At 41.2% G+C, this 101,253-nt stretch carries 98 protein-coding genes (1 of these 98 running past the window's edge); 14 read left to right on the forward strand and 84 right to left on the reverse strand.

The genetic code is table 11. From position 1 onward, the window contains the following. The 3 genes in view from CRO04_RS07895 to CRO04_RS07905 are tightly spaced (at most 14 nt apart) and all read right to left on the reverse strand, a layout consistent with a single transcriptional unit that may run on beyond the window. A protein-coding gene (locus tag CRO04_RS07895; RefSeq protein WP_097003689.1) for a DUF3837 family protein crosses the window boundary here: on the reverse strand, positions 1-161 show its 5' portion. Its footprint begins 148 nt before the window's first position; 161 of the gene's 309 nt are visible here — the first part of the coding sequence; the start codon lies at positions 159-161; its stop codon lies off the left edge, out of view. 14 nt (positions 162-175) lie between these two features. Beyond that, on the reverse strand, positions 176-3,379 hold the full coding sequence (gene carB, locus CRO04_RS07900; protein ID WP_097003690.1) for a carbamoyl-phosphate synthase large subunit: 3,204 nt from the start codon (positions 3,377-3,379) through the stop codon (positions 176-178). After that, positions 3,372-4,451, reverse strand: a complete 1,080-nt coding sequence (locus CRO04_RS07905; RefSeq protein ID WP_097003691.1) for a carbamoyl phosphate synthase small subunit — start codon at positions 4,449-4,451, stop codon at positions 3,372-3,374. Before CRO04_RS07905 ends, carB begins: the two co-directional genes overlap by 8 nt. A 400-nt stretch (positions 4,452-4,851) precedes the next feature. Between CRO04_RS07905 and CRO04_RS07910 the strand changes: the two genes are divergently transcribed. Both CRO04_RS07910 and CRO04_RS07915 read left to right on the forward strand, forming a co-directional pair. Beyond that, a complete protein-coding gene (locus CRO04_RS07910) occupies positions 4,852-5,049 on the forward strand; it encodes a hypothetical protein (protein WP_097003692.1) in 198 nt (65 codons plus the stop codon). A 116-nt stretch (positions 5,050-5,165) separates the two neighbouring features. Next, positions 5,166-6,416, forward strand: coding sequence for a peptidoglycan-binding protein (locus tag CRO04_RS07915; RefSeq protein ID WP_420323207.1), 1,251 nt, complete (start codon positions 5,166-5,168; stop codon positions 6,414-6,416). A gap of 77 nt (positions 6,417-6,493) precedes the next feature. Here CRO04_RS07915 and CRO04_RS07920 read toward each other — a convergent pair whose 3' ends face one another. From CRO04_RS07920 to CRO04_RS07970, 11 genes are all read right to left on the reverse strand, one after another. Continuing rightward, complete coding sequence (locus CRO04_RS07920; RefSeq protein WP_097003694.1) at positions 6,494-7,396, reverse strand: DUF368 domain-containing protein; 903 nt, start codon at positions 7,394-7,396, stop codon at positions 6,494-6,496. Positions 7,397-7,430: 34 nt separating this feature from the next. Next, entirely contained in the window at positions 7,431-8,075 is a 645-nt protein-coding gene (locus CRO04_RS07925) for an HAD family hydrolase (protein WP_097003695.1), read from the reverse strand. A 123-nt stretch (positions 8,076-8,198) separates the two neighbouring features. Beyond that, the gene (locus tag CRO04_RS07930) at positions 8,199-8,981 is read right to left on the reverse strand and encodes an N-acetylmuramoyl-L-alanine amidase (protein WP_097003696.1); all 783 of its coding nucleotides are present in this window, start codon (positions 8,979-8,981) and stop codon (positions 8,199-8,201) included. Positions 8,982-9,061: 80 nt separating this feature from the next. Then, positions 9,062-9,517 carry an Lrp/AsnC family transcriptional regulator gene (locus CRO04_RS07935; protein WP_097003697.1) on the reverse strand — a complete coding sequence of 152 codons (456 nt, stop codon included), beginning with the start codon at positions 9,515-9,517 and terminating at the stop codon, positions 9,062-9,064. Between the two features lie 134 nt (positions 9,518-9,651). Further along, on the reverse strand, positions 9,652-10,881 hold the full coding sequence (locus CRO04_RS07940) for an LL-diaminopimelate aminotransferase (RefSeq protein WP_097003698.1): 1,230 nt from the start codon (positions 10,879-10,881) through the stop codon (positions 9,652-9,654). Positions 10,882-10,896: 15 nt separating this feature from the next. Then, on the reverse strand, positions 10,897-11,709 hold the full coding sequence (gene dapF, locus CRO04_RS07945) for a diaminopimelate epimerase (protein WP_097003699.1): 813 nt from the start codon (positions 11,707-11,709) through the stop codon (positions 10,897-10,899). A gap of 15 nt (positions 11,710-11,724) precedes the next feature. After that, positions 11,725-12,273, reverse strand: coding sequence for an ANTAR domain-containing protein (locus CRO04_RS07950; protein WP_097003700.1), 549 nt, complete (start codon positions 12,271-12,273; stop codon positions 11,725-11,727). Between the two features lie 42 nt (positions 12,274-12,315). Then, on the reverse strand, positions 12,316-13,653 hold the full coding sequence (locus CRO04_RS07955) for a glutamine synthetase family protein (RefSeq protein WP_097003701.1): 1,338 nt from the start codon (positions 13,651-13,653) through the stop codon (positions 12,316-12,318). A gap of 233 nt (positions 13,654-13,886) precedes the next feature. Beyond that, the gene (locus tag CRO04_RS07960) at positions 13,887-15,752 is read right to left on the reverse strand and encodes a heavy metal translocating P-type ATPase (RefSeq protein ID WP_097003702.1); all 1,866 of its coding nucleotides are present in this window, start codon (positions 15,750-15,752) and stop codon (positions 13,887-13,889) included. 15 nt (positions 15,753-15,767) lie between these two features. Next, entirely contained in the window at positions 15,768-15,992 is a 225-nt protein-coding gene (locus CRO04_RS07965) for a cation transporter (RefSeq protein WP_097003703.1), read from the reverse strand. 36 nt (positions 15,993-16,028) lie between these two features. Further along, positions 16,029-16,412: an ArsR/SmtB family transcription factor gene (locus CRO04_RS07970; RefSeq protein ID WP_097003704.1), complete on the reverse strand. Its 384-nt coding sequence runs from the start codon at positions 16,410-16,412 to the stop codon at positions 16,029-16,031. 362 nt (positions 16,413-16,774) lie between these two features. Here CRO04_RS07970 and CRO04_RS07975 point away from each other — a divergent pair, with 362 nt between their 5' ends. Genes CRO04_RS07975 through CRO04_RS07985 form a run of 3 tightly spaced genes read left to right on the forward strand, consistent with a single transcriptional unit; the run spans position 16,775 to position 19,186 of the window. Beyond that, positions 16,775-17,575, forward strand: coding sequence for an ABC transporter ATP-binding protein (locus CRO04_RS07975; RefSeq protein ID WP_097003705.1), 801 nt, complete (start codon positions 16,775-16,777; stop codon positions 17,573-17,575). Between the two features lie 9 nt (positions 17,576-17,584). Continuing rightward, positions 17,585-18,388, forward strand: a complete 804-nt coding sequence (locus CRO04_RS07980) for an ABC transporter permease (RefSeq protein ID WP_097003706.1) — start codon at positions 17,585-17,587, stop codon at positions 18,386-18,388. A gap of 12 nt (positions 18,389-18,400) precedes the next feature. After that, positions 18,401-19,186, forward strand: a complete 786-nt coding sequence (locus tag CRO04_RS07985) for an ABC transporter permease (protein WP_097003707.1) — start codon at positions 18,401-18,403, stop codon at positions 19,184-19,186. 79 nt (positions 19,187-19,265) lie between these two features. Here the strand turns inward: CRO04_RS07985 and CRO04_RS07990 are convergent, their stop codons facing one another. From CRO04_RS07990 to CRO04_RS08030, 9 genes are all read right to left on the reverse strand, one after another. Then, complete coding sequence (locus tag CRO04_RS07990) at positions 19,266-19,655, reverse strand: NifB/NifX family molybdenum-iron cluster-binding protein (protein ID WP_097003708.1); 390 nt, start codon at positions 19,653-19,655, stop codon at positions 19,266-19,268. 58 nt (positions 19,656-19,713) lie between these two features. Then, the gene (locus CRO04_RS07995) at positions 19,714-21,081 is read right to left on the reverse strand and encodes an MATE family efflux transporter (RefSeq protein WP_097003709.1); all 1,368 of its coding nucleotides are present in this window, start codon (positions 21,079-21,081) and stop codon (positions 19,714-19,716) included. An 11-nt stretch (positions 21,082-21,092) separates the two neighbouring features. Continuing rightward, the gene (locus CRO04_RS08000) at positions 21,093-22,052 is read right to left on the reverse strand and encodes a glycoside hydrolase family 25 protein (protein WP_097003710.1); all 960 of its coding nucleotides are present in this window, start codon (positions 22,050-22,052) and stop codon (positions 21,093-21,095) included. A gap of 12 nt (positions 22,053-22,064) precedes the next feature. Next, positions 22,065-23,207: a sporulation integral membrane protein YtvI gene (gene ytvI / locus CRO04_RS08005; RefSeq protein ID WP_097003711.1), complete on the reverse strand. Its 1,143-nt coding sequence runs from the start codon at positions 23,205-23,207 to the stop codon at positions 22,065-22,067. Between the two features lie 42 nt (positions 23,208-23,249). Further along, positions 23,250-24,305 (reverse strand): histidinol-phosphate transaminase, encoded by a 1,056-nt coding sequence (gene hisC / locus CRO04_RS08010; protein WP_097003712.1) that lies wholly within the window; start codon positions 24,303-24,305, stop codon positions 23,250-23,252. Beyond that, a complete protein-coding gene (locus CRO04_RS08015; protein ID WP_097003713.1) occupies positions 24,302-25,510 on the reverse strand; it encodes a pyridoxal phosphate-dependent aminotransferase in 1,209 nt (402 codons plus the stop codon). The genes hisC and CRO04_RS08015 overlap by 4 nt, the downstream gene beginning before the upstream one ends. A 76-nt stretch (positions 25,511-25,586) precedes the next feature. Continuing rightward, positions 25,587-29,399 carry an EAL domain-containing protein gene (locus tag CRO04_RS08020; protein WP_097003714.1) on the reverse strand — a complete coding sequence of 1,271 codons (3,813 nt, stop codon included), beginning with the start codon at positions 29,397-29,399 and terminating at the stop codon, positions 25,587-25,589. A 345-nt stretch (positions 29,400-29,744) separates the two neighbouring features. Further along, on the reverse strand, positions 29,745-30,605 hold the full coding sequence (gene dapF, locus CRO04_RS08025; RefSeq protein ID WP_097003715.1) for a diaminopimelate epimerase: 861 nt from the start codon (positions 30,603-30,605) through the stop codon (positions 29,745-29,747). Positions 30,606-30,607: 2 nt separating this feature from the next. Beyond that, positions 30,608-31,624 carry a D-alanine--D-alanine ligase family protein gene (locus tag CRO04_RS08030; RefSeq protein WP_097003716.1) on the reverse strand — a complete coding sequence of 339 codons (1,017 nt, stop codon included), beginning with the start codon at positions 31,622-31,624 and terminating at the stop codon, positions 30,608-30,610. 138 nt (positions 31,625-31,762) lie between these two features. Here CRO04_RS08030 and CRO04_RS08035 point away from each other — a divergent pair, with 138 nt between their 5' ends. Beyond that, positions 31,763-32,632: an AraC family transcriptional regulator gene (locus CRO04_RS08035; RefSeq protein ID WP_097003717.1), complete on the forward strand. Its 870-nt coding sequence runs from the start codon at positions 31,763-31,765 to the stop codon at positions 32,630-32,632. 44 nt (positions 32,633-32,676) lie between these two features. On the opposite strand, the gene CRO04_RS08040 is transcribed toward CRO04_RS08035, so the two are convergent. From CRO04_RS08040 to CRO04_RS08165, 26 genes are all read right to left on the reverse strand, one after another. Then, a complete protein-coding gene (locus tag CRO04_RS08040; protein WP_097003718.1) occupies positions 32,677-33,969 on the reverse strand; it encodes an O-antigen polymerase in 1,293 nt (430 codons plus the stop codon). A gap of 101 nt (positions 33,970-34,070) precedes the next feature. Beyond that, on the reverse strand, positions 34,071-35,786 hold the full coding sequence (gene ptsP, locus CRO04_RS08045) for a phosphoenolpyruvate--protein phosphotransferase (RefSeq protein WP_097003719.1): 1,716 nt from the start codon (positions 35,784-35,786) through the stop codon (positions 34,071-34,073). Positions 35,787-35,818: 32 nt separating this feature from the next. After that, positions 35,819-36,082 (reverse strand): HPr family phosphocarrier protein, encoded by a 264-nt coding sequence (locus CRO04_RS08050; RefSeq protein WP_097003720.1) that lies wholly within the window; start codon positions 36,080-36,082, stop codon positions 35,819-35,821. Positions 36,083-36,134: 52 nt separating this feature from the next. Next, positions 36,135-37,439 carry a YbbR-like domain-containing protein gene (locus tag CRO04_RS08055; protein WP_097003721.1) on the reverse strand — a complete coding sequence of 435 codons (1,305 nt, stop codon included), beginning with the start codon at positions 37,437-37,439 and terminating at the stop codon, positions 36,135-36,137. Then, positions 37,417-38,289: a diadenylate cyclase CdaA gene (cdaA, locus tag CRO04_RS08060; RefSeq protein WP_330400801.1), complete on the reverse strand. Its 873-nt coding sequence runs from the start codon at positions 38,287-38,289 to the stop codon at positions 37,417-37,419. Before cdaA ends, CRO04_RS08055 begins: the two co-directional genes overlap by 23 nt. A gap of 26 nt (positions 38,290-38,315) precedes the next feature. Next, on the reverse strand, positions 38,316-39,263 hold the full coding sequence (locus CRO04_RS08065) for an ABC transporter permease (RefSeq protein ID WP_097003722.1): 948 nt from the start codon (positions 39,261-39,263) through the stop codon (positions 38,316-38,318). Beyond that, positions 39,260-39,688: a hypothetical protein gene (locus tag CRO04_RS08070; protein ID WP_097003723.1), complete on the reverse strand. Its 429-nt coding sequence runs from the start codon at positions 39,686-39,688 to the stop codon at positions 39,260-39,262. Before CRO04_RS08070 ends, CRO04_RS08065 begins: the two co-directional genes overlap by 4 nt. A 121-nt stretch (positions 39,689-39,809) precedes the next feature. Next, on the reverse strand, positions 39,810-41,021 hold the full coding sequence (locus tag CRO04_RS08075) for an ABC transporter permease (protein WP_097003724.1): 1,212 nt from the start codon (positions 41,019-41,021) through the stop codon (positions 39,810-39,812). A gap of 8 nt (positions 41,022-41,029) precedes the next feature. Then, positions 41,030-42,238 (reverse strand): ABC transporter permease, encoded by a 1,209-nt coding sequence (locus tag CRO04_RS08080; RefSeq protein WP_097003725.1) that lies wholly within the window; start codon positions 42,236-42,238, stop codon positions 41,030-41,032. Further along, entirely contained in the window at positions 42,232-43,023 is a 792-nt protein-coding gene (locus tag CRO04_RS08085; RefSeq protein WP_097003726.1) for an ABC transporter ATP-binding protein, read from the reverse strand. The genes CRO04_RS08080 and CRO04_RS08085 overlap by 7 nt, the downstream gene beginning before the upstream one ends. A 12-nt stretch (positions 43,024-43,035) precedes the next feature. Continuing rightward, a complete protein-coding gene (locus CRO04_RS08090; RefSeq protein WP_097003727.1) occupies positions 43,036-44,415 on the reverse strand; it encodes an efflux RND transporter periplasmic adaptor subunit in 1,380 nt (459 codons plus the stop codon). Between the two features lie 155 nt (positions 44,416-44,570). Continuing rightward, the gene (locus tag CRO04_RS08095; RefSeq protein ID WP_097003728.1) at positions 44,571-44,852 is read right to left on the reverse strand and encodes a hypothetical protein; all 282 of its coding nucleotides are present in this window, start codon (positions 44,850-44,852) and stop codon (positions 44,571-44,573) included. A gap of 10 nt (positions 44,853-44,862) precedes the next feature. Further along, a complete protein-coding gene (locus CRO04_RS08100; protein WP_097003729.1) occupies positions 44,863-45,729 on the reverse strand; it encodes a glycine betaine ABC transporter substrate-binding protein in 867 nt (288 codons plus the stop codon). Between the two features lie 36 nt (positions 45,730-45,765). After that, on the reverse strand, positions 45,766-46,605 hold the full coding sequence (locus CRO04_RS08105; protein ID WP_097003730.1) for an ABC transporter permease: 840 nt from the start codon (positions 46,603-46,605) through the stop codon (positions 45,766-45,768). Beyond that, positions 46,598-47,791, reverse strand: a complete 1,194-nt coding sequence (locus CRO04_RS08110; protein ID WP_097003731.1) for a quaternary amine ABC transporter ATP-binding protein — start codon at positions 47,789-47,791, stop codon at positions 46,598-46,600. Before CRO04_RS08110 ends, CRO04_RS08105 begins: the two co-directional genes overlap by 8 nt. Positions 47,792-48,166: 375 nt before the next feature. Further along, positions 48,167-48,817, reverse strand: coding sequence for a TrkA C-terminal domain-containing protein (locus CRO04_RS08115; RefSeq protein WP_097003732.1), 651 nt, complete (start codon positions 48,815-48,817; stop codon positions 48,167-48,169). A gap of 85 nt (positions 48,818-48,902) precedes the next feature. After that, positions 48,903-49,169: a hypothetical protein gene (locus CRO04_RS08120; protein WP_097003733.1), complete on the reverse strand. Its 267-nt coding sequence runs from the start codon at positions 49,167-49,169 to the stop codon at positions 48,903-48,905. Positions 49,170-49,293: 124 nt separating this feature from the next. Then, positions 49,294-50,337 (reverse strand): electron transfer flavoprotein subunit alpha/FixB family protein, encoded by a 1,044-nt coding sequence (locus tag CRO04_RS08125; RefSeq protein WP_097003795.1) that lies wholly within the window; start codon positions 50,335-50,337, stop codon positions 49,294-49,296. 25 nt (positions 50,338-50,362) lie between these two features. Continuing rightward, on the reverse strand, positions 50,363-51,145 hold the full coding sequence (locus tag CRO04_RS08130; protein ID WP_097003734.1) for an electron transfer flavoprotein subunit beta/FixA family protein: 783 nt from the start codon (positions 51,143-51,145) through the stop codon (positions 50,363-50,365). A gap of 12 nt (positions 51,146-51,157) precedes the next feature. Next, positions 51,158-52,309 carry an acyl-CoA dehydrogenase family protein gene (locus CRO04_RS08135; protein WP_097003735.1) on the reverse strand — a complete coding sequence of 384 codons (1,152 nt, stop codon included), beginning with the start codon at positions 52,307-52,309 and terminating at the stop codon, positions 51,158-51,160. Between the two features lie 45 nt (positions 52,310-52,354). Further along, entirely contained in the window at positions 52,355-53,788 is a 1,434-nt protein-coding gene (locus CRO04_RS08140; protein ID WP_097003736.1) for an AMP-binding protein, read from the reverse strand. Position 53,789: 1 nt separating this feature from the next. Next, positions 53,790-54,980, reverse strand: coding sequence for an acyl-CoA reductase (locus CRO04_RS08145; RefSeq protein ID WP_097003737.1), 1,191 nt, complete (start codon positions 54,978-54,980; stop codon positions 53,790-53,792). After that, positions 54,970-56,043, reverse strand: a complete 1,074-nt coding sequence (locus tag CRO04_RS08150; protein WP_097003796.1) for an acyl-protein synthetase — start codon at positions 56,041-56,043, stop codon at positions 54,970-54,972. Before CRO04_RS08150 ends, CRO04_RS08145 begins: the two co-directional genes overlap by 11 nt. A gap of 44 nt (positions 56,044-56,087) precedes the next feature. After that, positions 56,088-56,324, reverse strand: coding sequence for an acyl carrier protein (locus CRO04_RS08155; RefSeq protein WP_097003738.1), 237 nt, complete (start codon positions 56,322-56,324; stop codon positions 56,088-56,090). Further along, positions 56,302-57,042, reverse strand: coding sequence for a MaoC family dehydratase (locus CRO04_RS08160; protein ID WP_097003739.1), 741 nt, complete (start codon positions 57,040-57,042; stop codon positions 56,302-56,304). The genes CRO04_RS08155 and CRO04_RS08160 overlap by 23 nt, the downstream gene beginning before the upstream one ends. A gap of 19 nt (positions 57,043-57,061) precedes the next feature. Further along, entirely contained in the window at positions 57,062-57,952 is an 891-nt protein-coding gene (locus CRO04_RS08165; RefSeq protein ID WP_097003740.1) for a LysR family transcriptional regulator, read from the reverse strand. Between the two features lie 115 nt (positions 57,953-58,067). Between CRO04_RS08165 and CRO04_RS08170 the strand changes: the two genes are divergently transcribed. Then, positions 58,068-58,355 (forward strand): NifU family protein, encoded by a 288-nt coding sequence (locus CRO04_RS08170; protein WP_097003741.1) that lies wholly within the window; start codon positions 58,068-58,070, stop codon positions 58,353-58,355. Positions 58,356-58,390: 35 nt separating this feature from the next. Here CRO04_RS08170 and CRO04_RS08175 read toward each other — a convergent pair whose 3' ends face one another. From CRO04_RS08175 to CRO04_RS08200, 6 genes are read right to left on the reverse strand one after another with little or no spacing between them, the layout of a single operon-like run. Then, positions 58,391-58,723 (reverse strand): hypothetical protein, encoded by a 333-nt coding sequence (locus CRO04_RS08175; RefSeq protein ID WP_242974385.1) that lies wholly within the window; start codon positions 58,721-58,723, stop codon positions 58,391-58,393. Positions 58,724-58,744: 21 nt separating this feature from the next. Further along, entirely contained in the window at positions 58,745-60,052 is a 1,308-nt protein-coding gene (locus tag CRO04_RS08180) for an acetyl-CoA hydrolase/transferase family protein (protein ID WP_097003742.1), read from the reverse strand. Between the two features lie 3 nt (positions 60,053-60,055). Next, the gene (locus tag CRO04_RS08185) at positions 60,056-61,372 is read right to left on the reverse strand and encodes an acetyl-CoA hydrolase/transferase family protein (RefSeq protein ID WP_097003743.1); all 1,317 of its coding nucleotides are present in this window, start codon (positions 61,370-61,372) and stop codon (positions 60,056-60,058) included. A gap of 41 nt (positions 61,373-61,413) precedes the next feature. Further along, positions 61,414-62,862, reverse strand: a complete 1,449-nt coding sequence (locus CRO04_RS08190; RefSeq protein WP_097003744.1) for a 4-hydroxyphenylacetate 3-hydroxylase family protein — start codon at positions 62,860-62,862, stop codon at positions 61,414-61,416. A 16-nt stretch (positions 62,863-62,878) separates the two neighbouring features. After that, positions 62,879-63,994, reverse strand: a complete 1,116-nt coding sequence (locus tag CRO04_RS08195; RefSeq protein ID WP_097003745.1) for a 4-hydroxybutyrate dehydrogenase — start codon at positions 63,992-63,994, stop codon at positions 62,879-62,881. 11 nt (positions 63,995-64,005) lie between these two features. Then, positions 64,006-65,364, reverse strand: a complete 1,359-nt coding sequence (locus CRO04_RS08200) for an aldehyde dehydrogenase family protein (RefSeq protein ID WP_097003746.1) — start codon at positions 65,362-65,364, stop codon at positions 64,006-64,008. A 463-nt stretch (positions 65,365-65,827) separates the two neighbouring features. Here CRO04_RS08200 and CRO04_RS08205 point away from each other — a divergent pair, with 463 nt between their 5' ends. After that, positions 65,828-66,736 carry a LysR family transcriptional regulator gene (locus CRO04_RS08205; protein ID WP_097003747.1) on the forward strand — a complete coding sequence of 303 codons (909 nt, stop codon included), beginning with the start codon at positions 65,828-65,830 and terminating at the stop codon, positions 66,734-66,736. Between the two features lie 88 nt (positions 66,737-66,824). Here the strand turns inward: CRO04_RS08205 and CRO04_RS08210 are convergent, their stop codons facing one another. Then, positions 66,825-67,058, reverse strand: coding sequence for an oxaloacetate decarboxylase (locus CRO04_RS08210; protein ID WP_097003748.1), 234 nt, complete (start codon positions 67,056-67,058; stop codon positions 66,825-66,827). A gap of 205 nt (positions 67,059-67,263) precedes the next feature. On the opposite strand from CRO04_RS08210, the gene CRO04_RS08215 reads away from it, so the two are divergent. Beyond that, on the forward strand, positions 67,264-67,815 hold the full coding sequence (locus tag CRO04_RS08215) for an ECF transporter S component (RefSeq protein WP_166432500.1): 552 nt from the start codon (positions 67,264-67,266) through the stop codon (positions 67,813-67,815). Positions 67,816-67,853: 38 nt separating this feature from the next. Here CRO04_RS08215 and ablB read toward each other — a convergent pair whose 3' ends face one another. From ablB to CRO04_RS08245, 6 genes are all read right to left on the reverse strand, one after another. Further along, the gene (gene ablB, locus CRO04_RS08220) at positions 67,854-68,717 is read right to left on the reverse strand and encodes a putative beta-lysine N-acetyltransferase (protein WP_097003750.1); all 864 of its coding nucleotides are present in this window, start codon (positions 68,715-68,717) and stop codon (positions 67,854-67,856) included. Beyond that, on the reverse strand, positions 68,698-69,975 hold the full coding sequence (gene ablA / locus CRO04_RS08225; RefSeq protein ID WP_097003751.1) for a lysine 2,3-aminomutase: 1,278 nt from the start codon (positions 69,973-69,975) through the stop codon (positions 68,698-68,700). The genes ablB and ablA overlap by 20 nt, the downstream gene beginning before the upstream one ends. A gap of 100 nt (positions 69,976-70,075) precedes the next feature. Next, positions 70,076-70,798 (reverse strand): amino acid ABC transporter ATP-binding protein, encoded by a 723-nt coding sequence (locus CRO04_RS08230; RefSeq protein ID WP_097003752.1) that lies wholly within the window; start codon positions 70,796-70,798, stop codon positions 70,076-70,078. 7 nt (positions 70,799-70,805) lie between these two features. Then, positions 70,806-71,477 carry an amino acid ABC transporter permease gene (locus CRO04_RS08235; protein ID WP_097003753.1) on the reverse strand — a complete coding sequence of 224 codons (672 nt, stop codon included), beginning with the start codon at positions 71,475-71,477 and terminating at the stop codon, positions 70,806-70,808. 30 nt (positions 71,478-71,507) lie between these two features. Beyond that, positions 71,508-72,296 (reverse strand): ABC transporter substrate-binding protein, encoded by a 789-nt coding sequence (locus CRO04_RS08240; RefSeq protein WP_097003754.1) that lies wholly within the window; start codon positions 72,294-72,296, stop codon positions 71,508-71,510. A gap of 232 nt (positions 72,297-72,528) precedes the next feature. After that, positions 72,529-73,365: a YiiX/YebB-like N1pC/P60 family cysteine hydrolase gene (locus CRO04_RS08245; protein ID WP_141400954.1), complete on the reverse strand. Its 837-nt coding sequence runs from the start codon at positions 73,363-73,365 to the stop codon at positions 72,529-72,531. A gap of 302 nt (positions 73,366-73,667) precedes the next feature. On the opposite strand from CRO04_RS08245, the gene CRO04_RS08250 reads away from it, so the two are divergent. The 4 genes from CRO04_RS08250 to CRO04_RS08265 all read left to right on the forward strand — a co-directional run bounded on the left by CRO04_RS08250 (position 73,668) and on the right by CRO04_RS08265 (position 78,434). Next, positions 73,668-74,333, forward strand: a complete 666-nt coding sequence (locus CRO04_RS08250) for a response regulator transcription factor (RefSeq protein WP_097003755.1) — start codon at positions 73,668-73,670, stop codon at positions 74,331-74,333. Continuing rightward, positions 74,330-75,343: a sensor histidine kinase gene (locus tag CRO04_RS08255; protein WP_097003756.1), complete on the forward strand. Its 1,014-nt coding sequence runs from the start codon at positions 74,330-74,332 to the stop codon at positions 75,341-75,343. The genes CRO04_RS08250 and CRO04_RS08255 overlap by 4 nt, the downstream gene beginning before the upstream one ends. Before the next feature lie 99 nt (positions 75,344-75,442). After that, on the forward strand, positions 75,443-76,210 hold the full coding sequence (locus CRO04_RS08260) for an ABC transporter ATP-binding protein (RefSeq protein WP_097003757.1): 768 nt from the start codon (positions 75,443-75,445) through the stop codon (positions 76,208-76,210). Beyond that, positions 76,200-78,434 (forward strand): FtsX-like permease family protein, encoded by a 2,235-nt coding sequence (locus CRO04_RS08265; protein WP_097003758.1) that lies wholly within the window; start codon positions 76,200-76,202, stop codon positions 78,432-78,434. Before CRO04_RS08260 ends, CRO04_RS08265 begins: the two co-directional genes overlap by 11 nt. A gap of 71 nt (positions 78,435-78,505) precedes the next feature. Here the strand turns inward: CRO04_RS08265 and CRO04_RS08270 are convergent, their stop codons facing one another. The 15 genes from CRO04_RS08270 to CRO04_RS08340 form a co-directional block, all read right to left on the reverse strand. Continuing rightward, complete coding sequence (locus CRO04_RS08270) at positions 78,506-80,176, reverse strand: ABC transporter ATP-binding protein (protein WP_166432501.1); 1,671 nt, start codon at positions 80,174-80,176, stop codon at positions 78,506-78,508. Positions 80,177-80,491: 315 nt separating this feature from the next. Then, on the reverse strand, positions 80,492-80,614 hold the full coding sequence (locus CRO04_RS27020) for a hypothetical protein (RefSeq protein ID WP_278321360.1): 123 nt from the start codon (positions 80,612-80,614) through the stop codon (positions 80,492-80,494). A gap of 46 nt (positions 80,615-80,660) precedes the next feature. Beyond that, positions 80,661-82,085 (reverse strand): PapB family radical SAM/SPASM ranthipeptide maturase, encoded by a 1,425-nt coding sequence (gene papB, locus CRO04_RS08275; RefSeq protein WP_097003760.1) that lies wholly within the window; start codon positions 82,083-82,085, stop codon positions 80,661-80,663. Positions 82,086-82,537: 452 nt separating this feature from the next. Beyond that, complete coding sequence (locus CRO04_RS08285; protein WP_242974387.1) at positions 82,538-82,933, reverse strand: DUF2809 domain-containing protein; 396 nt, start codon at positions 82,931-82,933, stop codon at positions 82,538-82,540. After that, positions 82,905-83,255 carry an MmcQ/YjbR family DNA-binding protein gene (locus CRO04_RS08290; protein WP_097003763.1) on the reverse strand — a complete coding sequence of 117 codons (351 nt, stop codon included), beginning with the start codon at positions 83,253-83,255 and terminating at the stop codon, positions 82,905-82,907. Before CRO04_RS08290 ends, CRO04_RS08285 begins: the two co-directional genes overlap by 29 nt. Before the next feature lie 38 nt (positions 83,256-83,293). After that, positions 83,294-83,695, reverse strand: a complete 402-nt coding sequence (locus CRO04_RS08295; RefSeq protein WP_097003764.1) for a (deoxy)nucleoside triphosphate pyrophosphohydrolase — start codon at positions 83,693-83,695, stop codon at positions 83,294-83,296. Beyond that, the gene (locus CRO04_RS27270; RefSeq protein WP_097003765.1) at positions 83,692-83,889 is read right to left on the reverse strand and encodes a DUF3427 domain-containing protein; all 198 of its coding nucleotides are present in this window, start codon (positions 83,887-83,889) and stop codon (positions 83,692-83,694) included. Before CRO04_RS27270 ends, CRO04_RS08295 begins: the two co-directional genes overlap by 4 nt. Next, positions 83,856-84,260, reverse strand: coding sequence for a hypothetical protein (locus CRO04_RS08305; protein WP_330400802.1), 405 nt, complete (start codon positions 84,258-84,260; stop codon positions 83,856-83,858). The genes CRO04_RS27270 and CRO04_RS08305 overlap by 34 nt, the downstream gene beginning before the upstream one ends. A 15-nt stretch (positions 84,261-84,275) precedes the next feature. Continuing rightward, on the reverse strand, positions 84,276-85,421 hold the full coding sequence (locus CRO04_RS26565; RefSeq protein WP_242974389.1) for an HNH endonuclease domain-containing protein: 1,146 nt from the start codon (positions 85,419-85,421) through the stop codon (positions 84,276-84,278). A gap of 53 nt (positions 85,422-85,474) precedes the next feature. Beyond that, positions 85,475-85,816: a nucleotide pyrophosphohydrolase gene (locus CRO04_RS08315; protein ID WP_097003766.1), complete on the reverse strand. Its 342-nt coding sequence runs from the start codon at positions 85,814-85,816 to the stop codon at positions 85,475-85,477. Between the two features lie 563 nt (positions 85,817-86,379). Then, positions 86,380-87,351, reverse strand: coding sequence for a carbohydrate kinase family protein (locus tag CRO04_RS08320; protein ID WP_207654418.1), 972 nt, complete (start codon positions 87,349-87,351; stop codon positions 86,380-86,382). 61 nt (positions 87,352-87,412) lie between these two features. Continuing rightward, positions 87,413-88,909: a glycoside hydrolase family 32 protein gene (locus CRO04_RS08325; RefSeq protein WP_097003768.1), complete on the reverse strand. Its 1,497-nt coding sequence runs from the start codon at positions 88,907-88,909 to the stop codon at positions 87,413-87,415. A 10-nt stretch (positions 88,910-88,919) separates the two neighbouring features. After that, positions 88,920-90,557, reverse strand: a complete 1,638-nt coding sequence (locus CRO04_RS08330) for an extracellular solute-binding protein (RefSeq protein ID WP_097003769.1) — start codon at positions 90,555-90,557, stop codon at positions 88,920-88,922. A 34-nt stretch (positions 90,558-90,591) separates the two neighbouring features. Then, the gene (locus CRO04_RS08335; RefSeq protein WP_097003770.1) at positions 90,592-91,485 is read right to left on the reverse strand and encodes a carbohydrate ABC transporter permease; all 894 of its coding nucleotides are present in this window, start codon (positions 91,483-91,485) and stop codon (positions 90,592-90,594) included. 3 nt (positions 91,486-91,488) lie between these two features. Next, positions 91,489-92,391, reverse strand: a complete 903-nt coding sequence (locus CRO04_RS08340) for an ABC transporter permease (RefSeq protein WP_097003771.1) — start codon at positions 92,389-92,391, stop codon at positions 91,489-91,491. Between the two features lie 255 nt (positions 92,392-92,646). Here CRO04_RS08340 and CRO04_RS08345 point away from each other — a divergent pair, with 255 nt between their 5' ends. Next, a complete protein-coding gene (locus CRO04_RS08345) occupies positions 92,647-93,708 on the forward strand; it encodes a LacI family DNA-binding transcriptional regulator (RefSeq protein ID WP_097003772.1) in 1,062 nt (353 codons plus the stop codon). Between the two features lie 319 nt (positions 93,709-94,027). Here CRO04_RS08345 and CRO04_RS08350 read toward each other — a convergent pair whose 3' ends face one another. The 7 genes from CRO04_RS08350 to CRO04_RS26570 all read right to left on the reverse strand — a co-directional run. Then, entirely contained in the window at positions 94,028-95,113 is a 1,086-nt protein-coding gene (locus tag CRO04_RS08350) for an SIS domain-containing protein (protein WP_097003773.1), read from the reverse strand. A 15-nt stretch (positions 95,114-95,128) separates the two neighbouring features. Then, the gene (locus CRO04_RS08355; protein ID WP_097003774.1) at positions 95,129-95,989 is read right to left on the reverse strand and encodes a PfkB family carbohydrate kinase; all 861 of its coding nucleotides are present in this window, start codon (positions 95,987-95,989) and stop codon (positions 95,129-95,131) included. A gap of 17 nt (positions 95,990-96,006) precedes the next feature. Further along, the gene (locus CRO04_RS08360) at positions 96,007-96,978 is read right to left on the reverse strand and encodes an SIS domain-containing protein (RefSeq protein ID WP_097003775.1); all 972 of its coding nucleotides are present in this window, start codon (positions 96,976-96,978) and stop codon (positions 96,007-96,009) included. A 42-nt stretch (positions 96,979-97,020) separates the two neighbouring features. Next, the gene (locus CRO04_RS08365; RefSeq protein ID WP_097003776.1) at positions 97,021-98,442 is read right to left on the reverse strand and encodes a YfcC family protein; all 1,422 of its coding nucleotides are present in this window, start codon (positions 98,440-98,442) and stop codon (positions 97,021-97,023) included. Positions 98,443-98,459: 17 nt separating this feature from the next. Continuing rightward, entirely contained in the window at positions 98,460-100,010 is a 1,551-nt protein-coding gene (locus CRO04_RS08370; protein WP_097003777.1) for an amidohydrolase family protein, read from the reverse strand. Positions 100,011-100,228: 218 nt separating this feature from the next. After that, positions 100,229-100,954, reverse strand: coding sequence for a GntR family transcriptional regulator (locus CRO04_RS08375; RefSeq protein ID WP_097003778.1), 726 nt, complete (start codon positions 100,952-100,954; stop codon positions 100,229-100,231). A gap of 55 nt (positions 100,955-101,009) precedes the next feature. After that, on the reverse strand, positions 101,010-101,253 hold a 244-nt coding region (locus CRO04_RS26570), incomplete at its 5' end, for a hypothetical protein (RefSeq protein WP_207654419.1).

Raw genomic sequence — 101,253 nt, forward strand, 5'->3', positions numbered from 1 at the left:
TTCTTCATGTCACTGACCATCTCTTTTTTTTCGGGAACAGGCAGACCATAGATCTTATAAAGCATTCCCATAGCCGCACACGCCTCATTGGGGGATGTTAAGGGCGCGTTTTCGAATCTGGTTTTAATTTCAACAGCCTGTTTATTAATATAAAACACCATAATATTGTAATTCCTTATACATTTTTAACTAAAGCAATGTCAATCAGGGTGAGTTCCTTTGCTCTGTTTTCCATACTGGTAACCAGGGCAGCTGCCGTATCCAAAGACGTAAGCACGGTCACGCCGGTTTCGATCGCATTTCTGCGGATTACAAAACCATCCTTGCTTCTGTCAGCGCCCTGAGGCGGAGTATCGATTACCAGATCTATCTCATGACCCAGAATCAGATCCAGGAGGTTGGGGGACTCCTGCTCCAGCTTGCGTACCTGGAAAGCTTTGATTCCGTTATCATTTAATACCTTTGCCGTACCGGCCGTAGAGAAGATCTTGTAACCCTGATCTTTAAATCTGCGTGCGATATTGATAATTTCTTCCTTATCAGAATCCTTTACCGTAATGATCATGTTCTTATGCTTTGGAAGCTTGATTCCTGAGCCTGCAAAAGCTTTGTAAAGTGCCTCATTAAAGGTCTTTGCAATACCCAGACACTCTCCTGTTGACTTCATCTCCGGTCCCAGGCTGATATCTGCGCCGCGTATCTTTTCAAAAGAGAACACCGGCATCTTTACAGCAATGTAATCTGCTTCCGGCTGAAGTCCCGGCTTATAACCAAGTTCTTTAATGGTATGTCCGCAGATAACTCTGGTTGCCAGGGGAACAATGGGGATTCCTGTAACCTTGCTGATATATGGCACTGTACGGGAAGACCTGGGATTTACCTCGATGACATAGACATCTTCTCCGCTGACGATAAACTGAATATTTATCATTCCCTTTACATGAAGTGCTCTTGCAAGTCTTCTGGTATATTCCACAAGCTTGTCTTTGATGGCTTCGTTCAGGCTCTGGGCAGGATAAACGGAGATACTGTCACCGGAGTGAACGCCTGCCCGTTCAATATGTTCCATGATTCCCGGTATGAGAATGTCTTCTCCGTCACAGACGGCATCTACCTCAATTTCCTTACCCACAATATATTTATCTACCAATATGGGGTGTTCCTGCGCGATCTGATTAATTATCGCAATAAATTCATCAATATCCTGGTCAGAGATGGCAATCTGCATTCCCTGTCCTCCCAGAACGTAGGAAGGTCTTACAAGAACGGGATACCCCAGCTCCGCTGCCGCTGCCTTGGCCTCTTTTGCTGTGTATACCGTCTTTCCTGCAGGCCGGGGAATCTGACACTCTTCCAGAATCTTATCAAAAAGTTCCCGGTCTTCTGCCGCATCCACATCCTCTGCTGCAGTGCCCAGAATGGGTACGCCCATCTTCATCAGTGCCTCTGTCAGTTTGATGGCTGTCTGGCCGCCGAACTGCACCACTGCTCCGTCCGGTTTTTCAATATCCACAATGCTTTCCACATCTTCTGGTGTCAAAGGTTCAAAGTACAGTTTATCCGCTATATCAAAATCTGTACTGACTGTCTCCGGATTGTTATTGACAATAATGGTCTCATAGCCTTCCTTACTGAAACTCCAGGTACTGTGAACCGAACAGAAGTCAAATTCAATTCCCTGACCGATCCGGATTGGTCCGGAGCCTAATACAAGAACCTTTTTTCTTCCTGTCGTCTCCTCCGCTTCATTCTCACTTCCAAAGCAGGAGTAGTAGTACGGCGTCTCTGCAGCAAACTCAGCTGCGCAGGTGTCTACCATCTTAAATGCTGCGGTTATCCCATTTTCTTTTCTTGTCTGATGGATTTCTTCTATAGATATACCGGTCAGCCTTGAAATCACTGTATCCGGGAATTCCAGTCTCTTCGCTTCTTTTAGCAGCTCCGTTGTGAGAGGACCTTTCTTTAAAGCTTCTTCCATCTCCACCAGAATCGCCAGCTTATCAATAAACCAGACATCTATCTTTGTAATGTCATGAATGAGTTCATAGGCAAAGCCTCTTCTTAACGCCTCCGCAATCACCCAGATTCTTCTGTCATCTACCAGATGAAGGGTTTCTGTCAGCTGGTCATCGGTAAGTCCTGTGAAATCATAGGACATTAAGCTGTCCACATGCTGTTCCAGAGAACGAATGGCTTTCATTAACCCGCCTTCGAAATTGGTGCAGATACTCATTACTTCACCGGTTGCCTTCATCTGTGTGCCGAGCGTTCTCTTCGCACTTAAAAACTTATCGAACGGAAGGCGGGGCATCTTAACCACGCAGTAATCCAGCATAGGCTCGAAGCTCGCATATGTTTTCTTGGTTACCGCATTCTTAATCTCATCAAGAGTATATCCCAGCGCAATCTTTGCTGCAACCTTGGCAATGGGATAACCGGTTGCCTTGGAAGCCAGGGCTGAGGAACGGCTGACTCGTGGATTTACTTCGATTACACAGTATTCAAAGCTCTCCGGGTGAAGCGCATACTGAACGTTGCAGCCGCCTGTGATGCCTAACTCACTGATGATCTTTAATGCAGAGGTACGAAGCATCTGGTATTCCTTATCTCCCAGCGTCTGGGAGGGAGCCACTACGATGCTGTCGCCTGTATGAACGCCTACAGGGTCGATGTTTTCCATGTTGCAGACAGTAATTACATTGCCTGCGCCGTCCCGCATCACTTCATACTCAATCTCTTTCCAGCCTGCAATACAGCGCTCCACCAGAACCTGCCCCACTCGGGATAAGCGGAGTCCGTTTTCCAGGATCTCACGGCACTGGGCCTGATTTTCCGCTATTCCGCCGCCTGAACCACCCATTGTATAAGCAGGACGCAGGACGATGGGGTAACCGATTTCTTCCGCGATCCTTAAACCGTCTTCCACATTCTCCACGATATCAGACGGAGCCACCGGCTCGCCGATCTTTTCCATGGTTTCCTTAAACATCTCCCGGTCTTCTGCCTTTTTTATGGTCAGGGCTGTAGTTCCGATGAGGCGGACATTGTTCTTCTGGAAAAATCCCTTATCCTCAAGCTCCATCGCCAGGTTTAAGCCCGCCTGGCCTCCGAGGGTGGGAAGCACGCTGTCCGGTCTTTCTTTTAAAATCAACTGCTCCACGACTTCTACGGTCAGTGGCTCAATATAAACCTTATCTGCAATATCTTTATCTGTCATGATGGTTGCAGGATTGGAATTTAATAAAACAACTTCAATTCCTTCTTCTTTTAAAGAACGGCATGCCTGTGTTCCTGCATAATCAAATTCTGCTGCCTGACCGATGATAATCGGACCGGATCCAAGAACAAGTACTTTTTTGATATCCTGATTCTTAGGCATTCTTTGCCACCTCCATCATATTTATAAAACGGTCAAATAAGTAGCTGGAATCCTGTGGTCCAGGACAGGCTTCCGGGTGGTACTGTACAGTAAATATGTTCTTTCCTGTATATTTCATACCTTCGTTGGTTCCGTCGTTGACATTTACAAATGCAGGAACTGCCACTGCCGGATTCACAGTCTCCTCGTCCACCACATATCCGTGGTTCTGGGAAGAGATATAAACCCTTCCGGTTTCTAAATCCTTTACCGGGTGATTGCCTCCCCTGTGCCCATATTTCAGTTTATGGGTATCTGCGCCTGTGGCCAGTGCCATCAGCTGATGTCCCAGGCAGATGGCAAAGATAGGGATATCGGATTCATAAAGCTTACGGATCTCCTCAATGACCTCTGTACATTCCTTTGGATCTCCAGGGCCATTTGACAGCATAATTCCATCCGGGTTGGAAGCAAGTATCACTTCTGCCTTCGTATCTGCCGGATACACCGTAACCTCACAGCCTCTCTCGTTTAAGGACCGTGCAATATTCTTCTTGGCACCTAAATCTAACAGTGCAACCCGCTTGCCTTCACCAGGAAGCACATAAGATTCCTTACAGGTGGTTGCCTTCACAACGCCTGTGACAGAATAAGTTTTCATTCGCGAAATGACTTCGTCAAGATCAAATCCTTCCTGGGTTGTGATCATGCCGTTCATTGTACCTTTTTCTCTTAAGATTTTTGTTAGGGCTCTCGTATCGATACCACTGATACCTGGAATGTCGTTTATTTCTAAGAAATGCTGAATGGTATCCTCGCTTCTAAAGTTGCTGGGGATTCTAGATAATTCTCTGACAATGTAGCCGTCCGGCCAAGGTTTGCATGACTCCATATCTTCCTGACAAACGCCGTAATTACCAATAAGAGGATAGGTCATCACAACTGCCTGTCCCGCATAGGAGGGGTCGGTGAGGACTTCTAAATAACCCGTCATGGAAGTATTAAAAACAATCTCGCTTATCACTTCCCGTGTTGAACCAATGCTCGTGCCTGTAAAAACAGTGCCGTCTTCCAGTATTAAAAAAGCTTTCATACGCAAAGTCCCAATCCTTTCTTAATTATTGTCCATGCTTTTTGGACATAGAGGGATACCCGAAGGGTGTTTCTTAATTATTGTCCATGCTTTTTGGACATAGAGGGATACCTGAAGGGTGTTTCTTAATTATTGTCCATGCTTTTTGGACATAGAGGGATACCCGAAGGGTATTTTCTGAGCTGACTGGTATCAGCCCAAATTGAATAGATTATACATTATCCTGCGACATTTTTCAACTGTTTTTTTATATTTTATTCATCTACTTTTTATGCATCATTTTTCTTTTTTCAGATATTTCAATGGCTTTTTTTGTATATTTATGCAAAGCGTTTAATATTATGCATTTTCGTATACTTTACGCATACTTTGAACAAACTATGTTTGAGGTGATAAAATCATGATTGATAACAGAGAACTTCCCATCGGATTTACCATGGAACTTGCCCAGCATTCGGACATTATGATTCAGTTTTCCGGACTCTCCAAGGAAGAGCAAAACCGAATTATTGACGGTGCAAAAGAGATTGACAGCCGCAATGAAATGAGAAGCTACGTAGAGTCCATGTTCGGAGAATCAAAAACATCTTTCTTTTAAAAAGTCCCCGCAAAAACTGATTTTTCGGTTTTATGCGGGGCTTTTGTAATCATTGCCCCAGACAGCTAATATATTAATAATAATCATTCCCAAAGGGGCTATTTATGAATCCATATATGACCACTGCCCAGGAAACAGCTGAAACCGGCTCACTTCAGGTAGATGTGGTTTCCTCAGAAAATAACTATCCCATTCAGGACGCAGAAATTTCCATCACCTACACAGGAGATCCAAACAGCATCATCGAAAAGGTAACCACCGACAGTTCCGGTCAGTCCGCAAACGTCAAACTTGCCGCTCCTCCTGTAGGCTTAAGCTTATCCCCTGGACTGGTGCAGCCATATTCAGAATATACTCTGTATATCACTGCCCAGGGCTTTGAACCCGTCGCCATAGACGGAACGCAGATCCTTGCTGAGACGGAAGCCATTCAGCCGGTCAAAATGACTCCCATTCAGGACGCGATAACACCCGTTACCCCAATTACCATTGGGGAGCACACTCTATATGGCGATTATCCTCCTAAAATTGCGGAAGCTGAGGTAAAACCAATTGCAGAAACCGGCGAGATTGTATTAAGCCGGGTAGTCGTTCCCCAGACAATTATTGTCCATGACGGTGTCCCAACAGATCCGACAGCCACCAATTATTATGTCCCCTATGGCGATTATATTAAAAATGTTGCTTCCAGTGAAATTTATGCTACCTGGCCCAGAGAAACTATCATTGCCAATGTTCTGGCTATCATGAGTTTTACCTTAAACCGGGTTTATACCGAATGGTACCGGAATCAGGGTTATGACTTCACCATTACTTCCTCTACCGCCTTTGACCATAAATGGATCTACGGCAGAAATATTTACGAAAGCATTTCCCAGGTTGTAGACGAAATCTTTAACAGTTACTTATCCAGACCCGGCATCAAACAGCCAATTCTGACCCAATACTGCGACGGCAACCGGGTGACTTGTCCAAGATGGATGTCACAATGGGGAAGCAATACTTTAGGCGAACAGGGCTATACTGCCATTGATATTCTCCGCTATTATTACGGAAGCAACATGTACATCAACACTGCTGAGCAGGTCTCGGGGGTTCCCTCTTCCTACCCTGGATATGAATTGTCTGTGGGAGCTTCGGGTGACAAGGTCCGCCAGGTACAGGAACAGCTTGATACCATTGCCGGCGTTTATACCAGAATTCCCAGAATAACAGCGGATGGGGTTTATGGGGAAAATACAGCAGAGGCTGTCCGCCAGTTCCAGTCAATCTTCAACCTCCCAGTCACAGGAGTTATTGATTTTGCAACCTGGTATAAGATCTCAAATATTTATGTGGGCATCACCAGAATTGCTGAATATTCTTAACGTTTAAAAGGGATATGCGGTCCGATACATAATTTGTATCAGACCGCATATCCCTCTGTTTTATCTCAGGCTGACACTCAGCCCTCACCTCCCAGCAGATCTGCGGCAACATAGCCTAAGAGTGCCAGTGCAATTCCTCCCAGCAGTTCATAAATCTCCACGTCTTTCCAGGGCACATCCCATAAAATTACAAATGGAGAGGAAATCACCAGCCCTATAATGACCCGGTACATCTGGTGCTCATAACGGTTCAATAGCCCTTCCACAACCCGGGCAAATAATAGTATACCTGTCAGCATTCCAAGAAAATACGGAAGCAGAACCATCCCATTTTGAATCAGACCGTTAAAATCAAGAGCACCTGCCGCCCTGATGCATGCATTATTGGTCTGCAGCACCGGTTCATAAAAGCCAAGCATCATCATAATCATTGACCCGCTTACTCCCGGCACAATCATGGTAGCAGCTGCCAGAAGGCCCACTGCGAACAGAGTTACCACCCAGTATCTGCCAGATGAAAGATATTGTGCTCCTGAAGCCATTATAAAGCCCTCTCCGTTGCCGCCAGAAGCAATCACCGACTCTGCCGCCCAGGTAATTACAATCACGATCCCGCAGGTAACACCGGCAGTCACAAGTCCTTTCCATAAATCATTGTACTTACCGGTAAAAGCTTTACGGCCCAGAGCCGGTAGACCTCCTCCGATCAGCCCCAGAAATGAAAGCTTCGTCTGAAGGGGATATGTATGAAACAGATATTCAAATACCAGTGACAAAAAAATAATTCCTGCAAATGCACCGATTCCGTAAGGAAGAAGGAGCCGTATACTTTTTACCGGCTCCTTAAACAGCCGGTTTACCGCATGGATGATCTGGTCATAGACTCCCATTGTAATGGCCAGTACTCCTCCGCTGATGCCCGGCAGTATATTTGCCACACCTATAATAACACCTTTTAGAAGCTCACCGATATACTTCAAGCAATTCCTCCTGCATTAATCCGTATATCCAATCCTATGCCAATTTCACCGCTTCTAACACATCTTTTACCTGATTCAGCTTATAATCTGCAAGACTCTGATCTAATCCAAATCTTGTATCTATAACTGCAGCAGTCACAACTCCCGCTCTGTGTGCAGCCGTGATTCCGATGGTGGAGTCTTCCACAGCCAGACATTCCCCGGGGCTTAAGTTTAACTGCTTAGCTGTATATAAATAGATTTCCGGATCCGGTTTGCTCCTTTTAAACTGCTCACCGCTGACCACTGCCTCAAAATAATCCCGGATTCCATTTTCCTTAAGAACCCGCTCCACCAGCTCCAGATGGGTGGAAGAAGCCAGGGCAAGACGGTAACCGGCCTGTTTCAGCTGCATTAATGTATCTGTTACCTCCGGGCGGTAAATACTGCGGTAATCGATCTCATCATAGATGTTTTTCTGCCGGAATTCCATTCTCAGTTCCTCCCAGGTTTGTCCGTTGGAAACCGCTCTCTCCAATACCTCCCAGCAGTCCTGGCTGGTAGCACCAACCATGGGAAACAGATCCTTAAGAACTACATTGGGATTTTTCGTTCTTGCAAATTCCAGCTGATATTCCAGATAGACTACTTCACTGTCAATAATAACACCATCCATGTCAAATATTACTGCCTTAATCATAATTCTCTCCTCTGTACTCATTCTGATTAAGACCATACGATATAATAAGACCTTTTGTCAAGTCAAAATAAGAAACGGCCGGAAGCTGCCTGCTTACCTGCACCCTCCGGCCGCTTATCAGACTCAATACACAGCGGGGCGTTTTACCATAAATGTGTTATGCCCCAGCTGTCTGAGAGCCTGCTCCATCTTTACAGCATTGTCCATATTTCGGAATGCGCCTACACGAACCTTGTATAAACCGTCTTCATAAACTACAAAAGCCGGAAATCCCTGGGATTTCAATATATTGGTCTGATTCTCTGCTAAAGAACGCACCCGGAACGCACCCGTCTGTATCTGATAATACTCGGTCTGACTTTCCTCCTGCTGCTTTATGGTATTTAAAATACCATCGGCAATTGCCTGTGCGATCTCCTGAAAATGATCGTCAAAAATATAATTGTCTTCCTCGTTATCTATAAATCCAGCCTCCACCAATACGGAAGGAACCTTCGTTCTTCTAAGCACTACCAGCCCCGGGCGTTCCACCGTTCCTAAATTGGTAAATCCCACAGAACCAAGACCATCTCCGATATTTTTTGCCAGCATTCCCTCTACGCCCTTATTTTCAAAAACAAGGGTCTCAACACCGGATCCGGTGCCAGGAACCGGCATGGCATTCCGATGAATGGAGACGAATAGATCTGCTTCTGCATCATTGGCCATCATAGCTTTTTCCAGGGGTGTATTATAGGTATCGTCAGTTCTTGTATACCTGACATCAACTCCGTTTTCTGCAAGGATTTTCCCAACAGCAAGCGCAAGTTTTAAGTTATCATTTTTTTCCTGCCGCCCAGTATATTCTGCACCCGGGTCCGCACCGCCGTGACCGGCATCTATTACCACGATCTTTCTCTCAGCCAAAAGAAAAACTCCTTTCACATACCTCTATTCTATAACGTATGTAAAAGAAGTGTTCTCCGTACCATGTTTCAGACCATGATTTATGCATTTTCTCCTAATTCCGCCATCACATCCACACCTCTTGGTCCAACAGGAGTAGAAAAAACGATCTGGGTGCTGGTCTTTCCGTACTTCTGAAGCTGTCCGATGAAAATATCCAGTTCCATGGTGCTCTGAAACGCCACCTTAATCAGCATGGAAAAATCTCCTGTAACACAATTGCATTCCAAAACATTAGGTATGGAATCCATATAGGAATAAAACTGAATTTTATCTACCGGTAAAACATCCAGATTCACAAACGCAATGATGTGATATCCCAGCTTCATTGGATCCACAGATGCGTGATATCCGGTAATGATTTTTTCCCGCTCCAGCTTTTCAATTCTGGAGGAAACAGCAGGCGAAGACAAAAAGGTATTTTCTGCTATGTTCTTTAAAGATGCCCGGGCGTTCTTCTGCAGTGTCTGCACTATTTTCTTATCAATATCGTCCATATCTTCCTCCTTGAATTAAAAAAAGCGCCAGTACCTCTAAAGTACTGAACGCTTTTGTTCTAACAAATTAAGCTTAAATCTTATTAATCTTTTCTTATCAATATCATAACCAATTATTAAATACTTGTCAACGTTTATTTTATTAAGGATGGCATATTTTTAATCCGTTCAATGGCTTCCACTGTATTTTCATAGGTTCCGAATGCAGTAAGCCGGAAGTACCCTTCCCCGCTGGGACCAAAACCACTTCCAGGAGTTCCCACAACGCTGGCTTCCTCTAACAGACGGTCAAAGAAATCCCAGGAAGTCATGCCTTCCGGCACCTTTAACCAGATATAGGGAGCATTTACACCGCCGTAGACTTCACAGCCTGCTCCTTTTAAGCCGTCATAAATCACCCTTGCATTTCTCATGTAGTAAGCGACCTGCTCTTTTAACTGAGCCTTCCCCTCTTTGGAATAAACCGCTGTTGCCGCTTTCTGAATGATATAGGGTGCTCCGTTAAACTTTGTTCCATGACGTCTTGCCCATAAGGAGTGAAGTTTGACTCCGCCCCGTTCCAGAGATTTGGGAATTACGGTAAAGCCAAGACGCACACCGGTAAAGCCGGCATTCTTTGAGAAGGAACGGAACTCGATGGCACAGGTTCTGGCACCCTCGATCTCAAATATGGTGTGAGGTACATCATCCTGAGCAATATAAGCTTCATAGGCCGCATCGTAAAGAATAACCGCTCCTGTTTTATTGGCATAATCCACCCATACCTTTAACTGGTCTCTGGTAAGAGTGGTTCCTGTTGGATTATTGGGAACACATAAGTAAATAAGATCCGGAGTCTCCTCAGGCAGCTGGGGAACAAACTGATTCTCAGCTGTGCATGGCATGTAAATGACATTGCTCCACTTTCCTGTCTCTTCATCATATTCGCCGGTTCTTCCTGCCATGACATTGGAATCCACATAAACCGGATATACCGGATCACAAACAGCAATTTTACAGTTTTGATCAAAGATCTCCTGAATATTTCCGCAGTCACTCTTTGCTCCGTCGGATACAAAAATCTCATCCGCCGATATCTGGCATCCTCTTGCAATGTAATCCTCGCCGGCTATGAGTTCTCTTAAAAAACCATAACCAAGATCCGGTGCATATCCATGAAATGTTTCAGCCTTTCCCATCTCGTCAACCGCTCCGTGAAGCTCTTCAATAATAGCCGGCGCAATGGGTTGTGTTACGTCACCGATTCCAAGACGAATCACCTTTTTATCTGGATTTGCCTCTGTATAAGCATTTACCTTTTTTGCAATCGTGGAAAAAAGATAACTTCCAGGTAATTTTAAGTAGTTTTCATTGATCTTAAGCATAAGTTCCTCCTGATTTTAAAAATTATTTATGTCAAACTCTCCCTCAAACACTTCCACAGCAGGACCTGTCATAAATACATGACCGCTACCCTCTCTGTCCCAGTGAATGGTTAAGTTTCCGCCTTTTAAAGATACTAAAACCGTATTGCCGGTACGTCCGCAAAGTGCCGAAGCGACTGCGCTGGCGCATGCTCCGGTTCCGCACGCCCACGTCTCCCCACTGCCTCTCTCCCACACTCGCATACGAATGTGCTCCGGACTGATGACCTCTATAAATTCAGAATTGGTACGCTCCGGAAAACGCTCATGATTCTCAAAACCAGGCCCAATGGATTCTAAATCCAGACTGTCAATATCATCCATATAGTAAACCGCATGAGGATTGCCCATAGAAATACCGATAAATTCATAATCCGTTCCATCAACACAGATCGGCTCCGGGATCTGGCTGGTTACTTCCGGGATTCCCATATCAACCGTTAAGAGAATTGCTTTACCATTCTCCTCTGTCACTTTTAAATGTTTGATTCCAGCTCCTGTTTCCACATCAAATTCCGTCTTGTCTACCAGATGATGATCAAACACATATTTTCCCACGCAGCGGATCCCGTTCCCGCACATGGAACTTTCTGACCCGTCTGCATTAAACATACGCATACGGCAGTCCGCCACCCTGGATGGGCAGATCAGGATCAGCCCGTCTGATCCGATTCCAAAATGACGGTCACTGACTTTTATAGAAAGCTGTGCAGGATCTTCCACTGCTTCTTCAAAGCAGTTAATATAAACATAATCGTTTCCGATTCCTTGCATTTTAGTAAATTTCATCTTACTCCCCCACTATTAAATATCAATAAGACTCATAATCATCTGGGCGGTTTCCACCATGTTGGTGCCGCTGTCCATGCTGCATTTTTGAATATACCGGTGTGCTTCCGATTCTGTCATATGATTCCGCTCCATCAACAATTCTTTCGCCTGTTTGATCAGTTCCAGTTCTTCGCTGCTTCTCTCCTTTGGCTGGCTCTTTAATTTTTTCCGCCTTTTTGCCATGGACTCCATCATCATCTCCAGAGTGCTTAAAAGATCCTGAACCTTTAACGGCAGCCCAAGACAGACTATATCATCCGGTGCTCTGCCGCTCCACTGACTGGGAGATGCGACTAAAAGCATCCTCATTCCATTCGGAAGACAATCATAAATCTCCTGATACACCATATCTGCAAATCTGCCGCCGCAGACTACAATTCCGCCGCCCAGTTCATCCGCGCTGTTTACTGCCTGGGCACCCGAGGTGCAGACTGCCGAGACCGTAAAACCGTTCTTCATCAATATATTCTTTATATTTTTCGCATCCTCAGCCTTTGAAAATGCTACAATCACATTGGTCAAACACTCTCACCTCCAGATAACAGTATCAGGGTACAGGAACTATTAATACTTGTATAAGTATTCTTCCACTTCCCAGTCTGTTACCTGTGCACGGAACATCCTCCATTCGGCATCCTTGGCTTCTAAATATTTGGTATGAATGTGTTCGCCCAGTACTTCCTTCATAAACGCATCCTTACGGAATGCCTCAATCGCCTCACCCAGTGTTTCCGGAAGCTGTTCAATTCCTTTTAAAGCCATCTCCTCCACAGACATGGAACCTCCGTTGAAGTCCACATTCTCAGGCGGAGTCATCTTCTTTTCAATTCCGTCAAGACCTGCTGCCAGACAGGCGGCAAGAGCCAGATAAGGGTTGACTGCCGAGTCAGGACTGCGCAGTTCAATACGCGTACTTTCCCCTCTTGCGCAGGGGATTTTAATAAGAGAGCTGCGGTTTGACTTGGCAGACCATGCGATATAAACCGGGGCATCATAACCGGGCATCAGACGTTTATAGGAATTAACCAGAGGATTGGTTAATATTGCCATACCCTTCATATGGTAAAGGATCCCTGCCATAAACTGATATGCGGTCTGGCTTAACCCCAGCTCATCATCCTTGTCTTCAAACATATTTCTGCCTGCCAGATCCGAAAGGGACATATTAATGTGCATTCCGGAACCATTGACTCCCGCTTTTGGTTTGGGCATAAAAGTAGCGTGAAGTCCATGGCGCTTGGCAATGGCCTTCACTGCCATCTTAAATGTCATTATATTGTCGGCTGTCACCATACCTTCCGCATACTGAAAATCAATCTCATGCTGGCCCGGCGCAATCTCGTGATGAGATGCTTCAATCATAAATCCCATCTCTTCCAGAGTGAGAATCATATCTCTGCGGACATTCTCCGCCTGGTCAATGGGAGCCACATCGAAATAACCGGCCATTTCATGGGTTTCAGTCGTAGGAAGTCCCTCTTCATCCATATGGAAAAGAAAGAATTCGCATTCCGGACCTGCATGAAAAACATAACCCATATCACTTGCTTTTTTCAACACCTTTTTAAGTACAAACCTGGGATCTCCTTCAAAAGGAGTCTGGTCGGGACAATGGACATCACACATCAGCCTTGCAACCTTGCCCTGCTGGGGACGCCATGGAAATATCTCAAAGGTATCCAGATCCGGATACAGATACATATCAGATTCTTCGCTTCTTACAAAGCCTTCAATGGAAGAACCGTCAAACATACAGCGGTTTTCCAGCGCCTTTCCCAACATATTCTTTGTGATTGCCACATTTTTCAGCATGCCGAATATATCCGTAAACTGAAGACGGATAAATTCCACATCTTCTTCTTCCACAATGCGGAAAATATCTTCTTTGCTATACTTGCTCATAAAACACTCTCCTTTTCTCATGATTGAATAAAGAGCCCCGGCTATATCGGGACTCTCCGCCACTTATGCGATCCTTGCGGAGCGTCTCTGCTCTATGGGGAACGGTCGTTCCTTCAGAAAATAATACCAGAAAAAAGGGTGGGCAAACACAGCCTCACTACAATGGACCATCTTCGCACCACCCCGTCATATGTGTAAAATATAACAGCTGGAAAAAAATTTGTCAATGTTTTTTAACTTTTGTTCTGATAACGGAGTGCCCGGACCGCATTTAAAATAGCAAGTACGGATACACCTACATCACCGAAAACAGCCGCCCACATTGTGGCCAGGCCTGCTGCCGACAGAATTAAGATCAGCACCTTCACGCCTATGGCAAAAATAATATTCTGTTTTACAATGGCAACGGTTTTTCTGGCAATCCGTATGGTATCAACCAGCCGGGTAAGCTCGTCAGTCATGATTACCACATCAGCGGCTTCAACAGCTGCATCGGATCCGATCTGACCCATGGCAATACCCACATCTGCACGGGCAAGAACCGGTGCATCGTTGATTCCGTCTCCCACAAATGCCAGCGCTGCATCTTTATGCTTCTTAGCCAGCAGCTCTTCCACTTTTCCTACCTTATCGCCAGGAAGAAGACCACCATGTACCTCATCAAGCCCAAGCTTCTCACCTACAAGCTTTCCTACTTCCGGTTTATCTCCGGTAAGCATCACAAGCTTTTTCACTCCTGCTGCCCTTAAGCCCTTCAGTGCGTCAGGCACGTCTTCCCTGATTGTATCTGAAATAGTCACAGAACCAAGATACGTGTTCCCGTCTGCTATATAAAGCGTTGTTCCTTCTGCCGGATCGCTTCCGCTTACCGTGATTTTCTGCTGCTCCATGAGTCTTGCATTCCCGATATAAAGTTCTCGTTCCATATTCTGTACAGAAACGGTTGTTTTTACTCCAAGTCCTGCAAGCTCTTTCGCTTCACCTACTTTTGACTGATCCAGTGGTTTCTTATAAGCTTCTTTTACAGATTGGGCAATTGGGTGGTTGGAATGAAACTCCCCATATGCAGCCAGTTCAAGAAGCTCCTCCTTCGTTCCTGTCAGAGGATCCACACTGGTAACCTGGAATTTTCCTGTAGTCAGTGTTCCTGTTTTATCAAATACCACTGTATCAAGATCAGCCATTGCTTCCAGATAGTTGCTGCCCTTTAAAAGTATACCCTGGCCGGAAGCAGCTCCCAATCCTCCAAAGAAGCTAAGTGGTACGGATATTACCAGAGCGCAGGGACAGGATACAACTAAAAAGCTGCATGCACGGTAAATCCAGGTTCCCCAGTCTCCGGTAAAAAGCGGCGGAATCACGGCAAGCAAAAGAGCAAGCACTACGACAACAGGAGTATAGATCCGAGCAAATCTGGTGATGAAATTCTCAGCCCTGGCTTTCCTGGAACTGGCATTTTCCACCAGCTCCAGAATTTTGGCTACGGTAGAATCATCAAACAGTCTGGTTACCCGAACCTCCAGAACACCATTTAAATTGATGGAACCACTGATAACCGGTTCCTGTTCCTTAATCTCCACAGGCATGGATTCACCGGTCAGAGCCTTGGTATCAAGGCTGCTGCTGCCTTTTACCACAATTCCGTCAAGCGGCACCTTCTCACCCGGCTTTACTATAATGATGTCATCAACGGCCACTTCATAGGGATCAACCTTTTCCTCCGTTCCATCGCGAAGCAGATTCGCGTATTCCGGATTTATATCCATAAGATCTGTTATGGATTTTCTCGATCTGTTCACTGCATAATCATTAAATAATTCACCCACCTGATAAAACAGCATAACGCCGACAGCTTCTTCCAGTGCACCGATTCCAATGGCTCCGAAGGTGGCCACAGACATCAGAAAATTTTCATCAAAAAACTGGCCGTTTCTTATATTTCTCAGTGCTCTTAAGGGAATATCATAGCCTGCAGCAAGATAAGAGATAATAAATAAGATCCAATACCCGTATACGCTTCCCTCCAATGCCATGGCAAGAGCAAAAAACAGCGCACTGATGAACAGCCGGATTCCCATAATTTTCTGTTTTTTTGTCATAACTGCTCCTTTTGCTTACCGAAGAACTTTGAAATCAGCTTCCGGCTCAATTTTATTTGCTGTTTTTCTGGCTGCTTCTATAATCTCATCCACTCTTTCCTCTTCCACTTCCATGGTTAATCTCTGAGTCATAAAGCTTAATGACGCATGTTCGACGCCACTTAATTTTTTCACCTCATCTTCAATTTTAGCCGCACAGTTTGCACAGCAAAGACCCTCTAATTTAATTATCTTTTTCATTTTCATCTTCTCCTTTTATTTTAAATGGCTGATTTATTACTCGCTGATGTGTTCCATACCCTGAGCCAGGATGGTCTCTATATGACCGTCTGCCAGAGAATAGAAAACCGTCTTTCCTTCTCTTTTAAACTTTACCAGGCGCATCTGCTTTAATATCCTGAGCTGGTGGGAAATCGCCGATTGCCCCATCTGCAGCAGATTTGCAATATCACAGACACACATCTGTGACTGGCTGAGAACATAGAGAATTCTGACTCTTGTGGGATCTCCGAATATTTTAAAAAAATCAGCAAGATCCATCAGCTGCTGCTCTTTGGGCATGGCTTTCAGGACCTGATTCACAACATTCTCATGAACGCAGATAAAATCACACTGGTCAAACTCACCATCCTGAATGACCCGTTTCTCTTCTTCTGCCATCTGGAACCTCCTTATATATTATTATATGAATATCTGTTCATATGTTTATATTATCATCTTTATATCATTTGTCAAGTACCTTTTGACAGGCTATTGACAGTTTTTTCCTGCAATGATAGAATATAAGTCCTTTTCCACATCTAAACACACATCTCAAATTCAGGAAAAGAGAATATTGATACCACGGTAGAGTCCCCGGAACATTATTCCGGAGAGCTGTGCTGGCATTTTTGCCTGCACTGACCGCTTGGAAAGATATTAGGACGTTCTGACCAGTTATGACAGACCACCTACCTTTAAGGCAGGAGCTGCCCGCTGCAGGAATGACACGTTCACAAATATTACTGCCAGGAGGAATTTATATGATTCAAGTGGAACACATGAACAAGACTTTTAAAGTCGCAAGAAGAAGTGCCGGATTTTCCAATGCGGTAAAGGCGCTTTTTCACAAGGAGACCGACACGGTCCATGCTCTTTCAGACATCTCCTTTCACATAGGAGACGGAGAGATGGTAGGTTATATCGGTCCCAATGGAGCCGGGAAAAGCTCCACTATAAAAATTCTTAGCGGAATTCTGACACCGGACAGCGGAACCTGCCAGATCAATGGCCGGATTCCATGGAAAGACCGGAAGGAACACGTAAAGGACATCGGCGTCGTGTTCGGGCAGCGTACCCAGCTATGGTGGGACGTTCCTGTTATTGATTCCTTTGAACTGCTCCGCGACATCTACGACATCCCCAGACACCAATACTTAATTACCCTGGAAGAACTCACCCAGCTTCTTGCTTTAGAAGAGATCATAAAGACTCCTGCAAGACAGCTTTCACTGGGGCAGCGCATGCGCTGTGAAATTGCAGCATCTCTTCTCCATACCCCGAAGATCCTCTTTCTTGATGAGCCCACCATTGGACTTGATGCAGTTTCCAAGCTTGCAGTCCGGGATTTTATCAGAAAATTAAACCGGATCCATAAAACCACGGTTCTTCTTACCACTCACGATATGCAGGACATCGACGCCCTTGCAGACAGGGTTTTGCTGATCGGAAAAGGACGGCTGCTTTTGGACGGAACTCTTTCAGATTTAAAATCCCGCTGTGAACCACCATGTGCCACCTTAGATGAGATTGTTGCATCCCTTTACCGGGAATTTCACATATAGGAGGGCAGGATGAAAAAATACTGGTCTTTTTTCCGCATTCGTTTTATCAGGGGACTTCAGTACCGCACTGCCGCTCTGTCCGGCATGGTGACACAGTTTGTATGGGGAGCTATGGAAATCCTTTTATTTAAAGCCTTCTATGAAGCGTCTCCGGAAAGCTTCCCCATGACCTTTGAAGCACTTTCCACGTATGTGTGGCTTCAGCAGGCATTTCTGGCATTATATATGGTCTGGTTCTGGGAATCGGAGCTTTTTAATTCCATTACAACCGGAGATGTGGCCTATGAGTTATGCAGGCCGGTCCGCCTTTATCATATGTGGTTTGTAAGGGGACTGGCAGTCCGCCTTTCAAAAGCAGTGCTGCGCTGTATGCCCATCCTCATTGTCTCCTCGTTTCTCCCAGCTCCCTACGGGCTTACGCTGCCAGGGGATATGACAACCTGGGGAATCACTCTTTTGTCCATGACACTGGGACTGCTGCTCATCGTGGCTTTCAACATGATTGTATATATGTCCGCGTTTTACACCGTATCCTCACAGGGTATGAAACTGGTCATCACCTCTTTAGCGGAATTTTTAGGCGGCGCTGTCATACCCATTCCCTTTCTTCCCGGACAGGTACGGATAATAGTGGAACTTCTGCCCTTCGCTTCTGCACAGAATGTGCCTTTCAGGATCTTTGGCGGTGATTTAGCAGGACCTGATCTGTACAGCAGCTTAATAAAACAGGTATTCTGGCTGCTTGCATTTGTGCTCATCGGAAGTTTTATGGAAAAACGGGCACTGAAACGAATTGTCATACAGGGAGGCTGAAAGGAGGATTTCATGAATTTAATCAGGCTTTACGTTAATTTTTTTCTCATGCACTTAAAAAGCATGATGCAGCACAAGGTTTCATTTTTCATGACTTTAACGGGACAGTTTTTAATCTCCTTTAATATCTTTTTAGGCGTTTACTTTATGATGACCCGCTTCCACCAGGTAAAGGGCTTTTCTTACAGTGAAGTGCTGCTTTGCTTTTCCATAACTTTAATGGCCTTCACACTGGCAGAAACCATATTCCGGAGTCTGGATACCTTTGAGACCATTATTGGAAACGGAGAGTTTGACCGTATTCTCCTCCGGCCAATAAACAGCCTCTTTCTGGTTCTGTGCAGCAAGATCGAATTAACCCGCTTCGGCCGCCTTCTTCAGGCTGTTGTCATGCTGGTTTATGGGGTTTCTTCCAGCTCCATAGTCTGGACTCCACTCCGCTGCCTCCTTGTAGTGCTCATGATTCTTGGAGGAATCTGTGTCTTTGCTGCCATCTACTTAATTTTTGCATGCTTATGCTTTTTTACCCTGGAAGGGCTGGAATTTATGAATGTATTTACAGACGGAGCAAGGGAATACGGGAAATATCCCATTGGTATTTATGGTAAAAATGTGCTTTTTATCTGCACTTATCTGGTACCCTTTGCCTTGTTCCAGTATTATCCCCTGCTATATCTCACAGGTAAATCAGATAATTCCTGGTATCTATTGCTGCCGCTGTGCTGTGCTCTGTTTCTGATCCCAGCATTCCTATTATGGAATTTAGGGTTGAGACACTACCAGTCCACCGGTTCCTGACAATATAAAATGCATCCGTTCAGACCTGTTACGGCTGATACGGATGCATTACCATCTCTGTCTTTTTTCAATTATAGAACTAGTGTCCGCAGGACTCTCCATGATTGCCGCATTCATGCTCTTCGCTTCCCTCATGATGATGATCGCAAAGAGTATCCGGATCAAACTTAAGATTTCCTGACAGCAGAGAATTCACTGCCTCATCTGCATTCCCTTCTACTCCAGGATATAGTTTAATACCTGCATCAGATAAAGCATTTCTTGCTCCTGCGCCAATGCCTCCGCAGATCAGAGTTTTTACACCCAGATTAGTCAAAAAGCCTGCCAGAGCACCATGTCCATCTCCGTTGGTATCTGTGATTTCCTGTGATACCACTTTTTTATCTTCCACCTCATAGATTTTAAACTGTGTGGTTTGTCCAAAATGCTGAAAAACATCTCCTCTGTCATAAGTAACCGCAATCTTCATAGCGTAACCTCCTGTTTATTATTCAATCGCTCTTAAGGATATCATAGAATCATTTTGGTCATATGTCAATAAATTCTGTCCTGTTATTAATAATTCGCCCGAATGATTTTGTAAATACCAGCATGGACACAGTTACGCTGATAAAATCTGATATGGGTTCCGTATAAAAAACATAACTGACACCCAGCCATGCGGGCAGGGCTGCTGCCCCAAGAAGGAAAATCGTTTTTCGGAACATAGACAGGGAAATTGCTGCTTTTGCAGCTCCCATACCTGTAAATCCATCTACAATTACATACTGAAGTGCCAGCGGGATAATTCCCATGGTATAAATCTTTATTCCACGGACAGTTTCAGCCACATAGGATTGGTCTTGTGTGAAAATATGTACAAAAAACTGGGGAACCGTATGGGCAAACAGGAACATGACAGACGTAAATCCAATCGCAAGAAGCGCAATACAACGCTCTGCCTGCCTGATCTTCTCCGGTCTGCCCGCACCCAGGTTATAGCCAAGGATTGTCTGGGTTCCTGTTGTAATGCCGCCCAGGGGCATGGTTACCATCAGCATGAAACTCTGTACAATGGTCATACAGGTTAAAAGTCTCTCTGCGCTGCCCTCCCCGCCATAATGCATGATTACCTTATTCAGTGATATAATCAGCACATTGTCAAATGCAATAATAAGAAAGGGAGAAAGGCCAAGCGTAAGAATTCTCTTTATAACTTCCAGGTCATAGCCCTCAAAGGCAATCGTTACCGGCAACACTTTTCCAAAAAGGAACCGGAGTACATAAATACAGGAAATGAGCTGGGATATTACAGTTGCAATGGCAGCTCCTTTTACCCCCAGTCCGAGCCCGAAGATAAACAGAGGATCCAGGATAATATTGCTTATGGCTCCCCACAGCACCGCCTTCATCCCTGTTTTAGAATATCCCTGACATACAATAAATGGATTCAGACCTGTACAAAGCAGCGTAAATACGGTTCCTGCAAGATATATGGACAGGTATTGGTCTGCATAAGGGAATATGGTTTCACCTGCACCGAACCACAGGAGAATACGGTCCTTAAGCAAGAATGATCCCGTCATAATGAAGAGTGAAAAGACCAGTAAAAACATAAAACAATTGGCAAGAATCTGACTGGCTGCCCTCTTATTTTTTTCTCCCAGCCGGATACTCATAAGGGGAGCGCCTCCTGCACCCACTAAAAAAGCTACAGAAGAAATCAGGGTTACAACCGGACCGCAGATTCCAACTCCTGCCAGAGCAGATTCCCCAATCTCAGGGATGTTCCCTATATACATGCGGTCTACAATGCTATATAAAACACTGACAAATTGAGCCAGCATGGAGGGAACCGCAAGCCTCCATACCAGCCCTTTTATATGATCTGAATTTAAATCGTTTTCTGTTTTCACTGATAACTCCGTTATTTTGTCTGATTTGTAATTTCTCCTTTGGAATCGAACGTATAGGAGACTCCGTCGATCACCATCGTCTGATCATGAATCACTTTACCGTCCGGATCAAGATAATACCATTTTCCATCTGCCTGAATCCAGCCGGTTTGTTTTTCAAAGTTTTTCATGTAATACCGCTCACCGTCAATGGTTTTAAAGCCATCCCCGGGAATAAGAGAATCGTAGTCTGCAAAAGACAATTCAATAGTAACATCACCTTCAATGCCTTCCACCCTTCCCTTGTCCGTGCACTGCCAGATGGTTCTGTTCTGGCAATCATTAACAGTTCCGTATCTGGCATACCAGACATCATAGGGAATCTGGCTCATATCTATATGAAAAGACAGCCATTTATTGTTTGCGTAAACCATTGGGCGGTAACCGGCATCTGCAATTGTCTTGCAGAATGCATTAATGTTATCCGTAATCTGCTGTCTGGTCAGCTTATTATCAAGAAGATACTGTGATTCTACGTCATAAGCAATGGGGTAAGAGATCCGGTAATCCCTGATCTGGCGCAGCACATACTTAGCTTCTTCCACTGCAGTCTGGGTATCAAGAGCCTGGGAATAGAAAAACACACCGGTTCTGATCCCGTTTTCCGATGCATGCTTCATATTTTCCTTAAAATAAGGGTCCATATCATTGAGGTAACCAATCCGCACCATGGCAAACGAAACTCCATCCTCCGCTACCCGCTTCCAGTCGATTCCTCCATTGGCCTCATTCTGTCTGTTCTGGTATTTCGTTACGGTTATTCCTTTTTTTAAAGCACCTGTTATAACATTCCCGGATGCATCGATGTATTGTCCGTTTTCCAATTTCCAGGCTTGTGCTGAAAAGCCATCTAAAGGGGTTGCAAATGCCTCAGAAGCCATAAGACAGGCAACCAGATACGCGGCAATCCGAAATCTTATGTTTTTTTTCATTGTTTCCTCCAATTACTTCTTTTTATCTGTTTCATCCTCTTTTCGGAATGCATCAAGATCGTGGATCAGGGTTTTTAAGCTATACAGAAACCGGTCAAATGCACCGAATTTATATAGATTAATCAGCAGCATACCGATAGGAACAGCCAGAATCATGCCTGCGATCCCACTTATTTTAAAGCCCAGATACAAGAATAATAATGTCATCAGCGGGTCCAGCCCCATGGTATCTCCAACGATCTTTGGCTGTATAATCTGCCTTAAAACCAGAGTCAGAACGTAAATCACAATCAGCCCCACTCCAAAGGCATATTCACCGGAAACAATCCGAAGAATGGCCCATGGAATCAGGATGGTTCCTGTTCCAAGTATCGGAAGGAAATCCAGCAGTGCAATAATCACTGCTATTAAAAGCGCATACTTCACTCCCAGAACCAGGAAACCGGCTGCCAAAACACCTGCGATGACAAACATGATTTTAAACTGAGCCAGGAAATAACCTCCCACCAGATGCTTTACGTCTTTTTTCAGATAATCGTAATATCTTGAAAATCCCCTTGGCAGATACCGTCTCAGAAAGGTAAGAATCTTATCCCGGTCCACAATAAAGATATAAGAAGAAAATATGGTTACTACGATGTAAACCAGTGCTGCCGGAATGCTTTTTACTACATTTCCTGCAGCCATAAATGTGGGCGATGCAATTTTCTGCACCATTACATTTAAATATTCTCCGATATGTGTGATAAACAAATTAACGGAACTCTGAATTCCGTCAGGAAGAAAGCGCAGCAGATCTTCCGCAGCCAAAAGGATCTTCTGAACCTCAACCCAGGCTGAATCATAGTAAAAAGGGATGTCCTTTACAAATCCTGCTGCTTCAGAAATCAGCTTGGTTATAAGAAAATAAAAAGCCGCAATAATCAAAGCCAGTACTGCTACCACAATCAGTACAGAACTGTGCTTTCTCACAATCCTCAGTCGTTTTTCCAGCAGACGTACCAGCGGGTTTGCGATTACTGAAATCACCCATCCGATTACGAATGGCAGAAAAAAATTCAGTAATCTGGGTCCCCACACACAGATGAAATAAAAGAAAACAATAGGGATTATAATATTTAATATGATCCTGCAATATTTTTTAACCGTATCCATGCTTATCTCCTGCCTTTACCATACCCCAAAAAGCCCATACCTTTATGTTAGAAATTTCTCCAGGAAATCATAAAGCTGTTTCATCTCTTCATCTGTCCCTATGGTAATCCTTAAATACGAATCCAGCCTGGGCTGTTTAAAATAACGGACAAAGATCTGCTTTTCCTTTAAAGCCAGGTAAATCTCCTCTGCACTCTTCTCCTTATGGCTGGCAAAAATAAAATTTGCCATGGAATCAGGAAATGTAAAACCAAGTTTACTGAGGCGTTCCTTCGCACTCTCCCTTGTTGAAATGATTTTATCCAGAGTCTCTTTAAAATAACGGTCATCCTTTACCGCTGCTGCTCCCAAAATCTGGGAAGGCATATTCATGGTATAGGAATTATAAGAATATTTCACATCATTTAACGCACGAATCAGTTCCCGGTTACCCATGGCATAGCCGATGCGCATTCCCGCCATAGAGCGGGATTTACTGAACGTCTGAACTACAAGAAGATTTTCATACTTTTTTATCAGCCCTGCCGCACTGACTCCACCAAAGTCGATATAAGCCTCATCTACAATCACAACCGATTCCTGATTATGGGCGATAATATCTTCTACTTCACTTAATGGCATCAATACGCCTGTGGGCGCATTGGGGTTTGGGAATATGATACCCCCATTTTCCCGGTAATAATCTTGTTTATTAATAAGGAAGTCCTTATCTAGTGCAGGTGTTGTATAGGGAATCTGAAAAAGCTCTGCCCATACCTCATAAAAAGAATAGGTCACATCGGGAAACAGGACCGGTTTTTGCGAATTAAAAAAAGTCAGAAACGCCATGGCTATCACATCATCGGAACCAACCCCCACAAAAATCTCATCTTCCCCAATCTGATAATATTCACAAAGAGCCTCTGTCAGAACAGAGGATGCCGGATCCGGATATTTTCGAAACAGCCCGTAATCCATCTCATCCATGGCCTTTTTAACGAAAGGGGAGGGAGGATATGGATTCTCGTTGGTATTCAGTTTAATCAGATGTTCTCCCTTGGGCTGCTCTCCCGGAACATAAGGTGTCACTCTGCGTATATTTGTCTGCCATGGTTTCATCTTAAGTCCTCCTCACCGGCTGTCAGCCCGTATTCCCGGGCAATCTGTTTAAAGGCCGGCAGAGAGCGCTCAATCTGCTCATAGGATACGCAATAAGCAATCCGCGCATAGCCGGGACAGGCAAAGGCACTTCCCTGAACCAAAAGAACACGATGCTTTTTACAACGTTCACAGAACTTCCGGTCATCCTCAGGAGTTTTTATGAACAGATAAAATGCACCTTCCGGTTTAATACACTGAAAACCATATTCTCTCAGGCTGTTGTATAATAGTTCCCGGTTTCTGTTGTAAGCAGACAAGTTTACCTTTTCATCCACGCAGCGCAGAATTACTCTCTGCATCAGCGACGGGGCATTGACACAGCCGAGTACACGGTTGGAGATGGATGCTGCTGCAATCACAGCCTTAGAATCCTCCACTTCATCCGGAATTACCAGGTATCCGATTCTCTCCCCTGGAAGAGACAATGATTTACTGTATGAATAGCAGACGACTGTATTCCGGTAAAACAGCGTCACATAGGGAACCTTAACACCGTCATAGGCCAGTTCCCGGTAAGGCTCATCTGAAATTAAAAGAATGGATATACCATATTCTTTCTCTTTTCGTTCCAGAATCTCTCCGATCTCCCTAAGGGTCTCTGAAGAATAAACCACCCCTGTGGGATTATTTGGAGTATTTATAATCACAGCCTTGGTTTTCTTCGTTATTGCGCATTCCAATTCCATAAGGTTTGGCTGAAATGTTTCTGTATTGGGCGGAATCACAGTAAGAACGCCGTCATAATTGCGTACGTAAGAACCATATTCCATAAAATAGGGAGCAAATACAATTACTTCGTCACCAGGATCCAGAATAGTTTTTAGAATCACATTCAAACCGCTGGCTGCACCTACAGTCATAAGGAGATTGTCTCCACGAAAATGAGTCCCGAAACGCCGGTTTATGGAGCTTGCAATGCCTTCTCTGACATCCTCAAAGCCTGCGTTGCTCATATATCCATGAACCATCGTTGATTCTTCTTCGTTAATAATATCAATGATTGCCTGTTTCACTGCTTCCGGAGCAGGTACATTGGGATTACCGAGGCTGAAATCATAAACATTTTCTGCACCAAATTGTGCAGCCATCTTTTTTCCTTCTTCAAACATGGCGCGGATGGCGGAATTGTTTTCTACAAGGGGTCTCATCTTGTCTGCTATCATATCATCAATCCTTCCTTTATCCTGAAATGGTTTACGTGGATTATAACACATATAAAAATGGAGGTCTATTCTTAATTTACAATTCCTGATCGGTACTTAAATCTGTTTTCCTCAGGGAAGCCCTGACTCTTTCGTAACATTCATCGAAGTCTTCATCCTGAACCCGGATCACCGTCAGCCCTGCCCTTACAGGCAGCAGCATCTTTGACACCCGGCTCATCATCTGATATCTTAATTCCTTTAATATTCGCCTGCATTTTACGATCATATCTTCTTCTCTGATATTACGGCACAAAATCAAAATCTCATACTCCCCGTCAAGGCATATGATGTCTTCTTCTCTGAAAAACCGCTTCATGAACAATGCCTGTTCAAGAAACGACGGTCTTACCGACTCCATCAAGGCAGAATCTATGTTATCATGATTGAACGAGAACAGCATAAGACCTGAAGTTAAAAATCTGTGGCGGGACAGATAATTCTGCATTCTTCCTACTGCAGCCTCACGGTTCTGGAAAAATCTTACACCTCCAGGCAGCATCGGAGTTCTGCACTCTTCCACCTGGCTGTACAGTTCACCCAGCTCCTCAATATCCATCATAACTCCATAAAAAAAGCTGTCCCCGGATTTTACCGATAATCTGGAATGGCAGAGAATCCATTTGTAACCATTGCGTGTCAGGATCCGGTACTCCACGCCTTTTAAGCTCTCAGCCGGACTTACAGTCTCCGTCATGAGTCTTATTTTTTCCCTATCACCCGGGTGTATCATGTTTAAAAGCCGGTTCTGGAACAGTTCACCCAGATCCTCACTGCTGTAGCCAAGTATTTCAAGGAAGCGCGGACTGGTATACAAAAACTCCATATCCTCTGATTTTCTGCAGCGGTAATACCCTCCAAGCATTCCGGAGCTTAAAAACTCCAGCTCATCATTCTTAAAACGAAGGGTTCTGTTGGCTTCCTGAAGCCTCTTCTGTGCCAGTACCGTATCGTTTATATCCATACAGGCACTTACAATTGCAAATCTTCCGTCTTCTGCCTGTACTACCCTGCCTTTTGCTGTCATCCACAGCCAGGTTCCATCTCTTTTCTTCATGCGGTGGCGGAAGTTATATTCCATCCCTGGTGTCATAAAACGCAGCATATGTCCCTGTATCATATTTAAATCTTCCGGATGCAGGAGATTTCGACCTAGCCCATTCGTATCCCTGGCAAATTCCTCATAGGAGTCATAATTGAGAATACGAAGCATCTCATTATTGGCAAAATATAAAGGAAGTTCCTTTTCACAGTAAACTCCGATCAGGCCTCCTGGTGCCATCTGGGCAAAAATTGCACTTGCAGCCCATTGATTCTCTTCTGCAATGTTATTAAATGAGATGTTCTTTCCTGCAATTTGCAATACATCTCTTAGCATGTTCTGGGAATCTTTCAGCTTCTGCCTCTGTTCCATCTGCTCTGTTGCGTCACTTACCGCCCCATAGTAAAGGCGGTGGTCATCCTGTTCCCGTAAGAAGAATACACGCAGATGCACCCACATCAGTTCTCCGCTGTTGCGGTAGCGCCGGAATGTACCTTCTGCTCCCTGCAGTGGGTTTTTGTAGGCTTCTTCAAAAATATTTAACACCCAGTCCATGTCGTCTCTGTAAACTTTGTTTAACACGTACCGTTTCCGCTCTTCCATATCAATGGGATTGTCTCCGGTTATCCGGTAATATTCCTCATTTACCCGAAGAATCTCGCAACGATCCTCAAAGATCTCATATAAGGCGATGGCACCAAGCATATTATTGAGCATGGCTTCACTGATGATATTCTCATTAAATAAATCTTCCAGTTTTAACTGCTTTAACTGCCGTGCCTGGATCCCACGGTAATCTAAATTGTTATCTTCCTCCAGAAGCTTTTCCATTACTTCCACAGGAAGTGGTTCGTGGTAATAAAAGCCTTGTCCGTAAATACATCCGATGTTGATGAGGAAATCCACCTGTTCCTTTTCTTCCACACCCTCTGCAATGACCTTTAACTGCATGACTCTGGCCATCCGGACAATGGTCTCCAAAATTCCCATTCCTCTGCCTTTGCTGTTTTCATTCATATCCAGGAATTTGGTATCAATCTTGATAACATCCACATTCACATCTTTTAACATGTTTAAAGAGGAATATCCGCTGCCAAAATCATCCATAAACACAGGGAAGCCGGCCCTGCGCAAATCCTCCACCACTTTCCGGATCAAATCGTAATCTTCTGCATATGCACTTTCCGTAATCTCAATTTCCAGATATTTCGGATCTATGTCATAACGGCTTACCAGCTGTCTGAACTTTTCCACCACGTCAATGGCATAGATATCCATGCGTGACATGTTGACAGATATGGGGATCGGCCTTCGGCCTGCTTTCTTCCAGGCACTTAGCTGTTTGCACACAAGCTCCCAGATATACACGTCCAGATATGTAATAAAACCGTTGTGTTCCAACAGCGGAATAAACTCCCCGGGGGCTATAAGACCTCTCTTTGGGTGCTTCCACCGGACTAAGGATTCCAGACCGATAATCTTGCCAGTCAGCATATTGCACTGTGGCTGGGCATAAAATATGAATTCCTTTTTCTCAAGAGCACGCTGAATCTCTGAAAGCAGAACCTGATCACTTTCCATCTTGCGCTTCATTCCCGGATCATACCAGCCCACCCGCTTTGTATAATTCCCTTTAACAGAATTAAGTGCTATGGCCGCCCGGTCATACATCATACTGACCGGAAGGCTTAAATCCTCCACGCGGTATACGCCAAAAGCGGGCATAAACCCTGCGTTGCCGCCATACTGCTTGGCATATATGTTTATTACATCCTCCAGTTCCTCCAGCACGGATAACTCATCAGGAATGAGAATAACAAAATCATCTCCGCCCATATAGCCGGCAACAGATGTATAAAATTTCTGAATCTCTTTTAAGTAATCACCGATTCGTATTAAGAAACGGTCCCCTTCTTCTTCCCCATACCATTCATTAAAAAGTTTAAAATGCTCAATATCAATGGCGACCATAAAAAACCCGGTGCAGTCAGTTTGCCTAAGCAGCTGGCCAGCCTTATCAAAAAACGGCCCATAGCGATAAAGACCGGTCATGGAATCCGTCTCTTCTCTTATCTCTCTGAGCCGCTTTTCCTCTTCTTCATCCTTTTTCTTTCTCTCATCAATGTCCTGGATATAACACATAATGATGGTATCCTGATCTTCACCGCAGCGGAAAAGAACCAGTATCAGGTTAATCCAGCAATAACCGTCCCCTGGAGTCTTTTTTCGAAACTCACCCTTTAATACCCTTCCGCTCTCATTTAGCCGGTCAGCCATTGAGGAAATATCCCAAAATTCCTCAAATCTCTGCCTTTCTTCCGGATGAACCATAATATTCAATGCTTCCTTGAGAATCTGATCCAGCCGGCCCGCTAAAGGAGACAGCTCCAGCTTTTCGTCATCATGAAACAGGACCTTATAAGTATTCGCAAACAAATTCAGTTCAATCAATCCGTCATATACCGTAGATTCGGTAAGATGATAGAATAAATTTTTACTCTTTTCATTCACAGGCCGGGACATGATAAGTCTGCAGCTTCCACTGCCCGGCCAGTCAATCAGACCGGATGTTACAGCCATCCAGACCTGAGAATCCATATTATAAAAAATTACAGGACTGCTGGTCTCCTCCAGCCAGGGACAGTCCGTACAGGGAGCCGATTTTACCCCTATTCCCTGATAGCAGTACATTCCTACCTGTAAATTCGGATAATATAATTTTGCCATATCATTGAGATATACAATCTTGTAATTCTGGTCAATTATGTAAATACCAGCTTCTCCGTTTTCACACGACATACGCTTCATAAGCTCCCGCCTCTCCTGCAATATATCTTTCATGCAGTAACTAAATTAAGGTATATTATAGTATGAAAATGCCGTTTTCGTCAACACGTTAACAATATACCGTAATAGAATTTTTATACATATACAAATCATAATTATTCATTTTTTACTGATAAACGAACTGGACCCAGCTTTAAATTCCGGAAAGTGTGATAATCACAGGGTTTAATATGCAAAGAAATTTACTTATATTATTAATAAAATATTTTTATCCGGACAAAACAAAAAAGCATGACTTACCACCGCATCAGCCGCGGGATTACTCCTTAAGCTTTCTGCGGATAGCTGTCATGCCAAAACAATCTTTTACTGCAGTGCCTTTACCTGTTCTGCAAATTCATGGGATAATGTAAATCTTCCCACATAACCGACTTCTCCTGTCATGAGAACACTGTAATCCTCTTTAATTTCCACTTCCAGGACTCCGCCTGGCATATGAACATACATCTTAGGATCTGTCAGTCCCATGCGGTATGCAGCTCCTGCAGCTGCACAACCGCTGGTCCCGGATGCAAGGGTATATCCGGCACCTCTTTCATAGATCTCTATCTCAATATTTGTACGGTCCAGCACTTTTAAAAGCTGGGTATTAATCCTTTCCGGGAAATATTCCGCATTTTCAGAATGCTTTCCAATCCGGCATACCAGATCTTTAGAGATATCATTTAACCAGATTACGCAATGAGGATTTCCAATATTTACACAGGTAACACGGTATGGAATGCTTCCAAACAGCATGGTTTCATTTAAAACCTCCCGTCTCGGACCTGTAACAGGAATCTCATCACTGTAAAAACTGAGTTTTCCCATGGAAACCTTAATTCTGGTTCCTTCTTCATTTAAGTACTGAATGGTTTGTTCTCCGCTTAATGTGGTGACTACGAATTTATTCTTCTGGACATAACCGGCATCCTTTAGATACTTTCCAAATATACGGACTCCGTTCCCGCTTATCTCTGCTTCACTTCCGTCAGGATTTAAGATCTTTACTTCCAGCTTATCCTGCCCCAGTATGGGGCCTACCAAAAGGCCGTCTGAGCCTACCCCAAAGTTCCGGTCACAGATGAGTCTGATATTCTCCTTTGTCAGCCGGCATTCATTCTTGTTGGGATCAAAAATCAGATAATCGTTTCCCAGACCATGATATTTTTCCAAAGTAATGTTCATTTTTATACCCCTTTCCCGTGCTTCACAATCGTGTCACACAGTTCATTATAAGATATTCCTGCAGCTGCTGCCTCCTGGGGAAGTAAGCTGTAAGGTGTCATTCCCGGTAATGTATTTGCTTCCAGACAATATAGGGTGCCATCCTCTGCCATCATAAAATCCACTCTGGAGTAATATCCAAGCCCAAGAGTTTTATGTACTCTTAAAGCCAGATCAGCCAGATAGCCAGCTTCCCCCTCCGACAGGGATGCAGGGCAGATTTCCTCTGTCTTCCCAGGCTGGTATTTATTCTCATAATCATAGAAACCACATTTGGGTCTGATCTCAATAGCAGGAAGAGCTGTCCCTCCCAGAATCCCTACAGAAAACTCTCTGCCTGAAATTTTTGCCTCTGCAAGTATGGCTGATTCACAGGTAAATGCAGCCTCAACTGCCTTTTTCCACTGGTCCTCTGATTCAACGATTGAAACGCCTACACTGGATCCACAGCCGCACGGTTTAACAACACAGGGGATTTTAAAAGGCTCCGCATATGATCCCTTTTCGTAAAGTCTCCAGTCCGGAGTGGGAATATTCGCATCCCTCATCAAAAGCTTTGCCAGGTGTTTATCCATCGCCTTTAAGCACCCTTCGTATCCGGTTCCGGTAAATGGGATCCCGTATCCGTCAAGAACTGCCTGAATCTGCCCGTTTTCACCTGCTCCTCCGTGAAGTGCCAGAAAAACCGTCTCCGCCTGCATACACGCTTCCATTACCCGGCTGCCCAGAATCCCGTTATGGCTGCCGTCCCGTTTCAACTTTTCTAAATCCGGAGCACTTTTTCCAATATGCCCGGTAAATGTTTCTCCGTCTTTCAGGCTTACAAACCGGATCTCTTCCCCATCAGGGATTCCCAGATAGGAATCCACAAGACATACTTCATGTCCCTGTTCCATCAGTGCGTTTGTAATCATGGCACCCGATGATAAAGAAACCTCCCGTTCCGGGCTGTATCCGCCCGCCAGTACCGCTATTTTCATCGTTCATTCCTTTTCATTATTATTTGATTGATACTTACTATTATAAGCAGCACAATCCATCATTTCTATTCATATAATGCTTTATATATTGCAAAAAGTGTTGTATTATAAAAATGAGAGGAGGTGTAATCAGCCATAATGAATAACTATGAAAAGCGGGGATATCTAAACAGCAATTTTAAGCTGTTTCATCTTCTCGATGAAGGAAACCAGAACTACGAATACCATTATCATGATTTTGATAAAATTATTATTTTTATTCAGGGATCTGTGACATACCGGATTGAAGGCTGTGCATATTCCCTTGAGCCGTATGACATCATCTTAGTAAACCAGAACGACATACATAAACCAGACATTGCTTCACATACTCCTTACGAGAGAATCATCGTCTATCTTTCTCCTGGATTCCTGCATGCATACCAGTCCGAGACATATGATTTAAGTGCATGTTTCCAAAAATCCAAAGAGCTCCATTCTCATGTTCTGAGGATCCATTCCATGGAGAAAAGCAGCCTGTACCAGACCCTGGCCAACTTAGAATATGCCTGCACCCACGACGGCTATGCAAAAGATTTATACTGTCAGGTCGTCTTTCTGGAATTTATGATCCAGTTAAACCGTGCCTCATTGACAAACCGGGTCCAGTATCTGCCCCCTTCCACCGGTGATGCCAGAATCTTAAGCATGATGGATTATATTAACAGCCATCTGACGGATGATATGACAGTGGACTCCATTGCAGAAGCATTTTTCATCAGCCGCTACCATCTGATGCATCTTTTTAAAGCTGAAACCGGGTATACACTCTTCGATTATATTACAGAAAAACGGCTTCTACTTGCAAGAGAACGCATTAGAACCGGTAATTCGGTTACGGAAGTATGCTTCTCCTGCGGATTTAAAAATTATTCCACCTTTTCAAGAGCTTACAAAAATAAGTTCCGCATCTCTCCCTCTGAAACCTTAAAAGAGGACACCATTCTGCTTTCCTATATAGCTGAATAAAAAAAGCGCATGAAAACGGCGTTAAACCGGATCCATGCGCAAAACTATTCATGCCTTCCATTATTCTTCCAGGAACAGAAAATATATAAGCCGCCAGTCAATACCAAATAAAACCAGGTTGCAGGATTGCTGAACCAGGTTGTAAAAAATGACAGAATCAAATACATGGCAAACTGGGCATAAAACAGATAACCAATGGGATTTCTTACCCGCTTTATCAACCGCATCAGGAAAAATGCAGCGGCTCCCAGGATACAGCTGAACAAAAGAACTCCAATGATGCCAAAATCATAAAACGAATCATAAAACAGAGTGACTGTTGTCAGCTCTTCCTTTGTTACATAAATAGGGAAATCCACCAAAGCAGGCACCAGGAACTTAAGTCCGGATAATGCCCACAAAGGAAACAGCATTCTAAGTCCGAACGTATGAGATGGAAGCCATTCCACCAGGCAGTTGAAATTATCGTAATTATTGGCAATATACATGTAAGGCTGCGTGATAAAAATCGGCATCTGACTATATTTCATCTGAAAAATACCATTTAAATACGTAACATCATGTCCCCTGGCTATGGTAAGAATTACATAGATGGGAATCATACCGGCTAAAAGTCCTGCCCCATATATAATCTTCAGCCTGTGCTCCATTGCAATATAGGTGAGAATAGCCAGACCTACGGCCAGAATCAGCTGAAAGCGGGATACACATAGAACCGGAATCACACAGGCAATGAGATCCATAAGCACTGCCAGGACCAGCCTGATCCCATTCCTTCCCTGTTCAATGGTGAAATACAGCACGGAAAGAGCGGGTACCAGAACACAGGATACAGTGAAATAATGGAGCCCTGTGATGTGAAACGTAGAATATGCATGAGGCATTCCCTTGATAAAAAACGGAATAAATCCAAGAATCGCCGCCTCTGTAAGGAATGCCGCCAAAGACAGTACCGTAGTGATAAGCATCGCCAGAAAAAGCGGTTTTTCATATCCCTTAAAGCTGAACCAGCTGGACCGCTGTCCTCCTGACGCTCCCTGCGTTCTGATCAGAAACTCATACGTCCCCCAGAAACCTAAGTATGCCAGCAGAAAGCAAAGCCAGGTAATGATACTCCAGTCGGATGACAGTTCTGACAGCTTTAAGCATGCAATTCCCTGTCCTCCTACCCAGAATAAGGAAAATAATCCCCGTAAATGAATGATATTCTCCGTTCTCCGGTAATCGCACCAGTAGAGAAAGAGTGCTGCAAGCACGAGAATCAATCCGGAAAGCCAGTAATAACCGGCTCTTGCAAATAGATAAGATGCTGCATAACTGATCAGATAAACGCTCATTGTAACATATCCCCTTTTGTAAATAATCACCTTTTACCCTTTTTTTGAAAAAATGCAGCCGCCTTCATGGCAACAGCTGCATTCTTTCTATCATCAGTCTATTATGAACGGCTGATAAAATCTTTCATATAATCTTCCACTTCTTTTACAGTTGCAAAGGACATGGCCGTATCGGCAACTTCCTTAAGCTCCTGTGTGCTGTAACCTGTAATCAGCTTTCTCGCATTTAAGATTGCAGATGCACTCATACTGAACTCATTTAAACCAAACGCAAGAAGAAGCGGTATTAACATTGGATCGCTTGCGGCTTCTCCGCACATACCTACCATTATTCCTTCTTTTCTTCCGCATTCAATCACATGGCGGATGCTTCTTAAGACAGCCGGATTAAGCGGTGAGTAAAGATAGGATACCTTGTCGTTGCCCCGGTCTACAGACATGGTGTACTGTGTCAGATCGTTGGTTCCGATACTGAAGAAATCAACCTCTTTGGCAAATACATCTGCCATCAGGGAGGCTGCTGCTGTTTCCACCATAATTCCAACCTGGATATCTTTTTTATAAGCAATGGATTTCTCATCCAGTTCTTTCTTAATCTCATCTACGAAAGCTTTCGCTTCCCGATACTCTTCCAGACAGGTTACCATAGGTACCATAATCCGGATATTGCCAAATGCACTGGCTCTTAAAAGTGCACGAATCTGAGGACGGTATACATCTTCCTTCCGGTCCAGGCAGAATCGGATGGCGCGATATCCAAGGAACGGATTCTCGTCCTTTTCAAGGCCCATATAAGGGATCTCTTTGTCTCCGCCGATATCCAGAGTACGGATAATAACCGGTTTCCCATTCATGGCAGCCGCTACCTTGCGGTAAGCCTCAAACTGTTCGTCTTCCGTCGGCATGCTTGAACGATCCATAAAAAGAAATTCCGTCCGGAACAGACCAATGCCTTCTCCGTCATATTGAAGAACCTTCTCCACATCTTCAGGCTTACCGATATTGGCAACCAGTTCGATGGTTACACCATCTTTGGTGACAGTTGGCTTTCCGATGTATTGCTCCAGTTCCTTCTTTTCTTTTAAGAACGCATCTCGTTTCGCTGTGTATTCTTCCCTTACTGCCTGATCCGGGTCTGCAAAAACCACTCCCTCGGATCCATCCAGTATCAGTTGTGTACCATCTGAGATCTGGCTCATGAAGCCATCCACTGCAACCACTGCAGGGATTTCTAAGGCTCTGGCAAGAATGGCGCTGTGTGATGTCTTACCGCCCAGCTCGGTTACGATACCGGTTACGTTTATAGGATTGATTCCTGCTGTCATAGACGGTGTTAAGTCCCTTGCAACCAGGATACTTCCTGCAGGAAGAGATCCGATGTCCACGGAACTGACTCCCAGAAGAATCTTCTGCATACGGGTTTTAATATCACGCATATCCGTAGCCCGCTGCTGCATCAGTTCATCTCCCATGGAGGCAAACATATCAGCATACGTATTGCATACGGTCTCTATAGCATATTCACTGTTAACCGCCTCACCGGAGATGGTATTTTCGATTTCACCGACCAGCATGGGGTCAGAAAGCAGCAGCAGATGTCCATTAAGAATCTCAGCTTCCTTTTCTCCGACTCTTGTGGCAAGATCTTTTGCCAGAGCATCGGTTTCCTCCATGGTCTGGTTTAAAGCCTTCTGAAAACGGGCTTTTTCCGCATCCACATCTGTGATTGTGTCTTTCTTAATCTTCAGTTCTGTCTCTTCTACGATGATGGCCTTCCCAATTCCAACTCCCGCAGATGCGCTTGTTCCTTTAAACATAAAGTCCTCCTTATTAATTAAAATGAAAAAATCTATTCACCAAGGCCCCCCTCAACAGCCTTGATCATGGTCGCCAGAGCTTCCTCTTCGTCTGCTCCCTCACAGACAAAGGTGATTTCATCGCCGCTTTTTACGCAGGCACCCAACACACTAAGTACACTTTTGGCATTGGCAGTGGTGTTCTTAAAACGAAAACTCACTGTTGAATTAAAGTTCATGGCTTCCCTACAAAGAATCCCCGCCGGCCTCAAGTGCAGACCGGTAGGATTCTTTATAACAACATTAGCACTGACCATACTGAATTTCCTCCAAACTTTTTACATGCTGATCATCTGAATGACCAGTCTTTTACTGTGCAGAACTTTCTGTTGTCTCAGACACAGTAGTGCTTTCCGCTTCTGACGAAACCGTGTCTTCTTTTGCTACCGTAACATTGAACGGTGTATACACGGTGACTTCAAATCCTTCTGCCACTTCAAAATGAAGCATTCCGGGATATGTGCCGGGATTCAGATCGGAAACATCAAGAACAGCATTAAGACTTTCTTCTTTTAATGCATCTAAATCTTCCTTCAGTCCTTTTACAGTAACATCACAGGTCTGCTTGTCAAAACTATAACTGTAATCCGCAGACATCCCCTTCTTATCGAGGTTGTTTAACTGAAGGGTAAATACCCGGGTGGTCAGCGGCTCCACTTTCAGCTTCACGGATACGTCTTTATATTCATCACCTGCAATGGTGGTATTCGGCGGCAGATACTGGCTTAAATCCAGCCGTACTATCTTATCTTTTGTGGCTCCGTCTATATTCAGCTTATCTGATGATACATCGATGGACGTCAACGAAGCAAGCACAGATTTAGTTCCCGCAACAGCAACCGATTTTACATCTGCCTCCAGACCGGTATAGCGGTAACCCTTTGCAACCTGACCCGTAACTTCAAAATTAAGGGGAAGGTTCTTTGCTTTCAGTATCTGTACATAATAATTAATTTGTGACTTATTCACTGTCACTTTATCAGGCAAGATCAGCTTATTACCGTTTGCATCATAAAACAGCGGCTCAGCTGTTGCACTGATATCGGAACTCGCATTCTCGGGAATCGTAATTACCACTCCCATATGATTGATCTGTCCCACTGACGATTCCGGTCCTTCCACTGTGACATGATCCGGATCCAGATTAATGGTTCCAGTCTGGTAGCCCTCCTTGGCTTTTCCCTTGGTATCAACCTGCAGATCAAATCGTTTTGTCTGGAGCTGCTCCGCAATGATCCGCATCACCATAGGTTTTGCCGTAACGGTATCGCTTTTTACCAGACCTTCCTTATCTTTATTTATCTCCACTGTAACAGGAACTGCACCTGTTACATTGTAATCTTTCAAATCCACATATGCATGAAAGTCTGATGCCTTTATTAAAGACCGGTCTCTGGTTCTCACCTGGTAGTAGACTGCCACCATGTCCTTGCCGTCGATTTCATAGGTTAAGTTTGCTGCCTTTAGAGCCTCCTCATTGCGAACCTCAACCGGAACAAGCTGGGAGTCGCCAATAACAGGATTGGATATATTAACAATCGCCATCCACACTCCAAAAGCAAGCACCAGAGACGCAATTTTCAGTCCAAGGTTATTTAAGAGCTTTTCCTTCATTCTTACGCCTTCCCTTCAAAATCCTGAATCTGCTTCCTTCCTCTCCGGCCTGCTTTACACCGGCCAGAACGGTTCTCAGCATGTCTGCATCTGCAATGCGCTTTAACCCTCCTTCCAGTGCAACCGTCACCCTTCCGGTTTCTTCAGAAACCACGATGGTTATGCTGTCACTGACCTCACTTACTCCGACTGCAGCCCTGTGTCTGGTTCCCAGGTCCTTACTAATGGTCATATTATCGGACAGGGGCAGATAACAGGTGGCTGCTGCTACCCGGTTTCCGCGAATTACCACTGCTCCGTCATGGAGAGGGGTATTATGCTCAAAAATATTGATCAGAAGCTGGCTGCTTACAATTCCGCCCACTTCTATCCCAGTCCTTTCAATCTCTTTTAAGGAATCACTCCGTTCTACCACAATGAGCGCTCCCGTCTTTACCTTTGCCATCTCAAAGGTGGCTTTTACCAGTTCATTAATCGTCTTATCGGTAAATCTTGAATTATCTCTCCCATCGTCAAAGGTAAGGATCCCTGTGAATGGATTCTTGCTGCCCAGCTGCTCCAGTGCTTTTCGCAGCTCCGGCTGGAAGATTACAATCACCATGGTCACTGCCGGAGCAGCGATCTTATTGAGAATCCAAAAAATATTATCCAAGCGGAAAACATAAGCAAAGAGATAGAAAACAAAGATTACAATAATACCTTTGAGCAGTGTCCAGGCTCTCGTATTCATAATCCATGCAAGAAGCTCATAGAGCAAAACTGCTATGATAACAATCTCAACCAGATTCGTTTTTGATATTCTGGGAAGGAACGATACCCAGGAATACATATTATCTAAAAAATTTGCCAAGTCATCCACCTCCCTATTTGTTCTTCTTACCTTTGCGGTCTCTGGAGTTTTCTGGCATTAATTTTCTGAACTTTTACATCAGGGGTGCTGACTGTCAGCTTGGGAACTGCCTTGACGTAATAATAATAGTCATCATCTTCAAACTGTACGTACTCCGTCCGCGAATAATCCACTGTAAACACAAAAAAAGTGTAGATTCCTGCAAGTACAACGGAAACAAGGACTCCTCCAAAAAGTTCCAGGACAGATACCGATACATCCGCTGTAATGTCACCAATGAAAATAACACTAAGCTGGGCAATGGTACCTGCAATGATGGCTATAATCCAGGAATAATCTATGGAAAGCCCACGTATAATCACCACAATTAAAAGCGCCAGAGTAAATGCCAGCACCATAATTAACATAAGTTTGTTTGCAAGCAGGCTCTTCATCAGCTGCATAAACTTCTGCATCTCATCTGCAGCCAAATCATTGGTCAACACTCCGGCATTCTGTTTCACATACAGGAGCGTATAATAGATAAATACGCCGCATCCCACCGGTATTACAGAAACAATTCCTCCGGAAAGGCCCACAATCAAAGGGATTGCATAGGGGATCTTCAAAAGGAAAAAGACCGGTGTCAATATCAGAAGATAGCTGTCACCTGGCTGAAAACCATAATACAGCAGGCCAACCACAAGGATAAACACTGCCATAACCAGGGTAACTTCCAGCGAAATTCCTGACAGATGAGCAAGCATAAAACTGGCTGCAAGAAAGGAAATTGCTCCATAAGGCAGAAAAGAGCAGACCAAAGCCAGAACCAGCGGAATAAGCGGTTCTGTCAGTTTCGTCATAAATCCAATATTCTTGTTCATCAGAGAAAAAGCCAGAAAACTGAATATAAATTTAATAACAGGAGTGATATAGATTCCATACCTTGCATAAAACTCTTTTAGTCGTTCTCTTAAGACAAGAAGGCCCATCATGATGTACGCCCTCCTTTTATTCTTTTTATTGATCTGGTGTTTCCGTCATATCGCTTGTCCAGCCTCTTTAATTTTGCCATATAAACCTTGATCCCACGGCTGGCGTACTCGTAACGCTTCATATATATAGAGATGCTGATAACCAGATAAACCGCAAGACCGGCTGCGTAGACAATGCCAACCTTTATTCCGGTATCAGTCAGACTCTTTAGATCCATGGTATTCAGCCAGCGCTCCATATAATACAGTCCCCATAACAGGAGGCATGCAAGAAAGCTAAACGTATAGCTGAAAAAGGAGCGGAACAGCTTGCTGCTGACGTAGTCACTTTTAAAGTACCGGTTGATCGGAAAAATCCGTTTTCCTTCCTTTTTCTCAAACATCGCGAGATTCGTCATGATTTTTATTTTTTCTTCACTCAGCATATGGTCTCCTCACTATACCATAAGATATCACCTTATTATAGCATAGAACATGTTACTTTGCGAGCCTATTAAGGAATTTTTTATTTTTGAGTAAAAAAAGCACAGCAATGCTGCTGCGCTTTTACTCATACCTCAAGGCATCAATTGGATCTTTTCCCGCTGCTTTTGAAGCCGGATATATGCCAAAAAACACACCAACCAGTGCAGAGAATCCAACAGCCACGATAATTACCAGCGGCTTAATTACAACCGGCATCCCAAGAAGTGTACCTCCAAGAAGGACCAGCCCGGCCCCGGTTAAAACACCTATAATTCCCCCCATTGCTGAAAGAATGGCTGATTCAGTCAGAAACTGAATCATTACATCCCGGGTTTTTGCTCCAAGAGCCTTGCGGATGCCGATTTCCCGCGTTCGTTCTGTTACGGATACCAACATGATATTCATGATTCCGATGCCTCCAACAAGAAGTGAAATCGCTGCAATTCCACCTACGGCAGCAGACAATCCGCCCATAACCCGATCAACGTTTCCCATTTCACTGGATACAGAATAAAACGTAACATCTTCCTTTTTCCGGTTCTTACTATTTGCGATATATTTTGTAAAACGTTCAGAAAATGAATCCATATTGGTTCCTTCTTTTGCGTATACTCTGATGTTGTAAATCGAGTCGTTGGGCCAGACTAACAGTGTCTCCGGCATATAACCCTCTTTTTTCTCTCCGGAGCCGCCAAACAGTGCCTGATACGGATTTTTCTCTTTCCGGTACACACCTACCACGTCGTAATAATCCGTATCACCGTATATCGTCATCCGCAGCGATTTTCCTACGGCATCTTCGGTGCCGAAAAGCTCTTTTGCTCCCTGTGCCTCTAAAACCACATGATTTTTTCTTCCTTTAATATCTGCCTCATTTAAATTCCTGCCATATATAATATTGATCTTATGAACGTCAGGATAATTGGCTCTGATTCCTTCCAGTTGAAACTGCACCTTATTTCTGCCAAAAACAGCTTCTACATTCTGCTGGGAACTACTGTCTATATAACTGATCTCATCTCCGAAAACTTCCTTAATCCGATCTATATCATCCACACTGAAATAATCACTGTCTCTCATCTCACCGCCGTCGGTGGGCCAGACATAGACATAAGCCAGAGTTGTTCCCACATCCTTATACAGATCAGATACCATAAACCTCATGGTATCACCAATGGATACAATGGCAATGACTGACCCGATACCAATAATAATTCCAAGCATGGTAAGAAGAGACCTCATTTTGTTCGCTTTTATGGCATGAACCGCCATAGTCATATTTTCAAACAGCATGCTTCCTCCTATTCATACCTCAAAGCTTCTATCGGGTCTGACTTTGCTGCTTTCGAAGCCGGATAAATCCCGAAAAATATTCCCACCATTCCGGAAAACCCAACTGCCAGAACAACCACTGAGGGTCTTACGATTACTGCCGTTTTTAAAACCGCCCCTCCAATCATTACAATTGTAACACCAAGGATGATACCAATGATACCGCCGCATGCGGACATCAGTGCTGATTCCGTTAAGAACTGAATCATAATATCCTTTGTCCTTGCGCCAAGTGCTTTTCTGATTCCAATCTCTCTGGTACGCTCTGTCACAGAAACCATCATGATGTTCATGATTCCGATTCCGCCTACAAGCAGAGAGATTGCAGCAATTCCTCCTACAGCTGCCGACATGGCAGAAAGAGTGGTATCCATGCTTCCCATCTCTTCTTTTACTGTATTAACCATAATTTCTGATTCTTTGCGGCCCTTTATTTTTGCAACATACCTGGTTATCTCCGGCTGAAACTCCTTCATATCCACTCCGTCACGGACATAAAGGTTCAATACCCGGAATCTGCTGCCTTTCTTACTGACAACGGTATCGGGGATGAATCCTGCCTGGGTCTGCCCATTCCCCAAAAGCATGGCGGCCATTGGTGACAGATCTTTGTGATATACGCCTACTACGGTGTAGTCCTGAGTATCCTTATTGACCGTCATTCGGAAGGTACGCCCTACACAGTCCGCAGTACCAAATAACTTTACCGCGCCCTTGTCTTCCAGCACTACGTGGTTCGCTGCTTTTTTCACATCAGATTCATTTATAAATCTGCCGTAAATAATATTCTGCGGCTGAACGTCCGTAAAATTATAATCCACTCCCTGAAACTCGAACTTCACCTTTTTTAAGCGGTTCACAGCTTCTGCTTCAGCACTTGAATTGGTGTCAATATACTGTATCTTATCATGAAAGACCTCTTTTATACGGTCAAGCTCATCTCTGTCAAAATAATCCGAATAACGGAAATCCTCTACTTCCCATGATACCATAACTGCGGCCCGGTTCACTCCCACATCTTTATAAGCATCCTTAAATACATTTCTCATGCTGTCACCCACCGATACAATGGCAATCACTGAACCTATACCGATAATGATGCCCAGCATCGTAAGAAATGAACGCATTTTATTGGCTTTTATGGCATGCATTGCCATACTCATATTTTCTATCAGCATAATGCTTCCCCGTTCTGAAACTCTGAATTTCCTTCTCCACCCGCAGATACCGGAATATTAGGAGTATCGCTGACCAGCTCTCCATCCTTAAAACGGATTATCCGGTTGGTAAACGCTGCGATGTCTTCTTCGTGAGTAACTAAAACAACGGTTGCCCCTTCGTTATGAAGTTTAGAAAATAATTCCATAATTTCCACGGAGGAGGCAGAGTCTAAATTACCGGTAGGCTCATCTGCAAGAATCAGAGGCGGCTCATTGGCAAGAGCTCTGGCAATTGCGACTCTCTGTCTCTGGCCTCCGGAAAGCTCATTGGGCATATGTTCATATCTGGTTCCCAGGCCTACACGCTCTAAAAGCTCCAACGCCCTTTTTTCTCTCGACTTTTTTGAAATATGGGCATAAGTCATGGGAAGCTCCACATTCTTTAACGCAGATGTTCTGGATATGAGATTAAACGACTGGAATACAAAGCCGATTTTCCGGTTTCGGATCGCAGACAAATCATCAGACGGCATATCCGCAGTATCAATGCCATCCAGATAATAATGCCCCATGGTCGGCCGGTCCAGACAGCCAAGAATATTCATCAGTGTGGATTTTCCAGATCCGGACTGCCCCATGATGGCAACAAACTCGCCCCGTTTAATTGTTAAGTTCACCCGTTTTAATCCCAGGACCTTAATGGAACCGGTATCATAGATCTTTACCATATCAACCAGTTTAATCAGATCCTCGCTGACATTTTGGGTGATATAGTCAGGGACCACTTCTTTCTTTTTCCACATACTAAATCCCCCTTACGACTGAGACGGAAGCACGTGTACCGCCATTCCATCTGAGATCATGGAGGAAGGAGCCTCAATCAGCTGGAGACCTTCTGATAATGCACTCTCATCTTCCGGTATAATCTCCACCTCGATGTCACTTTCTACCCCTGTTTTTACAGGAATATATTTCACTGTGTTATTGACAACAGACGCAACTGCCATGCTTCCATCCGGATTCTGGATCAGCGCGGAAATAGGAACCACCCATGCATCTTCTGCTTTTTGCAGTTCAATTTTGGCTTTTGCCGTAATCCCTGCAATCAGTTTTGAATTCTGGTCAATAATGCGGATGGTTGTAGGAATGACCCGTTCTGTGGAGCCGCCTCCCTTTTCCTCACCGGTAGGAGATATCGCAGTTACTTCTCCTGTTACTGTATCACCATTTAAGATGTCGGCACTTATCTCAACCGGCTGACCTACCTTTACCTTGCCAATGGAATACTCGCTGACATTAATTTTCATCTCCAGAACATCCAGATTATTGATAATGAACATGGGTTTGTCATCATCTGTTTTATCTGCAAAACGTCCCACCTTACAGTTCACCCGGACTACCGTTCCTGAGATCGGGCTTATGACTTTCGTATTTTCCAGCGCTTCTTTTTTCTGCTGCAGTTCAAATGCTTCCTTCTCAATCTGCAGGGAGTAAGATTCATTGGCAACCGGTTTTCCATCCTTCAGAGTATAGGTAGTTATCTCCCTTGCCGCATCATTCATGGTGTTGGTAACGCCTTCCAGCTCAACCGCTGTTGCGCTGCCTCCCTGGTATAAAGTGAGGGTTCTGTTGTAATTCGCCTTGGCCGTCTCATAGTCCTGTTTCGCCTTAGCATATCCGTTTTCTGCTTCTAACTGCTTATCGTTGTATGTACTGACTGCCAGATCGTAAGCATTCTGGGCGATATCAACTTCTTTTTTTGCATCTTTATCATCAAGAGTTGCCAGCAGCTGTCCCTTCTCTACCCTGTCACCTTCTTTTACCGGAAGATCCAGGATTTCAGCATGTAAATTAGACACAACCTCCACACTGTCTGTTCCCTGAACGGGTCCGCTTACAGAAAGACTTTCCGTAACCTCACCCTTTTTTAAGGGTGTCACCGTAACCGGCATCACTGCACTTTTCCCGCCTGCTGCACTGCGAAATGCAATAAAAAGGAATAGTATGGCAGCTACAGAACCAACTATGATCTTCTTTTTCCTGCTCCATTTTTTCTTAAATAACTTTTTCTTCTTCTTTTTTCCATGCTCTTCAGACATCAGATGCTCCAGTTCCTTTTCAAAGACATCATCATTCATAGGTCCGGCTTCTGCCGTCTGTACCTCTTCTTCTACTTTTTTCTTAAACCACTTCATTCCCAAACCCTCCATATCATTCTCTGTCTCTATCCTATTATAACGTTGTGTTATAATGAATTAAATATTAAAATTCTTATAATTTTCTAAATATTTCCAGTTAATTTAAAAAGACTGCAATAAGGAAGTTTCCTTCCTTACGCAGCCTTCTCGAATTATAATTGAATTTTTAATATCATTCCCATATTAATAAGGAATAGACCTGTGATGGCTAAAAACAAAATTCCGGCCCCCTGATACAGATAAGGAATGGAATAGGTCTTTAATCCCCACAGCAGAAGCAGCAGAACTGCATCTCCTCTTAAATAATGTCCGAACAGAGAGCTGATCCGCTTTTCCTTCTGTGACAGATCTGCTTCTCCGGCCAGCAGCCAGCGTACCCGCTGACAGCTGAAAACAATTGATAAAAAGATAAAGAACAGTGCGGCGAATAACATAAAACACCCCTTACTTACCTAACCATGTATTGACCTGATCTTCATTCTCATTCATCCATTTTTTAGCTGTCTCAATGGGGTCTTCCTTGCTGTCTTCAATCTTAGCCATCAGATCAGATAATACTTCATCCGATAATTTGAAATTTTTGATAAATGCAGCTGCATCCGGCATATCTTTATCAAATCCTTTACGGCTGTATACGTGAATATTCTCTGCATCACCATAGACCCCTTTTGGATCTTCCAGAACTTTTAAATCCCAGCGGGCGAACATCCAGTGAGGTGTCCATCCGGTAACAGCAATTGGTTCATTTTTGTCAATTGCCTTCTTTAAGGAGGCAGTCATGGCAGGACCGCTTCCGCTGACCAGTTCATAATCCAGGCCATACTGATCGATCGCTTCTTCTGTTTTCTTCATAATTCCAGCTCCGGAATCAATTCCTATAATTTTACCGCCAAACTTATCCTTGCTGTCGTTTAACTGGTCAATGCTGTTTATGTCAACATAAGACGGAACTACAAGGCCGATCTTTGCATTTTCATATTCAACACCCATATCTACAATATCTTTTCCGTATTTATCCAGATACTCTTTATGTGTAACCGGCAGCCAGGTATCCAGAAACAAATCTGTGTTTCCGCTTGCCAATGACGTAAATACAGGAGCTACATCGGCGAGTACCATATCAACATCGTACCCCATCTTATCTTCCAGTATGGCTGCTGCAAGGTTCGTCATTGCGATTCCTTCCGACCAGTTTACATACCCGATCTTTATCTTTTTTGCTTCCTCTTTCTTCGCGCCGCCAGAAGCACAACCAGTTACCATACTCACCGCTAAACCCAGTGTTAATACACATGCTATTATTTTCTTCATTCAATCTTCCTTTCTTTCTTCATAATTAAAAGCAATCTATTTATTAACTCTTTGCTTTTTTGATTTACCGATACTCTGGGTAATACGATCCAGGATCATGGCCAGAATTACAACAGCCAGACCGCCTTCAAACCCGTCACCAATCTTCATCTGGGATATACCCTTTAATACAACATCACCAAGACCGCCTGAACCAATCATGGCAGAGATAACAACCATGGACAGGGATAACATGATAGTCTGATTTAAACCTGCCAGAATCGTTGGCATAGCCAGCGGAATCTGCACCTTAAAAAGCATCTGCTTTGGAGTTGCTCCAAAGGATCTGGAGGCCTCCACCACATCGGCGGGCACCTGCCTGATTCCCAGGCTTGTTAAACGTACAATGGGCGGCATGGCAAAGATTATTGTTGCAACAGCCCCTGGTACCGGACCCAGATCAAAAAAGTAAACTGCAGGGATCAGATATACGAAGGCCGGCATGGTCTGCATAAAATCCAGCACAGGTCTCATGTATTTATTCAACCGGTCGCTTCTTGACATCCAAATTCCCATTGGTACTCCGATCAGCAATGCGATCAAAGTGGCTGTTGTAACAAGAGCAAATGTACTCATGGTCATTTCCCACAGCTCAATGCTTTTAATAAGTAAACAGCCTGCTACTGAAAAGATTGCAGTTCTCTTTCCGGCGGTTACATAAGCCAATGCTGCAATTAATGCCAGCATGATAACAAACGGAATTCCAATATATATAAATTCAAAACCATTGATAATTGACTCTATGCCGACTTTAATACCTACAAAAAATGACGACCAATGAATGGTCAGCCAGTCAACACCTTTTTCTACATAAACACCAATTGGCAGCCTAATCATTTACTACCTCCTCTCCCATTATTCCGGCCAGTACGGAGACTTTAAATATAATTCCCTTAATTGTCTGTTCTTCATCAGTAACAACTACCGGATATTTTGAGTTCATGAATAATGGTATTAAATCTTCAATTAAAGTATCAGGCGAAACTTCATTGATATCACGATCGATAATTTCGCTTAAATCATCCTTACCGGAATTAATCAGCTTAAGCGTATCTTCAATCGTAATAATACCCTTTATTTTCTTTTGCTTATCTACCATAAAAACACTGGATATATTGGCATCCTTCATCTTTCTTACTGCCACTCTTGCTCCATCCTTGGTATAAACCAGCGTGTCTGCAGGCTTCATAATGGAGCCGGCTGTTACTACCTTTACGCGGTTAACACCCTGAACAAACTCTTTTACATAATCGTTGGCAGGACTCTTTAATATCTCTTCCGGAGTACCGATCTGAACAATCTCTCCATCCTTCATAATCGCAATTCTGTCACCGATTTTTAATGCTTCATCCAGGTCATGGGTGATAAAAATAATTGTTTTCTGCATCTTAGACTGAAGAGAAAGCAATTCATCCTGCATTTCTTTTCTGATCAGGGGGTCCAGGGCACTGAATGCCTCATCCATCAGTAAGATATCAGGGTTGGTGGCCAAAGCTCTTGCAAGACCGACTCGCTGCTGCATACCGCCGCTGAGCTCTGACGGCATGGATTTTTCATAACCCTTTAAGCCAACCAGTTCCAGTGCTTCGTGAGCTTTTTTCATACGGTCATCTAGCTTTTGGTTTTGTATCTCCAGACCAAACGCCACATTTTCTTCAATACTGCGGTGAGGCAGCAGCGCAAAATTCTGGAAAACCATACCTATTTTTTTTCTTCTTACTTCTCTTAACTGTGCTTTGTCACATTGCATGATATTCTGATTGTCAATAAAGACTTCCCCGCTGGTGGGTTCAATGAGACGGTTGAGACATCTGATTAACGTTGACTTTCCACTTCCGGACAAACCCATAACAACAAAGATCTCTCCCTCTTCCACTGCAAAGCTTGCGTTGTTAACACCAATCCCGTGATCAGTTTCTTTTAATATCTCTTTTTTAGACTGGCCTTTTTTTAACCGTTCCATTACCCGGTTGGGTGTTGCACCAAATATCTTGTATAGATTTTTCACTTCTAATTTGGTCATATACTTACCTTCCTTTTTATTTTAACAAAAACAGGCATGCTGAATGATTAACATTCTTTTATCTTAGTGTGCTCATTTTTTTGTATAAAAAACAAAACAAATTTAGCACTGTTGTAATATCCCATAACTTTAGATTACATAATTCAAGGAAATTTTTGATTTGTAAAAGATAAAAAGAATGTGGATTTCAGCTGCGTTTCAACTATAATGTTAGTCTGTTGTGAACTAGACCGAACAAACAACTTGCCTACAATTGTAAGTTGTCACCTTTAAAAATATAACATAATTATTAAAATCTGTCAACATTCTTAACATTTTACTTCCAAAATATAGCAAGGCCGCAGGATCTCATCCGTATCCTGCGGCCTTATTGTTTTATTTATTAAATTGATTTTCAGGATATAAAAATTCCTTTACGCGGTCTGCTGTATCATCCTGCGCGATGAAATAAATGGTATCTCCTTCCGTCAGTGCAACATAGGGTCCGGGTGATTTCATCACCAGATCCTTCCTGCTGACAGCGATCACAGTCGCGCCGGTATGCTGCCAGAATTGTATCTCTGTCACCGTCTTATTTAAGTAAACACATTCATTCGTGATCCGGATCTCAAACGGCATAAACGGATTCATGGATCGGAAATGTACGGAAGCTTCAATCAGTTCATTCATACACTCGTTTAAATAATCCATCTCTTTCTTCTGGCGGGCCACACTTTTCATTAAATTCTCTTTAATGGTGTCTATGGTCTCCAGCTTACTGTTCTGCTGAATATAATCCTTCGCTTTCTTTTGGGATCTTATGATAATACCGCTGCCCTTTTCCGATGATACGATACCTAAGTCACTGAGTATGCAGATGGCCCTGCGGGCAGTTTCCGGAGAAACGCCATACTGGCTTGCAAGGGAGGAGCGGGCATATATCTTCACCCCTTCTCCATATTCTCCATTTGCAATACGTGCTGCTACCTCAATTGCAATCTGCTGGTATCGTGGAATCACGGTTCTGGTCTTTGGTTTTATGTCCATGTTGTTATCATTTCCTTTTCTGAATTATAATGTAAAACAATTTTAGTATAGCCTAAAACCAGACCAAAAACAACCCGCGTTAATACTATATCTCATCATCTGCATCCATGAGAATTCCCAGAATTTTCACGGCTTTCTGGTAACTGATATCTTCCACCTGATGGAGACGGTTCACTACCTGGCGTGTGAGAAGTCTTTTATCTTCTTCATCAGCGGAATATATGTGCATATCAGTCTCCCGCTCTGCTTTGTTCGTAAGTTTAATATAATCTTCTGTTATTTCTTCTACACTGTAACTTTTCTCATGATCTTCCTCGCAGACCGTAATCTTATCGCCAATACAAAGTTTCATAACAAAACCTCCCATAGAATATATATAGCACAATCCAAACGAAAAAAAAAGTAGGGAAAGACCAAAAATATGATCTTTCCCCCGGAAATTATTTTCTCCTGATTATGGTATAACTATTTGCGGTTTAAAAATCTGTCTTCTCATTTCGAATCTTTTTTATCAGCTCCGGTACAATTTTTTTCCAGTCTCCGACAATCCCATAATCCGCCACGTCAAAAATAGGAGCTGTTTCATCCTTATTGACAGCAATTATAATATCAGACTCTTCCATACCCGCCACATGCTGGATTGCTCCTGAAATACCAATAGCAAAATAAACATTTGGCCTTACAGTCTTGCCGGTCTGTCCTACCTGCATATCTTTGGGCTTCCAACCCGCATCTACAACCGCACGGGAACAACTGACCTGACCATTAAGCGCACAAGCCAGTTCTTCCAGTAAACAAAAATTTTCCGGTCCGCCTATGCCCCTTCCGCCTGACACCAGTATTTTAGCGTCCATGATGTCGGCACACTCCGCTGCCGATTTTACAATATTCAGTATCTCAACATATTTATAATCGGGTGTAAATACAGGATCAAATTCTTCCACGACTGCCTTTCTGCCCTTTATGGGTGTGATCGCCTGCATCACACCGGGGCGCACCGTAGCCATCTGGGGACGGTGGCCGGGGCACGCAATGGTGGCTATGGTGTTGCCTCCAAAGGCCGGGCGGGTCATCAAAAGCTGGTTGTGCTTCTGCTCTCTGCCCGCCACCGGATTCAGAGGGAAATCCCCGATTTCCAGCTTGGTACAGTCTGCAGTGAGCCCGGTAGCAACCCTGGCCGAAACTCTTGGTCCCAGATCGCGTCCAATTGCAGTCGCTCCCACCAATACAATCTCCGGTTTGTATTTCTCTATCACACCGGCCAGCGCATGGGTATATGGTTCTGTCATATACTCCTTTAAGACCGGATTGTCAACCACGATTACATGATCCGCCCCATATTCAGCCAGTTCCTCTGCCATCTGTCTTATACCGGAGCCTAACAGAACCGCTGTCACATCTGTCTCTAAACGGCTTGCCAGTTTCCTTGCTTCGCCTAACAGCTCAAGTGAAATTCTGCTAATCTGATTATCCACCTGCTGGGCAAATATGTATACACCCTTATATTCCTCTAAACCCATTTTATTCACCACTTTTCTTTCCATATTAGATGATATGTCTTTCTCTAAGTTTGTTCATAATATAATCAACAGACTCCGGCACCTCCAGATTCACAACCTCTCCGGCACCCTTTCTCACTTTGTCAGATGCCTTTGCGATCTGGGTAGGGGAACCTTTCAGACCAAGATTGCTGTCGTCAACCTCTTTTAAATCCTGCCTTCCCCACACGGTAATCTCTGCAGCATAGGCATCAAATATGCCTCCAGGCGTCATATACCGGGGAGTGTTCAGCTCCGAAAGGGCAGTAATCAGACATGGCATCTTCGCCCTGAGCAGATGATACCGGTCTTCAAACTGGCGCTCTGCAATTACATATTCTCCATCAATCCTTAAATTCTGTACATAGGATATGACCGGGATATCAAGATGCTCGGATATCTGCGGTCCCACCTGGGCAGTGTCACCGTCGATGGCCTGGCGCCCGGTGATAATCAGATCATAATCCAGTCTTCTAAGCGCTCCTGCCAATGTGGAGGATGTAGCCCATGTATCAGCTCCTCCCAGTACCCGGTCTGTGACAAGAATGCCGTTGTCTGCCCCCATCGCAAGGGCTTCTCTTAAGACCTCATCTGCTTTTGGAAGACCCATTGTAATTACGGTCACTTTTGCCCCGTACTGGTCTTTTAATTTGAGAGCTGCCTCAAGTCCGGCCTTGTCATCCGGATTCATAATTGCCAGCATGGCACTTCTGTCGAGGGTGCCATCCGGATTAAATTTTACACCGCCCTTTGTATCAGGCACCTGTTTTACGCAAACAACAATATTCACTGTGTATCCTCCTTATTTCAGCACATCGCTGGAAATCACCATAAGCTGTACCTCGCTTGTTCCCTCGTATATCTCCGTTATTTTCGCATCCCGCATCATTCTTTCCACATCATATTCGCGGATATATCCATAACCGCCGTGAAGCTGAACCGCTTTTTCCGTCACTTCCATGGCAGTCTTTGCTGCATACAATTTGGCCTTTGCAGCTTCCACACTGTATATCTTCTGGGTTTCCTTTGCCAGGGCCGCTTTGTATACAAGCATTTTCGCAGCCTCAATCCTGGTTGCCATGTCTGCCAGCTGAAACTGGGTATTCTGGAACTGTCCCAGCGTACGTCCGAACTGTTTCCTCTCTTTGACGTATTTCACTGCTGATTCAAAGGCCCCTTCTGCAAGACCAAGCGCCTGAGCGGCAATGCCGATCCTTCCTCCGTCCAGTGTATGCATGGCAATACCAAATCCCCTGCCCTTCATTCCCAAAAGGTTTTCCTTTGGTATCCTGCATTCATCAAATATCAGCTCATAAGTCGCAGAGCCGCGGATACCCATCTTTTTTTCTTTTGTTCCAAACGAGAAGCCAGGTGTTCCCTTTTCTACAATAAAAGCTGATATCTCCTTCGATTTTTTTCCTCTTTTTTCAACGGTTCCGGTTACCGCTATGACGATGTAGACATCCGCTTCCTTTCCATTGGTGATAAAGCACTTGGAGCCGTTAAGCACCCACTCTTCTCCGTCCAGAAACGCTTTTGTCTGTTGTCCCTGGGCATCCGTTCCAGCCCCCGGTTCTGTCAGTGCAAACGCTCCCAGCTTCCGGCCTGCCGCCAGGTCCGGTATATAGGTTTGCTTCTGTTGTTCTGTCCCATATGTAAGAATGGGATCAATACACAGGGAGGTATGGGCCGATAAGATTACTGCAGTGGTTCCGCATGCCTTTGCCAGTTCTTCCACGCACATGATATACGACAGCACATCACAGCCCTGCCCGCCATACTCCTTTGGAACCGGTATTCCCATCAAACCGTATCGGGCCATCTTTTCAACGGTTTCCCTGGGAAATATTTCCTTCTCATCCACCTCATGTGCCATTGGCTTCACCTCATTTTCAGTGAAGCTTCTGTACAGAGATTGTGCCAGAAGATGTTTTCTTGATAAACTAAAATCCATATCCTGCTTCTCCTTTTACACTCCGGCATAAATGCCGTTATTTACTTACTCCCTGTTATCTGCTGTTGTTTCCAATTTTTTATACAGGGTTTTTCCAGATTCATTTTTGGGAATCAGATCCACACGCTTTACGGCTGCTGCCCTGCTCCCGATTCCCGTTACGCGGTACAAGTATTCCAGAATATCCTCACCAGCTTCTGGTATAAGATGATCTGTGAAAATCACAAGCTTGTCATCGCTGCCTACACATGCAAAATCAATCCCTTCATACTGCTCCTTCAAAAGACGCTCCACTTCATCCAGATTCACCCTGCTGCCGGATACTTTAATAAAGCGTTTTTTTCTTCCTGTTATATAGTAATACCCGTCGCTGTCCCTGCTGGCAATATCCCCGGTATGCAGTACTCCCTTCCATTCATCCGGTTTTATCAGGTCGTCTTTGCTGCAGGCGTAGCCAAGCGCTACATTCTTCCCCTGATACACCAGTTCTCCCGATACGTCAGGCTTTGTGATTACACCGCCCTGTTCATCCTCCAGCCAGAATCTGCCGCCAGGTATGGCAATTCCCATGCTGCCGCACTTCTCCAGTGATTTTGCGGCTGGAAGATATCCCATTCTCGCCGTCGCTTCCGTCTGCCCGTACATAACAAACAATTTCCTGTTAGTCCGTTTTGCATATAGGGCAAATTCTTTGTGCAGACCGGGCGGCAGCCTGCCGCCTGCCTGTGTTATAGTTTTTAAATCCGGCAGATCCATATCCATAAACCCAATCCGTTTTAAAATCTGATAGGTATATGGTACACCGCCTAATGACGCAGCCTTATTCTTCCTTGCAAACTCCCAAAAGGACGGTTCCAGCACTCCATAGGTGGTAAGCAAAAGTGTGCAGCCCATTAAAACATGACTGTTAATAATGGACAGCCCGTATGTATAATTCATGGGCAGCGTGGTAACCGGCCGCTCATTTTCATTAATCTCCAGATAGGAGGCAATGGACTGTGCATTGGCATCAATATTATCGCCGCTCTGCCTGACCAGTTTGGGACTGCCCGTGCTTCCTGATGTAGTCAGGAGAAGGGACAGCTGGCTAAACAGGGATGGCGGCAGTTTTTCATTTCTCCTGCAAAGACAGTATCCGCCGGTATGCCATATCACTTCGCCGTCTTCTATCTTACCCATACAGGCTTCCGGCGCATAAAGGAATTCCGGGTGATATTCCCTTATGAGACCATTTAAAAGGCTGGGGTGGATATGACTGTCCAGCATCAGAGGTACAATACCTGTTTTCAGACAGCCAAGATAACCAAGCAGTGATTCTATGGTATTTTCACAGAGGATAAATATCAGCTTTTTCCCTCCGGTCTTTCTGTACAGTTCTCCGGAAAAAGCATTGAACTGACCATATGTGACACTTCTGCCTTTGTCATCCAATGCCAGAATTCTGTCCGCATATAACTTTTCCCTGTCAAATAAGATCATCTCATACCTCCCTTCCAATCTGCCTGGACAGCACAGCAATGAAATCCTGCCCATCCCATATGGGATCCATATCCGCCGCCCGTCCAACCGGTACGATTCGGTAAACTCCCAAAAGATGATTCTTTATTACAAAATCCACTAAATCCTGTTCTTCTATTCCATGGTATGTAATGGTCTGCAAGCGGCTTGAGACCAGTTTGCCGACGGCTTTCCTCCATTCTCCCTGGTATTCAAAAAACATGCCAAAGAGGCCGCTAAGCTTATCAAGGCCTGAGGAAATGTCAGGCAGCCTTATTGTGTAAAGGCAGTTTTTGTAACGCCTGATTCCGATTTCCCCTTCCAGTGTCATGGCATACCTGCACAGCAATTCATATTTGACCATTGCTTTATGAGCTGTCAGGTCGTAAGAAAGGGCCTCCTCTGCAACAGCATTCCACCAGCGCACTCTTGTTTTTTCTGTTTCTTCTGATTCCTGCGCCTGATCCCATATAATAAACCGGGGGCTGGAGCAGGCATTCTGGTCCAGGAGATAGGTGTCATTATAAAACCGGTGAGCCAGATTCTTTAACTCATCTTCCGTCATAGAGCCTATCCGCACGGGATTCAGTATGCATATGGAATACCGTTCCGGAAAATTCAGCTGCACTGCATCCGCTCTTATGGGCACAGACCTGATTTTAGCTATGGTAAGGTCACTTCCCCAGACCACACAGCCCGCACAGCCTGAAAGCATCTCTCTGACTGTCAGGGATTCCCTCTGACTGGAAAAGACACAGATCCGCCTCCTCATCCCCCTGTATTCAGGCCGTTTAAGAAGACGCTCCAAAATATGGCACAGGATTTTATCCTGTTCCTGGCTTTTGGATGAGATACGGACGGAGCAGCTGTTGCCTGCCAGCAATCCCATGACAAGGCTGTATCCAAACAATACCGGAACATTGGAGGCTGGTATATGAAAAATAATTCCCCGCCCCAGACGAGGCCGCCCATCCAAATACCGTTTCTTAAATTCTTCCAAATGAGATCTGCGGCACCAGAATCCAAAGGCAGCAAGCTGTTCATACTGTTTTCTCTCCCTGCGTATTTCACAGGACAGCTGGTCCAGAAACTCCAGTACCGGTCTGTTAAAAGGTTCTGATGGTTTTGTCTCCACGTTTCTTACCCCTGCCAGAATCACGGTATCATCCTTCATACGTATCACTGCACCCCCTGACCTGGGCCTGTTTGATTCTCCCCGTCACTTTAAAATATTTTCCCAGACGACCGCACAGACAATCATCCTCCCCTATGATAATCCCCTCATCCTCGGTAAGAATGGAGTGTCCCGGATAGGACCGGGGCAGGGGGGATAAAACCTGGATGATTCCTTTTTCCCCGAATTCACAAGGAGTAAAATCAACCGTTCTTCTTGTTATAATATCTGAATATACACTGGCATGAAGATTCCCGCATGGACATTCCATGTAAATGCAGCCTGTCTGTTCTGCCATTCCATAATAATTATGGATATGGCTTATTCCTGTCACCGAACAGATCCGCATTTTAAACTCTTCCTGGGAAACCGACTGGCTTATGAGTTTCTTCCAGCCTCCTCCATGGATAAGAATCCCATTCTTAAGTTCCAGCTTCTTCCCCTGTATGGCAAGAGCCTTGTAAAAGTACTTCCAGATTATGTATGTAAAACCAAACACCAGAATTTTTTTGTCTTTATACCGTTTAAGGAATGCTTCCACAGCCTCCATATCCAATTCCATGTCACTGGTAAGCGCATAGCATATCCTGGAAGAAAAAATAGAAAACCCCAGTATCCCGGCACCTCTTGCAGAGAACAGTTCCCTGCTTTTAAGCACATCCGGACTGTCGATTACAAGAAAAGGAAGCCGTTCCTCTCCAAAGAAATCCGCCCCTATGCTGGCCAGAGCATGCTGCTGGTATCCTGCCGTATCCGTATCCAGAAAAATCTTTGATACTTCCTGTCCGGTAGTTCCGGAAGAGGTCATTGTCTTAAATACATCAGTTGGAGGAACGCTCATCAGTTCCATGTTCTTAAACAGGCCGATTGGCAGCATGGGGATCTCCTCTTCCTCCATATTTTTGCCTGAAGGAACTTTCAGGGCTTTTAACAGCTTTTCATAGGGCAGGCAGTGCTGTCTGTGGTATTCGGTCAGTTCTGTCAGCCATTGACTGAACAATTCCCTTTTTTCCACCCTGCCAAGAGAATATGGTTTCCCTGCCAGAATCATTTCATAGTTCATGTCGATTTTCCCCGTTTCATGAAACACTCCGCCGGTCCTGGACATTAAATATTCACACCATATTTTTTCAGAACTTCTTTTCCTTTCTCATAAGAGGAAAAATTCATTACATCTGCTGTATTAAGGTGAATATCAAACGTCTCTTCTAAGTCTGTAACCAGATCCATATGTCCCATGGAGTCCCATGTACGGATTCCCCTGTACTTAAGCTCCTCTAAATCTTCCTTCTTAACCCTTAAATCTTTTATAAACAACTGGTCATATTTTTCTAAATTGGTCATTATCTGCTTCCTTTCCCCCGTCTGCTATGAATAAGTGTTTCTTCATCATCTGACTGCTGCGGGATGTCAGTACCCGTTCCCCCTTCTGGTTCCTTAAGGTTCCGCGGAATATTCCCACATAGCAATCCTCCCGTTCTTCATAAGAGATAAATTCAACCGTAATTTCTATGGTATCTCCCTGATAAACCGGACGGATGAATCTGGAGGTATGCTCCATATATAAAGTACCGCTGCCAGGAAGCTGTGATCCCATGACGGCTGATACAAGAGAATCCAGAAACATACCGTGTACCGGAGGGTATTTAAATCCGGCCATTTCTGCATAAACAGGATCCAGATGCAGCAGACTTTCATCGCCTGTAAGCTCTGCAAAGCACTGCACATCCGCCTTTGTCACCAGCCGCCGTCTCACCGCTTTCTCATGGAGATGGAGAACCTTCTTTTTCCCGAGGCCAGATGCTTCTCTCTTTATCTCCTGTTCCAGACGGCAAAAACCAGCCTCATCCCACAGAACCACTACCTTTGTGCAATTTACAAGACCGCTCACATCTGCACATCTGCGGCTGCAGCCGCAGACTACCATCCAGATGTCACATACAGCCGATGTATCTGATATGATATATTCATGTCCGGGATTGGCTTCCCTGAATTTGCTGACCCGGCTGCATCTGTCATAGAAAGGATTACAGCCTCCGCAGAATTTAATACCTATTCTCATAGAATCCTCCCGCCCTGTTCTAATTCTGGGATTCCAGCATACACTGCAGCTTTTTTGCAGCCGCACTCAACGGCCGTTTGCTGTCACTGACGATACATATATCCCGCTGGGGAATTTTCTCATACAGGTTGATCTCCACAATCTCCCCCTTTTCTACCAGCGGCCGTGCAAACTCCTCTGGTACAAACCCGATTCCAAGATTCTTAAGAATAATCGGGAGGATAAGATCAATAGACGCCACCTCAATGGAAGGGTGCATGGTCAGGCCGCAGGACCGGTAAAAATCCTGAAAGAACTGAAATGTGGTAGTATTTTCAGACATCGTTATAAGCGGAAGTTTTTCCACCTCTTCCAGATATACAACCCGGTCCTGATACTCTTTGTAGATAGTACCGCCCACCAGTACGCTGTTAAAATCCTTAACCTTCACCACCTTTAATGACTGTTCATGGTCAAAGGGCGAGGTGATAATGGCAAGATCAATCTTTCCGGCTTTCAGCTCATTGAGCGTCTGGGGCGTATTATAGTTGAAGATATTTAATTTTACTTTAAGATACTGCTCCTGGAACTGCTTTAAGCTGGCTACCAGGTAAGAAAGCATAGCCATCTGTGTCGCGCCCACGTTGATATACTCATGCTGTTCTCCAAGGTGTTCCCGCAGTTTTTCCTCTCCCTGTATCAGCTGCTGACAGGCTGGTGCAACATAGCTGTACAGCAGCTCTCCTTCCGCAGTCAGTGTAACCCCTTTTCTGGACCGGATAAACAGCTTGCACCCCAGTAAATTCTCCAGATTCTGCATGCAGTATGTCACTGATGGCTGGCTGGTCACCAGGGCATTGGCAGCCCTGGTTAGATTTTTATACTTTGCTACATAATAAAAAATTTTGTAATGTTCAAAATTTGCAGTCATACCACTACTTCTTTCTCATCATTTTTTTATGTTTATCCATCAAATTTTCATATCATGGCCTCAATTGACAAACTGCCTGCCCGCTGTTAAACTACAAAGCAAAGGAGGGTTTACAATGGAAGCCACGATTCAACAAATAGAAGCTATTCTGGATGCAAACGTGCGTCCGGCACTGGCTGAGCATCATGGTAATGTAATGATACAAAGCCTGGAGGATCATATTTTAAAAGTAAGGTTAACCGGAAAATGTTCCGGCTGCCCTGCTGCACATAGTACCAATGAGGAACTGATTACCGCCGAAATCCGGTCGGCCTTCCCTTCCATCCATGATGTCATTCTTGTAGAAGAAATCAATCCTGAATTAATCGATATGGCCCACAAGATTTTAAACCATCAGATCTAGCCCCATAGCAGCGCCGGCTTATGACAACAGCCATGTCAGGATAAGCCGGCAGCTTCTCCCTCTCTTGCCTTATCAAGTTTTATATTTCTTGCATAAAGCCACATATCAAAAGATATCTCAACAAAATTCAGCACATAGAAGAACCAGGACAGAAGAAAAAGCCAGTCATATGAAACTGCATAGTGGTATTGTAAAAATTTCCTTGCGATGCCAAAGATATAACCAAGCCATATAAAAAACTCAAACTGAAGGCTCTTGCCTTTGGCCGTTCTTGATTTATACGATTTGTAAACGGAAAACGGCCAGGATAAACCAAACCCGATGATCATAAGTGTTTCCAGCAAATCTGAGATCATTGTTACATTCATATAGTACCCCCTTGTACTTTGTTATAGTGCTTCCCCAAAACGCCTCTCGAATTCCTCTGACAGATCATCCCGAAACGCAGGCGCTGCGATATTGATTAAAGCCCTAGCCCTTGCCCTCAAGGATTTTCCTTTTAAATGTGCGATTCCGTACTCGGTTACAATATAATCCACATCATTCCTGCTTGTAGTCACAGCCGCTCCCTGGGTCAGAAAGGGAACAATCTTAGATATGGTCCCTCCCTTGGTGGTAGCTCCGAAGGCAATGATTGACCTTCCGCCTTTGGAGGCGGAGGCTCCCCTTACAAAATCCATCTGTCCGCCCACCGCTGAGTACTGCTTCAGTCCGATTGTCTCCGCACAGACCTGCCCCATCAGATCTGTCTGCAGAGCAGAGTTAATGGATACCACATTGTCATTCTGGCTGATGACGAACGGGTCATTGACATAACTTACCGGTTTCATGCAGATAGCCGGATTATCGTTGACAAATTCATACAGCTGCTTTGTCCCCATCATAAAGGTAATGACCATTCTTCCTTTATCAATATTTTTCCTTTTCCCGGTGATTGCTCCCGTCTCATACAGGTCCATCAACCCGTCGGAAATCATCTCAGAATGGATTCCCAAATCCTTCTTGTCACCCAGAAATTTAAGCACTGCATCGGGGATTGCACCGATTCCAAGCTGCAGGCAGTCCCCGTCATGTACCAGCCCCGCTATATTAGCGCCTATTTTCTCCTCCACTTCTCCGATTACCGGGCGTCCATGTTCGTGGATTGGTTCATTGCTCTCTACAATTGCTTCCAGATTGCTGACATGGATGAAATTATCCCCCATCACCCTCGGCATGTTGGGATTTACTGCACCGATAACCTTTGTTCCGGGGTGCTCCCCTGCTTCCTTAGCAAAATCACAGGACAATCCATAGCTGCAATAACCATGCTCATCCGGTTCTGACAATGTTACAAGGAATACCTGTGCCGGTTCCATATTTGTTACATAGTCTGGTATGCGGTTAAAGAATACAGGAACAAAATCTCCTTTTCCTTCTGCAACGTAATTCCTGCTGCGCGCCCCTATAAACAGGGAGGAGTATTTAAAATGCTTTTCCAGACCCGGCTGAAAAAATTTGCAGGCTCCCATGTCATGCTGCTGGACAATATGTATATCCCTTAAATCCTGTTCCACTGCATAATCCACCATTGCATTCACAAGCCCATCCGGTTCCGCAGCTGCATGGCCGATCAGAACCGTATCTCCTGAATGGATTACTTTTACAGCCTCCTGAGGAGTTTTCAATTTTGAAGCGTAAATTTCTCTCCAGTTCATACGCTAAACCTCCTTATATTTTTCGGCAAAACGTCTCTCGAATTCTTCTGCAAGTTCATCCCGAAACTGCGGCGCTGCAATGCGGATCAGCTGTCTTGCCCGCTCCCTGAGCGTATTGCCTTTCATCTTAGCAATTCCATGCTCCGTAACAATATAGTCAACATCATTTCTGGAGGTGGTTACTGTTCCTCCCTGGGTCAGATATGGCACAATCCTGGATACCGTTCCCTTTTTAGCAGTGGAAGGGAATGCAAGGATGGATCTGCCGCCTTTTGAGAAAGAAGCTCCCCTGATAAAATCCACCTGCCCGCCGATTCCGGAAAACTGTTTTAAGCCCATGGCCTCGGAGCACGCTTCTCCCATCAGGTTCACCTCAACCGAAGAGTTGATGGATACCATATTATCATTCTGGCCTATTATGATGGGATGATTAACATAGTCCACCGGTGCCATGAATACACTGGGATTATCATCCGCAAAATCATACAGTCTGCGGCTTCCCATAAGGAAGGACACAACAATCTTTCCTCTATTAAAATTCTTTGCAGCGCAGTTGATAACACCTTTTTCATATAAATCAATGACACCGTCTGATATCATTTCTGAATGAATACCCAGATCTTTCTTATTATCAAGGAATTTAAGCACTGCATCCGGAATTGCTCCGATTCCCAGCTGCAGACAGTCCCCATCATTTACCATGGAAGCTATATGTTCCCCGATTGCCATCTCCACATCCCCGATTTTCGGAAGAGCAAGCTCTGGTATGGGGGTATCATCCTCTACTATCACATCGATGTCTGATACATGGATAAAGCTGTCCCCCAGAGTTCTCGGCATATTGGGATTTACTGCGGCAACTACCTTAGCGCCCTCTACTTCTGCTGCCGGTTTTGTATAGTCACAGGACACACCAAAACTGCAGTATCCATGCTCATCCGGCAGGGATAAGGTTACGAAAACCACATCCGGCTTTTTTGTGCTGCGGTAAAACTCCGGTGTCTGGTAAAAATAGCATGGAGTGAAATCTCCCCTCCCGCTGTTGACACAGTCCCTGGTCTTTGCTCCGAGAAACAGACTGTTTTCCCTGAAATGTTTCTCCATACCGGGCTGTGCATAGAGGGAATGCCCCATATCCACCTGCTGGTAAATCTCGATATCTCTTAGATCAGCCTGCACCGCATACTGGGTCATTGCATCCACCAGCTTAATGGGTTCACCTACCGCATGGCCAATCACCACTTTGTCACCGGATTTTACTACCTTAACAGCCTCTTTTAACGGCTTTAATTTTGAAGTATATATCTCTCTCCAATTCATACCTGTGTTTAACCTCCCTCTTAGGTCTAAAATGGCCATATTTAATCCTTTATTTTTGCAATTGCCTTTGCAAGCTCTTTCTTTCTTCCAATATTGCCCTGACGGGAGATCATGATCCTCTGCGCCTGTGGCGAGCCGGCTCCATGAAGTGATTCTGTCCTGTAGCCCACTGCAGCAGTTCCAAGTGTCAGATTTTCGATTAAACGCAGAATCCTGAGACGGTTTTCCGTTGACACACCTTCAATTCCCTTTAAATATTTCTCCACATAGCCCCCTACAACCGGATCGTTTAAATCCTTCTCAGACGGCGCGGTCACCATAAGCCCACCTGCAATATCCTCTGCCAGGCGTGCAATCTCATATGGATATCTGGTCACATTCTGCTTACATACATTGGCCAGTAACAGGTCTATTATGTAATTACCGGAATCGGTGGGAGTCCCTTCTGCGGAACATGCGATACCACAGCAGTAAAGTGTCTCGTTTAAATGGGTCATTTCTATCAGTTTATCCTTAATATGGGAAGCTTTGGGTACGCCGTTATAATCCGCTGCCAGTGCTGCCGCACCAATTAAAACATCACCCACTCCCACCTTGCAGCCGCCGTAGGACTGTCTGTGATATCCCGCGAACCGCTCTACCAGCATACCGGCAAATTCAAATTCTCCATTGAGGAAAATGCGGTCATTGGGAACAAATACATCATCAAATACAACCAGTGCCTCTACGCCTCCAAATTCGCTGTTACCCACATCCATCTGTGATCCTTCCAGCTTTCTGGTATCGCAGGACTGCCTTCCGATAATCATTACGATTCCCTCTGCATCCACAGGAACTGCAAAGGATACTGCATAATCCTTATCATCTGGTCCCATGGCTACGGTAGGCATGACAATTACTTCCTGTGAGTTGATAATCCCTGTCTGATGTGCTTTTGCGCCTCTGACTACGATTCCGTCATCTCTGCGCTCCACCACTCTTAAATACATATCAGGATCTGGCTGCGCATGAGGTGCCAGCCCCCGGTCGCCCTTGGGATCCGTCATTGCTCCATCTACCGTTAAATCTTTATCCTGAACCATACGGAGATACTTTTTAAAATTCTCATGGTAGCTGGTGCCGTATTTTTCATCGATTTCATAGGTGGTTGACCATTCGGCGTTAAACGCATCCATTCCCACGCAGCGCTGGAAACAGGCAGCTGTCTTCTGTCCGCAGAGTCTTTGCATTTTAACCTTTTTAATCAAATCATCCGTACTTCTGTGAATATTGGCAAATCTGTTGATTTTACGTCCATCCTCCAGAGTTACGGTCATTAAATCCTCGTATTCCGGCATCTGCGCCAGATCATAGGTCGCCTTTACAGAATTAAGGGATGGTCTTAAAATCGGATGATCAATCGGGTTGTCAATCTTCTCCCCAAACATATAAATATTAAGTTTCAAATTCCGCATACTTTCCACATATTCTTCACCAGTCATTAATGCCATAATCTTCTTCTCCTTTTCAATACAGCTCCTGATAAATCTTAAGCACCCGTTCCTCATTAAGGGGCACAAAGTTATTTGCCATGAGACGTGCCTGCTGTTCCATAACACTCTTTGTAAATAGTGCAAGCTCCTCCTGTTTCACGCCATATTCACGCAGCGACTTCTTAGGAAGAATTGTGCCAAGCAGCTCATCTAGCTTTTCATAAACTTCTGATTCAGAGCACCCCAGCAGTTTTACAAGACACCGGTTCATCACTGCAATCTCTCCATCCTGCCTGATTTCCATGTAATTTTTAAGTACCCCTGTAAACATGGCATAGTTGCTCTCCCCATGAGCCACATGGTAGGTGCCTCCTAACGGATAACTGGTGGCATGGACTGCTGCACACCCGGCTGTTCCGAATGCGATACCTGCATAATTGCTTGCGATAAGGAAATCCTTCATAAGCGGAAGTCTTGCCTCCGGCCCTTTTGCTCCAATCTCCTGATATCCCCTGATAATCATCTCAATGGCCTTATAACCAAACAGCTTTGTAAACGGTGTAGCCTTTGGAGACAGGCTGGACTCCACAGCATGAACCAGAGCGTCTATGGAACTGGTGGCAAACACGGCAAATGGCAGTCCATTTAAAAGTTCCGGCACCAGAACCGCTTCATCTGCATACATATGAGGTGACACAAGTCCTACCTTTGTCCCCAGCCTGGTCCGGTTGATAATGGAAATATTCGTGACCTCACTTCCCGTTCCGCAGGTTGTAGGCAGGATGACAAGTTCACGTTTCTTCCGGATCTTATCAGGTGCAGCGTAAAGGGAGTCAAGGGGTTCCCCTTCGGACACCGCCATTACCTTGGCAATATCAATTACAGTACCGCCTCCAATTGCAATAATCCGTTTGCAGTCTGTTTTGGCTGCCGCTTCAAGGATCGCATCCACCATGACATCAGTGGGCTCTCCTGTCCCGTATGCTTCCTGAAATATGGTATGGACATTCAGCTCAAGATTTCCGAAATATGGTTTATATATGTATTCATTAGTCAATATGAGATCACCGCTGCCAAGGTTGAATTCTCTGGCAAATTCTGCGCAGGTATCATAGTATGAAATCTGGGATTTTAAAATAATCTCTTTCATTTCTATCCCTCCTATGCAAAAATTTCTTCATCTGACGGCTGTTTCCAATCCTTTTTTACAAAAGCAATGCGGCTCTTGTTCATCAGATGGGTATAGAACAGATTCTCGCTGATAGCATTGTTGCCCCAGCTTCCGCAGCCCAGTGTGGTGGTAGGATTCAATGAGTTTGCAAAAGCCCCGCCTGCCATGCTGGAACAGGTCTGATTGACTACAACACGGCTTACAGGAAGCTTCACACCTGCATATTCAATGTGTTTTTTATCGTTGGACTGGATATCTGCGGAATGCCCTTCCCCTTCATATACCAGATTTTCATATGCAATCTGTACAGCCTCTTCCCAGGTTTGATAGCTGTATGCAGCCATCATCGGACACATCTTCTCCTTGCTCCATACAACTCCTTCTCCGTGTTTCTCAGGTTTTACAATAATGACCTTTGTACCCTGGGGAACGGTAATACCAGCCAGGTCTGCTATTGTTTGAACCGACTGCCCAACCACTTTTTTGTTAATCACACCACTTGGGAATATCACTTCTGCCAGTTTATCAACAACCGCCTTATCCTCTATGTAGAACGCTCCCTGGGATACAAACTCCTTTATCACCGTATCGTAATCCTTCTCAGGAGCAATGATTGTCTGGGTTCCGGAACAGATAATACCATTGTCAAAGATGCGGCTGGCAATCATGCGTCCTGCAGCAGCCTTGTAATCAATTCCTTCATCAATCAGTCCCTGTACATTGCCAGGGCCCACGCCATAGCTCGGCTTTCCGCTGGAATAAGCGGATTTTACAACACCCGCACCACCGGTAGCCAGTACAACATCACAGGCGGCCATCAGTTCGTTGGTAAGTTCAATGGACGGTTCCTCGATTACCAGGAAAATATCTCTTGGCACACCCATGCGGTCCAGTTCTTTGTAATACAGATCAGCAACTGCCATCGCACATTTCTTACTGCGCGGGTGAGGTGCAATAATAATCGTATTCTGACATTTTACGGCGTACATGGCATTACACATGGGGGTCACGATGGGGTTGGTGCACGGTGTTGCGGCTGCAATAACCCCCATGGGCTTTGCCACCTCAATCAGTCCGGCTTCCTCATCCGTACCAATAATGCCAATGGACTTTTTTCCCTTCACTGCATTCCAGATAATTCTGGATTTTCCTTTATTCTTGGTGATCTTGTCTTCGTAAACACCCATCCTGCTTTCCTCAACAGCAAGCTTTGCCAGCGGCTCTGCATTATCAAAAATAACTTTTGCAAACATCTTTACAATTGCATCTGTCTTTTCCTGGTCATAGGTACGCAGGACCTGCTGTGCATTTCTGGAACGTTCTACTAATGATTCAATTAAATGGCTCATTTTTTTATCTCCTTAGATAGTGATTTTTTTAACATTGTTTCTATGTTTAATTCTAATTCGTTTTTTCTATATTTAAAAATACTAATAACTTATCATAAACAATAGGATTTTTTATGGTTCATTTTTGGCATAATGCCCAATTTAATAATTTACATCAGCCATAGCTCAATCCTCAAAAGCATTATTGGCAAAATCTTATTGTTAATTTATTAACTTATATACGCTAAAAAAACCGTATTTCATGAGACGACAAACGGATAAGGAAGGTTTTATTCTGGAGCGAAACAGATATGATCTGAAGTGAGTTAACTGAAAGACCGGAGACAGCTGGTCTTGTGGTAAAATAATGGTGCATCTCTTTACTTCTTATATCTAGAAGTATATAATAGCTGGTAATATATGTAAAATATATATATTGTATGTCAATTATATAATATTTATATAGGGGATAAATGGAGGGTGTATGGATATCACGTATGACTATTACAGAATTTTTTATTATGTTGCAACATGCAAAAGTTTTTCCAGGGCAGCTGGTCTTCTTTCAGCAAACCAGTCCAATATTTCACGGTTCATTAATAATTTAGAGCATCAGTTGGGTTGTAAACTTTTCGTAAGATCCAACCGTGGTATCTCATTGACGCCTGAAGGGGAGAAGCTCTATTCCCATGTGAAGATTGCCCAGGAACAGTTCAGGGCGGCTGAACTGGAACTGATCAACGACAAAAACCTAAGCGGAGGCACGATAACCATCAGTGTCAGTGATACGGCTCTGCACGGCCATCTTCTTCCCATACTTGCAGCATTCCACAGTACCCATCCCGGTATCCATCTGCGCATTCTTAACCATACCACACCACAGGCAATCCAGGTATTAAAGAACCGGCTGGTTCACTTTGCAGTAGTGACCACCCCTTACAACGTGAAACTTCCACTGAAAGAAACATGTCTGAAGTCTTTTCAGGAGATATTAATAGGAGGGAAACATTATTCCTTTTTAAAAGACAAGCCCCACCACCTGTCGGAACTGCTGCAGTATCCTTTTGTCTGCCTCGGAAAAGATACCGTGACTTATGAATTTTTCTCACGCCTTTTCTTAAAATATGATCTGGTTTTTAAGCCGGATATAGAAGTTGCTTCGACGAATCAGCTGATGCCTATGATTAAAAATGATCTGGGTATCGGTTTTATTCCGGAGCATTTTGCCCAGGAAGCCATTGAAAACGGGGAGGTTTTCTCCATTCCTCTGGCGGAGCAGATACCAAGACGCAGTATCTGTCTGGTAGAAAATACCAGCAAATGTCCGAGCATTGCTGCAAATGCACTAAAGCAGATGATTCTTTCCCAGGAGTCCTGCAGCAGTCAGTTATAACGACGGTAATAAAAAAAGACACTTCCAGAATATTTCTTAGAAATGTCTTCTAATTTTGTAAAATTGAGGGTGCTCACTCTTCTTCCCGCTATTTATTTGAATGATTTTTTACAATTATAATTAGTATTCCCAGAATGATAATGATTCCACTCACCAGCATGGCTGTGGAAGTAACGTGATCCGGTTTTCCTGCTATAAATATTGCCGTTGGTCCATCGGCTCCGCCAATCACTGTAACCGCCTTATTTCCTGCAAAATACGCACCTGCTATTATCAATGCGCCTCCTGCTATACTTAATAATCCGCAAATCCATTTCATCATTCACGCTCTCCCCTTAAATAGAATATCAACGTTTTCCAACATAATTATAACATAATCCCCACTCTATAGGAAGAGATATGACTGAATGCACCACTCTGCCCTCTCCTGTCAACTGGTATGTATAAATTTGATGAAATTGGCTATTTTAATAATTCCAGTTATTCTATATGATATAACCTATCATCAACAGAAAGGACAGGTAACTATGAATATCAAAAGAACAAAAAAATTAGTATTCAGCGCATTGATGGCAGCACTTACAACTGCAGCTACACTGGTAATACATATACCATCGTTTCATGGCTATATTCATCTGGGAGATGGTATGGTTTTATTAAGCGGTATACTTCTTGGTCCGGTAGCTGGAGCAGCCGCTGGGGGAATTGGTTCTATGATGGCAGATCTGATATCTGGCTACGCCTTCTATGCACCGGCTACATTTATCATTAAAGCGCTGGCAGCCTTCTTTGGCGGATACTTGTACCGCAGATTTTCAAATAACCGTCCCAATGCTCATTTTCAGATACTGCCATTTCTAACCGCAGGTATTGTATGCAGCAGTATCGTCACCGGAGGTTATTTTATATTCGAGCTTTTTGTATATAACCGGGCGGCTGCCATTATTAATGTACCATTCAATCTGGTTCAGAATCTGTTCAGTCTGATGGTGTCCGGCGCACTGCTTCCTTTTCTCCTGCGAAGTCATGAGATTCGAAATCTGAACCTGGAAACTGATTCGATTGCTGAATCGTTCTAAAAATAAAGCCGTGCTGCCCGCACGGCTTATCCCCTTTATCAGAAGGCATCGAGCCTTTTTATCCAGATATTCATGTCTTCATATGCACCACATATATTACAATTATTGATTAATCTGCCTCTGTATTTATATTGATGCTTACATAAAACCATATTTATCCCCGTATTAACTGCCCTGGATAAACTATATAAAGTAATAAAGTTCCTGTTTTTAAGTTCTTCTTCTAACTCATATATAATATTTGACAGCACCCCTTTTCCCCTGTGATCCGGATAGGTGGCGCAATCCGTCATTTCAGCATTCCTGTTATCCATGTCCATATCCGCTGAAGCCATTCCAATGATCTTTCCCTCTGATTCAGCAACTTTATAAAGTATTTTCCCATCCATTGTCTGTCTTATATATTCCTCGTCATATACTGGCGTAGGATAGGTGGAAAACACGGTGGAAAATAATGCAACAATTTCTCCTATATCACTTTGTGTTGCAGTTCTGATGCTGTATGGCAGATTGTTGCTGCCGCCTGCAGTATGTCTGTTGTTTGACATTAGGCACTGAGCGATTATCTTATCTTTTAGTTCCGGATTGTCAGAGATTTTTCTCTTGCTGTCCATAAAATATGACACACAATATGCATCTGTTCCTTTGAAAAACCCATCTATTTTTCCTTCAACGCAAAATCCTGCCTGAGTAAATAGTTTCACATGGGGCAAAATGGTATTACCTATCACTTTACCAGCGTGATTTTCTGATGCAAAGTCTTTTATCTTATCTACCGTCTGAATCGGTATGCTGCCGGAATCAAGGATTTTTACACGCTTATTCATACGATCCAGATATATTTTTATATTATCTATTGTAAAATAGCAATTATTTTCAATATCACATTGGAACCTTTTCATTGTATCCCGCTCTCCTGTCAATTCGAACATTACTTGTAGGTGTCAGGCAAGTACATTCATTTTTTAAGAGTTTTTCCAACCCTTTAGAGTCATCATTTTTGTATTTATCACAAATACCGCAATGTTTACAGGTATGGGTTTTATCGGTGGGTTCCGTATACGTACAGATTACGCCTTCATAATTTCTTAAAATCACTTTTTCCGGCGATTGGGAAATTACATATTGGGGATTTACTGGTATCTTGCCTCCGCCTCCAGGTGCATCTATTACAAAAGTAGGTACTGCAAACCCGGAAGTATGCCCGCGTAACAGCTCTATAATCTCAATTCCTCTCGCTACCGGGGTGCGGAAATGTTCAATGCCCTCAGACAGATCGCATTGATAGATATAATAAGGTCTTACCCGGTTCACTACTAATTGCTGTACAAGGGATTTCATAACAGATGGGCAGTCATTAATATTCTTTAATAAAACAGACTGGTTCCCCAGGGGAATTCCAGCATCTGCAAGCATTTTGCATGCAAGTTTTGATTCCGGTGTTATTTCATAGGGATGATTGAAATGGGTATTAATCCAGACCGGATGGTACTTTTTAATCATGTTACATAATTCTTCTGTAATACGCTGGGGCATAACAACTGGAACCCGGGTTCCAATTCTAATAATTTCAACATGAGGGATTGCCCGTAATTCTTTTAAAATAAATTCAAGTTTTTCATCAGAAACGCACAATGCATCACCGCCGGATAATAAAACATCTCTGACTTCTTTATGCGCTTTTATATATTGAATGGCTTTTAAAATGGATCTTCTTGATAAGGAACTATCTTCCTGGCCTGCAAAACGTCTTCTTGTACAATGCCTGCAATACATGGAGCACTGCTCGGTTATGAGTAAAAGCACCCGGTCCGGATATCTGTGTGTGAGTCCGCGAACCGGAGAGTCCAGTGTTTCATGTAAGGGATCACAACTGTCACAATCCGATATTTTTGATTCATGAACCGTTGGTACTGCCTGCCTTCTGATGGGACAATTATAATCTTTGGGATTAATGAGAGTCGCGTAGTAAGGAGTAACTGCCATTTTTAATTTCTTTAGGCTTGTGATGATTCCAAACTTTTCGTCTTCTGTCAGATTGATGATTTTCTCCAGTTCTTCAACTGTGGTGATCCGATTGGATATCTGCCATTGCCAGCTGTTCCACTGTTCTTCGGTAACATCTTTCCATAATTCTATATTTTTATAATTTCTCTGCATTCATACCTCCATGAAAACGGTTCATAGTTACGTTGATTACGATTCAGCCTGTGCACAAACGGTTGCCGCAAGGTTGAATCGTAACATGAATTCTGATATATTATAAAATCTGCGATATAAATTCTTTCGTTCTGTCATTTACCGGATTATTAAATATTTCTTCCGGTGTCCCTTCTTCCACTATCCTGCCTTCGTCCATGTATATAATTCTGTCAGCAACTTCCTTTGCAAATCCCATCTCATGGGTCACAACAACCATGGTCATGCCGTCATCTGCAAGATTCTTCATAACCTTCAAAACCTCACCAACCAGTTCAGGATCAAGGGCTGAAGTAGGTTCATCAAACAGCATGATCTTAGGATTCATCGCTAATGCTCGTGCGATAGCGACACGCTGTTTTTGTCCTCCTGATATCATGGCGGGATATGTATCCGCCTTATCCTGCATATTAACTTTATCCAGCAATATAAGGCCTTGCTCCTTTGCATCAGCAAGGGGGACCTTCTTAACCTGCGTCAAGCCTTCTATCACATTTTCCAACACCGTTCTGTGTGGAAAAAGATTAAAATGCTGAAATACCATGCCTACCTCTTGTCTGACTAAATGCAGATTTTTGGACTTTGCTGTAATTGTTTTCCCACCCAGACTTATGGTACCCTCCTGGTATTTTTCAAGGAAATTAATGCACCTTAGTAACGTACTCTTCCCTGAACCACTTGAGCCAATAATAACAACAACTTCATTTTCATCTACATGGAAGTTTATATCATGCAATACCTGATGTTTCCCAAACCATTTATTAAGTCCATTTATATCTATCATAGGCTGATCACTCCATTACTTTAAAATCACTGACATTTAACCGTCTCTCAACTGCATTTGCAAATATCGTTAAGATTGAGGTCATAATTAAATAGTAAATAGCTGCTATCGTCAACATCTCCATCAGCCGGAACGTGGAAGAACCAACCTGCCTGGCATATAGCAACAATTCCGGTATTGCAACAGCACTTGCTAAAGAAGAGTCTTTTAATGCTATAATTAACTGATTACTCAATGAGGGGACTGCACGCTTGAATGCCTGGGGTAATATGATGCGGCGCATAACTTTCCTTTCTGTCATTCCCAGAGAAAGACCTGCTTCCCGCTGCCCTCTGGCAATTCCCTGTATCGCCCCTCTGAATATCTCCGCAATATATGCGGCATTATGAAGTCCAAGTGCTAAAAAAGCAGATGGTAAATTCCCAAGACGAACAATATTAACTAATCCAAAATAAATAAATAGCAGCTGTAACAGCAACGGTGTTCCCCGGACAATCCATATATAAACTTTCGCCGGAAAACTTAAAATTCCATATTTGGATATACGCATCAGTGCAAGAACAAGCCCTAATATCAGACCAATCAGGATACCGAATACTGTCACCAGCACAGTCATCTTTGCTGCAGCTAAAAATGACAAAAAATATTTTGGAATGATTGAAAAATCCCAAATGCTCATACTTTTTCTCCTTTTCACTTAATCCTGAAATTACTTCACGGTGATATCTACACCATCAAGCCATTTTTCGCTGATCTTTGTCAATGTACCATCATCATGCATATCTTTTAAGATTTCATTTATTCGTTCCAGCAGTTCCTTATCATCCTTGTTGATTGCTATTCCCATACTTTCAAGCCGCAGCAACTCACCAACAGGCATAATCTTATCTCCGCCCGCAATATCCTTCATTGCAGACAAGCCTACCAGCCGGTCCGTAATTACACCGTCTACCCGGCCATTGATCAATTCCATAAGTGTGGCATTATCATCCTGATAGAAGCTTACTTCTGCTCCCAGCTTTTCCCCATCCTGAACGAAATTGGTTCCTGTGGCTACAGCAATCTTTTTTCCCTCCATTTGATTCACATCTGTAATTCCGGAATCTTTATTCACGAATAACTGTGCACCGGAATAATAATAGGGGCTGGTGAAATCCACAACTTTTAAACGTTCATCTGTGATCGCCATGCTGCCTAAGATCCCATCGTATCGCTTGTTTCTTAAGCCTTCCGTCAGTCCATCCCAGTCGGATGTGACATAATTAAGCTTTACTCCTAAACGCTTCGCTATCTCCTGCCCTGTATCTACATCAAATCCTACGACTTTACCATCTTCCATATAGTTAAATGGGGGATAACCTCCACTTCCTACAACAGTTAAGGTCTCTGCCTTTTCAACCCGTTTTAAACTGTCTGTTTCCTCCTTTTTACAACCTGTGACCAGAATTGAAAATGATATTAACATTAGTAAAAACATTAATCTTTTTTCAAGTTTCATATACCCTCCTTATTCTTTGAAGCAATAAGTAACAACTTCATTTTAACACAAAGTTGTTACTTTTCCAAGTAAAAGTTTACTTAATTAACAATATTTGGAAATAAATGCCAGAATTACACTTGGATTTTTACCTGGTATATGGTAAATAGCTGGTCCAGGAAATAAATAAGCCGCCCCATTGGGGCGGCGGAAATGGTATTACCAAAAGTCGGGGGGAAATGCTTAATTTCCATTATTTTATTGGTACAATCAATAGCTTTGAGCAATTTTTTATATCTCTTGGGGTAATGCCAGGTTCATTATATGAACCTTTAGTCTCAATATTAATCCCCTGATTATAATATGCAGCCCAAACTAATTCCGAACAATACCAATCTTTTTCACTAGCACTAGTATCTTTTGCGAAGTCAATAGAATATCCTTTTCCTAATTGACTCTTAGCGAAATCAACAGCATTATTTATATTTGACTCTGTTGCTTCTTTTACATGAAAAATATAAGTATCTTTATCTGCTAAACGTTCGTCGTCCAAAACACTTCTAACTACTCCTACATCAATAGCTTCAATAATTCTTATATAATATTGCTTTTGTATACTATCATAAAATTTACCTTCTACAATTGCTGCATGTCCGGTAATTCCAAAACCGCCATTAGCTTCGTATATAACATCACCTTTTCTGACATTATTTAATAATTTGTAAGATGAATAATCAGCTTGTTTAGGCAATGAAGTTCCTGTATTATAATACCACTTTGAGCCTCCTCCACTTCTACGGTCAAAATATTCAGGCGGAACCTCTAAAACATTGTAGTATGTCTTCACATAATCAGAAACTTTAGTATAGTTAGATGATTTGTATTCATCTAAAAAGGTTTCCAGACTCATATCGAGTGGAATATTGTTTGATTGAGCATATTCCATTAATTCTTCATAGCTGTTAATTAGTTGATTTTCAAAGTCCACATTGCTATTTTTCTCCTTAGCAAATGCAACATTACCTGAGGATAAAAGCACTACAATAGCAAGTAGCAAACATTTAAAATGACTTATTTTCTTTATTTTCATTTTTAATCTTCTCCTCCTTTTATACGCTATAATTTTGTTCTTTACCAGTACATTTTAACCACTTCCTTTTCACTCGAGATTATTCGTATTTATTTCTATTAAATTAACATTAAACTTTAATATACTCAACATTTTGCAACTGAATGGTATTTATATAACACCGAATGGTGAAATTATAAATAAAACATAAGCATTTATACCCTTTCTATATAGAAGTTGTTAATATAAATTTGCTATGCTATACTACATTAAGAATCTGGAATTGATACTATCAAAAAAGACAGGAAAGGAGCGTGCATAATATGTATCAAATAATGATTATTGAAGATGACCCTATTATTCGTGAAGAACTAGCTACCCTTTTACAAAGTAATGGCTATTCAATTGTAATCTTAAAAAACTTTTTCAATGTTATCGATGAAGTTAAAGCACGTAATCCACATTTAATATTATTAGATATAAATCTTCCTTCATATGACGGTTTTAAACTATGCTCGAAAATCCGTACATTTTCGAATGTACCCATTATTTTTGTAACTAGTCGTAATACAGATATGGATGAATTGAACAGTATTATGCTAGGTGGAGATGATTTTATTACAAAACCTTATAATACGCCTATCCTACTCGCCCGTATTGCTTCATTATTAAAGCGATCTTATATTTCAACTTACACAGAATCTATATGCTACTGTGAAATAACTCTTTACTTAGAAAGCAGTAAGGTAGCATTTAATAATAATTCCATTGAACTTACTAAAAATGAACTTAAGATTTTGGCATTTCTTTTTAAAAATGCAGGAAAAATTGTTTCACGTGCAGACTTGATGGATTATCTTTGGGATAACCAGTTATATATAGATGACAATGCATTAAGTGTGAATATTACAAGATTACGAAATAAATTAAAACAAATTGGAATAACAAATTTTATTCAAACCAAGCATCGGCAAGGGTATATGATATGAGATACAGGGACTTTCTAAAGGATCAGTTTATTTGTATAATTACACATATTATTTCAATGATCTGCTGCGTTGTTTTTTTATTTTCTGTGAACATTTATGAAGGTATTATTGGCATTCTTATTACTGCCTGGGTTCTGATTTTAATTTTTTATATAAATATACATTATTATTTTCGTAACCGTTATTTTAAAAAGCTCCTTTTTCAGCTTAATAATCTGGACAAGAAATATTTATTTGCAGAATTAATGGATGTACCAGAACAAGCTGAAGACAGAATCGTTTATGACATATTAAAGACAACCAGCAAATCCATGATCGAGCAAATATCTTTATCCAAACGTGAACGAAAAGAATATAAAGAATACATTGAACAATGGATTCATGATGTAAAAACACCTATTGCAGCTATACGGCTGCTATGTGAAAATAATAAAACTGATTTAACAAGAAAGCTCATGGTTGAATTAGAAAAAATCAGCCATTTCACAGACCAGGCTCTCTATTATGCAAGAAGTGAAAATGTTGAAAAGGATTATTTGATTAAAGAAGTTGCTTTATCAGATATAATTCATGCTGCAATAGCTGAAAATAAGCAGCTCTTAATTCAAAATCATATTTCAGTCCATATAAAAAATTGCCAATATTCTATATATACAGATGAAAAATGGATTGGCTTTATTATAAATCAGATTATTACCAATGCAGTAAAATATAGTGGCAAGGAGCCTTCCCTGACCTTTTATGCTTATGCAGAGCAAAGCAGTATTTCTTTATGTATCTCTGATAATGGTGTAGGTATTTCAGAAAATGATTTACCTCGAATTTTTGATAAAGGTTTTACAGGTGAAAATGGAAGAAACGTCAAATGTTCAACCGGTATTGGGTTATATTTATGTAAACGGTTATGTACTAAACTAGGAATAAGCATCACAGCGCAATCAAAACCTGGTAAAGGAACAACAATGAAAGTCAGTTTTCCAAAAGGTGATTTTGTTAAAGTGCAGGAATGACTGACATTCCTGCACTTCTTACATTATTGTAAGAGTTTTGTAAGAAAAGTAGATACACTTATATTTTTTATAAGCTAAAATGAATATGAGGTGAAAAATATGACACATATCTTAAAAATTGATCACATTGAAAAATACTATGGGAACAAATCGAATGTTACCAAGGCCATTGACGATATTAGCTTTGAAGTACAAAATGGAGAGTTTATTGCCATTATGGGAGCATCCGGCTCCGGTAAGACAACACTTCTGAATTGTATTTCAACAATTGATACAGTCAGTGCAGGACATATCTTTTTACATGACAAAGATGTTACCGAAATCAGAGAAAATGAGCTTGCTCGTTTTCGTAGAGAAAATCTTGGATTTGTGTTTCAGGATTTTAATTTACTGGATACTCTAACCATTAGAGAAAACATTGCTATGGCCCTGACTATTAATAAAGCACCGGTGCAGGAAATAGACTCCCGTGTTGAACAAATGGCTAAAAAATTGGATATCCTGCCTATCCTTGATAAGTTTCCATACCAGGTTTCTGGAGGGCAAAAACAGCGGTGTGCCTGCGCTAGAGCGATGATCAATAAACCTAAACTTATTTTAGCTGATGAACCAACTGGAGCTTTAGACAGCCGCTCTGCTCAATTGCTCCTTACCACAATGCAAACTATGAATCAGGAACTAGGTGCGACTATTCTCATGGTAACCCATGATGCTTTTACTGCCAGTTATGCAAAACGAATTCTGTTTCTGAAAGACGGACAGATCTTTACAGAAATACAAAGAGGCGAACAATCCCGCAAGCAATTGTTCGGGAAAATCCTTGATGTAATGGCTCTGCTGGGAGGTGATCTATCTGATGCACGTTAAGTTAGCTCTACGCAATGTAAGACGCTCTGCCAAAGATTATTTAATTTATGTACTAACAATGGTTCTCACTGTAGGGTTGTTTTATGGATTTCTTTCTATTACCAGTCCTTTTTACAACAGCAGGTTACCTATTCAAATGAATCTAGATTATTTCTCTAGCAAAATGAAAATAATAATACCTTTAATTGCACTTTTGCTCATTTTTTTGATTTCTTATGTAAATAGCTATATAATCAGGCGAAGGAAAAAAGAATTTGCTCTGCAAATTATTATGGGTATGGAACAACGTACTGTCGCATATATGTTTTTCATTGAAATGCTTATAATGGGATTAATTGCTGTAGGTATAGGAATAGTATTAGGAATTATGCTATCCCAACTGGTCAGCGCTATCATTATGAGTAGTTTTGGAGTAACGTACAAAATTTATTTTTCTGCCTATCCTGACACTATTGCATGGACGTTAACTTTTTTTACTGTATTATTTATTATTAACGGTATTAAAAATATTCGTATTATTCGTAAACAAAAGATTATTGATATGCTACACGATAATCAAAAAACTGAAAGTACCACTACTATAAAAGAAATGATTTTACCTAGTGTATTAGCCACCTCAGTAATTGCTATCTGTATCTTGCTTCTTTGCATCGTAAAAATTATTCCTTTTTGGAATCAATTCAATCAAAAAGCGCAGATAATTACTGGAGCCAGTATAATCAGTACAGCGATGTTTCTACTTTGTGTTCTTGTTTTCCTTTTTAATACTTATATGATGAAAAGGGAAGGGAGTTTAACTGCACTCTTATTAGCTGTGTTTGCCTTAATAACGGGAATTATTCAATTACAATCGCAAGGACTTATTGATGAGATGTTAAGAAATGGCCTGATAAACGGTGCATTTTATACCTTTATTCCTCCTATACTTTCCTTAGGAATGATTATATTTTTCTTTATTGCTTTTTTCTGCTGTCTCTCATGGATATTGGTACTAATTAAAAGAAAATCAAAGAATTTTGGATATCAGAATTTATTTTTACTAGGACAATTAAATTCAAAGCTAAAAACCAATTCAAAAACTATGGCTGTTTTGACCTGTGTTTTTCTGTGCTCACTTGTCCTTCTTGGATGGCTGCCTACCCTGACTGGTCAAATGGACGGATACCTCAAAGCACGTTCAATTTATGATGTTCAAATATTTTCAGCTTATACAATTGTAGAAAGTATAGATGATTTACCAAAAGCAGGACTTGATCATTCATATATTGATAATTATTTAACGGAAGGAGGTTATGATATTACCGGTACTGCAAATGTGGAAACCTATTTTTTAAAAGACAGCGATTTTAACATAAGGATTGAAAAATACATGCCAGCTCTAGGTGTTTCTTTAAGCGATTATAACTCTCTTCTTCATCTATCCGGACATAAAGAAATAACTCTGCCTGAAGGCAGCTTTGCTATTGCCTGGTCAGATAAAGCATTAGACGATGAAATAGATAAATACAATCGGCAGCATACACAAATACATGCTGGAGAATACACACTCACAAAAGCTGAGAGAGCAGATTATCAGATAAATGTGGGGATGGGAATTTTCACGAGCAGAATGAAAGCTGTTTATATTTTACCCGACTCTGTATGTAATACTCTTACGCTGGCAACCACCTATTATGCAGCTAATACGAAAGAAGCTCTTTCCTATGATTTTGCTGTTAAGCTGGATAATGATATAAATCTTTGGTTAAATAACACTAATATGATTCCAAAAGACAGTGGATACGTAAGACTTAAAACGTTACAGCTTAACGAGGGAATCTCTAACTCTCTTATGTTTCAGCTTGGAGGAACATATACAAGCCTGGTGCTCATTGTTATCTGCCTTACCATATTAGCCCTGCAGCAACTTACCGATTCGTCTGAACACAGGCAAAGATTTAAGATAATAGAAAAACTGGGAGTTGATAAAACTCAGATCAGTAAGTATATACGACAACAAATGTCTGTATGGTTTGGCATTCCAATAATAACGTCTTTCGCCGGAGCGGGGGCCACCTTAACATACCTTATATGTGCAAATTATCGCAGCTACATTCCCTATGTAACAAGGCAAGAAGTAATAACAAATATATTCATCGTATATGTGACTTTTATAATAGTCTTTATTTGTTATTTTTCTTTTACTTACTTCCTTTTTAAACGAAACATTAATGAATCCTTATAGACAATCATAATCAAAAAAGGTGCCGTAAAAACAGCTGATTTATAGCTATAAAAGCGGCACCTTGGATCGGCTCATACCATTATATTTTCAACCTTATAAATACCATTTTCACGTATTTCAAATATTGTATCAGTAATTTTGAATAATGCTTTTCGATGTGAAATGTTTATAATAGTTTTATACCTTTTTAGTTCCATAAATAAATCACAAATGCTTTCTTCACTTAAGCTATCTAGTGAAGAAGTTATTTCATCTAATAAAAAAATATCTGCATTTGATATTAAAGCTCTGGCAACATTTATTTTCTGTTTCTGTCCTTCTGATAAAACTATCTCGCCCAGGCAAGTATCTAATTTTTCAGGCAAGTTATTTATAAATTCCCATAAACGCACCTTTTTACAAGCTGTAATTATTTTTTCATCATCAATATAAGGATTTGCCAGGTAGAAATTTTCTTTTACGGTAAATGAAGATATTATATTGTCATGAAACACATAACATATTTTATTACTTACAATTTCTTGAGGGATATCTCTTAGATTCACATTACCAAATAATATACTACCTTCATAGTTTTCATATAATTTGCTTATCAAATTAAATAATGTTGTTTTTCCCGAACCATTCATACCAATAAAAGTCACAAACTGATTAGGCTGAATTCTCAAATTAACATCATTAAATATAGGTGAACTAGCATCAAAACTGAAATTAAGATTTTCAAGTTTTATTTCTTTTGAAAAGCAACTTTCAATTTTATCTGGTATATCAATATCCTTGCGCATATAATTCTCATTCATTAGATCTTCAATTCTATTAAGTGATATGAAGATTTCCTGAATATCTGAATTGATTTGCGACAGCCTTAGAAGATTTTTATTCAAAGTTATAGAGTACGAATTAAACGAAACCAGTCCTCCTACACTTAATAACCCTAATGTAATATGTTTTACTCCTAAAATCACAATTATAATATTTAATACAGTGTTTAAGACTTGAATTATAAAGGATGATTTTACACCTAATCTATTTCGATCATCTAATATGCCATAAGTGTTTTTTATATTATCATTAACCTTTGAATTAACATAATCTTTAGAATTATAAACTTTTAATGTTTTAAAATTCAATAAAAGTTCATTGACTAGTGTTAAAAAATTATCGATTGAGCTTTTACTATCTCTTGTTTTAATTCTTATCTTTTTACCAAAATAATTAAAAATAAAAATATTAATTGGAAAAGCCAATAAAAATATTAATGTCAATATGTAATCTATCTTGAACATTATAACGGATACTATTAATGCGGATGCTAAGTCGATTATGATTGTCATTAACATAACAAATATTTTGCTGAAAATTTCAGCATCTTTTTGTAAAGTATTAACAAATTTACCTTTTTCCATTTTAATATAATCTTCAAAACGGATATTCATTATATTGGCAAATATTTTTTTCTTAGCATTCGATTCTATATTTTTAATAATTTTAAATTGTAATCTTTGTATCATGTAATTAATTATATTGCTTAAAAAATTCAAAGAAAAAATAATTAAAATATATATAACTAATTTTTGATTATTATTAATCGAGTCAATAAGATAACCAAACATCAAAGGTTGTACTGAATTTAATATTGTAGCAAAAATTACTATAAAAAGATATATAATAATATTAATTCTTTTAATACCTAAAAATTTAGACATTAATTTAAATTTAATTATATGATTTTTTATATTCAAATTATTTCTCTCCATATAAATATTTCTACTATATTCAAGCCGCAAAGTTGCAATAAGGTCCTTTAGCTAAAACTAAAGGACCTTATTATTGCATATAGCTGATTAAGGTATAATTAATCATCAGTAAATGTACACGAATCTAAGAACCCGTCACAGGTATAGCAAAGGTCATCCGGATAATCGCAATTAACGCAAATATCAGCAGGGCCTATATTGCTTTGGCTATTAATCTCTTTAAACATTTTTTCACCTCCCCATCAGTTATTTACATATTGTTGCATAATGCACTTTTGTTCTAAAAACAGACTCACTTAATCAATCATCAAAGAATGTGTCACAGTTGCAATCATCCATAGGATAATCGCAGAAAGTGCAATAATCACAGAATGCTACTTTGATTTCCTTTACTTCAGCAATTCCATTTACTTTTGCGAACATACTATCACCACCTTCTATAATAATGTTGCTATGCAACAATATGTATTTAGCTTACAATATCAACAATTTGCTCACTTTTGCCTGGAACATATTGCGATTTAGAAAAAAGAATATTTTTTTCCTCTGGAGATAATCTTAAATATATATGAATTAGCTCTTCAAATTTACTTTTTGCCATAGCACATATTTTAGGTGAAGGTATTGTTGTATTACCTGTTAATGAAAAATTCTCATGTGGACAATGACCTAAACATAAATTTTGAACCCAACAATCTTGACACGAATTATGTTTAGAAAATTTTATTTCATTTATAAAATCTTCTCTTTTATTGACATCATCATTAACATTACCCATTACATATTCTTTTTCATTAACAAACCTATGACATGGGTATAAATCTCCATGAATATCAACTGCGTACATATTACGTCCAACCCCGCAAGCCAAATTTCTCATTCCACCCGAATGAATTTTCTTTAAATTCCCAATAACCATTTTCATCTTTTTGGCCTTTTTATATTCTTTAGCTTTAACAAGATGTTCAAAATATTTTTCAAATTTAATTTCTTCTTGAGCTAACTTTTCAAAATCATCTTCTGATAATAAATTGCTGGCAGGTGCAATAGCAATTGAATGAAACCCTAATGAATCAAGATGATCAAAAGTATAACACTCATTTAGCTGCTTTCCAGTTAAAGTAGCCCTTGCTGATAATAAATTCTTCTCTCTCATACTTTCTGTATGCTGGATAATTAAATCATAGGAACCAACCTTATTTGCAAAAAATCTATTAGAATTGTGTGTTTCTTTATCGCCATCAATACTAATTTGTACATGTATATGATTATCAATAAGATAGTTCTCGGTATCCTTAGTTATAAGAGTACCATTCGTGGTCATATTTATCTGAATTTTTTTGCCTGTTTTCTCTTCAGTTTCTCTAATATAGGGCACCAATTCTTTTATAAGAGGCAATGCTAATAACGGTTCTCCACCAAATAGCACAACAGAAAGGTTTTTATTATTTCCTGAATGTTCAATCAGAAAATCTATTGCCTTTCTAGCAGTTTGAATAGTCATTATTCCTTTGTCATCATATTCTCCATCTTCCGCATAACAATATGTACATCTCATATTGCATTCCTGAGCCAACAAAATAGTTAAGGAGAATATATTATTACCTAACTTTACTTCTCTACTATCAGCAATAATTTTATCATTTTTATCATTTTTGATAAAATAATTATCAGCCATATCTTTAATAAGAGCATTAAATTCATCAAAAGAAAATAAATTCTTTACTGATTCATATGCAGCCTTATAGGTTTTACCTTCTTGTTGTATTAATTTACTTGTCCTATCATCGATTTCAAATAGGCCAGTGTTGTTTGCACAATAAACAAATAGTTTACCGCTTTCCCGAAAAATCTTATGATTATAAAACTTTAGCACATTATAAAGCTCTTCCATAACTTTTTCTCCTTTATTTTTTAATTTATTATTATGTCTATGTTTTTACAAGATTTATTTAAATTCAGAGTATCATTTCAAAAAAATATTGTAAATAGTATCTCACTGAGTGGTATTTATTTACTACCGAATGGTTAATGCGCCAAATAAAAAACAATAAACAAAAAATTACCCCACCCTTTGCAAGGTGGAGTATTAATCATTAGCTTTTTTATTATTTTTGGAGGAATGAATTAAATAATTAAAAATATCATAAAGTGTTAGTCCTATAATTGGTCCTATTATCATTACTGGATATGAAAACCATTCCTGTTCTCCAAAAAAGACATTAAAACATTTCATTATAATTACTATATTTATATATTTTACGAAAAAAGCTAATCTTTTTATCATTATTATTTTTCCCTTTTTAAATAAAAACATAGATTCATGAAGTAGTGAAGTATAGACATTTACTGTAACGGATTTTTATTTCTTCTTTTAGCCCTTTCATAGACTTCAAGCAGTATGACCCCAACACCATAACAAACAATATCTTTTATATCAAACACCGAACCTAACACGATCCGTAAAAACCTGTTATGCTCCAGTCCAAGAACGTGTACTAACTTGAAATATTGCAGCACCTCTACTCCTGCTGCAAACAGGAATACATACAATGGGAGTAACCTGCATCTTTCCGGGATGAAGATTCTCGCAAAGCTGTACACTAGAATTACTACCAGCATATCTCCCACATACGGCCTCACAAAAGCATCGTGCACGTATAATGCAATCATTACCTCTACAAGCAGAAGAAGACCAAACGCGAATATATACTTAATTCTTAACTGATTTCTTTTTGTCATTTGTAAGTTCATAACTCTCCCCAATCATTCTGATAATATCATTGTCTGGAATTGTTCCATCCAGAATAATGGAACTCCAGTGCTCTTTATTCTGGTGATATGCCGGTATCACAGACACATATGTGCTCCTCCAGAAATCTCTCCACTCCGGATCGCATTTTACATTGATCCAGATATTTCCTTCCCTTTCATATATCCAGGCAAATGCTTTCTTATTCTTTTTATGACGCATTAAAGTCCAGTTTGTATCATGGAATGGATAATCCTCATAAACTTCCTTTAATTTCATGCATACAGCTATTACTTCTGATCGTTCTTTCAAAACTATCACCTGCTTTATAGTATTATTCGCTGCAATAACTATATTGACATGCGAATTTTATCAACGAGAGTTATATCCGCTGGCAACCAGCCCACGGAATTCATCTCACCCTTCGTCAGCCACTTTGCATCCTCGTGCTCCTTCAAGACCAAATCCCCGGCAATAATTTCCGCCCAAAAGCAATCCATAGAGAGATGAAATGCAGGATAATCGTATTCTATGGTATGTATCAACTCTCCAACTGAAATCTCTGTATCTAATTCTTCCTTTATCTCTCTAACGAGTGCTTCTTGAGGAGTCTCACCTTCTTCAATTTTTCCGCCGGGGAATTCCCAGCCGCCTTTTAAATCACCATAACCACGTTGGGTAGCAAAAATGATGGGTTCACCCTTTTCATTAAAATCTTTAATTACTGCAGCTACTACTCTTACTGTTTTCATCCTGCCTTCACATCCTCTTTTTTTATATTACTTTGCAAATAACGTAATAAATCTTCTCTAACTGCATGATGCATCTTCATTTGAAATTTAGTTATATCACGTTCTTTACCATAATTATCGTTTTTACGGGCTGGTTTAGCCTCTATTATATCAAACTGCCCTACATAATAAAAATCTGTTTCTGCATCACTAATCCTTCATCAGCGGCTTCTACATCAAACATTTTAAGAGTAATATTCTTAAGCCCATTTAATTTCTCTAATGCCTTAGGCTCACTGAAATTCAGATAATTGGTCGTAAGAATTTCTCCAGGAATGTTTTTCTTCTCAAGTTCTCGCAGCGTCTGGAGAAGAGGGGTAATTCCACCCATCGTAATAAATGCAACACTTATCTGAAACTGATCGCATACTAACAGCTCATTTTCAATGGCTGAGATTACTTTTTTTCCTTCTTTATAATTGTTAGAAACAAACTGCGGTTTGTAGGCCAAATTAGATGAAAATCTTTCATCTACGTATGCCGCTTCAAAACCATACCTTATTTCAGTTAACTTTTCTTTTGTCATGTACCCATTCCCCTTTTACCAAATTTGGTACCCTTGTCTTCTTGCCGAATCATAGACCGGCTGCATGTTTTTCTCCAGAATGATGTAGAATTCCTCTTTTGAATTTCCTTTTCTATAGAGTTCCTGATTGGCCCATATGGAATGTAAATTATCCCGATAGCAAGACTCATACATTTTTCTGATCTCTGGCTTCCTGTCATCATGAATCATGCTGTATAAAATGAACTGGTTACTTGCAAATCGTCTGAAAAACGGATCCCATTTGGGAAGTTTATTGCTTTTGGATGAATTTAACGAGGAGTCCATAGGCATTAGATTCCATAATTCATCGTTCATTACAAAGGACCATGGAATAAAATGATCTACATCATAATTATCATTTACAATAGGCGAATTTTTAAATACATCTACGATAGACTGATTATCCATAACTGCTTTCCATAGCTTCCTGACACTATTTAGTTTACGCATTTTTTCATTCATTGGCACAAGTTTATATATAAGACCGGGGACTTCGGGATTATTGTTCTGAAGCCACTTAACTTTTTCATATTGGATCCAGCCTAGAATAGGTACTGTATTATCCTGTATCATCTTTATCCAGGCTTCATGAAAAAAGACTTCCTTCTTAAGTGAACTTCCTGTTCCAAGCGTATATGGCAGTAACGATATCTGATTAACTCTTTCAATATAGGAAACCATTCTTTGAGTGCTGCCCCAGTACGCCCGTTCCTGACACTTATCGAAAAATCCTGAAAGCGCTCTATACGGGACCATGTGGGTTAACTGTTCTTTATAAAGTGTAAGTTCTTTATCATATTCTTTTATCCCATTTTTAATTTCTACCTTTGAAGCATTTGCCGGAAGTTTACTTAACTCCTGCAGCGTAAGTATGGCTCTTTCCAATCCGTCTTTTATCTGACCTTCAATCATACCGCTGAGATGAATATGAAATTCTAACACCGTATACCATGCATTTGCAATCATTTCATCAATTATTTCATTAAAGCTGGTCTCTTTCACATCTTCTGAAATCAGCTGAACAATTGCCTCAAGCCAGTAGAATTTATAACAATATGAGGGATTCTTCATCATAAGGGAGAATGCGTCTATATCAAGACTGTTATAATACTTGCCATCAATATTTAATTGATATTCCATTATTCTTTTCCCCGCCTTATCTTACGTCTTCTGTTATCCATTATTTATCTTAATCAACCCTTTTTCAGCTGATTGTATTTTTTCTTACTGCCCTTTGCTAATTCTACTGGATACTTCTCATTATTCTTTTTAATCTTCGCCTCAACTATCTCATCCAGATCAAGACCGCATGCATCAGCCATAAGTACACAGTAATTTACAACATCAGCAAGTTCTTCTCTAATCTTGTTAAGTTTTTCAGTGCAGTTTACATCTTCAGCGCTCCATTGAAAAACTTCCAGTAATTCAGCCGATTCCAGTGAAATAGATATTGCTAAATCTTTCGGATTGTGAAACTGATTCCAGTCTCTCTCATCACGGAATTGTAGTATCTTATTTATTGTGTCTTGTGTCATTCATATTCCTCCACCACATCTATATGTTACTGTAAGCCATCTTTTTAATGCTCTTTCAAATCATTCTTCTTTGTATAAATAACCACTTTTTTCAAACTCTGCTGTAATTAAATATTCCATAATTTTCCATTCACTATAGCATATACTATCTTATTATATTATTATACATGAATATTTTCAACGAATATTAAAGTTTACAGAGCTTTTCTTCTAAATGTATTCTAATCCTAAACAAAGGCAATACGCCAGATCTGCAATAGCACTTCCATTTTCCATGAAGTAAAAAACAAAAAGGGATATTCCACTTTCGTATCTCTACAAAAATGAAATATCCTAAATACCTATCTCTTATTTCTCATTTACAGATTTTCAACCCTTCTGTCATTGCAAATGGCCCCGGGGCCGTAAAAACTCCGTACCCACCACCTGATTATCAGCCATCATGAAGCCCATATCTTCCTTGACTTCCACCTCCACATCAGAATATTATTATCGATCAGAGTCGGTCCATGCCCTAATTCAATGAAGGATACCCTGTTGTGATTCGATTCTTTTGCATCCTTCTAGCGGGTAAGAATCTCTCTGATTTCTTTTTCTGAAGGCATCACACGAAGGGCTCCTCTTCTTGTTGTAATTACAGAAGCAGCAACATTTGCAAACCGAAGCATTTCTGAAAGTTTTTCCTTATTGAACTGGTCTAGTCCTACCTGTAAGACAAAATGAAGAACACATGCCATAAAGGTATCGCCAGCCCCTGTTGTCTCAATCGTACCCTCTTGAATAAAAGCTTTATTTTCCACAACAATTGACTCTGATTTCCCGTAATAATATGCTCTGCTTCCATCTCTTCCCATGGAAAGTAAAATTAGTGGAATAGAGTACTTTTCTCTAATTTTGGCAATTCCAACAGAATAATCTGATTCTCCTGTCAGCCATTCCATCTCATTATCAGAAATTTTCAAAATATCACACATGGAAAGTCCATAATTCACCTGTTCTCTTGCCAGTTCCATAGAGTCCCATAGAGGCTCTCTGATGTTTGGATCAAAGGAAATAAGTTCTCCACAATTTTTTGCTGTTTCCACAGCATATTTTGTAGCATTACGAACAAGATCATGGGTCATAGAAAGGGTTCCAAAATGAAAGATTTTTGTATTTTGAAGCACTTCTTCATCAATATCCTTTTTCTCTAGCATCATGTCTGCACCAGGATTTCTGTAAAAAGAAAAATCTCTGTCTCCACCTTCTTTGGTTTCCACAAAAGCAAGTGTGGTTCTACAATCTGGGTCAATACACAGATAATCACTGCAAATTCCCACCTCATCCAAAACACGTTTCAGTTTCCACCCAAAAATGTCACCCCCAACTTTGCCCACAAAGCTTACAGAATGATTTAATTTTGAAAGCATTGCAAGTACATTGCATGGAGCTCCACCAGGATTTGCTTCAAAAACTGTATTTCCCTGCTCAGATATTCCATTATCTGTCATGTCGATCAGTAGTTCACCAATTGCAACTACATCAAATTTTTTCATAATATAACTTCCCTTCTAAAATCGTTCCGAATTATTCAAAAAATTATATACTTGCAAAGCCTTACACCTTTTTATCGATATTATAGTTTTCAATATCAAGAGTAATAGAATTCTTCGCTGTGAAAAAAATTTTATCTGCATTTATTGGTGTGTAGATCAATGTTGTCATTGCTCTTTCCCCATGATTTACAAATAATTCCAGGCTGTAATAGTCAACAAGGATTCTCAAATGAATTTCATTTTCTGAATGCTCGATATCCATCATTCTTGTAGAAATAAAATCTTTTTTCATACCTGACAGATTTCTGTTTACGCAGATTTCGTCATTTTCCAAATCAACATTTACTACTGTTTCATGTCTCTCATCTGCTGCTACTGCTATAGAAAATTTTGTATCTTTACAATCTTTTACAGTAATATTTAAGTCCACACAGCGTCCTGATACTCCGGATATTTCAGTTCTGCCTTCAGATGCATTTATGATATAATCCTGATAGGAAACTTTATCTTTTCGATAATTTTTCAGTTCCCGTACAGGAGTCTGAATGATTCTTCCATTTCGAACGTTTAATTCTCTTGGAACTGTCATCATGCCTGACCATGCAAAAGAATCAGGTGTCATATAGTTGTCCCAGCTTTGCATCCAAGCAATCATAATTCTTCTTCCATCCATTGCTTCCACTGTCTGTGCAGCATAAAAGTCTAATCCATAATCCAGAATATGAGGCTTGGTTCTCTTCCACACCATTTCTTTCTGGTCATAAGAACCAATGAAATAGATGGTATTATTTCCGTTGTGGAACTCTTTTCCATCAGCCTGCATAAATTGAGGAGATACAATCAGAACCTGCTGATCATCAAGAGGAAAGAAATCCGGGCATTCCCACATTTCTCCGTATTTATTGTTGTTATAATCCAGCATTTTGATATAGGTCCAGTCCAAAGCATTTTGAGAGTAAAATAATGCAAGCTGACCACCTGCGTCTTTGTCTTTACTTCCGACGATAGACCAAAACCCCTTATCATCCTTCCAGATTTTCGGATCTCTGAAATCCACCAGTGAACTTCCTTTTGGAAGTACATCTGCTGTAATGACAGGATTAGCAGAATACTTCTCGTAGTTTAATCCATCACCAATCGCAATACACTGGATCTGTCTTAATTTCTTACTGCCATCTGGCATTTGATCTTCATGAACTCCAGTGTACATCAGAATGTGCTTGCCATCTGACTCAACTGCTGTACCAGAAAAACATCCATTTTTATCATAATTCATATCAGGAGCCAATGCACATGGCTTAAACTTCCATGTAACAAAATCATCAGTCGTATAATGTGCCCAGTGCATTGGTCCCCAGTGTGTATCATATGGGTGATACTGGAAAAACAGATGGTATTCATTTTTAAATACTGAAAAACCATTTGGATCATTCATCCAGCCAACTGGAGTTGATAAATGAAATATTGGTCTTTGGGCTTCAGCTATTTTCTTACTATATTCTGCTTCGTATTCTCTGGCTTTTCTTAATTTTTCTGTCAATTCTATCTGCTCTTTCATTCACTTTCCTTTACTTGTTTAAATTACTATTATATGTATCAAGATTTGTCTGCATAATCTCAATGTATTTGTCAAGACCGTAACCATTCAGAGTTGCAAGGTATTCATCCCAGCCTGCTTCAACATTTCCATTCATAATAAACTCTGATTTCATTCTGCCGACATAACTATCAAGATCTGTTGTATACTGTGTAATACTGTCTAAATCTTCCTGATTCATGAAAATATTTGGAAATACATAATCATTATGCATATCTGGTTCATAAATATCTTTGATCCAATCTAAACGATACTGCGCATCATCTGGGCATGTTACATACTCACCATAATAGCTATCCAATACAGCAAGAGGTCCACCAACCTTCTGAGAATTTCGTATCTCACTTGGGGATTCTCCAGCCAAATCAAGATGCTTAAGCATTCCAGCCTCTGTTTTTTCAAAAATATTTGCAGAATCTTCCTGTCCATAGGTTCCCCAGTTATTCTGTGCAGACTGTTGTGGCTCGTACATTAAGTCAATCCAGGCTGCTGCTAATGCAGTATTAGAACATTTGCTTGTAAGTACGCAACGACCTCTTTGAAGACCACTTGTATCACTTCTGCTTGTTCTTGGCGCATTTTTCTGTCCATCTGGTCCTGCTAATGCTGGAAGTGGCACATAATTATCCATATTATCTACAACATTTGCACAATCCCATGTAAATAATAAACCATAACGGCCAGCTTTTCCTTTTGCAACATAAGTACCCCAATCCTGTGTATACACCTCAGGATCAATCAATCCCTTTTCTTTAAGTTCATGCATCCAGGTCAATCCTTCTTTAAATCCTTCCTGAGTAGCTGTATATACAACTTTCTTATCATTGCTAACTGCAATATGATCTGGTACATCTCCATATCCTTCTCCAAAAGCACCAAGAAGGAATCCCATATCTTCATTTCCGCCATTCATGATAAATGACATTGGAATTGTTTGGTTTCCGCCAGCCATATCATTTTCTTTGAATGCAATCAATGCCTGTTCTAATTCGTCCGTTGTTGTAGGCACTTGCATATTTAATTCATTCAACCAACTCTTATTAATAAATGGCATTCCACCAATTGTCTGAATTGCCTCTTTGCCTGTACCTAACTGCTCTATCCAGGGAAATGAATAAATGTGTCCATCTGGCGCCGTAATCATCTCTTTATACTGTGGATTATTCTCCAGCACCTTTTTCAGATTTGGCATATATTCATCAATTAAACCTTCAACAGGAATAATTACCCCCTGTTTTGCATACCGAAGTAAATCATAATCCGACATATCTGCATTAAATAAACCGTCTGGTAAGTTTTTTGCATTTGCTAATGCAAGATTTTTCTTATCAGAAAACTGGTCAGATACAAAACATGTCCAATCGATTTTTACGTTGGTTTCTTCCTGAAGTCTCTGGAAAATCAGTCTTTCATTTGGATGCTGCGTTGATCCGGTTTCTGCGCTTGTTATGAATGACAGTGTTGCCGTTTCCTTTAAAGGAAAATTAAGATCTTTAATCTCACTATTCGCATTTTCCTGACTGGACTTATTACCACAACCACATAAACCCACTATCATTCCGGCTGTTAATAATCCCATCATAAATCTTATTCCATTTCTTTTCTTCATAATTATTCCTTCCTTTTCTTTCTTTTAATTCGTTTTATCCCTTGACTGAACCAACCATAACACCCTTTTCAAAGTATTTATGGAAGAATGGATACATAATTAATAAAGGTATACTTGACACGACAATTGTTGAATATTTCAACAATTCAGCCAGTTTTGACATTTCAGCCATACTTGCAATATCTGCAATCATTCCTGGTTCTGGTGTATTCTGAATTAATATGGAACGTAATACCAACTGTAACGGTTGCATATCTGCGTTATTTAAGTAAATCATCGGATCAAAATAAGAATTCCACATTCCAACAAACTGGTACAATGCCAGAACTGCAATAATTGGTTTACACACTGGCAGCAAAATCTTAAAGAAATGTGTAAATTCTGATGCACCATCTACTGCAGAAGCTTCTCTCAACTCATCAGGAATGGATTGATAATAGGTCCTTGCCAAAATTAAATTCCATACATTAAATGCATTCGGAAGAACAATTGCCCAAATGGTATCTAACATATTCAGGTTACTGATCAACAGGTAAGTAGGCACTAATCCACCACCAAAAAACATTGTTATAACAAAAAATACATTAATAAGTTTCTTCCCAACCAGATCTTTTTTTGACATTGGATACGCTGCCAGAATTGTCACTCCTACTGAAATAAACGTATATGATACAGAATAGAATAATGAATTTCGAAATCCTACCCATATCATTCTATTTTCAAATACTCTTATATAAGCTGTTATTGTCCATGAAGAAAGATCTAAACTAATTCCCTGATTCTGTAAAACAGTAGGATCCATAAAGGATGCAATCAGAACATACACAATTGGAACTAGTATTGCCAACGTGAAAAACCCTAAAAACGAAAAACCTATAATATAAAATAATTTGTTTGTCAAAGGACTTATCATAATTTTTTGTTTCATATTTTATATCCCCTGTCCATCATTTAATTTGCTCACAATCTTATTAACCATAAGCAACAACATTACATTAATTAATGAGTTAAATAATCCAACCGCAGTGGAGAATCCATAGTCACCGTTTAATAAACCGATCTTATATACATAAGTTGCCAGAATTTCAGATGCAGGAATATTCATGTCTGTCTGCAGTGCATATGCTTTTTCGAATCCGATACTCATAATATTTCCTGCCTGAAGAATAAACTGAATTACAATAATATTCTTAATAGAAGGTATATCAACATGAATAATCTGCTGTAATATATTTGCTCCATCCACAATTGCTGCTTCTGTTAACTCCTGACTTGAATTCGACAATGCTGCAGTAAATAGGATTGACCCCCATCCTGCACCTTGCCAAATGCCACTGGCAATATATATGGAACGATATGCCGATGGTATTGACATAAAATCCGCTGCTGTTCCCATGATATGATTTAACGGGCCTACAGGAGAAAGAAAAATCTTTACCATACCACACAATACAATGACAGAAATAAAATTTGGAAGATAAATCATCAACTGAATATTCTTCTTTATCCCCGCATTTCGAATACGATTCAATATCAATGCAAGAATAATTGGAACCGGGAATCCCCAGGCAAGTCCAAATAAACTTAACTTTAACGTATTTAATAAGTATGTCATAAAATCTGGTGATGACATAAATCTCTTAAAGTATTCTAGTCCTACCCACTCACTCCCTAAAATTCCCTGGAAAGCATTGTAATCTTTAAAAGCAATTAATATGCCGCCCATTGGTATGTACTTAAAAATAAAAGTTAAAACAACAGCTGGCAACAGAAAAATAATATAAAGTTGCCAATTATTCTTTATATATTTCCATTTGTTTACATTTGCACGCATTGTAAATTCCTCCTCGTTCTTTCATAGGTAAAATGTAACATTTAATAGTGCATTTGTCAATAATTCATTTATAATTTGCACATTATAACCAATATCAGAGGAGTATTCTTGTGTATTTTTACAACATTAAGTTACATTTGACACTTTTCATTTTTTTATGTATGATATACATGTAAACAAATGTCAAATATATCAATACTATAAAAGGAGTTTACAGAAGTTCTTATAAATTTCCGCTTCTGAATAGAGATTATTATGAATAAAAAACGCGTAACTTTACAAGATATTGCCAATGAATTGGGTATATCACGTAACACCGTATCAAAAGCTATGAATAATACAGGTTCCATTTCTGACGAAACAAAAAAGAAAATTTTCCAAGCTGCTACAGAAATGGGCTATAAGCAATTTGCTCTTTTTCCACAGCCCCCTGTAAATTCACAGAATCCTTCCTCATTAACTACAAATAGTTCAAATGAGATTGCATTGTTTACCCATTCTCTACTAGGCAGTTCCCACTTTGGTTCTAAGCTGCTTGATGCTTTCCAGCAACAAATTGGAGAACACGGTTATAAACTTTCTGTCTATATGATTCGTGACTTTGAACTAGAGCAATTAGTCTATCCTGCAAACTTCAATCAAAGTCATACTGCTGGTATCCTTTGCCTTGAATTGTTTTCTGAAGAATATAGTCGTTTCTTATGTAAACAATCTATTCCACTTCTATTTGTAGATACTGTTGTAAATCATATAGATTTAAATCTGGATGCCGATTTACTTTATATGGAAAACAAAACCAGCACATATACTATGCTGAAATCTATAATTGATCGCGGATATAAGAATATTTCATTTGTTGGGGATTGTTATCACTGTCAATCCTTCTATGAACGTTGGAGTGCATACTGCCAGATTATGGCTGATCATAATATTCCCGTACGCAATGAAAACTGTATCCTTGACAATGATTCTTATCCTTATCACGATATTACTTGGTTGAGCAATCGAATTCAGTCACTTCCCTCCTTACCAGATACTTTCTTCTGTGCCAACGACTTTCTTGCAATATCTACGCTAAAGGCATTAAGAACACTAAATATCTCTATACCAACCGATACCATGGTCTGTGGTTTTGACAACTCACCGGAATCAACAATTATTGATCCGCCTTTAACCACAGTTAAAATCCCAAGTTCTTCCATGGGATATACCGCTGCAGAAATATTACTGGCAAGAATTGCGCATCCAGAGATGCCATATCGTATTACTTATGTTCAAACCGATGTAATTTATCGCAGCTCTACTAAAAATATTTAAAAGTATTTTGTTATGTCTGGTGATACCGCATAGCGATAGCCCTTTTCAACATATTCTCTGACCTTTTTAATGGCATCGTCTGCTTTCGGGTTCTCTTTACGCCATACCGGGTGGGTGTATATTGTAAAGTTAATGACATTGCGTTGGAACGTGCGCCCACCTGGCATACGCAAAAAAGCAGGTATCTCACATCATTGTGAAACACCTGCTTTTTTATAAAATAGACCAAAAGTGATTAAACTCCTAGCATATTGCTTCTTAAAATTATGTCATTTCTTTTTTTGAACTTTTCAAGTCTATCGGATACTGCAACATCCTCCTACTCCTTATCCATCTCCAATTTGCTTCCCATATATTTGTGGAATTCTTGATCTTTCGGTATATTCAGATTAATACCTCTTGCACGCGAGGTTAGTACAAATAACATCTGCAGTGGCAGATTATATTCTAACATCGAAAAATCCGGATCATTTAAAAAGCCAAACAACAATTTTTTTGGCATATTCGGCATGTTAATAGCGTACTGAATAGTTTTTTTCTGTTCATAATACTTAAATAATTTCTCCATTCGCTCCAATTCGTTTCCTGAAGCTGGATATAAATACAATAGATTTGTTCTTTCAGTTACCGCATTATACATGCCATGCATAAACTCATCGACTTCATACCCTCGCACTGGTAATCTACATGTTTCTGAAAATTTCAAAACGCTTTCTAAAAGCAAGCTTTTAAGGTTACTGCTGGAAATAATAATTAAATCATCACATTCTTTTAATTTTTTTACAGTTTGATTGCACCATGTTTTGCTATCTTCTAATACTGTATTCATATTCTTAATGACAGCCTTTATCCTTTTTCGATAATCCTTTCCCTCTTGCAAAGATATTTTTCCATAATCTTCTGCTAACATAATTAGAAAAAGCATTAATGTAAGTACAGTTGATGTATATCCTTTTGTTGTTGCTCCAGCATCTTCATATCCACATTCTATATATATATTTGCATCACCGTGTTTTGTAATTTCAGTTTCGTATTCCCCAGTAACGGAAATTACAGGTATTCCCCTGCTTCGTATCGCATCCAACGTATGAATTACCGCCATACTTGTTCCCTGCTGTGAAATCCCTAACACCACTGCCTTATCTGAAATAAATTTACACTCCTCCAAAAGTGTTACAGGGTATACGGCAGTTGCACGTATACCCAATAATTTTTTTGCGGAAAAAGCTGCTGCAACGGCCGCATTATAAGACGATCCAGATCCTGTAATATAAACTTCTGTAATCTCCGTTTTACTAACCAATGCTTTTGCCTCTGCAAGTATGCTTTGCTCATTATCTAATATGTGTTGAAGAATTGCCGGAGTCTCATAAATATAATTCAGTGCATCGCCTTGATAAATCATACTTCTTTCTCCTCTTTAGTCTTCGTAAGGTTTTCCGTATCCAAATGCTCCATTTAAGGTACAAACATGTGCCGCGAATTTAGATGCTTCTGCAAGAGCAAGCGTTATCGCAGCCTGTTTTTTATTCCCCTTCTTCTGCTGATCAATGTAGCTGTTCATAAACGCTGTCAAAAATGAATCGCCAGCCCCCATCGTATCTACTACACTCTCTATCATCGTGGCCGGCTGAACATAGAACTGCTCTCCGTCATACAAAATGCAGCCCTTGGGTCCTCTGGTCAAATAAGCAATTTCAGGTCCTAGAGAATGAATGAATTTCAGGTGTTCTTTTGCTGCATCATCATCTCCGTCAAAGGAGCAGAATGCATATGTTATAAAAGGTGCATATTTTTCATAATATTCATTTGTAGACTCATCAGAAAAGTCGAAAGATACCTTGATACCTGCTTCTTTCATAACCTTTAATTGAGACTCTGTATAACAATAATTTCCAGTATGAACAAAATCAAACTGCTTCATGTACTCAAGATCAAATCGATCAAGAATATATGGATTCTTTCCTCTTACACCACCTTCATTATAATCACCAAAGGTACGTTCGCCATCAATCAATGTACATTTAGACCAACCGTTCTCTCCAACCAGCTGTTTGCATTTGACCGTTTCAATCTCCATTTCATTCAAGACAGAAATTACAAATTCCGCAATATCGTCGCTTCCAAAATACCCCATATATGCTACGCGTTCAGCGCCAAAAATCTTAGAATATGCACACAGATTCACACAATTCCCCCCTGGGTACATCATATGAGAATGTTCATACAGATCAACTACATTGTCACCAAACCCCAATACTTTTGTATTATATTTTGCCATTGCAATTCTCCTTATTATTAGTACTTAACTACTCCCATATATCTTCTCATATCCAGTGGATGTCTTCTCTTGTCCTGAAGCCCTGTACGATATGCAACAGACATTGCATAAAACAGTATTGGACAGAAATATTCATTTACACTTGCGTCAATTGCATTAATTCCCAATTCTTCCGCATCAATCACTTCATATTTTTTTCCATATTTCTGTAAGAATGTAAGTGCACGTTCATCCATAACTCTGGCAGCTCCAGTTCCCATCAGCAGAATGTAAAGATGGTCTTCATCTGTACACTCAAATGGTCCATGAAAATATTCTCCTGTGTGCAGATAGCAGCAATCCATCCACTGCATTTCCTGAAGGGAACAGATAGAGAATCCATATGCCTGAGAATAAGAAGCACCCGATCCCATGATATAGAGGAATGATTCTGCGAAATATTTTTCAGCAAATACCCAGGTACGGTTTTTCACCTTCTTTTTTGCTGCCAGAACAATGCCATCCACCTTATCCAGTCCATCAAGAATTGCCTCATATTTTTTATAACCAGGTTCCTGCAATTTCAACAGTTCATTTAAAATACGCATTACTATACCCTGAGGTCTTTCTTTTTCGTCTGTGTCATCTTCCCAGCTGTAAACAATCGGGTTCATATCATCCTTTGCACAGATGGAATCTGGATTGTGGGTCATTGTAATAATAGCTGCTCCACGTTCTTTCGCTAATTTTGCAGCTTCTACAGTCTCATTTGTATTTCCGCCATGTGAACATAAAATTACAAGTGCACCTTTTTTCAGAAATTTGGATGGCGTTACAATCAGTTCTTTTGCGGTCAGCCAATGTGAATGCATAGTTTCAGACTCAGCATTAACAAAATAGTAACCTGGGTATAGATCTACCAGTGAACCTCCACAAGCGGTAAAGAATACATCTTTAATTTCTCCTTGTTTCCCGTAAATTTTTTTGATTAATTCTTCTGGTCTGTTCATTGTTAATTACTCCTTCTTCTCTATATAAATTATTTGTTATTATTAAAGTGCTGCTGAAATTGTACAGAATATAATGGCAAGTACTGTCAAAATCAAGAATACTTTCCAAATGGTTTTCCACCACTGAGCAAAAGAAATTCTACAGATTGCAAGTCCTGCTACTGTTGTTCCAGCCACCGGACTCATAAGGTTTGTAAGCTGATTTCCATACTGGAGTGCTGTAACCGCAGCTTCTGGATTTACTCCATGAAGATCGCATAGTGGAGCAATAATTGGCATAGAAAGTGCAGCCAGGCCAGATGAGGATGGTACAAGCAGTGTTAACAGTGACTCTACAATATACAAAACTACAGCAAATACTGCATTGCTTGAATCTGCAACCAGGTTACTTAATGTGTTTAGAATCGTATCGATAATCATTCCGTCCTGTGCAATTACCATAATACCGCTGCAGAAACCAATAACCATAGCAGCAAATGAAATGTCTTTCACTCCGGTGATGAACTCATCTGAAATCTCTTTTTCATTTAATCCACCAAAAATACCCATTAGCAGTCCCATACCCATAAAGCACATGGAAAGTTCATTCATATACCAGCCGAATTTAACCAATCCGACAACAACAACAACCATTCCGATTACGAAAACAGCTAATACGGATTTCTGACGAATTGTCATATCCTGATTGAAATCTACTTTCGCAGTAATTTCCTTTTTCTTATGAATATCCTCCTGATAAGTAATGGATTTTTCAGGGCTCTTTTTAATTATCAAAGCACGCCATGTAACGAATGTGATGATAACTCCCATCATGATTACCCACTGAATCATTCTAAAAACTAACTGTGGATTTCCCTGAATACCCGCAATTCCCTGTGCAATCAGTACACAAAAAGGATTGACTGTTGATGCGGCATATCCAACGGTTGCGGCAAGGCATACCGTCATAAATGTTGTCATTGAATCATAACCCATAGTAAACATAATTGGCATAATCAGCAAATAGAACGGTACAAGCTCGTCAGACATACCAAAAGTACTTCCACCAAGTCCAAACAACAGCATTAAAATTGGAATAATCAGTATCTCTTTTGCGCCTAGCTTCTTCACGATTTTCTGGATTCCCATGTTTAAAGCATTTGTTTTTGCCATAATCTGGAATACACCACCGATAATAAACACAAATGCCAAAACTTCGATCATCTGCTGGATACCTTTTCCAGGTGCCATCAGAACCTGTCCAATTCCCTGACGCAGACTGGTTCCATCTTCAAGCACTTTATCTACTGAATGATAAGTTCCAGCTACTGCTACACTTCTTTCTCCCGCCGAAGTATCCATCAGTGTTCTTTCGAATTCGCCACTAGGTAAAATCCATGTCAGAATTGCTACAACCACTATCAATAAGAAAATCAATGTAAGCACATGTGGCATGTGTAATTTATTTTTTTTCTTTTCTCCCATTTCTATCTCCCCTCTTGTTATCCCCGATATACAATTTTACCATCCATTATCGTTAGTATTACTTGGGCTTTTTTTGCTTCTCTCGCATCAACTACTAATAGATTTTTATCAAACACTGTTATATCTGCCAATTTTCCTTCTTCTAAGGTTCCTAACTTATGGCTCATACCTAGATTCTTCTGTCCTCCGATTGTCCAGGCTTTCAAAAGTTCTGAAACTTCAAGTGTATTTTCACTTTGGAATGGCTCCTCGCTGCCATCCAAATATCCACCGACAGAATAATAAATAGATTCAGGAACACTGGTAATCATTAATGGTAAATCTGTAGCACCACTTAGTGTCATTCCACAGTCCAGCATCTTACGACGGTTCCAGTAGTACTTTCCTCGTTCCTTACCGATTGTACTTTCGATAGTTTCCAATAATACCTTTGAGGAATCCAGGGACATTATCTGGAAATATAATTCAGCAATTGCTCCAATTTCACCAAGCTTTTCCAGATCCTTAGGGTCTGTGAATTCCATATCCGTAATGGCATGATGATTTTTCAATTTTCCATTTACCCTTTTGCATTTTTCATAAATGCTTGTTATTTTTCCAACTGCACCATCCCCTTGCGCATGCAAGGTCCATCGAAAATCTTCTTTGTCTGCAGCAAGAACATCTGCTTCAATCTCTTCGTAAGGAATCTGGATACTACAGGTATACAGTTTACCCTCATATGGCTCCTTCAAATCCCCTTTGTGATCAGAAATCGTACCATCCGTCATGCGATTGAATCCACTAAAACGAATCTTATCTCCAGTAAACATATCTCTCATATTTCTGGCATATTCCAGATTCATTTTTGCACCTACAGGCTGTGACATGAAAAATATCCTCAGATGAAGATTTTCAGAGTTTTCCATTTCCTTAAGATAATCGGTAAATCCGTAAAAATCATCAAAGCCCATTTCTTTTACCGTTGTCACTCCTCTGGAATTCATCATTTCCATGTAATCTGAAAATTCCTTTTCAATAAAATTACGGTCATTCAGATATTCTCGCATAATTCGATAATAGCTTTCCGGATAGCAAGTATCAGATGTAAATTTGTAAATATCACTTGCTATCTGATTCATTATGCAAGTGGATCTGTCGGCCGCAAAAAGAATGACAGCTTTTTGTGGAAAATGCTCTTCCAGCATTTTCTCAGCCTCTTGCTGATTCCATTTTTTAGGATCCCATCCATGTCCAAACATTGCCCCAAGTGATGGATGTTCTTCCTCATAGGCTTTCAAAATGGTTAGCCCTTTTTCATTATCCTGAACTGTTGACACATCTGCCCCAAGATGAAATACTGCATATCCAGTAAAAAAGGTATGCGTGTCCGTAATACCAGGCATAACCAGTTCTTCCTCAAAGGTCAAAATATGATCTGCCCGACTCAAAATTTCTTCTGAAGGCTGCCCAATTCCTTTTTCAGCTATGCGATTTTCTTCTATACAAAGATAACCTTCATACGCATTTGAATTCACACTATCAAATAGATTTTTTGCAACAATAACCATTGAAAATTTCTTCTCCATTTTTTCTCTTCCTTTCTTGTATTAGATTATATCATCTTATAACGTTATAATTCAATATGACCTTTTTATGAATTAAATTATTTGGACATAATTAATATTTTTGTCTTTTATTTTTTGTTTATAATAAACAAAAAACAGACTTCAAAAAAGGACTTTTGATATCTTTAATATCAAAATCTCCTATTTCTGAAGTCTGCTGCTCCTGAGAATATAACCTTTTAAATTGAAATTCTATAACGTGAGCCAACTATGATTTCATAACTAATATACAATGGCTTCTCTTCCTCATCGTTCATATAGCTCTTCAAAATCATAACAGGTTCACCAACGTTCATTTTAAGATAATCTGCTATTGGTTTCGATGCCGTTCGCACTTCTATAGTACTTCTCCCCTTCGCGAACTCTGTTATCTGGTAATCTTCTGCTAACAGTTGAAATAGAGAACCATTCTCTAACTTTTCTACCTGAAGATCGGGTACACGTATTGCGGGTATATAAATCTGTTCATAAATGATTGGCAGATCATCTGCTGATAAAACCCGTTCAATATGATATAATCTTTTATCATCTGTCAGTTTCAGGAATTCATTCTGTCTCTCCTCTGCCTCTACAAAATGGCAGGCTATCACATGGGAAGCTGGCTTTCTTCCATTTGCACGACATGACTCTGAAAAACTCATATTATTATCTTTCTCTACTTTACGATATATCTTAGGTGCTTCTACAAATGTACCTTTTCCCTGACGTTTTACCAAGATACCTTGTGTGCATAATTCTTCAATTGTTCTTCGCACCGTTATACGACTCACTTGATATTTTTCAGATAATTCTATTTCCGTTGGAATCTGATCCCCTGCTTCATATTCACCTTTTTGTATTAAATCCTTTATTTCTTTCATCAGCTGTGCATATAATGGCTGCTGTGATTTTTTATCTATTTCCATAATTTACACCTTTCATATATAAGACCTTATAATACATCATAGCGTAAATTTCTTTTCAGTGCAATATTTTTATAATTAATGAAGAAGCTCCATCATGTATTGAATTATTGAAAAGATATTTATGGTAATGCCTTATTACAGGCAGGAGTCCGGTATGGCAGAGCTTGGTTTCAAACTGTCTGTTTAGTGTAAAATAAAACTGTAACGAAATGCAATCCAAAAGTGTAACACTCCCTGCATAAAAAAATCCATTGTAACACCCTTCCAAATCCATTATCCTTATGTTTGTCGAGAACTTA

Source organism: Lacrimispora amygdalina, assembly GCF_900205965.1.
GTDB classification, from domain to species: Bacteria; Bacillota; Clostridia; order Lachnospirales; family Lachnospiraceae; genus Lacrimispora; species Lacrimispora amygdalina_A.

Excerpts from the sequence above, each read along its gene's own strand:
- carB (WP_097003690.1), bottom strand. The coding sequence starts at position 3,379 with ATGCCTAAGAATCAGGATATCAAAAAAGTACTTGTTCTTGGATCCGGT.
- CRO04_RS07905 (WP_097003691.1), bottom strand. The coding sequence starts at position 4,451 with ATGAAAGCTTTTTTAATACTGGAAGACGGCACTGTTTTTACAGGCACG.
- CRO04_RS07910 (WP_097003692.1), top strand. The coding sequence starts at position 4,852 with ATGATTGATAACAGAGAACTTCCCATCGGATTTACCATGGAACTTGCC.
- CRO04_RS07915 (WP_420323207.1), top strand. The coding sequence starts at position 5,166 with ATGACCACTGCCCAGGAAACAGCTGAAACCGGCTCACTTCAGGTAGAT.
- CRO04_RS07925 (WP_097003695.1), bottom strand. The coding sequence starts at position 8,075 with ATGATTAAGGCAGTAATATTTGACATGGATGGTGTTATTATTGACAGT.
- CRO04_RS07935 (WP_097003697.1), bottom strand. The coding sequence starts at position 9,517 with ATGGACGATATTGATAAGAAAATAGTGCAGACACTGCAGAAGAACGCC.
- CRO04_RS07940 (WP_097003698.1), bottom strand. The coding sequence starts at position 10,881 with ATGCTTAAGATCAATGAAAACTACTTAAAATTACCTGGAAGTTATCTT.
- dapF (WP_097003699.1), bottom strand. The coding sequence starts at position 11,709 with ATGAAATTTACTAAAATGCAAGGAATCGGAAACGATTATGTTTATATT.
- CRO04_RS07955 (WP_097003701.1), bottom strand. The coding sequence starts at position 13,653 with ATGAGCAAGTATAGCAAAGAAGATATTTTCCGCATTGTGGAAGAAGAA.
- CRO04_RS07960 (WP_097003702.1), bottom strand. The coding sequence starts at position 15,752 with ATGACAAAAAAACAGAAAATTATGGGAATCCGGCTGTTCATCAGTGCG.
- CRO04_RS07965 (WP_097003703.1), bottom strand. The coding sequence starts at position 15,992 with ATGAAAAAGATAATTAAATTAGAGGGTCTTTGCTGTGCAAACTGTGCG.
- CRO04_RS07970 (WP_097003704.1), bottom strand. The coding sequence starts at position 16,412 with ATGGCAGAAGAAGAGAAACGGGTCATTCAGGATGGTGAGTTTGACCAG.
- CRO04_RS07975 (WP_097003705.1), top strand. The coding sequence starts at position 16,775 with ATGATTCAAGTGGAACACATGAACAAGACTTTTAAAGTCGCAAGAAGA.
- CRO04_RS07980 (WP_097003706.1), top strand. The coding sequence starts at position 17,585 with ATGAAAAAATACTGGTCTTTTTTCCGCATTCGTTTTATCAGGGGACTT.
- CRO04_RS07985 (WP_097003707.1), top strand. The coding sequence starts at position 18,401 with ATGAATTTAATCAGGCTTTACGTTAATTTTTTTCTCATGCACTTAAAA.
- CRO04_RS07990 (WP_097003708.1), bottom strand. The coding sequence starts at position 19,655 with ATGAAGATTGCGGTTACTTATGACAGAGGAGATGTTTTTCAGCATTTT.
- CRO04_RS08000 (WP_097003710.1), bottom strand. The coding sequence starts at position 22,052 with ATGAAAAAAAACATAAGATTTCGGATTGCCGCGTATCTGGTTGCCTGT.
- ytvI (WP_097003711.1), bottom strand. The coding sequence starts at position 23,207 with ATGGATACGGTTAAAAAATATTGCAGGATCATATTAAATATTATAATC.
- hisC (WP_097003712.1), bottom strand. The coding sequence starts at position 24,305 with ATGAAACCATGGCAGACAAATATACGCAGAGTGACACCTTATGTTCCG.
- CRO04_RS08015 (WP_097003713.1), bottom strand. The coding sequence starts at position 25,510 with ATGATAGCAGACAAGATGAGACCCCTTGTAGAAAACAATTCCGCCATC.
- CRO04_RS08020 (WP_097003714.1), bottom strand. The coding sequence starts at position 29,399 with ATGAAGCGTATGTCGTGTGAAAACGGAGAAGCTGGTATTTACATAATT.
- dapF (WP_097003715.1), bottom strand. The coding sequence starts at position 30,605 with ATGAACATTACTTTGGAAAAATATCATGGTCTGGGAAACGATTATCTG.
- CRO04_RS08030 (WP_097003716.1), bottom strand. The coding sequence starts at position 31,624 with ATGAAAATAGCGGTACTGGCGGGCGGATACAGCCCGGAACGGGAGGTT.
- CRO04_RS08035 (WP_097003717.1), top strand. The coding sequence starts at position 31,763 with ATGAATAACTATGAAAAGCGGGGATATCTAAACAGCAATTTTAAGCTG.
- CRO04_RS08040 (WP_097003718.1), bottom strand. The coding sequence starts at position 33,969 with ATGAGCGTTTATCTGATCAGTTATGCAGCATCTTATCTATTTGCAAGA.
- ptsP (WP_097003719.1), bottom strand. The coding sequence starts at position 35,786 with ATGTTTAAAGGAACAAGCGCATCTGCGGGAGTTGGAATTGGGAAGGCC.
- CRO04_RS08050 (WP_097003720.1), bottom strand. The coding sequence starts at position 36,082 with ATGGTCAGTGCTAATGTTGTTATAAAGAATCCTACCGGTCTGCACTTG.
- CRO04_RS08055 (WP_097003721.1), bottom strand. The coding sequence starts at position 37,439 with ATGAAGGAAAAGCTCTTAAATAACCTTGGACTGAAAATTGCGTCTCTG.
- CRO04_RS08065 (WP_097003722.1), bottom strand. The coding sequence starts at position 39,263 with ATGATGGGCCTTCTTGTCTTAAGAGAACGACTAAAAGAGTTTTATGCA.
- CRO04_RS08070 (WP_097003723.1), bottom strand. The coding sequence starts at position 39,688 with ATGCTGAGTGAAGAAAAAATAAAAATCATGACGAATCTCGCGATGTTT.
- CRO04_RS08075 (WP_097003724.1), bottom strand. The coding sequence starts at position 41,021 with ATGCTGTTTGAAAATATGACTATGGCGGTTCATGCCATAAAAGCGAAC.
- CRO04_RS08080 (WP_097003725.1), bottom strand. The coding sequence starts at position 42,238 with ATGCTGATAGAAAATATGAGTATGGCAATGCATGCCATAAAAGCCAAT.
- CRO04_RS08085 (WP_097003726.1), bottom strand. The coding sequence starts at position 43,023 with ATGTGGAAAAAGAAAGAAGTGGTCCCTGACTATATCACCCAAAATGTC.
- CRO04_RS08090 (WP_097003727.1), bottom strand. The coding sequence starts at position 44,415 with ATGAAGTGGTTTAAGAAAAAAGTAGAAGAAGAGGTACAGACGGCAGAA.
- CRO04_RS08095 (WP_097003728.1), bottom strand. The coding sequence starts at position 44,852 with ATGTTATTCGCCGCACTGTTCTTTATCTTTTTATCAATTGTTTTCAGC.
- CRO04_RS08100 (WP_097003729.1), bottom strand. The coding sequence starts at position 45,729 with ATGAAGAAAATAATAGCATGTGTATTAACACTGGGTTTAGCGGTGAGT.
- CRO04_RS08105 (WP_097003730.1), bottom strand. The coding sequence starts at position 46,605 with ATGATTAGGCTGCCAATTGGTGTTTATGTAGAAAAAGGTGTTGACTGG.
- CRO04_RS08110 (WP_097003731.1), bottom strand. The coding sequence starts at position 47,791 with ATGACCAAATTAGAAGTGAAAAATCTATACAAGATATTTGGTGCAACA.
- CRO04_RS08115 (WP_097003732.1), bottom strand. The coding sequence starts at position 48,817 with ATGGACATAAAACCAAAGACCAGAACCGTGATTCCACGATACCAGCAG.
- CRO04_RS08120 (WP_097003733.1), bottom strand. The coding sequence starts at position 49,169 with ATGAAACTTTGTATTGGCGATAAGATTACGGTCTGCGAGGAAGATCAT.
- CRO04_RS08125 (WP_097003795.1), bottom strand. The coding sequence starts at position 50,337 with ATGGGTTTAGAGGAATATAAGGGTGTATACATATTTGCCCAGCAGGTG.
- CRO04_RS08135 (WP_097003735.1), bottom strand. The coding sequence starts at position 52,309 with ATGGATTTTAGTTTATCAAGAAAACATCTTCTGGCACAATCTCTGTAC.
- CRO04_RS08140 (WP_097003736.1), bottom strand. The coding sequence starts at position 53,788 with ATGATCTTATTTGACAGGGAAAAGTTATATGCGGACAGAATTCTGGCA.
- CRO04_RS08145 (WP_097003737.1), bottom strand. The coding sequence starts at position 54,980 with ATGAAGGATGATACCGTGATTCTGGCAGGGGTAAGAAACGTGGAGACA.
- CRO04_RS08150 (WP_097003796.1), bottom strand. The coding sequence starts at position 56,043 with ATGAACTATGAAATGATTCTGGCAGGGAAACCATATTCTCTTGGCAGG.
- CRO04_RS08155 (WP_097003738.1), bottom strand. The coding sequence starts at position 56,324 with ATGACCAATTTAGAAAAATATGACCAGTTGTTTATAAAAGATTTAAGG.
- CRO04_RS08160 (WP_097003739.1), bottom strand. The coding sequence starts at position 57,042 with ATGAGAATAGGTATTAAATTCTGCGGAGGCTGTAATCCTTTCTATGAC.
- CRO04_RS08165 (WP_097003740.1), bottom strand. The coding sequence starts at position 57,952 with ATGACTGCAAATTTTGAACATTACAAAATTTTTTATTATGTAGCAAAG.
- CRO04_RS08170 (WP_097003741.1), top strand. The coding sequence starts at position 58,068 with ATGGAAGCCACGATTCAACAAATAGAAGCTATTCTGGATGCAAACGTG.
- CRO04_RS08175 (WP_242974385.1), bottom strand. The coding sequence starts at position 58,723 with ATGAATGTAACAATGATCTCAGATTTGCTGGAAACACTTATGATCATC.
- CRO04_RS08180 (WP_097003742.1), bottom strand. The coding sequence starts at position 60,052 with ATGAACTGGAGAGAAATTTACGCTTCAAAATTGAAAACTCCTCAGGAG.
- CRO04_RS08185 (WP_097003743.1), bottom strand. The coding sequence starts at position 61,372 with ATGAATTGGAGAGAGATATATACTTCAAAATTAAAGCCGTTAAAAGAG.
- CRO04_RS08190 (WP_097003744.1), bottom strand. The coding sequence starts at position 62,862 with ATGGCATTAATGACTGGTGAAGAATATGTGGAAAGTATGCGGAATTTG.
- CRO04_RS08195 (WP_097003745.1), bottom strand. The coding sequence starts at position 63,994 with ATGAAAGAGATTATTTTAAAATCCCAGATTTCATACTATGATACCTGC.
- CRO04_RS08200 (WP_097003746.1), bottom strand. The coding sequence starts at position 65,364 with ATGAGCCATTTAATTGAATCATTAGTAGAACGTTCCAGAAATGCACAG.
- CRO04_RS08205 (WP_097003747.1), top strand. The coding sequence starts at position 65,828 with ATGGATATCACGTATGACTATTACAGAATTTTTTATTATGTTGCAACA.
- CRO04_RS08210 (WP_097003748.1), bottom strand. The coding sequence starts at position 67,058 with ATGATGAAATGGATTTGCGGATTATTAAGTATAGCAGGAGGCGCATTG.
- CRO04_RS08215 (WP_166432500.1), top strand. The coding sequence starts at position 67,264 with ATGAATATCAAAAGAACAAAAAAATTAGTATTCAGCGCATTGATGGCA.
- ablB (WP_097003750.1), bottom strand. The coding sequence starts at position 68,717 with ATGAAAAGGTTCCAATGTGATATTGAAAATAATTGCTATTTTACAATA.
- ablA (WP_097003751.1), bottom strand. The coding sequence starts at position 69,975 with ATGCAGAGAAATTATAAAAATATAGAATTATGGAAAGATGTTACCGAA.
- CRO04_RS08230 (WP_097003752.1), bottom strand. The coding sequence starts at position 70,798 with ATGATAGATATAAATGGACTTAATAAATGGTTTGGGAAACATCAGGTA.
- CRO04_RS08235 (WP_097003753.1), bottom strand. The coding sequence starts at position 71,477 with ATGAGCATTTGGGATTTTTCAATCATTCCAAAATATTTTTTGTCATTT.
- CRO04_RS08240 (WP_097003754.1), bottom strand. The coding sequence starts at position 72,296 with ATGAAACTTGAAAAAAGATTAATGTTTTTACTAATGTTAATATCATTT.
- CRO04_RS08245 (WP_141400954.1), bottom strand. The coding sequence starts at position 73,365 with ATGAAAATAAAGAAAATAAGTCATTTTAAATGTTTGCTACTTGCTATT.
- CRO04_RS08250 (WP_097003755.1), top strand. The coding sequence starts at position 73,668 with ATGTATCAAATAATGATTATTGAAGATGACCCTATTATTCGTGAAGAA.
- CRO04_RS08255 (WP_097003756.1), top strand. The coding sequence starts at position 74,330 with ATGAGATACAGGGACTTTCTAAAGGATCAGTTTATTTGTATAATTACA.
- CRO04_RS08260 (WP_097003757.1), top strand. The coding sequence starts at position 75,443 with ATGACACATATCTTAAAAATTGATCACATTGAAAAATACTATGGGAAC.
- CRO04_RS08265 (WP_097003758.1), top strand. The coding sequence starts at position 76,200 with ATGCACGTTAAGTTAGCTCTACGCAATGTAAGACGCTCTGCCAAAGAT.
- CRO04_RS27020 (WP_278321360.1), bottom strand. The coding sequence starts at position 80,614 with ATGTTCGCAAAAGTAAATGGAATTGCTGAAGTAAAGGAAATCAAAGTA.
- papB (WP_097003760.1), bottom strand. The coding sequence starts at position 82,085 with ATGGAAGAGCTTTATAATGTGCTAAAGTTTTATAATCATAAGATTTTT.
- CRO04_RS08285 (WP_242974387.1), bottom strand. The coding sequence starts at position 82,933 with ATGACAAAAAGAAATCAGTTAAGAATTAAGTATATATTCGCGTTTGGT.
- CRO04_RS08295 (WP_097003764.1), bottom strand. The coding sequence starts at position 83,695 with ATGAAAACAGTAAGAGTAGTAGCTGCAGTAATTAAAGATTTTAATGAA.
- CRO04_RS08305 (WP_330400802.1), bottom strand. The coding sequence starts at position 84,260 with ATGACAAAAGAAAAGTTAACTGAAATAAGGTATGGTTTTGAAGCGGCA.
- CRO04_RS26565 (WP_242974389.1), bottom strand. The coding sequence starts at position 85,421 with ATGGAATATCAATTAAATATTGATGGCAAGTATTATAACAGTCTTGAT.
- CRO04_RS08315 (WP_097003766.1), bottom strand. The coding sequence starts at position 85,816 with ATGACACAAGACACAATAAATAAGATACTACAATTCCGTGATGAGAGA.
- CRO04_RS08320 (WP_207654418.1), bottom strand. The coding sequence starts at position 87,351 with ATGAAAAAATTTGATGTAGTTGCAATTGGTGAACTACTGATCGACATG.
- CRO04_RS08325 (WP_097003768.1), bottom strand. The coding sequence starts at position 88,909 with ATGAAAGAGCAGATAGAATTGACAGAAAAATTAAGAAAAGCCAGAGAA.
- CRO04_RS08330 (WP_097003769.1), bottom strand. The coding sequence starts at position 90,557 with ATGAAGAAAAGAAATGGAATAAGATTTATGATGGGATTATTAACAGCC.
- CRO04_RS08335 (WP_097003770.1), bottom strand. The coding sequence starts at position 91,485 with ATGAAACAAAAAATTATGATAAGTCCTTTGACAAACAAATTATTTTAT.
- CRO04_RS08340 (WP_097003771.1), bottom strand. The coding sequence starts at position 92,391 with ATGCGTGCAAATGTAAACAAATGGAAATATATAAAGAATAATTGGCAA.
- CRO04_RS08345 (WP_097003772.1), top strand. The coding sequence starts at position 92,647 with ATGAATAAAAAACGCGTAACTTTACAAGATATTGCCAATGAATTGGGT.
- CRO04_RS08350 (WP_097003773.1), bottom strand. The coding sequence starts at position 95,113 with ATGATTTATCAAGGCGATGCACTGAATTATATTTATGAGACTCCGGCA.
- CRO04_RS08355 (WP_097003774.1), bottom strand. The coding sequence starts at position 95,989 with ATGGCAAAATATAATACAAAAGTATTGGGGTTTGGTGACAATGTAGTT.
- CRO04_RS08360 (WP_097003775.1), bottom strand. The coding sequence starts at position 96,978 with ATGAACAGACCAGAAGAATTAATCAAAAAAATTTACGGGAAACAAGGA.
- CRO04_RS08365 (WP_097003776.1), bottom strand. The coding sequence starts at position 98,442 with ATGGGAGAAAAGAAAAAAAATAAATTACACATGCCACATGTGCTTACA.
- CRO04_RS08370 (WP_097003777.1), bottom strand. The coding sequence starts at position 100,010 with ATGGAGAAGAAATTTTCAATGGTTATTGTTGCAAAAAATCTATTTGAT.
- CRO04_RS08375 (WP_097003778.1), bottom strand. The coding sequence starts at position 100,954 with ATGGAAATAGATAAAAAATCACAGCAGCCATTATATGCACAGCTGATG.